The 115343-nt window shown below is 54.3% G+C and carries 104 protein-coding genes, 1 tRNA gene, 2 pseudogenes and 1 riboswitch (1 of these 108 running past the window's edge); of the genes and pseudogenes, 61 read left to right on the top strand and 46 right to left on the bottom strand.

The genetic code is table 11. The annotated features are described in order from the left end of the window. From mdtC to yegS, 9 genes are all read left to right on the top strand, one after another. Positions 1-971: the 3' end of a multidrug efflux RND transporter permease subunit MdtC gene (gene mdtC, locus BM007_RS15010; RefSeq protein WP_090419599.1), read on the top strand. The gene continues 2107 nt to the left of window position 1, outside the view; only the last 971 of its 3078 coding nucleotides appear in the window; the start codon falls outside the window, past its left edge; its stop codon occupies positions 969-971. Further along, positions 972-2387, top strand: coding sequence for an MFS transporter (locus BM007_RS15005; protein WP_090419595.1), 1416 nt, complete (start codon positions 972-974; stop codon positions 2385-2387). Continuing rightward, complete coding sequence (gene baeS / locus BM007_RS15000; protein WP_048991164.1) at positions 2384-3787, top strand: envelope stress sensor histidine kinase BaeS; 1404 nt, start codon at positions 2384-2386, stop codon at positions 3785-3787. Before BM007_RS15005 ends, baeS begins: the two co-directional genes overlap by 4 nt. Next, entirely contained in the window at positions 3784-4506 is a 723-nt protein-coding gene (baeR, locus tag BM007_RS14995; RefSeq protein WP_044597928.1) for an envelope stress response regulator BaeR, read from the top strand. The genes baeS and baeR overlap by 4 nt, the downstream gene beginning before the upstream one ends. Before the next feature lie 135 nt (positions 4507-4641). After that, complete coding sequence (locus tag BM007_RS14990) at positions 4642-4974, top strand: YegP family protein (protein WP_090419592.1); 333 nt, start codon at positions 4642-4644, stop codon at positions 4972-4974. A 153-nt stretch (positions 4975-5127) separates the two neighbouring features. After that, on the top strand, positions 5128-6489 hold the full coding sequence (gene yegQ / locus BM007_RS14985; RefSeq protein WP_090419589.1) for a prephenate-dependent tRNA uridine(34) hydroxylase TrhP: 1362 nt from the start codon (positions 5128-5130) through the stop codon (positions 6487-6489). Between the two features lie 416 nt (positions 6490-6905). Next, positions 6906-7871 (top strand): Ssp4 family T6SS effector, encoded by a 966-nt coding sequence (locus tag BM007_RS23235; protein ID WP_175557805.1) that lies wholly within the window; start codon positions 6906-6908, stop codon positions 7869-7871. A 61-nt stretch (positions 7872-7932) separates the two neighbouring features. Beyond that, positions 7933-8484 (top strand): hypothetical protein, encoded by a 552-nt coding sequence (locus tag BM007_RS14975; RefSeq protein WP_232473026.1) that lies wholly within the window; start codon positions 7933-7935, stop codon positions 8482-8484. Positions 8485-8645: 161 nt separating this feature from the next. After that, positions 8646-9545, top strand: a complete 900-nt coding sequence (gene yegS / locus BM007_RS14970) for a lipid kinase YegS (protein WP_032646512.1) — start codon at positions 8646-8648, stop codon at positions 9543-9545. 70 nt (positions 9546-9615) lie between these two features. On the opposite strand, the gene fbaB is transcribed toward yegS, so the two are convergent. Further along, complete coding sequence (gene fbaB, locus BM007_RS14965; protein ID WP_024908125.1) at positions 9616-10668, bottom strand: class I fructose-bisphosphate aldolase; 1053 nt, start codon at positions 10666-10668, stop codon at positions 9616-9618. Positions 10669-10918: 250 nt separating this feature from the next. Here fbaB and BM007_RS14960 point away from each other — a divergent pair, with 250 nt between their 5' ends. From BM007_RS14960 to BM007_RS14950, 3 genes are read left to right on the top strand one after another with little or no spacing between them, the layout of a single operon-like run. Further along, positions 10919-12196: a nucleoside permease gene (locus tag BM007_RS14960; protein WP_024908126.1), complete on the top strand. Its 1278-nt coding sequence runs from the start codon at positions 10919-10921 to the stop codon at positions 12194-12196. After that, complete coding sequence (locus BM007_RS14955; protein ID WP_090419583.1) at positions 12193-13197, top strand: ADP-ribosylglycohydrolase family protein; 1005 nt, start codon at positions 12193-12195, stop codon at positions 13195-13197. Before BM007_RS14960 ends, BM007_RS14955 begins: the two co-directional genes overlap by 4 nt. Then, entirely contained in the window at positions 13194-14147 is a 954-nt protein-coding gene (locus tag BM007_RS14950; protein WP_090419580.1) for a PfkB family carbohydrate kinase, read from the top strand. The genes BM007_RS14955 and BM007_RS14950 overlap by 4 nt, the downstream gene beginning before the upstream one ends. Here the strand turns inward: BM007_RS14950 and BM007_RS14945 are convergent. Genes BM007_RS14945 through thiM form a run of 3 tightly spaced genes read right to left on the bottom strand, consistent with a single transcriptional unit; the run spans position 14121 to position 16477 of the window. Continuing rightward, complete coding sequence (locus BM007_RS14945) at positions 14121-14867, bottom strand: GntR family transcriptional regulator (RefSeq protein ID WP_024908129.1); 747 nt, start codon at positions 14865-14867, stop codon at positions 14121-14123. The genes BM007_RS14950 and BM007_RS14945 overlap by 27 nt on opposite strands. 42 nt (positions 14868-14909) lie before the next feature. Next, positions 14910-15710, bottom strand: coding sequence for a bifunctional hydroxymethylpyrimidine kinase/phosphomethylpyrimidine kinase (thiD, locus tag BM007_RS14940; protein ID WP_090419577.1), 801 nt, complete (start codon positions 15708-15710; stop codon positions 14910-14912). Next, positions 15707-16477 carry a hydroxyethylthiazole kinase gene (gene thiM, locus BM007_RS14935; protein WP_090419575.1) on the bottom strand — a complete coding sequence of 257 codons (771 nt, stop codon included), beginning with the start codon at positions 16475-16477 and terminating at the stop codon, positions 15707-15709. Before thiM ends, thiD begins: the two co-directional genes overlap by 4 nt. Positions 16478-16512: 35 nt before the next feature. Continuing rightward, a riboswitch (TPP riboswitch) is annotated at positions 16513-16609 on the bottom strand. A 613-nt stretch (positions 16610-17222) separates the two neighbouring features. On the opposite strand from thiM, the gene BM007_RS14930 reads away from it, so the two are divergent. Then, positions 17223-18176: a YadA C-terminal domain-containing protein gene (locus BM007_RS14930; protein ID WP_090419572.1), complete on the top strand. Its 954-nt coding sequence runs from the start codon at positions 17223-17225 to the stop codon at positions 18174-18176. Positions 18177-18401: 225 nt separating this feature from the next. Then, positions 18402-18860 (top strand): hypothetical protein, encoded by a 459-nt coding sequence (locus BM007_RS14925; protein ID WP_090419569.1) that lies wholly within the window; start codon positions 18402-18404, stop codon positions 18858-18860. 87 nt (positions 18861-18947) lie between these two features. Here BM007_RS14925 and BM007_RS14920 read toward each other — a convergent pair whose 3' ends face one another. After that, positions 18948-20381: a glycoside hydrolase family 32 protein gene (locus BM007_RS14920; RefSeq protein WP_090419565.1), complete on the bottom strand. Its 1434-nt coding sequence runs from the start codon at positions 20379-20381 to the stop codon at positions 18948-18950. Positions 20382-20396: 15 nt separating this feature from the next. After that, positions 20397-21638, bottom strand: coding sequence for an MFS transporter (locus tag BM007_RS14915; RefSeq protein WP_024908135.1), 1242 nt, complete (start codon positions 21636-21638; stop codon positions 20397-20399). Between the two features lie 238 nt (positions 21639-21876). Between BM007_RS14915 and BM007_RS14910 the strand changes: the two genes are divergently transcribed. From BM007_RS14910 to BM007_RS14900, 3 genes are all read left to right on the top strand, one after another. Further along, the gene (locus BM007_RS14910; RefSeq protein ID WP_090419562.1) at positions 21877-22884 is read left to right on the top strand and encodes a LacI family DNA-binding transcriptional regulator; all 1008 of its coding nucleotides are present in this window, start codon (positions 21877-21879) and stop codon (positions 22882-22884) included. 333 nt (positions 22885-23217) lie between these two features. Continuing rightward, the gene (locus BM007_RS14905) at positions 23218-24594 is read left to right on the top strand and encodes a diaminobutyrate--2-oxoglutarate transaminase (protein ID WP_014884533.1); all 1377 of its coding nucleotides are present in this window, start codon (positions 23218-23220) and stop codon (positions 24592-24594) included. 18 nt (positions 24595-24612) lie between these two features. Continuing rightward, positions 24613-26079, top strand: a complete 1467-nt coding sequence (locus BM007_RS14900; protein WP_024908138.1) for a pyridoxal phosphate-dependent decarboxylase family protein — start codon at positions 24613-24615, stop codon at positions 26077-26079. A gap of 36 nt (positions 26080-26115) precedes the next feature. Here BM007_RS14900 and BM007_RS14895 read toward each other — a convergent pair whose 3' ends face one another. Continuing rightward, a complete protein-coding gene (locus tag BM007_RS14895) occupies positions 26116-26631 on the bottom strand; it encodes a protein disulfide oxidoreductase (protein WP_090419556.1) in 516 nt (171 codons plus the stop codon). Between the two features lie 251 nt (positions 26632-26882). Here BM007_RS14895 and BM007_RS14890 point away from each other — a divergent pair, with 251 nt between their 5' ends. Both BM007_RS14890 and BM007_RS14885 read left to right on the top strand, forming a co-directional pair. Next, a complete protein-coding gene (locus tag BM007_RS14890) occupies positions 26883-27206 on the top strand; it encodes an RcnB family protein (protein ID WP_048992494.1) in 324 nt (107 codons plus the stop codon). Next, positions 27157-27636: a GNAT family N-acetyltransferase gene (locus BM007_RS14885; protein WP_090419553.1), complete on the top strand. Its 480-nt coding sequence runs from the start codon at positions 27157-27159 to the stop codon at positions 27634-27636. The genes BM007_RS14890 and BM007_RS14885 overlap by 50 nt, the downstream gene beginning before the upstream one ends. Positions 27637-27731: 95 nt before the next feature. On the opposite strand, the gene apbC is transcribed toward BM007_RS14885, so the two are convergent. Beyond that, positions 27732-28841 carry an iron-sulfur cluster carrier protein ApbC gene (apbC, locus tag BM007_RS14880; protein WP_045908656.1) on the bottom strand — a complete coding sequence of 370 codons (1110 nt, stop codon included), beginning with the start codon at positions 28839-28841 and terminating at the stop codon, positions 27732-27734. 137 nt (positions 28842-28978) lie between these two features. Between apbC and metG the strand changes: the two genes are divergently transcribed. After that, a complete protein-coding gene (gene metG / locus BM007_RS14875; RefSeq protein WP_032663202.1) occupies positions 28979-31012 on the top strand; it encodes a methionine--tRNA ligase in 2034 nt (677 codons plus the stop codon). Positions 31013-31118: 106 nt separating this feature from the next. Here the strand turns inward: metG and BM007_RS14870 are convergent, their stop codons facing one another. From BM007_RS14870 to BM007_RS14860, 3 genes are read right to left on the bottom strand one after another with little or no spacing between them, the layout of a single operon-like run. Beyond that, the gene (locus tag BM007_RS14870; protein ID WP_008500891.1) at positions 31119-31589 is read right to left on the bottom strand and encodes a YehS family protein; all 471 of its coding nucleotides are present in this window, start codon (positions 31587-31589) and stop codon (positions 31119-31121) included. Between the two features lie 46 nt (positions 31590-31635). Beyond that, the gene (gene btsR, locus BM007_RS14865; RefSeq protein ID WP_024908144.1) at positions 31636-32355 is read right to left on the bottom strand and encodes a two-component system response regulator BtsR; all 720 of its coding nucleotides are present in this window, start codon (positions 32353-32355) and stop codon (positions 31636-31638) included. Beyond that, positions 32349-34034, bottom strand: coding sequence for a sensor histidine kinase (locus BM007_RS14860; RefSeq protein ID WP_048992500.1), 1686 nt, complete (start codon positions 34032-34034; stop codon positions 32349-32351). The genes btsR and BM007_RS14860 overlap by 7 nt, the downstream gene beginning before the upstream one ends. A gap of 217 nt (positions 34035-34251) precedes the next feature. Here BM007_RS14860 and mlrA point away from each other — a divergent pair, with 217 nt between their 5' ends. Together mlrA and BM007_RS14850 are read left to right on the top strand one after the other, a co-directional pair. After that, positions 34252-34992, top strand: a complete 741-nt coding sequence (gene mlrA, locus BM007_RS14855; RefSeq protein WP_024908146.1) for an HTH-type transcriptional regulator MlrA — start codon at positions 34252-34254, stop codon at positions 34990-34992. A 69-nt stretch (positions 34993-35061) separates the two neighbouring features. Then, positions 35062-35175, top strand: coding sequence for a protein YohO (locus BM007_RS14850; RefSeq protein ID WP_008500895.1), 114 nt, complete (start codon positions 35062-35064; stop codon positions 35173-35175). On the opposite strand, the gene BM007_RS14845 is transcribed toward BM007_RS14850, so the two are convergent. The 5 genes from BM007_RS14845 to bglX all read right to left on the bottom strand — a co-directional run bounded on the left by BM007_RS14845 (position 35150) and on the right by bglX (position 41347). Further along, entirely contained in the window at positions 35150-35887 is a 738-nt protein-coding gene (locus BM007_RS14845; protein ID WP_061714768.1) for an ABC transporter permease, read from the bottom strand. The two genes, BM007_RS14850 and BM007_RS14845, sit on opposite strands and share 26 nt — an antisense overlap. Next, positions 35871-36821, bottom strand: a complete 951-nt coding sequence (locus BM007_RS14840) for an ABC transporter ATP-binding protein (RefSeq protein ID WP_032646538.1) — start codon at positions 36819-36821, stop codon at positions 35871-35873. The genes BM007_RS14845 and BM007_RS14840 overlap by 17 nt, the downstream gene beginning before the upstream one ends. Continuing rightward, entirely contained in the window at positions 36814-37971 is a 1158-nt protein-coding gene (locus tag BM007_RS14835; protein WP_090419550.1) for an ABC transporter permease, read from the bottom strand. Before BM007_RS14835 ends, BM007_RS14840 begins: the two co-directional genes overlap by 8 nt. A 12-nt stretch (positions 37972-37983) precedes the next feature. After that, positions 37984-38901, bottom strand: coding sequence for a glycine betaine ABC transporter substrate-binding protein OsmF (locus tag BM007_RS14830; RefSeq protein WP_024908150.1), 918 nt, complete (start codon positions 38899-38901; stop codon positions 37984-37986). A 148-nt stretch (positions 38902-39049) separates the two neighbouring features. Then, on the bottom strand, positions 39050-41347 hold the full coding sequence (bglX, locus tag BM007_RS14825) for a beta-glucosidase BglX (protein WP_090419548.1): 2298 nt from the start codon (positions 41345-41347) through the stop codon (positions 39050-39052). A 189-nt stretch (positions 41348-41536) separates the two neighbouring features. On the opposite strand from bglX, the gene dld reads away from it, so the two are divergent. Next, entirely contained in the window at positions 41537-43285 is a 1749-nt protein-coding gene (gene dld, locus BM007_RS14820; protein ID WP_090419545.1) for a D-lactate dehydrogenase, read from the top strand. Positions 43286-43397: 112 nt separating this feature from the next. After that, a complete protein-coding gene (locus BM007_RS14815; RefSeq protein ID WP_024908153.1) occupies positions 43398-43952 on the top strand; it encodes a GNAT family N-acetyltransferase in 555 nt (184 codons plus the stop codon). A 94-nt stretch (positions 43953-44046) separates the two neighbouring features. Here the strand turns inward: BM007_RS14815 and pbpG are convergent, their stop codons facing one another. Both pbpG and BM007_RS14805 read right to left on the bottom strand, forming a co-directional pair. Then, positions 44047-44970, bottom strand: coding sequence for a D-alanyl-D-alanine endopeptidase (gene pbpG / locus BM007_RS14810; RefSeq protein WP_090419542.1), 924 nt, complete (start codon positions 44968-44970; stop codon positions 44047-44049). Positions 44971-45137: 167 nt separating this feature from the next. Continuing rightward, positions 45138-45725 (bottom strand): Yip1 family protein, encoded by a 588-nt coding sequence (locus BM007_RS14805; RefSeq protein WP_023312454.1) that lies wholly within the window; start codon positions 45723-45725, stop codon positions 45138-45140. Positions 45726-45882: 157 nt separating this feature from the next. Between BM007_RS14805 and BM007_RS14800 the strand changes: the two genes are divergently transcribed. Next, entirely contained in the window at positions 45883-46455 is a 573-nt protein-coding gene (locus BM007_RS14800) for a DedA family protein (protein ID WP_024908155.1), read from the top strand. A gap of 82 nt (positions 46456-46537) precedes the next feature. Here the strand turns inward: BM007_RS14800 and BM007_RS14795 are convergent, their stop codons facing one another. From BM007_RS14795 to BM007_RS14780, 4 genes are all read right to left on the bottom strand, one after another. Further along, positions 46538-47302, bottom strand: a complete 765-nt coding sequence (locus BM007_RS14795) for an SDR family oxidoreductase (RefSeq protein ID WP_090419539.1) — start codon at positions 47300-47302, stop codon at positions 46538-46540. Between the two features lie 50 nt (positions 47303-47352). Next, positions 47353-48771, bottom strand: coding sequence for a multidrug resistance outer membrane protein MdtQ (gene mdtQ, locus BM007_RS14790; RefSeq protein ID WP_090419536.1), 1419 nt, complete (start codon positions 48769-48771; stop codon positions 47353-47355). A 128-nt stretch (positions 48772-48899) separates the two neighbouring features. Continuing rightward, positions 48900-49832, bottom strand: coding sequence for a tRNA dihydrouridine(16) synthase DusC (dusC, locus tag BM007_RS14785; RefSeq protein WP_090419533.1), 933 nt, complete (start codon positions 49830-49832; stop codon positions 48900-48902). A 41-nt stretch (positions 49833-49873) separates the two neighbouring features. Continuing rightward, positions 49874-50671 (bottom strand): AraC family transcriptional regulator, encoded by a 798-nt coding sequence (locus BM007_RS14780; RefSeq protein ID WP_090419510.1) that lies wholly within the window; start codon positions 50669-50671, stop codon positions 49874-49876. 59 nt (positions 50672-50730) lie between these two features. Here BM007_RS14780 and BM007_RS14775 point away from each other — a divergent pair, with 59 nt between their 5' ends. The 6 genes from BM007_RS14775 to BM007_RS14750 all read left to right on the top strand — a co-directional run bounded on the left by BM007_RS14775 (position 50731) and on the right by BM007_RS14750 (position 56082). Then, positions 50731-51441 (top strand): type 1 glutamine amidotransferase, encoded by a 711-nt coding sequence (locus tag BM007_RS14775; protein ID WP_090419507.1) that lies wholly within the window; start codon positions 50731-50733, stop codon positions 51439-51441. Between the two features lie 184 nt (positions 51442-51625). Continuing rightward, positions 51626-52021 (top strand): CidA/LrgA family protein, encoded by a 396-nt coding sequence (locus BM007_RS14770; RefSeq protein WP_045908676.1) that lies wholly within the window; start codon positions 51626-51628, stop codon positions 52019-52021. Further along, entirely contained in the window at positions 52018-52713 is a 696-nt protein-coding gene (locus tag BM007_RS14765) for a CidB/LrgB family autolysis modulator (protein ID WP_008500916.1), read from the top strand. Before BM007_RS14770 ends, BM007_RS14765 begins: the two co-directional genes overlap by 4 nt. Positions 52714-52842: 129 nt before the next feature. Beyond that, positions 52843-53727 (top strand): cytidine deaminase, encoded by an 885-nt coding sequence (cdd, locus tag BM007_RS14760; RefSeq protein ID WP_048992527.1) that lies wholly within the window; start codon positions 52843-52845, stop codon positions 53725-53727. Positions 53728-53853: 126 nt separating this feature from the next. Beyond that, positions 53854-54570: an outer membrane permeability protein SanA gene (sanA, locus tag BM007_RS14755; RefSeq protein WP_008500918.1), complete on the top strand. Its 717-nt coding sequence runs from the start codon at positions 53854-53856 to the stop codon at positions 54568-54570. Positions 54571-54693: 123 nt separating this feature from the next. Further along, positions 54694-56082, top strand: coding sequence for a glutamine synthetase family protein (locus tag BM007_RS14750; RefSeq protein WP_090419504.1), 1389 nt, complete (start codon positions 54694-54696; stop codon positions 56080-56082). Between the two features lie 50 nt (positions 56083-56132). On the opposite strand, the gene mglC is transcribed toward BM007_RS14750, so the two are convergent. The 7 genes from mglC to BM007_RS14715 all read right to left on the bottom strand — a co-directional run bounded on the left by mglC (position 56133) and on the right by BM007_RS14715 (position 64326). Beyond that, positions 56133-57143, bottom strand: a complete 1011-nt coding sequence (mglC, locus tag BM007_RS14745; RefSeq protein WP_008500921.1) for a galactose/methyl galactoside ABC transporter permease MglC — start codon at positions 57141-57143, stop codon at positions 56133-56135. Between the two features lie 15 nt (positions 57144-57158). Further along, positions 57159-58679 (bottom strand): galactose/methyl galactoside ABC transporter ATP-binding protein MglA, encoded by a 1521-nt coding sequence (mglA, locus tag BM007_RS14740; RefSeq protein WP_032646557.1) that lies wholly within the window; start codon positions 58677-58679, stop codon positions 57159-57161. 79 nt (positions 58680-58758) lie between these two features. Beyond that, positions 58759-59757, bottom strand: coding sequence for a galactose/glucose ABC transporter substrate-binding protein MglB (mglB, locus tag BM007_RS14735; protein ID WP_024908164.1), 999 nt, complete (start codon positions 59755-59757; stop codon positions 58759-58761). Positions 59758-60051: 294 nt separating this feature from the next. Continuing rightward, a complete protein-coding gene (gene galS / locus BM007_RS14730; protein WP_032646558.1) occupies positions 60052-61074 on the bottom strand; it encodes an HTH-type transcriptional regulator GalS in 1023 nt (340 codons plus the stop codon). A 155-nt stretch (positions 61075-61229) separates the two neighbouring features. Then, positions 61230-62387 (bottom strand): DUF418 domain-containing protein YeiB, encoded by a 1158-nt coding sequence (gene yeiB, locus BM007_RS14725; RefSeq protein ID WP_048992530.1) that lies wholly within the window; start codon positions 62385-62387, stop codon positions 61230-61232. Between the two features lie 19 nt (positions 62388-62406). Then, positions 62407-63075: a GTP cyclohydrolase I FolE gene (gene folE / locus BM007_RS14720; RefSeq protein WP_008500927.1), complete on the bottom strand. Its 669-nt coding sequence runs from the start codon at positions 63073-63075 to the stop codon at positions 62407-62409. Between the two features lie 102 nt (positions 63076-63177). Further along, entirely contained in the window at positions 63178-64326 is a 1149-nt protein-coding gene (locus BM007_RS14715) for a YbfB/YjiJ family MFS transporter (RefSeq protein WP_090419501.1), read from the bottom strand. A gap of 138 nt (positions 64327-64464) precedes the next feature. Between BM007_RS14715 and fghA the strand changes: the two genes are divergently transcribed. Then, on the top strand, positions 64465-65292 hold the full coding sequence (gene fghA, locus BM007_RS14710) for an S-formylglutathione hydrolase (protein ID WP_090419498.1): 828 nt from the start codon (positions 64465-64467) through the stop codon (positions 65290-65292). 99 nt (positions 65293-65391) lie between these two features. On the opposite strand, the gene cirA is transcribed toward fghA, so the two are convergent. The 3 genes from cirA to yieE form a co-directional block, all read right to left on the bottom strand. Beyond that, positions 65392-67362: a catecholate siderophore receptor CirA gene (gene cirA / locus BM007_RS14705; RefSeq protein WP_090419495.1), complete on the bottom strand. Its 1971-nt coding sequence runs from the start codon at positions 67360-67362 to the stop codon at positions 65392-65394. Between the two features lie 224 nt (positions 67363-67586). Then, positions 67587-69056, bottom strand: a complete 1470-nt coding sequence (locus tag BM007_RS14700; RefSeq protein WP_090419492.1) for an amino acid permease — start codon at positions 69054-69056, stop codon at positions 67587-67589. Positions 69057-69224: 168 nt separating this feature from the next. Next, the gene (gene yieE, locus BM007_RS14690; protein WP_090419489.1) at positions 69225-70091 is read right to left on the bottom strand and encodes a DNA-binding transcriptional regulator YeiE; all 867 of its coding nucleotides are present in this window, start codon (positions 70089-70091) and stop codon (positions 69225-69227) included. A 97-nt stretch (positions 70092-70188) separates the two neighbouring features. On the opposite strand from yieE, the gene BM007_RS14685 reads away from it, so the two are divergent. Next, positions 70189-71235: a YeiH family protein gene (locus tag BM007_RS14685; protein WP_090419485.1), complete on the top strand. Its 1047-nt coding sequence runs from the start codon at positions 70189-70191 to the stop codon at positions 71233-71235. 64 nt (positions 71236-71299) lie between these two features. Continuing rightward, positions 71300-72157 carry a deoxyribonuclease IV gene (nfo, locus tag BM007_RS14680; RefSeq protein ID WP_024908173.1) on the top strand — a complete coding sequence of 286 codons (858 nt, stop codon included), beginning with the start codon at positions 71300-71302 and terminating at the stop codon, positions 72155-72157. A gap of 47 nt (positions 72158-72204) precedes the next feature. On the opposite strand, the gene fruA is transcribed toward nfo, so the two are convergent. The 3 genes from fruA to fruB are packed head-to-tail and all read right to left on the bottom strand — an operon-like array spanning position 72205 to position 75975. Next, positions 72205-73890 carry a PTS fructose transporter subunit IIBC gene (gene fruA / locus BM007_RS14675; protein WP_024908174.1) on the bottom strand — a complete coding sequence of 562 codons (1686 nt, stop codon included), beginning with the start codon at positions 73888-73890 and terminating at the stop codon, positions 72205-72207. Positions 73891-73906: 16 nt separating this feature from the next. Beyond that, on the bottom strand, positions 73907-74845 hold the full coding sequence (fruK, locus tag BM007_RS14670; protein ID WP_023312480.1) for a 1-phosphofructokinase: 939 nt from the start codon (positions 74843-74845) through the stop codon (positions 73907-73909). Further along, positions 74845-75975 carry a fused PTS fructose transporter subunit IIA/HPr protein gene (fruB, locus tag BM007_RS14665; protein WP_090419482.1) on the bottom strand — a complete coding sequence of 377 codons (1131 nt, stop codon included), beginning with the start codon at positions 75973-75975 and terminating at the stop codon, positions 74845-74847. Before fruB ends, fruK begins: the two co-directional genes overlap by 1 nt. 361 nt (positions 75976-76336) lie before the next feature. On the opposite strand from fruB, the gene setB reads away from it, so the two are divergent. Next, positions 76337-77518, top strand: a complete 1182-nt coding sequence (gene setB / locus BM007_RS14660) for a sugar efflux transporter SetB (protein WP_090419480.1) — start codon at positions 76337-76339, stop codon at positions 77516-77518. Here the strand turns inward: setB and BM007_RS14655 are convergent. Continuing rightward, positions 77515-77700 carry a Fe-S-cluster oxidoreductase gene (locus BM007_RS14655; RefSeq protein WP_090419477.1) on the bottom strand — a complete coding sequence of 62 codons (186 nt, stop codon included), beginning with the start codon at positions 77698-77700 and terminating at the stop codon, positions 77515-77517. The genes setB and BM007_RS14655 overlap by 4 nt on opposite strands. A gap of 89 nt (positions 77701-77789) precedes the next feature. Here BM007_RS14655 and BM007_RS14650 point away from each other — a divergent pair, with 89 nt between their 5' ends. From BM007_RS14650 to BM007_RS14625, 5 genes are all read left to right on the top strand, one after another. Then, complete coding sequence (locus BM007_RS14650) at positions 77790-79706, top strand: recombinase family protein (RefSeq protein WP_090419475.1); 1917 nt, start codon at positions 77790-77792, stop codon at positions 79704-79706. Between the two features lie 258 nt (positions 79707-79964). Next, entirely contained in the window at positions 79965-80729 is a 765-nt protein-coding gene (locus BM007_RS14640) for a lysozyme inhibitor LprI family protein (protein WP_175557804.1), read from the top strand. After that, the gene (locus tag BM007_RS14635; protein ID WP_048224151.1) at positions 80719-81069 is read left to right on the top strand and encodes a hypothetical protein; all 351 of its coding nucleotides are present in this window, start codon (positions 80719-80721) and stop codon (positions 81067-81069) included. Before BM007_RS14640 ends, BM007_RS14635 begins: the two co-directional genes overlap by 11 nt. Positions 81070-81237: 168 nt before the next feature. Then, positions 81238-81612 carry a hypothetical protein gene (locus BM007_RS14630; protein ID WP_048224154.1) on the top strand — a complete coding sequence of 125 codons (375 nt, stop codon included), beginning with the start codon at positions 81238-81240 and terminating at the stop codon, positions 81610-81612. A 351-nt stretch (positions 81613-81963) separates the two neighbouring features. Further along, positions 81964-82578, top strand: coding sequence for a recombinase family protein (locus tag BM007_RS14625; protein ID WP_090419472.1), 615 nt, complete (start codon positions 81964-81966; stop codon positions 82576-82578). 414 nt (positions 82579-82992) lie between these two features. Here BM007_RS14625 and BM007_RS14620 read toward each other — a convergent pair whose 3' ends face one another. Together BM007_RS14620 and BM007_RS14615 are read right to left on the bottom strand one after the other, a co-directional pair. After that, positions 82993-84384 (bottom strand): HNH endonuclease signature motif containing protein, encoded by a 1392-nt coding sequence (locus BM007_RS14620; protein WP_090419469.1) that lies wholly within the window; start codon positions 84382-84384, stop codon positions 82993-82995. 223 nt (positions 84385-84607) lie between these two features. Then, positions 84608-85777 carry a hypothetical protein gene (locus tag BM007_RS14615; protein ID WP_090419466.1) on the bottom strand — a complete coding sequence of 390 codons (1170 nt, stop codon included), beginning with the start codon at positions 85775-85777 and terminating at the stop codon, positions 84608-84610. Between the two features lie 1113 nt (positions 85778-86890). Between BM007_RS14615 and BM007_RS14605 the strand changes: the two genes are divergently transcribed. The 4 genes from BM007_RS14605 to BM007_RS14595 are packed head-to-tail and all read left to right on the top strand — an operon-like array spanning position 86891 to position 90189. Continuing rightward, positions 86891-87250: a hypothetical protein gene (locus BM007_RS14605; RefSeq protein WP_090419463.1), complete on the top strand. Its 360-nt coding sequence runs from the start codon at positions 86891-86893 to the stop codon at positions 87248-87250. Beyond that, on the top strand, positions 87247-87789 hold the full coding sequence (locus BM007_RS23055) for an ABC-three component system protein (protein WP_072061320.1): 543 nt from the start codon (positions 87247-87249) through the stop codon (positions 87787-87789). The genes BM007_RS14605 and BM007_RS23055 overlap by 4 nt, the downstream gene beginning before the upstream one ends. After that, positions 87783-88304, top strand: coding sequence for an ABC-three component system middle component 5 (locus BM007_RS14600; RefSeq protein WP_048224162.1), 522 nt, complete (start codon positions 87783-87785; stop codon positions 88302-88304). Before BM007_RS23055 ends, BM007_RS14600 begins: the two co-directional genes overlap by 7 nt. Continuing rightward, the gene (locus BM007_RS14595; protein WP_048224165.1) at positions 88297-90189 is read left to right on the top strand and encodes an ATP-binding protein; all 1893 of its coding nucleotides are present in this window, start codon (positions 88297-88299) and stop codon (positions 90187-90189) included. Before BM007_RS14600 ends, BM007_RS14595 begins: the two co-directional genes overlap by 8 nt. Before the next feature lie 242 nt (positions 90190-90431). Here BM007_RS14595 and BM007_RS14590 read toward each other — a convergent pair whose 3' ends face one another. Both BM007_RS14590 and BM007_RS14585 read right to left on the bottom strand, forming a co-directional pair. After that, entirely contained in the window at positions 90432-91121 is a 690-nt protein-coding gene (locus BM007_RS14590; protein WP_090419459.1) for a YagK/YfjJ domain-containing protein, read from the bottom strand. Positions 91122-91301: 180 nt separating this feature from the next. Continuing rightward, on the bottom strand, positions 91302-91556 hold the full coding sequence (locus BM007_RS14585; RefSeq protein WP_071841176.1) for a YkgJ family cysteine cluster protein: 255 nt from the start codon (positions 91554-91556) through the stop codon (positions 91302-91304). A gap of 237 nt (positions 91557-91793) precedes the next feature. Between BM007_RS14585 and BM007_RS14580 the strand changes: the two genes are divergently transcribed. Next, positions 91794-92885 (top strand): DUF4236 domain-containing protein, encoded by a 1092-nt coding sequence (locus BM007_RS14580; protein ID WP_048224170.1) that lies wholly within the window; start codon positions 91794-91796, stop codon positions 92883-92885. A 36-nt stretch (positions 92886-92921) separates the two neighbouring features. Here BM007_RS14580 and BM007_RS14575 read toward each other — a convergent pair. After that, a pseudogene (locus BM007_RS14575) lies at positions 92922-93005 on the bottom strand (YkgJ family cysteine cluster protein); the annotation flags it as partial. Between the two features lie 163 nt (positions 93006-93168). On the opposite strand from BM007_RS14575, the gene yeiP reads away from it, so the two are divergent. Further along, positions 93169-93741, top strand: a complete 573-nt coding sequence (gene yeiP, locus BM007_RS14570) for an elongation factor P-like protein YeiP (RefSeq protein WP_008500940.1) — start codon at positions 93169-93171, stop codon at positions 93739-93741. 95 nt (positions 93742-93836) lie between these two features. On the opposite strand, the gene uxuA is transcribed toward yeiP, so the two are convergent. After that, entirely contained in the window at positions 93837-95027 is a 1191-nt protein-coding gene (gene uxuA, locus BM007_RS14565) for a mannonate dehydratase (protein ID WP_090419456.1), read from the bottom strand. Positions 95028-95232: 205 nt separating this feature from the next. Between uxuA and BM007_RS14560 the strand changes: the two genes are divergently transcribed. The 9 genes from BM007_RS14560 to yejF all read left to right on the top strand — a co-directional run bounded on the left by BM007_RS14560 (position 95233) and on the right by yejF (position 106824). Next, positions 95233-96699 (top strand): mannitol dehydrogenase family protein, encoded by a 1467-nt coding sequence (locus BM007_RS14560; protein ID WP_090419453.1) that lies wholly within the window; start codon positions 95233-95235, stop codon positions 96697-96699. Positions 96700-96821: 122 nt separating this feature from the next. Next, positions 96822-97808: a CobW family GTP-binding protein gene (locus tag BM007_RS14555; RefSeq protein WP_090419451.1), complete on the top strand. Its 987-nt coding sequence runs from the start codon at positions 96822-96824 to the stop codon at positions 97806-97808. Positions 97809-97841: 33 nt separating this feature from the next. Further along, positions 97842-98543: a phosphatase PAP2 family protein gene (locus BM007_RS14550; RefSeq protein ID WP_061714747.1), complete on the top strand. Its 702-nt coding sequence runs from the start codon at positions 97842-97844 to the stop codon at positions 98541-98543. Positions 98544-98970: 427 nt separating this feature from the next. Continuing rightward, on the top strand, positions 98971-99540 hold the full coding sequence (gene mepS, locus BM007_RS14545) for a bifunctional murein DD-endopeptidase/murein LD-carboxypeptidase (RefSeq protein WP_008500946.1): 570 nt from the start codon (positions 98971-98973) through the stop codon (positions 99538-99540). A 127-nt stretch (positions 99541-99667) separates the two neighbouring features. Further along, positions 99668-101224 carry a cyclic di-GMP phosphodiesterase gene (locus BM007_RS14540; protein WP_024908180.1) on the top strand — a complete coding sequence of 519 codons (1557 nt, stop codon included), beginning with the start codon at positions 99668-99670 and terminating at the stop codon, positions 101222-101224. Positions 101225-101298: 74 nt separating this feature from the next. Further along, positions 101299-103104, top strand: coding sequence for an extracellular solute-binding protein (locus BM007_RS14535; RefSeq protein WP_024908181.1), 1806 nt, complete (start codon positions 101299-101301; stop codon positions 103102-103104). A gap of 9 nt (positions 103105-103113) precedes the next feature. Beyond that, positions 103114-104208, top strand: a complete 1095-nt coding sequence (locus BM007_RS14530; RefSeq protein WP_048991696.1) for a microcin C ABC transporter permease YejB — start codon at positions 103114-103116, stop codon at positions 104206-104208. After that, positions 104208-105233 (top strand): ABC transporter permease, encoded by a 1026-nt coding sequence (locus BM007_RS14525; protein ID WP_024908183.1) that lies wholly within the window; start codon positions 104208-104210, stop codon positions 105231-105233. The genes BM007_RS14530 and BM007_RS14525 overlap by 1 nt, the downstream gene beginning before the upstream one ends. Position 105234: 1 nt before the next feature. Continuing rightward, positions 105235-106824 (top strand): microcin C ABC transporter ATP-binding protein YejF, encoded by a 1590-nt coding sequence (gene yejF, locus BM007_RS14520; protein ID WP_048991694.1) that lies wholly within the window; start codon positions 105235-105237, stop codon positions 106822-106824. A 3-nt stretch (positions 106825-106827) separates the two neighbouring features. On the opposite strand, the gene BM007_RS14515 is transcribed toward yejF, so the two are convergent. From BM007_RS14515 to rsuA, 3 genes are all read right to left on the bottom strand, one after another. Further along, the gene (locus BM007_RS14515) at positions 106828-107172 is read right to left on the bottom strand and encodes a YejG family protein (protein WP_008500952.1); all 345 of its coding nucleotides are present in this window, start codon (positions 107170-107172) and stop codon (positions 106828-106830) included. A gap of 279 nt (positions 107173-107451) precedes the next feature. Then, positions 107452-108648 (bottom strand): Bcr/CflA family multidrug efflux MFS transporter, encoded by a 1197-nt coding sequence (locus tag BM007_RS14510; RefSeq protein WP_045402783.1) that lies wholly within the window; start codon positions 108646-108648, stop codon positions 107452-107454. Positions 108649-108663: 15 nt separating this feature from the next. Further along, positions 108664-109371 (bottom strand): 16S rRNA pseudouridine(516) synthase RsuA, encoded by a 708-nt coding sequence (rsuA, locus tag BM007_RS14505; protein ID WP_021241522.1) that lies wholly within the window; start codon positions 109369-109371, stop codon positions 108664-108666. 152 nt (positions 109372-109523) lie between these two features. Here rsuA and BM007_RS14500 point away from each other — a divergent pair, with 152 nt between their 5' ends. Both BM007_RS14500 and rplY read left to right on the top strand, forming a co-directional pair. Continuing rightward, positions 109524-111284 carry a DNA repair helicase RadD gene (locus BM007_RS14500; RefSeq protein WP_090419448.1) on the top strand — a complete coding sequence of 587 codons (1761 nt, stop codon included), beginning with the start codon at positions 109524-109526 and terminating at the stop codon, positions 111282-111284. Between the two features lie 125 nt (positions 111285-111409). Then, positions 111410-111694 (top strand): 50S ribosomal protein L25, encoded by a 285-nt coding sequence (gene rplY, locus BM007_RS14495; protein ID WP_008500956.1) that lies wholly within the window; start codon positions 111410-111412, stop codon positions 111692-111694. Positions 111695-111744: 50 nt separating this feature from the next. On the opposite strand, the gene yejK is transcribed toward rplY, so the two are convergent. Beyond that, positions 111745-112752, bottom strand: coding sequence for a nucleoid-associated protein YejK (gene yejK, locus BM007_RS14490; RefSeq protein WP_008500957.1), 1008 nt, complete (start codon positions 112750-112752; stop codon positions 111745-111747). Positions 112753-112886: 134 nt separating this feature from the next. On the opposite strand from yejK, the gene BM007_RS14485 reads away from it, so the two are divergent. The 4 genes and pseudogenes from BM007_RS14485 to BM007_RS14470 form a co-directional block, all read left to right on the top strand. After that, entirely contained in the window at positions 112887-113114 is a 228-nt protein-coding gene (locus BM007_RS14485; protein WP_008500958.1) for a YejL family protein, read from the top strand. A gap of 19 nt (positions 113115-113133) precedes the next feature. Then, positions 113134-114894, top strand: a complete 1761-nt coding sequence (gene yejM, locus BM007_RS14480) for an LPS biosynthesis-modulating metalloenzyme YejM (protein ID WP_048991690.1) — start codon at positions 113134-113136, stop codon at positions 114892-114894. A 72-nt stretch (positions 114895-114966) separates the two neighbouring features. Beyond that, positions 114967-115043 (top strand) — tRNA-Pro (locus BM007_RS14475). A gap of 212 nt (positions 115044-115255) precedes the next feature. Next, a pseudogene (locus tag BM007_RS14470) lies at positions 115256-115343 on the top strand (DinI family protein); the annotation flags it as partial.

The raw sequence follows: 115343 nt of genomic DNA, 5'->3' as shown, positions 1-115343 counted from the left end.
AGATGGCCCTGACCTACGACCGTGAAACCATGTCGCGGCTGGGCATCAACGTTGAAGCCGCCAACAGCCTGCTGAACAACGCCTTCGGCCAGCGCGAGATCTCCACCATCTACCAGCCGATGAACCAGTACAAGGTGGTGATGGAAGTTGACCCTCGCTATACCCAGGACATCAGCGCCCTGGACAAGATGTTTGTGATTAACAACGACGGCAAGGCGATTCCGCTCTCCTATTTCGCCAGCTGGCAGCCTGCCAACGCGCCGCTGTCGGTGAACCATCAGGGGCTGTCGGCGGCGTCGACCATCTCGTTTAACCTGCCAGTTGGCTCATCACTTTCGGAGGCCAGCGACGCGATCAACCGCGCGATGACCCAGCTTGGCGTGCCGTCCACCGTGCGCGGCAGCTTTGCCGGGACCGCGCAGGTGTTCCAGGAGACGATGAACTCGCAGGTGATTTTGATTCTGGCCGCCATCGCCACGGTCTATATTGTGCTGGGCGTGCTGTATGAGAGCTACGTGCACCCGCTGACCATCCTCTCGACGCTGCCGTCGGCGGGCGTGGGAGCACTGCTGGCGCTGGAGCTGTTCGGCGCGCCGTTCAGCCTTATCGCACTCATCGGGATCATGCTATTAATCGGCATCGTGAAGAAAAACGCCATCATGATGGTGGACTTCGCGCTGGATGCCCAGCGCAACGGCAACCTCTCGCCGGAAGAGGCCATCTTCCAGGCCTGCCTGCTGCGCTTCCGTCCGATTATGATGACCACCCTGGCGGCGCTGTTTGGCGCGCTGCCGCTGGTGATCTCGGGAGGCGACGGCTCGGAGCTGCGCCAGCCGCTGGGGATCACCATTGTCGGCGGCCTGGTCATGAGCCAGCTGCTGACGCTTTACACCACGCCGGTGGTCTATCTGTTCTTCGACCGTCTGCGGCTGCGCTTTTCGCGTAAAAACAGAACCACGGTGACTGAGTAGATGACAGATCTCCCCGCTAACGTTCGCTGGCAGTTATGGATAGTCGCCTTCGGCTTCTTTATGCAGTCGCTGGATACAACCATCGTTAACACCGCCCTCCCCTCCATGGCGAAAAGCCTGGGGGAGAGCCCGCTGCATATGCACATGGTGATTGTCTCCTACGTGCTGACGGTTGCCGTGATGCTGCCCGCCAGCGGCTGGCTGGCCGATAAGGTCGGCGTGCGGAATATCTTCTTTACCGCCATCGTGCTGTTTACCACCGGCTCGCTGTTTTGCGCCCAGGCCAATACCCTCGACCAGCTGGTGATGGCGCGCGTGCTGCAGGGCATCGGCGGGGCGATGATGGTCCCCGTCGGGCGGTTAACGGTGATGAAGATTGTGCCGCGTGAGCAGTACATGGCCGCGATGACCTTTGTCACCCTGCCCGGTCAGGTGGGGCCGCTGCTGGGCCCGGCGCTCGGCGGCATTCTGGTAGAGTACGCCTCCTGGCACTGGATCTTCTTAATCAATCTTCCTGTTGGCATCATCGGCGCCATCGCCACCCTGACGCTGATGCCGAACTACAAAATGCAGACGCGGCGCTTTGATTTCTTTGGCTTTATCCTGCTGGCGGCGGGCATGGCCACGCTTACCCTGGCGCTGGACGGGCAAAAAGGTCTGGGCATTTCGCCCCTGACGCTCGGGCTCCTGATCGCGCTCGGCGTTACCGCTATACTCTGGTACCTGTGGCATGCCAGAGGTAACGATAAAGCGCTGTTCAGCCTGAACTTGTTTAAAAACCCTACCTATCGCCTTGGCCTGTTCGGCAGCTTCGCCGGGCGCGTCGGCAGCGGCATGCTGCCGTTTATGACGCCCGTTTTCCTGCAAATCGGGATGGGATTTTCGCCGTTCCACGCTGGCCTGATGATGATCCCGATGGTGCTCGGCAGCATGGGAATGAAGCGCATCGTGGTACAGGTGGTGAACCGCTTTGGCTACCGTCACGTGCTGGTCACCGCCACGCTGGGGCTGGCGCTGGTCAGCCTGCTGTTTATGTCCGTGGCGCTGATGGGCTGGTACTACGTCCTGCCGCTGGTGCTGTTCTGCCAGGGGATCGTCAACTCCATGCGCTTCTCGTCGATGAATACACTGACGCTGAAGGATCTGCCGGACGATCTGGCGAGCAGCGGCAACAGCCTGCTGTCGATGATCATGCAGCTCTCCATGAGCGTGGGCGTGACTATCGCGGGGTTACTGCTCGGCATGTACGGCCAGCACCACCTCAGCGTCGACACGCCGGTGGCGCATCAGGTCTTTTTGTATACCTATCTCAGCATGGCGGTCATCATCGCCCTGCCCGCTTTCATCTTCGCCCACGTGCCGGATGATACCAGCAAGAACGTCGTCATCAGGCGCGGCAAAAGGAGTGGTTCATGAAATTCTGGCGTCCGGGCATTACCGGCAAGCTCTTTGTGGCGATATTTGCCACCTGTATCGTCCTGCTGATCACCATGCACTGGGCGGTGCGGGTCAGCTTCGAGCGCGGTTTTATTGATTACATCAAGCATGGCAATGAGCAGCGTTTGCAGGGCTTAAGCGATGCGCTGAGTGAACAGTACGCCCAGCACGGCAACTGGCGTTTTCTGCGCAATAACGACCGCTTTATTTTCCAGATCCTGCGCTCGCTGGAGCACGATACCGGCGACGATCGTCCGGGCCCGGGCATGCCGCCGCACGGCTGGCGCACCCAGTTCTGGGTAATCGACCAGGATATGCGCCCCCTGGTTGGGCCGCGCGCGCCGATACCGCCGGACGGCACCCGTCGTGCGATCAAAGTGAATAACGCCACCGTTGGCTGGGTGATCGCCTCCCCGGTGGAGCGCCTGACGCGCAACACCGACATCAACTTTGACCGCCAGCAGCGTCGGACAAGCTGGCTGATTGTCGCCCTCTCCACCCTGCTCGCCGCGCTCGCCACCTTCCCGCTGGCGCGCGGCCTGCTCGCCCCGGTGAAACGCCTGGTGGAAGGCACGCACAAGCTCGCCGCCGGGGATTTCACCACCCGAGTCGATACCCGAAGCCAGGACGAACTGGGCAAGCTGGCGCAGGACTTTAACCAGCTCGCCAGCACGCTGGAGAAGAACCAGCAGATGCGCCGCGACTTTATGGCCGATATCTCCCACGAGCTGCGCACGCCGCTGGCGGTGCTGCGCGGCGAGCTGGAGGCCATTCAGGACGGTGTGCGCCAGTTTACGCCCGAATCGGTGGCCTCTCTGCAGGCAGAGGTGGGCACGCTCACCAAGCTGGTGGATGACCTCCACCAGCTCTCCATGTCCGACGAAGGCGCGCTGGCCTACCAGAAAGCGCCTGTGGATGTGATTAACATTCTGGAAGTGATCAGCGGCGCCTTCCGCGAACGCTTCGCCAGCCGCGACCTGAAAATCGATCTCTCCCTGCCGGACAGCGCGGTGGTGTTTGGCGACAAGGACCGGCTGATGCAGCTGTTCAACAACCTGCTGGAAAACAGCCTGCGCTACACCGACAGCGGCGGCGGGCTGCATATCTCCGGCAGGCAGGAAAACGGGCGTTTTGCCCTCACCTTCGCCGATTCCGCCCCGGGCGTGCAGGACGCACAGCTGGAAAAACTGTTTGAACGTTTTTACCGTACCGAAGGTTCCCGCAACCGCGCCAGCGGCGGTTCCGGCCTGGGGCTGGCGATTTGCGTTAACATCGTCGAGGCGCATAATGGCACGATCCGCGCCGCCCATTCGCCTTTTGGCGGGGTTAGCATTACAGTAGAGTTACCTCTGGAACGGGATTTATCGAGAGAAGTATGACCGAGTTACCGATTGACGAAAATACGCCGCGCATTTTGATTGTGGAAGACGAACCCAAGCTGGGACAGCTGCTGATCGACTATTTACGCGCGGCCAGCTACGCCCCGTCGCTGATCGGCCACGGCGACCAGGTGCTGCCGTACGTGCGCCAGACCCCGCCGGATCTGATCCTGCTGGATTTAATGCTGCCGGGCGTTGACGGACTGACCCTGTGCCGGGAAATTCGTCGCTTCTCCGACGTGCCGATCGTCATGGTCACCGCCAAAATTGAAGAGATTGACCGCCTGCTGGGGCTCGAAATCGGCGCGGACGACTACATCTGCAAGCCCTACAGCCCGCGCGAGGTGGTCGCCCGCGTAAAAACCATTCTGCGCCGCTGCAGGCCGCAGCGCGAGCTTCAGGTGCTGGACGCCGAAAGCCCGCTGATTGTCGACGAAAGCCGCTTCCAGGCGAGCTGGCGCAGCAAGCTGCTGGACCTGACGCCTGCGGAGTTCCGCCTGCTGAAAACCCTCTCCCACGAGCCGGGAAAAGTCTTCTCCCGCGAACAGCTGCTGAACCACCTGTATGACGATTACCGCGTGGTGACCGACCGCACCATCGACAGCCATATCAAAAACCTGCGCCGCAAGCTGGAGGCGCTGGACGCCGAGCAGTCTTTTATCCGCGCGGTGTATGGCGTGGGGTATCGCTGGGAAGCGGATGCGTGCAGGATTGCGTGACCTTTCGACGAAGAAACCCGCCCTAAGGCGGGTTTTTCTTTTCTGGAATCAATTCAGGAATCAACCATACTCTTTTTACCGGTTCGCTTACTGATAACTGGTGCCTCTCATTTTACTTTCGATCAAGGAGTTCCTATGTCTGGTTGGTTCGAATTAAGTAAAAGCAGTGATGGTCAGTTCAGGTTTGTGCTGAAGGCTGGAAACGGAGAGATCGTTCTTACCAGCGAGCTTTACACCAGTAAAAGTGCCGCCGAAAACGGCATTGCCTCCGTACGCACAAACAGCCCCCTGGACGAGCGCTACGAGAAGAAAACGGCTTCTAACGGTAAGTTCCATTTCAATCTCAAGGCGGGCAATCATCAGGTCATTGGCAGCAGCCAGCTTTATGCGACGGAACAGTCGCGTGATAAGGGCATCGCCTCGGTCAAAACTAACGGGTCTACCCAGACGGTAAAAGACAACACCTGACAGCACGACGCGCGCCGGGAGAGCGGTGACGCGACCCGGCGCTTTACCTCCCCGCCCCGCAGCGCTACAATGCCCGCCCTTAAAGTGGGGGATCTCCCCTTACCGCTGCACCTGGTGCCGCGGATCTGACCTGTCATCAGAACGAGAACAAACATGTTTAAACCGGAACTCCTTTCCCCGGCGGGAACGCTGCAAAATATGCGTTACGCTTTCGCCTATGGTGCCGATGCTGTCTACGCGGGCCAGCCTCGCTATTCGCTGCGCGTACGTAACAACGAATTCAACCACGAGAACCTGCAGCTCGGCATCAACGAAGCGCATGCCCTGGGCAAGAAATTCTACGTGGTGGTCAACATCGCGCCGCACAACGCCAAGCTGAAAACGTTCATTCGCGACCTGAAGCCGGTGGTGGATATGGGGCCGGACGCGCTGATCATGTCGGACCCGGGCTTAATCATGCTGGTTCGGGAGAATTTCCCGGAGATGGATATTCACCTCTCCGTACAGGCTAACGCCGTCAACTGGGCGACGGTGAAGTTCTGGAAGCAGATGGGGCTGACCCGCGTCATTCTGTCTCGCGAATTGTCCCTTGAAGAGATCGAAGAGATCCGCACCCAGGTGCCGGATATGGAAATCGAAATCTTCGTTCACGGCGCGCTGTGCATGGCCTACTCTGGCCGCTGCCTGCTCTCCGGCTATATCAACAAGCGCGACCCGAACCAGGGCACCTGCACCAACGCCTGCCGCTGGGAATACAACGTCCAGGAAGGCAAAGAAGATGACGTCGGCAACATCGTTCACAAGCACGAGCCGATCCCGGTGACTAACGTCGAGCCAACGCTGGGCGTCGGCGCGCCAACCGACAGCGTGTTTATGATTGAAGAAGCCAAACGTCCGGGCGAGTACATGACAGCCTTTGAAGACGAGCACGGCACCTACATCATGAACTCGAAAGATCTGCGCGCCATCGCCCACGTCGAGCGTCTGACCCAGATGGGCGTGCACTCCCTGAAGATTGAAGGCCGCACCAAATCCTATTACTACTGCGCGCGTACCGCGCAGGTATACCGCAAAGCCATCGACGATGCGGCCGCCGGTAAACCGTTCGATACCAGCCTGCTGGAAACTCTGGAAGGCCTGGCGCACCGCGGCTATACCGAAGGCTTCCTGCGCCGTCATACCCACGACGACTACCAGAACTACGAGCACGGCTACTCCGTTTCCGAGCGCCAGCAGTTTGTCGGTGACTTCACCGGCGAGCGCAAAGGCGCGCTGGCGGCCGTCGCGGTAAAAAACAAGTTTACCAAAGGCGACAGCCTGGAGCTGATGACCCCGCAGGGCAACATGAACTTCAAGCTGGAACATCTGGAAAACGGTAAAGGTGAAATGATTGAGGTGGCACCGGGTGACGGCCATACCGTCTGGCTGCCGGTTCCGGAAGAGGTGGAGCTGAAGTTCGCCCTGCTGATGCGTAACTTCAACGGTGAAAGCACCCGAAACCCCCACGGCAAATAGTCAATCAGGGAAATTTTTTCGCGCTGGGATAATTCTTAGAATCGGATCACATACCGCTTCGTTCAATACGGGTATTATCCCTCCGCTGAAAAACATAACCCATAAATGCTAGCTGTACCAGGAACCACCTCCTTAGCCTGCGTAATCTCCCTTACGCGGGCTTATTTTTTGTACAATTCAGTCCACTTAGTCAGAATGAAATTGCCCCGCCCCACCAAATGAAGGGTGTTGATTCGCAGCAGCGTCTGCTGGAATATCTTTTACGAAAATCGGGCGGGTATAAGATATCCATCACAATTTTCATTGGTTCTGGCAGGATGGCGTGTTATTCGGATCATTCCTAACTCCCCTCCATTACATGCCCTTTACTCTTTATTTCTCAGCGTTATACGATTTGACATGGACGGAGATACAACATGACGTTTCCTGGTCAGATTTCAAAGGATATTCCGGATTACGAACTCGCCCGCAGTCTGGGTCTAGCCTCCGGGGGCGATATTGATTTCACCGCCCTTGCCAATCAGCTGGACTGTAGCCGTAACTTTAGCCAGGTTGGGATCATCTACTCAGACGGTGCGCATCAGTGGTTAGTGAGACCCTCAAGACGGATTGCGACGCCAAACGAAAGCTCGGTGAGTCATGTCGTCATCACTAAAGTAAACGCCTCATCAAGTAATCCTCTCCAGGCAACAACGACGACGATTCAGTCACCTTCATTAGCGACTGAAATAGGTTCTACGGCGATTTCTTGCGGAGCTGCCATTCTCACAGTCGTACTTGCTGCAGGTGCAGGTATGGCCATTCCTCTCACCGCAGGTTCTTCCGGCGCTGTTGCCGCTGTGATTGTCGCTGGTGGTGTAGCAACAGGAATTCAGTGTGCAAACGGGCTTGGCCGCTTGTCACTTATTGCCATGAATCATAATGACTATGTTGCGTGGATGGATTCCCAGGAGTGGTATACCGCAACCAATACTGCTCTTGATGCGATTTCACTTGCCGGGGCTGCTGCGGGTCTAAAAAGCGCTGTATTAACCTACCGCCTACTTAATCGCTCAACGTCTGAAAGTTTACTCTCGTTATTACAAAAAATGAGCCGGGCAGACCGCACGCGGTTAACTGAGGAAATCATTCGTATCCGAAATCCCGGGATCTCTAATTCAGGGGTTAAAGCAGCGATGAAAGCTGGCGTTTACCCTAAACGTTACCCCTCGGAAGCGCTGCAGCTGCTCTTACAGCGAGAGCTGTTGAATGCTATTTCAAACTCCTCAGCATTTGTTGGCAGTGCTGTCTCGGGTACAATCCGTAATCCTCAGAATATTACACAATCTGGTAAATACGTTTTTGGTTTGATTCAGTCTTTTTCGTTTACAGGAAGTTATTGACCCGGACATGATAAATTACATCAAAAAGAGCCTTTCATTAAGTGCTGTGATAACAGGTGAAATGGCGACTGACGATTGCCAACGGCTTGAATCATTGAAAAATCGCTTAAAAGGTCAGTTCGGTGTTCCTGTGGGTGTACATATGACAGGTATTCCCTTAGCAATAAGTACCTTACTCACTATTTTTTGCTACGCTATGCTACAAGTTTCTGTCTGGATGTTGCTATTTCGCCTGCTCGGCTTACCTGAATTTAAGGTAATGATGGGAGTATTCCTTGCAGCAGTGGTGTATTGCATGATTGTAATGAGCACGATGTTTTTAACGGCCAGAGGTTCCTTAACGGGATATAAACTGCATATTTCTGTCATTACACTGACCGGCTTGATGAGCATCGTTTACTTTATCTGGACGTGGATTTCGCTTTTATTTGGCTCTGTAGAGAATTACACACCGCAAATAACCTCACTATTAGGATTGGGATTTTTCGGCCTGAATATCGTGTGGATGAATACGTCAGTCTTTTACCGTTCAATTGCGCTAACGCTACATAATCGGGTGTGGCGTAAACAGTTGAAAATTGAGAACAGGCAAATGGCAGGACTCAAACGTTGACAGCAAGCGTCAATTGAGGGACCAGCGTATAAAAGGTAAACGCCACGAAGGGGGATAAATCCCCTTTCCGCAGCCTTTTTTTTTCCTTTCATCCTGTTCTTACCCGCTTTTTTCCCCTCTGCTATACACTCTTACTAACGCTAAAAAAGGGAGCAGCGCGGATGGCAACCTATCAAGACAGTTTATTGATTCTCAATGGCAAAAGTGCGGGCAACGATCTGCTGCGTCAGGCAATTCAAGGTTTGCGTGACGACGGCGCGCGCATCCACGTAAGGGTAACCTGGGAAAAAGGCGACGCGGCACGGTATATCAATGAAGCCCTCGGGCTTGGCGTCAACACCATCATTTCCGGCGGCGGCGACGGCACCATCAATGAGATCGCGTCAGCGCTGATCGACCTCCCCCCGGCAAACCGCCCGGTGATGGGCATTTTACCGCTCGGCACCGCCAATGATTTTGCCACCAGCGCCGGGATCCCCGAGGAGTTAGAGAAGGCGCTCCAGCTGGCGATCCTCGGCAAGGCCACCGCTGTGGATATTGCGCAGGTGAATGATAAAACCTGCTTTATCAATATGGCGACCGGCGGGTTTGGCACGCGCATCACCAGCGAAACGCCGGAAAAGCTAAAGGCGGCGCTGGGCGGCGTATCGTATCTCATCCACGGTCTGATGCGCATGGACACCCTCAAGCCTGACCGCTGCGAAATTCGGGGTGAGGATTTTCAGTGGCAGGGTGACGCGCTGGTGATTGGCATTGGCAATGGTCGTCAGGCAGGCGGTGGGCAGCAGCTGTGCCCGGAGGCGCTGATCAATGACGGCCAGCTACAGCTGCGTATTTTTACGGGCGACGGCCTGCTGCCCGCGCTGTTTACCACGCTGACGCAGCCGGAAGAGAGTCCGAATATCATTGACGGTAAATCCGCATGGTTTGAGGTGAATGCGCCGCACGGGATGACGTTTAACCTCGACGGAGAGCCGCTGAGCGGAACACAGTTCCGCATTGAGGTGTTGCCCGGCGCGCTGCAGTGTCGGTTGCCGCCGGACTGTGTGCTTTTGCGCTGATGTTTCACACGGTGCGCGATGATGCCCTCACCCCACACCCCTCTCCCACAGGGAGAGGGAGATGGAGGCGTCAGGCAATCGTGACTTTACTGTCCAGATAGACGTCCTGTACCGCATTGATCAGCTTCACGCCGTCGGCCATCGATTTCTTAAACGCCTTACGGCCAAGGATCAGCCCCATGCCGCCCGCGCGTTTGTTGATAACCGCCGTACGCACCGCGTCTGACAGGTCGGTATCACCGCCCGCCGCCCCGCCGGAGTTAATCAGCCCCGCACGGCCCATGTAGCAGTTCGCCAGCTGGTAGCGCACCAGGTCGATCGGGTTATCGCTGGTCAGCTTGCTGTAAACGCGGTCATCGGTGTAACCAAAGTTCACTGCTTTATAGCCGCCGTTATTCTCGGCCATTTTCTGCTTCACGATGTCTGCGCCAATGGTCGCCGCCAGGTGGTTCGCCTGCCCGGTCAGGTCGGCCGACACGTGATAGTCCACGCCGTCTTTCTTGAACGCATTGTTGCGCAGATACGCCCACAGTACGGTGACCATGCCCAGCTCGTGCGCGCGTTCAAACGCCGCGGAGATCTCTTCAATCTGACGACGAGACTGCTCAGAACCGAAATAGATGGTCGCCCCTACCGCCACCGCCCCCATATTGAACGCCTGCTCGACGCTGGCGTAGAGGGTCTGGTCATATTCGGTAGGGTAGCTCAGAGTTTCGTTGTGGTTGAGCTTCACAAGGAACGGAATGCGGTGGGCATAGCGACGCGAAACCGAAGCCAGCACGCCGTAGGTGGAGGCTACACAGTTACAGCCCGCTTCAATCGCCAGCTCAACAATGTTCTTCGGATCGAAGTACAGCGGATTCGCCGCGAAAGAGGCACCCGCCGAGTGCTCAACGCCCTGGTCTACCGGCAGAATAGAGAGATAGCCGGTGCCGCCGAGCCGTCCGGTGTTGTAGAGCGTCTGCATATTTCGCAGGACCGAAGGCGGACGGTTGTTATCGATCATCACGCGATCAACGTAGTCATGACCAGGCAGATACAGCTGGTCGGCTGGAATGGTCATACAACGATGCTGTAAAAGGCTGTCGGCGTCTTTGCCAAGCAACTGCGCAATATCAGTCATGTGATACTCCCGTAAGTCCGACGTCGTGTCGGTGTGTGTTTATCCAGTCCCATCTTTTATGGGCAGACTAAGCCTGGTACCGACTTAACAGATTTTCCACCCTTTGCATTTTTTTTCAGCACAATCTGCTGGCTCGATTCGTGTACAACAAAACTGTTACATTGATCAAACAATCGCCGCAAAGGTATTTAAAAGGTATTATTAAGTGGTATGTTAAAGGCGTACCCTCTCTGACATGCAGGATTAAAAAATGAAAACGAAAGTCCAACTGTCATTCATGATGTTTGTTGAATGGTTTATCTGGGGCGCGTGGTTTGTGCCGCTGTGGCTGTGGCTGAGCAAAAGCGGTTTTACCGCCGGGGAAATTGGCTGGTCTTACGCCTGTACCGCCATTGCCGCTATCCTCTCACCGATTCTGGTCGGCTCGCTGACGGACCGCTTCTTCGCCGCACAGAAAGTGCTGGCGGTGCTGATGTTCGCCGGCGCCATTCTGATGTACTTCGCCGCACAGCAAACCCAGTTCAGCACCTTCTTCCCGCTGCTGCTGGTTTACTCCCTGACCTATATGCCGACCATCGCGCTGACCAACAGCATTGCCTTCGCCAACGTGGATGACGTAGAGGCCGATTTCCCGCGTATCCGCGTGATGGGCACCATCGGCTGGATCGCCTCCGGGCTGGCGTGCGGATTCCTGCCGCAGATGCTGGGCTACAGCGATATTTCCGATACCAATATTCCGCTGCTGATGACCGCAGCCAGCTCAGCCCTGCTCGGCGTGTTTGCCCTGTTCCTGCCGAACACCCCGCCGAAGAGCACCGGCAAGCTGGACTTCAAGGTGATGCTAGGGCTGGACGCGCTGATCCTGCTGCGCGACAAAAACTTCCTGGTGTTCTTCTTCTGCTCGTTCCTGTTCGCCATGCCGCTGGCCTTCTACTACATCTTCGCTAACGGCTATCTCACCGAAGTGGGGATGAAAAACGCCACCGGCTGGATGACGCTCGGCCAGTTCTCCGAAATCTTCTTTATGCTGGCGCTGCCGTTCTTTACCAAACGCTTTGGTATTAAGAAGGTCTTACTGCTGGGCCTGATTACAGCCGCCATCCGCTACGGGTTCTTTGTTTACGGCGGAGCGGAACAGTACTTCACCTACGCCCTGCTGTTCCTCGGCATTCTGCTGCACGGTGTGAGCTACGACTTCTACTACGTTACGGCGTATATCTACGTGGATAAAAAAGCGCCGGTGCACATGCGCACCGCCGCGCAGGGCCTGATTACGCTGTGCTGCCAGGGCTTTGGTAGCCTGCTGGGTTACCGCCTGGGCGGCGTGATGATGGAAAAAATGTTCGCATACAAAGAGCCGGTGAATGGGCTGACCTTCAACTGGGCCGGAATGTGGGCGTTTGGTGCAATCATGATTGCCGTGATTGCCGTGCTGTTTATGCTGTTTTTCCGCGAATCGGATAAAGAGATCACCGCAATTGAGGTGGTTGATGGCGATGCCGCGCTGACACAAGGGGAAGTTAAATGAAACAAGAACGTGTTCTCGGGGCCCTTTACGGGCAGGCGTTAGGGGATGCGATGGGCATGCCGTCGGAGCTGTGGCCGAGAAAGCGCGTCAAGGCCCACTTTGGCTGGATCGACCGCTTTTTACCCGGCCCGGCAGAGAATAATGCGGCCTGCTATTTCAAACAGGCAGAGTTCACCGACGATACCTCAATGGCGCTGTGCCTGGCGGACGCGATCGTCGAGTGCGACGGGGAGATTAACCCGGACGTTATCGGCAAGCATATCCTGAAATGGGCGCTCGACTTCGACGCGTTCAATAAGAACGTGCTCGGCCCGACCTCCAAAATCGCGCTTAACGCGATTCGCGACGGGAAACCGGTTAGCGAACTGGAAAACAACGGCGTGACCAACGGGGCGGCGATGCGCGCCTCCCCGCTGGGCTGCCTGCTTCCGGCCACGCGTCTGGAACACTTTGTTGAGCAGGTGGCGCAGGCCTCCAGCCCGACCCATAAATCCGATCTCGCCATTGCCGGCGCGGTGGTGATTGCCTGGGCTATTTCGCGCGCCGTCGACGGCGAAAGCTGGCAGAACATCGTCGATGCCCTGCCGGGTATTGCCCGCTATGCGCAGGAGGCGAAAACCACCACCTTCAGCGCGTCGCTGGCGGCGCGTATTGAGCTGGCCCTTAAGACCGTGCGGGAAGCCAACGGGATTGAGTCCGCCAGCGAGCAGGTGTACCAGCTCGTGGGGGCCGGAACCAGCACCATTGAGTCCGTTCCGGCAGCTATTGCGATGGTCGAACTGGCGGGAACCGACCCGAACCGCTGCGCCATTTTATGCGCCAATCTGGGCGGCGATACCGACACCATTGGCGCGATGGCGACGGCCATCTGCGGTGCGCTCCACGGCGTGCAGGCGATTGACCCGGCGCTCAAAGCTGAACTCGACGCCGTCAACCGGCTCGATTTCGGCCACTATTGCGAGAAACTGCTGCACTTCAGGGAGCAAAGGGAGGGCGTATGAATGCATTTGCCCAACGTCTCGAAAATCTGCACGCCACGCGCCCGGTGACGGTGCTGGGCGCAGCGGTGATTGACGTCATCGCCGACGCCTACGCCCTACCCTGGCGCGGGTGCGATATCGAGCTCAAACAGCAGGGGGTGAATATCGGCGGCTGCGCGCTGAACATTGCCATCGCCCTGAAACGGCTCGGCATTACGGCGCAAAACGCCCTGCCCGTCGGTCACGGCGTGTGGGCGGACATCATTCGCAACGCCATGGCGAAGCAGGATCTGCACAGCGCCATTGAGGCTGAAACTGGCGATAACGGCTGGTGCCTCGCGCTGGTGGAGCCAGACGGCGAGCGCACCTTTATGTCCTTTAGCGGCGTGGAGAACCAGTGGCAGCAGCGCTGGCTTGATGTGCTTAATATCCCGTCGAACAGCCTGGTCTATTTGTCCGGCTATCAGCTGGCATCGCCCAGCGGCGAGCTGCTGACACGCTGGCTGGAGAGGTTGCCGGACGTGACGGCCTTTATCGATTTCGGTCCCCGCATCGCGGATATTCCCGACGCGCTGATGGCGCGAATTATGGCCTGCAGGCCGATTGTGTCGCTTAATCGTCAGGAAGCGGAGATCGCAGCCGAGCGACTGGGTGTCGCGGCTGAAGATCTGGGTGCGGAGTGGCCGCTGCGTTTCGGTGCCGCGCTGATTGTGCGGCATGATAAAGACGGCGCCACGTGGTATGACGGTAAGACCTCGGGCGTTGTTCCGGCGTTCCCGGCGACGGTTGTGGACACCATTGGCGCTGGCGACAGCCACGCGGGCGGCACGCTTGCCGGGCTGGCGGCGGGATGGTCACTGGCAGACGCCGTTCTGCTGGGGAATGCCGTGGCGTCCTGGGTAGTCAGCCACCGAGGCGGAGACTGCGCCCCGACTCGCGACGAATTACTCCTCGCACACAAAGACGTATAGATCGCTGCGACAGTAGCTGATGCTGTACTCAATCGGCCGGTGCTGCTGGTCAAGCGCGACCTGCTTGATCACCAGCACCGGTATTTTTTCGTCCATCTTAATGTGCGCCTGAAACTCGCTGTCCGGCATGCGGGCACTGACCCGTGAACGGGTGCGCTGCGGGAAAATATTCTGACTGCGGAAGTAGTCGTATAGCGAAATGCCAATCGCATCCGGATCGGGAATGAGCCCAACCGGCACCCAGGACTCTTCTATCGACACCGCATCGTCATCCACATAGCGAATGCGCTTGAGCAAAAAGACCTCGCTGTCCGGAAGAATCGACAGGTGGTTTGCCACCTCTTCCGGGCACTTCACCACCCGCTTGTTGACCCATAGCGTATTGGGCTTTTGACCGCGAAGCACCACCTGCTGGGAAAAGCCGCGCGCCTCTTTAAGCGAATATTCGAAGATATTGTTGATTTGCGTCCCGTAGCCACGGGCGCGCGTCACCACGCCCTCTTCCTCCAGCGCCTGCATCGCTTTACGCACGGTGATGCGTGACACCCCGGTCAACTGGCTCAGATCGCGCTCGCCGGGCAAAATATTCCCGTGCTCCAGCACCCCGCTGCGCACCGCATTTTTTACCGTTTCGGCAAACTTCAGGTACAGCGGCGTGTTATCGGGCGCGGCGATCCGTTCATTCAGTTGAGCGATTAACCGGGTATGCGCTTGTTCCATCTCTGTTTTCTCAGGCGTGATGTATTCTGCCAGTATACTGGCTTACCACCATGCATGAAAATGATGAACCGGCCCAATACCGTGACCCACTTCCAGAGTATCGGCTTTCGCCAGCGCCGCCGAGAGCCAGGCTTTCGCTTCGCGCACCGTATCGGCCCAGCCGTCATGCCGTGGACGCAGCGCCGCCAGCGCGGCCGAAAGCGTACAGCCCGTGCCGTGGGTATTTTTGGTCTGCACGCGCGGCGCGGTAAAGCGCACTTCGCCCTCGCGGGTGAAAAGCCAGTCCGGGCTTTCCGCGTCATCCAGATGCCCGCCCTTCATCAGCACTGCCCCGCAGCCCATTGCCAGCAGCGCGTTCCCCTGCGCTTTCATCTCGCGTTCCGTTTGCGCGTGCGATGTGCCTAACAGCGCGGCGGCTTCCGGCAGATTGGGCGTGATGAGCGCCACCTGTGGCAACAGCTTTTTGCGCAAGGTTTCCACGGCAGAGGCGGAGAGCAGCGGGTCGCCGCTTTTTGCCAGCATGACGGTATCCAGCACCACGTTTTGCACCGCATAACGCTTAAGCCGCTCGGCCACCGCTTCAACAATGTCCGTCTCGGCCAGCATGCCTATTTTGGTGGTATCAATGCGCACGTCGCTGAACACGGAATCCAACTGTGCGGCAACAAAATCTGGCTCAATATGGTAGACCGACTGCACGCCGCGCGTGTTTTGCGCCACCAGCGCGGTAATGACCGAGCAGCCGTACGCACCAAGGGCAGAGAAGGTTTTCAGGTCTGCCTGGATGCCCGCGCCGCCGCTGGGATCGGTGCCGGCAATGGTCAGGGCGTTAATCCGCTTCATGCTTGCTCCTCCAGCGTGTAGAGCGCGTCGAGGAACGCGCTGGCAAAACTGCCCGGGCCACGCGACTGCGCAACGGCCACCGTTCCAGCCCGCTTCATCCATCCGCAGGCAGCAGCGATATTATCCAGACGGTCGCCCGGCAGCGAGCAGCTCGCCGCGACGACGGCGGAGAGAGCGCACCCGGTGCCCACCACGCGCGTCATAAGCGGGTCACCACCGGTTACCGTTCGGGTGCGTTGTCCGTCAGTGATGTAATCCACCTCACCGGTGACGACCACAACGGCATTGGTCTGGCGGGCCAGCGCCTGAGCAGCGGGCACCGCGCTGGCGGCGGTATCGGTCGTATCGACGCCGCGCCCGCCTGCGCTCATTCCGGCAAGAGCAAGGATTTCTGAGGCATTGCCGCGAATGGCAGCCGGTTTAAGGGCGAGAATTTGATGGCAAAAACGGGTACGGTACGCAAGCGTGCCAACGGCAACCGGGTCCAGCGTCCAGGGTTTGCCTGCCGCCACCGCGCTTTCTATTGCCCGACGCATCGACTGGGCGCGCGGCGCGGTCAGCGTGCCAACGTTAACCAGCAGCGCATCGGCTATCGCGGCAAACTGCTCGGCCTCTTCGGCCTCGATCACCATCGCCGGTGATGCGCCAAGCGCCAGCAAAATGTTGGCCGTAAAGGTCTGTACAACATCGTTGGTCATACAATGGGTCAGTGGAGAACGGGTTCGGAAGTGGTGTAAAACGTGTAAATCGAGCAGGTCAGGCTGCATGGGTTCGCTCCTGCCTTGCGTGAAGAAGCGATGACCGGGAAGGCATCTGACTTCCCTACGCTGGCATTATCCAGATCAGGTAATACGGGTATTTCTCAGCCTTCACAAAGAAGGGCACCCCGAGTCAAAGTACTTTTAAAACAATGATTTATTGAAAATCTATGTCGTAATTTAGTGTAACCGGGGCCACAGGCCAGGCGCAAGAGGTTTCGATTTATCAAGGCAGCGATCGCGTGATGAATCTCCCTAAACACTTTTTCGCTAGTCTCTTCAACATAAATATTTTTTCCTGGTATATCCCGGAACAAAAATGACCTCATTTCATTTTCATTCGAAGCAGAATGGATATTCGATAATAAATAATCGGCAATAATATATAAATTTACATAAACTGTTATCTGTATTTTTAATGATTTTTCACCCAAACACTTAAACATATTTAATGTATAGATATTTTATTTCTCATTTCTCCTCCATTCATTACAAATATCTAACTCGTTGTAATATATAATTATCTACCCCAACCCTTCTTAATCGACTCGTTTAGCTATTCCTGCTGTTAATGATCCAGATCAATAATCAAAATTACACATTCATAGATAGTTACTACACGTTACGAAATAAGTTATCAAACCAAAATTTTCAACGTAAATCGTGAATTAATTCAGATATAACAAGACGTTGTACCTTCCCGCCAGGATAGCGCCCTAACTTTATTTTTTGCATTGATGATGAGAGCTTTCAAATGAGATTTTTAAATAAATCAACTATCGCTGTTGTATTTGGTGTTGTGTTTGCTAATACAGCTAATGCTGCTGCATTTAATGTTACTTCTGATCAAGACAACATTACGATTATTGGTACACAAGGTGCCGGTTATGATCTTGATTTAATGGCCAACAAGGTTATTACGAATCAAAACGATATCACAGGTTTAAAAACTGAAAATACTGATCAATGGAATGCAATTAGCGCCGCTGATAACCTTGCTGGTAGTGCTAAAACTGATGCTCAAACTGCTAACACTAATGCTCTTGCTGCTGATGCAAAAGCTACTACTGCTAATACTATAGCAACATCGGCTAAAGCCGCTGCTGATCATGCTGAAATCACCGCCACCAATGCGAACAACAAAGCAGATGCTAATACACAAGCGCTTGCAAGTAAGGTCGATAAAAGCATTTTCAAAGCCGATCAGGATAGACAAGATCACGCCCTCCAGGACGCCTCTGACAAAGCGACTCAGGCATTTAATACGGGCGCTTATGCGCAATCTTTAGCTGTAGATGCACAAACGGCAGCCGCAGCGAATAAAGCTGCTGTTGCTAACGTTCAGTCACGCCAGCAAACACAAGAAGCGACGATTCAGAATCACAGCGCACAATTAGCGAATCATGAATCACGTATTACGTCGTTAGAGAATCAAAATAACGCTAAGTTCTCTTCTCTGGAGAATCAGCAGAATGAGGATCGCAAGGAATATCGTGCTGGTATCGCTGGCGCTGCTTCTCTTGCTGGTTTGCATTACGTTGATACAGATAACGCGGTTGCCGTCGGCGCTGCCAACTTCAAAGATGCGCAAGGTTATGCAATCGGCTACCGTCATAAGTTCGCTGAGAATGTAGCCGCTACCCTCTCTACATCAGGTACATCCAACGGTGATGAAATTGTTGCGGCGTCCGCATCTTACGGATGGTGATGTTACAGTATTAAAATAAAATGCCAGCGAACCGCCAGTGAGCTAAAAAAACTCGCACATGAGTTTTAATTAGCTGGCTATAACTCTATACAATGCTGCTCGCAAAGAAAATGACAAAGTACATTTTTATTTCCGCTGTTCTATATCTCACTTTTATTTTATTAGGGATATGGATTGGATTGATGTTAGGCACTTATATTTATAATTGTAATTACTGAGGCAATAATGAAAAAGTTAATGATGATAGCGGCTGTATTATCTCTTGCTGCGTGTTCCTCACCTGCTCAACGGATGGCGGATTGTCAAAGCAAGGGAGTTAGTAAAGATGCTTGTTATATAGCAGAGCAAAACCGCACTACAGCCATTAACGCTGCTGCTGAAAAACAGGCTTTGGAGAATGCTGCTCAACTTGCACAATCAGCACATAAGCATCTTCCTGAAGGCTGCACTCAGGTTATGGATGCTGCGGGTCGTTGTGAGAGCAAGCCTGCCAAAGCAAGCGGCGATTTTAAACAGTTTTCAGGTGAAGCGGATCGCGTTATGAATAAGCCAATCTCTGATGCTGCTGAATATCTGCTTTCGAAAGGCTGGAAGCCAAATAAGGGTTCATGGCACAAGGGTAGCTATATTATGCAGCTGGTTGTCGAAAAAGAGAGAGTTGTAAACGCACAATTATCCAAATAGTGATCTTAGCACTACGCTACCACCTGATAAGATTTACGTAGCCCCATTTGTATGGGGCTTTATTTTAGCTCGTGCCTAAATATAAATTTACTCTAACTGCCAGGCCCCGCCATGGATAAGCGACGCTCTCCCCGCCCAGGCAAACAACGCCAGCTCGCGGCCATCTGCATCAGGATAAATACGGCTGCTGAGGCACGCTTCCCCCTCATTGACAAACACCTCCACAGACGAGCTATCAAAGAACAGGCGCAGGTTCAGCATGTCGTTCAGGTTAAGCGCGACGCTTCGAGTACCGCACAGGCCATACTGCGAATAGTGACGCTCCAGCACCAGGCGCTGCATCTGGGCATCAACATAGACGCGTAGCCCGTCGCCGAGACGAATGCCGTATTGCTCCGCGCTGCTGTTCGCACAATCCCATTGCAAAATGACCTCCATCGCATCGCAGTGTTCCACCAGCGTCATCTGCTGGTTATTAAGCGTACTTATCGGCCAGGGGAACCACGCCCCGCGCAGGGTTTCAACTTCTCTGGCCGGCCGCATTTGCAGATGATTATCCGCACTCAGCGTCAGCTCGCGAGGTAAGGAGAGCATGCCTGCCCAGCCATCCTCCTGTTCCGGCAGAGGTGATTCCCACATGTCCAGCCAGCCGATGACGATGCGTCGACCATCCGGCGTCAGGAAACTTTGCGGCGCATAGAAATCATGCCCGTAATCCATCTCTACAAATTCACCTTCACGCACAAAGGGCTGGCCGGGCTGCCATTCACCTACCAGATACCCGCTCTGGAAAAGATTACGGTTTTTGAATCCGTCCGCCGCCAGCCCCTGAGGAGAGAACATCAGCACGCGTTTACCATTAAGGGTGAAAAAGTCCGGACATTCCCACATGTAGCCCATCTCTTTTTCAGCCACCGCGAGCACGCCCCTGTCCTGCCACTCTCGCAGATCGGCAGACCGGTACGCACGCACCTGGCCCGTATCACCCTCTCGCGCGCCAACGACCATGTACCACCACTCCCCTTCACGCCATACTTTCGGATCGCGGAAGTGATGCAGTCCAGGCGGTGTGTCAATGACGGTCCCGTGCCGCACAAAGTGTATGCCGTCACGGCTGGTTGCCAGGCACTGAACCTGGTAGAGATTAGCCTCATCGCCGGGATCGCCGTGGAATTTGTGGCCGGTGTAGATCAGCGCCAGCGTGTCGCCATCCACCACCGCTGAGCCAGAAAAACAGCCGTCCTTGTCGTCTGGTCCTTCCGGTGCCAGCGCAACCGGGAGGTGCTCCCAGTGAACTAAATCTTTGCTGCGCGCATGGCCCCAGTGCATCGCACCCCACTGGGTCGAATACGGATGATGCTGATAAAAGGCGTGATACCAGCCGTCAAACCAGACCAGGCCATTCGGATCGTTCATCCAGCCGGCTCGCGCGGCGAGGTGGTAACGGGGATACCAGCGCAGGTTAAGCCCTTCGCGTCCGGACTGCAGTTCCTGTTCTGCTTTCGTAATGGAATACGTCATTTCTCTACTCTTTGATCAGATAGTGGAAGGTTGCGGCATGAGCGGGTCAGAAGAGGACTTACCCGAGCGCAACAGGAAGATGGAGATAAACGTGGTGCTGAAAACTAATAACCCCATGATGAGATAGGACTGGGCAAAGCCGTACTTCTCATAGCTGTAGCCGGCCAGCGGCGACAGCACCGAGGCAATCACCGAGCTTGTACAGGCAAAGCCCACCAGATAGAGGGTGGAAGAGAGCCGCTTATCAAAATGCAGGCTGTTGTATTTAAAGATGGAGACCAGCAAAACGGGCAGTTCAACCGCGTGCAATAGCTTGGTAATGGAGATCAATACCGGTCCTTCAACCAGACCCGATGCCACCATACGCATCGCCATCACCATTCCCGCGAAAATCAGGCCGTTTTTCGCACCGAGGCGATTCACCAGCCACGGGGCGCAAAACATGCCCGCCGCCTCCAGGAAAACCTGGAAGGAGTTGAGATAGCCGTACATGGCGTTCCCTTCCTGTAACGTCGGGAACTGGGACGAGAAATAGACAGGGAACTGCTGGTCATAAACGCCATAAATACAGGTGCCGATAACGAAAAACACCAGCGCCCAGAAGCGCGGCAGCGTCAGCAGGCGCAATGCATCCTCCAGCGTGACCTTACCGCCGGACACCGCCTCCTGCATGGCGTGCGGAGCGGAAGAGACCCTGAGGCGCGCCAGCAACACAAAAAACACCAGCCCGGCGCAGCTCGCCACCGCGAAGTTCAGCTTCGGATTAATGTTGAACAGGAGCCCCGCAAAAAAGGTTGCCGCCGCCCAGCCCAGCGATCCCCACATCCTCGCCTTGCCGAACTCGAACTGGCTCTGGCGGGCCACGCGCTCGGTGTAGGACTCCAGAACCCCTATTCCGCCGTTAAACGTCAGTCCGATATAAATCCCTCCGAAAATACTGCCGAGTAATACGTTAATTTGCAGCAGATAACCAAACAGCAGGAAGGCCGGACCGGAAAGAATGAGCAGGCTGGTCAGAAACCAGAGCAGGTTTTTGCGCAGACCGAGTTTGTCCTGAATGAATCCATAGCAGATTTGAGCAAAAAGCGCGGAGACGGAAAGCACGGCATAGATAACGCCGGTATCCCCCGCTTTTAGGCCCACTTCCTGATGAAGCCAGATGGAGAGTAGCGAGCCGGAAGATGACCAGGTGACAAAAAAGAAAAAGAGTAGTGCGCTTAATAAAGGGTAGCTGTGAGAGTGATGCGTTTTCATCATGACATTCTCATGTTGGAGTAATGACACAATGGTAACGTTAACATAATTTCTTTCTCATGCTGTTTGGTGAAGATTTAAGATGTTAATCACGAAAGTTAACGTTAACATCAAGAGAATGAGATCGCGATCAAATATTCATCACGGAGGTAAGCCTGATCTGGCCTGTGCATCAGCCTTCCTTTTACATCAGCGACTTAGTTGTATACCCTTTCACACAGAGCATTAACGGAGTAAGAAAATGGCTTCCCTGAAGGACGTCGCAAAGCTGGCTAACGTATCGCTGATGACGGTTTCCCGCGCGCTGAACACCCCGGAACGCCTTAAGCCGGAAACGCTGGCGCGCGTTCAACTGGCTATCGAGCAGACCAGCTACGTGCCAGACCTGTCCGCCAAGAAAATTCGCGGCGCGCATGCCTCGCCGAAAACCATAGGCGTACTGGCGCTCGATACGGTGACGACGCCTTTCTCGGTGGAAATCACGCTGTCGATTGAAGAGACGGCCAGAATGCACGGCTGGAACAGCTTCGTGATGAATATGTTTACCGATGACAACCCGGACGCCATTGTCGACCTTCTCCTCTCTCATCGGCCTGACGGAATTATCTACACCACCATGGGGTTACGTCAGGTTCCTCTCCCGGCCAAACTCCTCACCCTTCCCTGCGTGCTGGCCAACTGCGAAAGTGACGGCGAAAAGGTCGCCAGCTATATTCCTGATGATGAACAGGGGCAGTATACCGCCGTACGGGCGTTACTCGCGGAGGGTTATCGACGCCCTCTCTGCCTGCATTTGCCTGAGGGGCATCTGGCCACAACCCGACGTCGTCAGGGGCTGGAACGTGCATGCCGTGAAGCGGGACTCGACCCGCACAGCCTGGCGCACAGCTATATGGCGCTCGGCGATGAGCACTATCGTGACATTCCGTCAGTATTGCTGGCGCACATGCAGAATGGCATTCCCCGGTTCGACTCCGTTATCTGCGGCAACGACCGTATCGCGTTTATGGTGTACCAGACGCTGCTGGCGCAAGGGCTTCGCATACCGGAAGATGTCGCCGTTATCGGCTATGACAATATGGTGGGTATTGGGGAGCTGTTCCTGCCTCCTCTCACGACGGTTCAACTGCCACACTATGAAATTGGTCGCCTGAGCGCCATGCATATTATTAACGGTGAAGAGCATCAGAACACCATGCGCGTTGAAAGTCCTTTTTTGATGCGTGATTCCGTTGTGCATGCATCATGAGCACCGCTTTTTGCACATGACGCAGGAATAGAGACAGGCAGCCTCCTTTTTTGCCATTCGATGGCACGTTTTGTCACACTCTTTTCTGCGACTGTACACGCCGGACAAACAGCCTGTAACAGGCTGTTTTTATTTGGCATAAAATGCAATTTTCATTTTAAAAATGGGGATATTTTCTCCCCACAGCCCCGTGTCACAAAACAGTAAACAAATTAACCATTGAGCCCCGTGGCAAAAGGCTCTATATTGGCGGCGTTTTTTTCAGGCCCCCATCTGTTTTTTAACTTTTTATTCAATCGTGGCTCATAACGAAGCGGCGGTTGTAGGAGTGATATGATGACGGATAAAGTCCGTATTGACACCGTAGATGCCCACAAAAGCAACGAAACCTATCTGGCCCGTCAGGCCGAGTTTGAATCTAACGTCAGGAGTTATCCGCGTAAACTGCCTTTAGCCATCACTAAAGCAGAAGGCGTGTGGATCACCGATGCAGATAATAAAGAATACCTTGACTGTTTAGCAGGCGCAGGGACCCTTGCGCTTGGCCATAACCATCCTGATGTGCTGAAAAGCATCCAAAATGTCATTACCAGCGGCTTGCCGTTACATACTCTGGATCTGACGACGCCTCTGAAAGACGCGTTTTCTGAATACCTGCTCTCTCTGCTGCCTGGTCAGGGCAAAGAGTACTGCCTGCAGTTCACCGGTCCATCCGGCGCTGACGCCGTTGAAGCGGCGCTGAAGCTGGCGAAAAAAGTGACCGGTCGTAGCGGTATCATCAGCTTCTCTGGTGGTTACCACGGTATGACCCACGGCGCGCTGTCCGTGACCGGCAACCTGTCTCCGAAAGAAGCGGTTGACGGTATGATGCCAGAAGTGCAGTTCATGCCTTACCCGCACGAATACCGCTGCCCGCTGGGTATCGGTGGTGAAGCGGGCGTGAAAGCGCTGACGTACTACTTCGATAACCTGATCAACGACGTTGAAAGCGGCGTGCGTAAGCCTGCTGCGGTGATCCTGGAAGCGGTTCAGGGCGAAGGCGGCGTGAACCCGGCTCCGGCTGAGTGGCTGCAGCGCATCCGTAAAGTGACTCAGGAACACGGCATTCTGCTGATCCTCGACGAAGTTCAGGCTGGCTTTGCCCGTACCGGTAAATTCTTCGCCTTCGAACACGCTGGCATTGAGCCAGACATCATCGTGATGTCTAAAGCCGTCGGTGGCGGTCTGCCGCTGGCCGTACTCGGTATCAAAAAGCAGTTCGATGCGTGGGCGCCAGGTCACCACACCGGTACCTTCCGCGGCAACCAGCTGGCGATGGCAACCGGTCTGACGACGCTGAAAATCCTGAAAGACCAGAACATCGCAGGCAAAGTGGCTGCACAGGGCGAATGGCTGAAAGGCCAGCTGAAAGAGATGGCGAAACGCTATCCGGTCATCGGCCACGTGCGCGGTCTGGGCATGATGATCGGTATTGAGATCGTTAAGCCACACGAAGCCGCAGACCACATGGGCTGCTTCCCTGGCGACGGCGAGCTGTCTGCACTGATTCAGAAGAAGTGCTTCGAAGCCGGTCTGATTCTGGAGCGCGGTGGCCGTAACGGTATCGTTCTGCGTCTGCTGCCGTCTCTGCTGATCAGTGACGAAGAGCTGAAAATCTTCCTGGATAAATTTGAGCAGGCACTGCTTGCTGCGGGCGTTCGCCCGGCGTAACCGGAGTTGTTGATTACGATGTCTGATTCAAACCCAATTTTGTTCTCCTCTGCGCAGAGCATTGAAGCTTACCAGCAGGCGATTGAACAAAGCACTCAGGCTGTGATGCAGTGGCTGAAACAGCCTGAGATGTACCAGGGCAAAACGGTCGCGGAACTGCGCGACCGTATTAAGCTGGATTTCAACCCGAAAGGGCTGGGCAACGAAGCGGCGATTGAACGCGCCGTCGAGTTCTTCCTGAAAGACAGCCTGTCCGTTCATCACCCGCAGTGTGTGGCGCACCTGCACTGCCCAAGCCTGGTCGTAAGCCAGGCGGCGGAAGTGCTGATCAACGCCACTAACCAGAGTATGGACTCCTGGGATCAAAGCCCGTCCGCAACCATCATTGAGATCAAACTGATCGAGTGGCTGCGTACCCGCGTGGGTTATCAGGCCGGCGACGCAGGTGTTTTCACCAGCGGCGGGACTCAGAGCAACCTGATGGGCCTGATGCTGGCTCGCGATGCGTTTTTCGCGCGTCAGGGTCATTCCGTTCAGCAGGACGGTCTGGTTGGCGATCTGCGCAAAATTCGCGTGCTGTGCTCCGAAAACGCGCACTTCTCCGTGCAGAAAAACATGGCGCTGATGGGCCTGGGTTACCAGTCCGTGGTGCAGGTGAAAACGGACGAATTCTCCCGCATGGATCTGACCGATCTGGCGGCGAAAATCGAACAGTGCAATGCGAACGGCGAGCAGATTCTGGCCATCGTCGCGACGGCAGGTACCACCGATGCCGGTGCTATCGACCCGCTGCGTGCGATTGCAGAGCTGGCGGCGAAGCAGAACATCTGGGTACACGTTGATGCGGCCTGGGGCGGCGCGCTGCTGATGTCTGAGCAGTATCGTCACTACCTGGACGGCATCGAGCTGGTGGATTCCGTCACCCTGGACTTCCACAAGCAGTTCTTCCAGACCATCAGCTGCGGCGCGTTCCTGCTGAAAGAAGCGCGCCACTATGAGCTGATGCGCTATCAGGCGGCTTACCTGAACTCTGAGTTCGACGAAGAGGCCGGCGTGCCTAACCTGGTTTCCAAATCTCTGCAGACCACCCGTCGTTTTGACGCGCTGAAGCTGTGGATGAGCCTGGAAGCGCTGGGTCAGGAGCAATACGCGGCGATCATCGATCACGGCGTGACCCTGGCACAGCAGGTTGCGGCCTACGTGAAAGCGCAGCCTGCGCTGGAGCTGGTTATGCAGCCGCAGCTGGCAAGCGTTCTGTTCCGCTTCCGCGGACAGGTGCAGACCGATGAAGCGGGTATCGCCCTGCTGAACCAGAAAATTGGTGACGCGCTGCTGGAATCCGGCCGTGCAAACGTCGGTGTGACCGAGCATAACGGCGTGACCTGCCTGAAGCTGACGCTGCTGAACCCAACCGTGACGCTGGAAGATATTAAAATCCTGCTGTCTCTGGTTGAGCGCACCGCGCAGGAAGTTCTGGCTAAGTAATACAACACCCCTCTTCCGCCGGGAGAGGGGTTATTTTTATACGCCTGCCCACCACATCCTTAATTTTAATCCCCAGTAGCTCGTCCAGCCCGTCGTGGTACTGACCACGTTCCCCTTCGACACAACCACCAGCGTTGGCGTGACGCTCACCTGCCACTGCTGCGACAAAGCACCGTTTGCATCGTTAATCACCGGCATTTTCAGCTGTTTCTTATCAACCCAGCGCTCAAGCTTTGCGTTGTCACCAGAACGCATGGCGATACTCACCACGTTCCCGCCCTCTTCTGCCAGTTGATTAACCGCAGGCGTCGTGTAACGGCATATGCTGCACCAGGTGGCCCAGACGTAAATCAGCAGCGGACGCTCCTGGCTGAGCGCCGCGATATCGAGGATGTTGCCATCGATGCTCGTCATCGGTGTTGCACTAAAACTGGCGGGGAGCGTCGGTTTTCGATACCAATCAACACCCCATACCACGGCCAGCGTCAGCAGAACGAGTATGATCCCTTCCCGCGCCCAGCGGCGCAGTCGACTGATTTTGCGGTTATCCATTGTGACCTCATGTTTTAACGAAGGTCATCTTAACGGGCAATACGCCATCACGCTGTAAAGAAGTGTCGGGCCTGTAAGCTGGTAAAGATCGCGTCATCGATGAGGTATACCAAAAGGAAAACGATTATCAGGTAGGTTCATTTTTGTTACATTTTTTTTCAAACAAGCCATAGTCTGATATTTAAAATAGGCAGGTTGCCGTATTGTTGGCAGGCAAAATCAAACTTAAAAACCGTTCAACTGGAGAAAAAATGGCTAAGTGTAAATGGCTGCTTCTCGGGGTCGTGATGTCTCTGGCAAGCGCGGCGAATGCAGCACCACAAGCGGCATCCGGCATCAAGGCCTATGAAGAACAAGAGTTCATCGCTGACTTCACGAAATTCAAGATTGGCGACACGGCGCCGGCGCAGTATCAAACGCCGGAGTACACCATCAAACAGTACCAGCTGCGTAACCTGCCGGCTCCGGATGCCGGAACCCACTGGACCTACATGGGCGAGAACTACGTGCTGATTGGCGATGCGGATGGCAAAATTTACAAAGCCTATAACGGAGATATTTTCTATCACCGCTAATACCATCCTGATCCGCCCCTGGCAGGAAAGCGATCGCCCTTTCCTGCGCACGCTCTTCCTCCACGCCCGGCGTGAGGCCTGGCCATGGCTGGACAGTTCAGACTGGCAGCTTGAAGACTTTGACGCGGCCACCCGTGACGAAGTGATTTGGGTTGCCACGCAGAACGGTCATCGCCTGGGTTTTGCCTCCGTCTGGACGAACGATAATTTCCTGCACAACCTATTTGTTGACCCGCAGTATCAAAGTCTCGGGGTCGGGAAGTTGCTCCTGGAGCAGGTTCAGAAGACGTTTACCAGTACGGGTTCGCTTAAGTGTCTGGTGAAGAATGCGCGGGCTATTGCGTTTTACCAGCGACACGGCTGGCACATTGAGGCGACGGGGGATTCTCCGGAGGGAGAATATTATTTGATGCACTATCGCTTGGGTTAAAGTCGGGTGGCGGCTTCGCCTTACCCGACCTACGTGATGGTGCCACTTGTAGGCCGGGTAAGCGAAGCGCCACCCGGCAATTCTACGCTAAGGCGTTACACCGCGCGGAACGCGATTTCACCTGGGATGACTTCGCCCTGCCAGTAGAGCTGCGCCGCAACGCGTCCCGCCAGCTGGCGATACATTTCTGCAAATTCGCTGTCCGGACGGCTGACCACCGTCGGCTTGCCGCTATCCAGATCTTCGCGCAGGGTAATGTGAAGCGGCATCTGTCCCAGCAGCTGGGTGTGATACTTCGCGGCCAGTTTTTCTGCGCCACCCGTGCCGAAGATAGGTTCGTGGTGGCCGCAGTTGCTGCAGATGTGCATGCTCATGTTCTCGACGATACCGAGCACCGGCACTTCCACCTTCTCGAACATCACGATGCCTTTTTTGGCGTCGATCAGCGCGATATCCTGCGGCGTGGTCACCACAACGGCTCCCGTCACCGGAATGTTCTGCGCCAGCGTCAGCTGAATGTCACCGGTGCCCGGCGGCATGTCCAGCACCAGATAATCCAGATCCGGCCACATCGTCTCCTGCAGCATCTGCAGCAGCGCTTTGCTGGCCATCGGGCCGCGCCAGACCATGGCGTTATCGTCAGTCACCAGGTAACCGATGGAGTTGGTCGCCAGACCGTGCGCCATGATTGGCGCCATGTGGGTGCCGTCCGGCGAAGTTGGGCGCTGGTTTTCCGCGCCCAGCATGTTCGGAATAGACGGACCGTAGATATCGGCGTCCAGAATACCGACCTTTGCCCCTTCCGCTGCCAGCGCGAGCGCCAGGTTAACGGCGGTAGAGGATTTCCCCACCCCGCCTTTGCCCGAGCTGACGGCAATGATGTTTTTCACGCCGTTCACGCCAGGCTGGTTTTTCACGCGCTTCAGCGTGGCGATGCTGTGGCTCAGCTTCCAGTCGATCGCCTTCGCGCCGGTCATGCGCAGCAGCTCAGAACTGGTCTGCTCTTTCAGCGCGTCAAAGGCGCTGGTCCAGACGAACGGCATCTGCAGCTCAATGTGCAGCGTATCGTCCAGCCAGGCGACGTGGTGTAACGCTTTCAGCGTAGTGAGATTGTGCTTCAGGGTTGGATGCTGAAAGTTAGCCAGCGTCCCGGCGACCATTGCTCGTAAGGCTTCCGGTGATTTGGCCTGGGATTGAGAACTCATCCCGACTCCTTTGTTCTTGTGAATAAGACCTTAGATGAACAAGTTTACCTGAAAGGCCGTGGTTTGTGCTTACTTAATAATGCCCCTTTTGGTAATATCAAAAACCCTTTTCACAGTTAAAAGAAGTAATGCCTACTATGACTCAAGTCGCGAAGAAAATTCTGGTAACGTGCGCACTGCCGTACGCCAACGGCTCAATCCACCTCGGCCACATGCTGGAGCATATCCAGGCTGATGTCTGGGTCCGTTACCAGCGAATGCGCGGCCACGAGGTTAACTTCATCTGTGCGGACGATGCCCACGGCACGCCGATCATGCTGAAAGCGCAGCAGCTGGGGATTTCCCCGGAGCAGATGATTGCCGAAATGAGTCAGGAGCATCAGACTGATTTTGCTGGCTTTGACATCAGCTATGACAACTATCACTCCACGCACAGCGACGAAAACCGCGAGCTGTCGGAGCTGATCTACACCCGTCTGAAAGAGAACGGTTTTATTAAAAACCGCACCATCTCTCAGCTGTACGATCCGGAAAAAGGCATGTTCCTGCCGGACCGTTTCGTCAAAGGCACCTGTCCGAAATGTAAATCCCCGGACCAGTACGGCGATAACTGCGAAGTGTGCGGCGCGACCTACAGCCCGACCGAGCTTATCGAGCCGAAATCCGTGGTATCCGGCGCCACGCCGGTGATGCGTGACTCCGAGCACTTCTTCTTCGACCTGCCGTCCTTCAGCGAAATGCTGCAGGCGTGGACCCGCAGCGGCGCGCTGCAGGAGCAGGTGGCGAATAAAATGCAGGAGTGGTTCGAATCCGGCCTGCAGCAGTGGGATATCTCCCGCGATGCGCCGTACTTCGGCTTTGAAATCCCGAACGCGCCGGGCAAATACTTCTACGTCTGGCTGGACGCGCCAATCGGCTACATGGGCTCCTTCAAGAACCTGTGCGACAAGCGTGGCGATACCGTCAGCTTCGACGAATACTGGAAGAAAGATTCCACTGCCGAGCTGTACCACTTCATCGGTAAAGACATCGTTTACTTCCACAGCCTGTTCTGGCCGGCGATGCTGGAAGGCAGCAACTTCCGCAAGCCAACCAACCTGTTCGTACACGGCTACGTAACGGTGAACGGCGCGAAGATGTCCAAGTCCCGCGGGACGTTCATCAAGGCCAGCACCTGGCTGAACCACTTCGACGCGGACAGCCTGCGCTACTACTACACCGCGAAGCTCTCTTCCCGCATCGACGATATCGACCTGAACCTGGAAGATTTCGTGCAGCGCGTGAACGCGGACATCGTCAACAAGGTCGTCAACCTGGCGTCCCGTAACGCGGGCTTTATCGCGAAGCGTTTTGACGGCGTGCTTTCTGCTGAACTGGCCGATCCTGAGCTGTATAAAACCTTCACCGATGCCGCCGCTGCGGTTGGTGAAGCCTGGGAAAGCCGTGAATTCGGTAAAGCGATTCGTGAAATCATGGCGCTGGCCGATGTTGCCAACCGATATGTGGACGAGCAGGCCCCGTGGGTGGTCGCGAAACAGGAAGGCCGCGACGCTGACCTGCAGGCGATCTGCACCATGGGTCTGAACATGTTCCGAGTGCTGATGACCTGGCTGAAGCCGGTTCTGCCGCAGCTGGCAGCCCGTGCTGAAGCGTTCCTGAACACCGAACTGACCTGGGATGCAATCCAGCAGCCGCTGCTCGGCCACAAGGTCAACACCTTCAAGGCGCTGTACAACCGCATCGAGATGAAGCAGGTTGAAGCCCTGGTAGAAGCGTCTAAAGAAGAGGTGAAGGCGGCTGCGGCACCGGTCACCGGCCCGCTGGCGGACGATCCGATTCAGGAAACCATTACCTTCGATGATTTCGCCAAAGTCGACCTGCGCGTGGCGCTGATTGAAAACGCGGAATTCGTGGACGGTTCTGACAAGCTGCTGCGCCTGACGCTGGATCTGGGCGGCGAGAAGCGCAACGTCTTCTCCGGCATCCGTTCTGCCTATCCGGACCCGCAGGTGCTGATCGGCCGTCAAACCGTGATGGTGGCGAACCTGGCGCCGCGCAAAATGCGCTTCGGCATCTCTGAGGGGATGGTGATGGCCGCAGGCCCTGGCGGGAAAGATATCTTCCTGTTAAGCCCTGACGAAGGCGCGAAGCCGGGTCAGCAGGTGAAATAACAAAAAAGCCGGAGATAATCTCCGGCTTTTTTATGGCATTTTGTTTTCTCCCTCTCCCTGTGGGAGAGGGTCGGGGTGAGGGCATCAGGCCACACCCATTCTGCAATCACGCCTTCGGGTGATGCACCCGGTGAGTTAACCCGCGCAGGAAATTACGCAGAAACTGATCGCCGCACTCGCGGTAGTTTTTATGATCCGGCGCACGCATCATGGCGGTGACTTCCGGCACGGATACGCGGAATTTTTGCTCAGTCATGATCGCCACGATATCGTCCGTTTTCAGCGAGAAGGCGATGCGCAGCTTTTTCAGCACCGTGTTATTGTTCACGCGACGCTCAAGCGCCAGCTCTGGCGCGGCCGGATCTTTGCCACGCTTATCGTAAATCAGGCCGTTCAGGAAACCCGACAGAATGATGTCAGGGCAGCGGACAAATCCCTCTTCGTCTTCTTTGGTCATCCACGTGTCAAAACTCGCAGACGTGGATTCCATGTCGGACAGCGCAAGAATGCGCACCATGTCGTTATTGTTCGCTTTCAGGGTGTAGCGCAGGCTACGAAGAATATCGTTACTTAGCATAGAGCCTTCGAATGTCGATGATGCAATGGCGCGCAGTGTACCAGCTTTACAGCCCAATCGCCTCTTTCAAACTCTTCAGGTAGCGACGGCTGACGGGTACCGTTTGTCCGGCACGCAGCACCAGCTCGGCCTGGCCGTTATCTTCCAGGCGGATCTCCTTCAGGTGCGCCATGTTCACCAGATACTGGCGGTGGCAGCGAATCAGCGGCGTGCGGCTCTCCAGCGTGCGCAGGGTCAGCTCGGTAAACCCTTCGTTCCCTTCCGCGCTGGTGACAAACACTCCGCTCAGGCGGCTGCTGACAAAGGCCACATCATCCATCTGAAGAAGATAGATCCGGCTGTGCCCGGTGCAGGGGATGAACTTCAGCGGCTGCTGGTTTTCCGGCAGAAGCGTGACGTCCTGTACGGTGCGCTCCTGGCGTAAACGGGTGAGCGTTTTTTCCAGCCGCTTCTCTTCAATCGGCTTGAGCAGATAGTCAAACGCGTGCTCCTCAAAGGCCTTAACGGCATATTCATCAAACGCCGTCAGAAACACGATGTAGGGACGATGTTCCGGGTCGAGCATGCCGACCATCTCCAGCCCGCTGATGCGGGGCATCTGAATATCGAGGAACAGCACGTCCGGGCGCAGTTTGTGCACCGCGCCGATGGCCTCAATGGCGTTCGCGCACTCCCCCACAATCTCAATATCCGGCTGCTCCTGCAGCAGAACGCGCAGGTTTTCCCGTGCCAGCGGCTCGTCATCCACAATCAGCACTCTTAACATGCGTTTTCCTCCAGCGGCAGTCGTACGGTAATACGGGTAAATCGGTCTGGCTCACAGGCGACGGTAATGCCACAGTCGTCGCCAAAATGGGCGCGCAGGCGTTTATCCACCAGGCTCATCCCCAGACCGCCAGAGGCGGAAGGCTGGTAAAGCCCGGCATTGTCTTCAATATCCAGCACCAGATGGTGGTTAAAACGGCTGGCGGCAATGGTTATCTCCCCCGTTCCCAGTAGCTGCGACGTGCCGTGCTTAATGGCGTTTTCCACAATCGGCTGCAGGGTAAAGGCCGGAAGATGCTGATACGCCAGCTCATCCGGCACGGAGAGCGACACCTGCAGGCGCGACTGGAAACGCGCCTGCTCAATCTGAAGATAGGCATTCACGTGCTCAATCTCATCGGCGAGGGTGACGATCTCAGACGGTCGCTTCAGGTTTTTGCGAAAGAAGGTCGACAGAAACTGCACCAGCTGCGCGGCCTGATCGCTGTCGCGGCGGATCACCGCTTTGAGCGTGTTGAGGGCGTTGAACAGGAAATGCGGATTGACCTGGGCATGCAGCAGCTTAATTTCGGACTGCGTCAGCAGCGCTTTCTGCCGCTCATACTGTCCGGCGAGGATTTGCGCGGACAGCAGCTGGGCGATCCCCTCCCCCAGCGTGCGGTTGATCGAGCTGAACAGACGGTTTTTCGCCTCATACAGCTTGATGGTGCCCATCACCCGCTGATTCTCGCCGCGCAGCGGAATCACCAGCGTGGAGCCCAGCTTGCACTGCGGATGCAGCGAACAGCGATAAGGCACCTCGTTACCGTCGGCGTACACCACCTCACCGGTTTCAATGGCGCGCAGCGTGTAGGCTGAGGAGATGGGTTTCCCCGGCAGATGGTGATCGTCCCCGGTGCCGGTAAAGGCCAGCAGCCGCTCGCGGTCGGTGATAGCCACCGCGCCGATATCCAGCTCCTTGTAGAGCACCTGCGCGACCTTCATGCTGTTCTCTTCGTTGAACCCCTGGCGCAGGATCCCTTCGGTCGAGGCGGCGACCTTCAGCGCCGTCGCGGAAAAGGCCGAGGTGTACTTCTCAAACATGGCGCGCTTGTCGAGCAGAATGCGCATAAACAGCGCCGCACCCACGGTGTTGGTTACCATCATCGGGGCGGCAATACTGCCGACCAGGTGCAGCGCATCCTCAAACGGACGGGCAATGAGCAGAATGATCGCCATCTGCGCCATTTCGGCTACAAAGGTAATGGCACCGGCGGTGAGCGGGCTAAAGACTTTATCCGGGCGGCCGCGTTTGATCATGTAGCTGTGCACCAGCCCGCCTAGCAGACCTTCCACGATCGTGGAGATCATGCAGCTGAGCGCCGTCATCCCGCCCATGGAATAGCGATGCAGACCCCCGGTTAAACCGACAAGGCCACCGACGACGGGACCGCCCAGCAGCCCGCCCATCACCGCGCCGATAGCGCGCGTATTGGCAATAGAGTCTTCGATATGGAGACCAAAATAAGTCCCCATGATGCAGAAAATAGAGAAGGTGACGTAGCAGAGCAGCTTATGCGGCAGACGTACGGTGACCTGCATCAGCGGGATAAACAGGCGCGTTTTGCTCATCAGCCAGGCAATGACAAGAAACACGCACATCTGCTGAAGCAACAGCAGCACCAGATTAAACTCGTACATACTCAAAACCGCACACGCTAAAAACGCGTAACATACACTGATGCGGGTTTACTTTCTTTGAAGCATTCCAAAAAAGCGCAAAATCGTGTCCGTTATCACACCTTTTTCTGAATATCGCGCATGCTTCGCATTGTTTGTTCAAAAATCAATCAATCTTTCCTGGTTCGCCAAAGTGAGTCTACAGTTAAGCTGGGGACGCGTAAGCCAGGGGGCGAATATGGCGCTTTACACAATAGGTGAAGTGGCACTCCTTTGTGATATCAATCCCGTTACCCTACGGGCGTGGCAGCGACGGTATGGATTACTCAAACCGCAGAGGACCGACGGTGGGCATCGCCTTTTCAATGAAGCCGATATCGACCGCATTCGCGAAATTAAAAGCTGGATCGACAACGGGGTGCAGGTCGGCAAGGTGAAGTCCCTGCTGAGCCACGACGACCCGGACACGCAGCACCTCTGGCGCGAACAGCAGGAAACCCTGCTGCGACTCCTGCAGGCGGGCAACCTTCAGCGCCTGCGCGCATGGATAAAAGAGCAAGGCCGCGATTATCCGGCACAGACGCTGATCAACCATCTTTTCATTCCGCTCCGTCGACGCCTGCAGTGTCAGCAGTCCACCCTGCAGGCGCTGCTCAGCATGCTCGACGGGGTGCTGATCAACTACATCGCCGTCTGCCTTGCCTCGGCGAAGAACAAAGCCGGAAAAGATGCGCTGGTGGTCGGCTGGAACGTGCACGATACCACCCGCCTGTGGCTGGAAGCGTGGATTGCCACCCAGAAGGGCTGGCGCGTGGATGTCCTGGCGCATTCGCTGGCGCAGCTTAAGCCTGAGTTTTTTGAGGGCCAGACCCTGCTGGTCTGGTGTGGCGAAGTGCCGTCCGCCACGCAGCAACAGCTGCTGACGGAATGGCGTGAGAATGGTTACCCGGTTTATTCCCTTGGCCCGGATGAGCCATAACGGCATTTTATGGTTCATTAACAGCTGCGCTTCACCGTATAATTGTTCCGTTAACAACAGGAGCACATGATGAAGGCAACCAAACTGGCCATTATTACCCTTTTTGTCCTGATGGCCGTAAGCGGTATCGGCGGCGTGATGCTGGCAGGATACTCGTTTATTGTTCGCGGCGGTGTCGGCTGAGGTAGAGCGCGAGCCGCTCAAAAAGGCGATCGACGACGATTGCCGCCAGCGCGACCAGCACCGCTCCCTGCACTATATAAGCCGTATTAAACCCGCTCAGGCCGATAATAATCGGCGTTCCCAGCGTATTGGCACCAACCGTAGACGCAATGGTCGCCGTCCCAATGTTAATGATGACCGACGTGCGGATCCCGGCAATGATAACCGGTGCCGCAAGCGGCAGTTCAACCTTGCGCAGCCGCTGGCCGCGACTCATCCCCATCCCTTCAGCCACGCTCAGCACCGACGCCGGTACCGCCGCGAGGCCCGCCAGCGTGCCCTGCAGAACCGGCAGTACGCCATATAAAATCAGCGCAATAATGGCAGGCTGCTGGCCAAAGCCCATCACCGGAACCGCTATCGCAAGCACCGCCACCGGCGGAAACGTCTGTCCAATGGCCGCTATCGTCTCTACCAGCGGACGAAACTCCCGGCCCGCAGGACGCGTGACCGCGATGCCTGCCCCTACCCCCAGCACAACCGCGATGGCGCTTGAGAGCGCCACCAGCCAGAGATGCGCCAGGGCGAGATTAATAAAGCTCTCCTGCTGATAGACCGGCCGCGGCAGCCCGGGAAAAAGGGCGTTAAACAGCGCCGCGCTGTGAGGCATCAGAAACAGCAAGGCGACAAAGAGCGCTACCAGCCAGAGGAGCGGATCACGCAGTGCCTTCACGCGTCACCTCCCCGGCCAGCAGATCGCGAAAATGTAAGGTTCCGCACGGCGTCCCGCGAGCGTCCGAGACGGGCAATACCTCGCACTGGCGCGCGACAAACGCGGACAGGGCATCCCGCAGGCTCATCTGCGCCTGCAGCGGTTCGCCGCTTAGCGATGTCTCCTCCCGACGCATATAGTCGCTGACCGTCCGCAGGGAGAGCAGCCTCACGCCCAGCTCGCTGCGGCCAAAAAACTCGCGCACAAAGTCGTTCTTCGGCCAGGTTAACAGCTCAAGCGGCGAGCCCTGCTGCACCACTTCGCCATGATCCATCAGCACCAGATGGTCGGCCAGGCGCAGGGCTTCATCAATATCATGCGTCACGAGAACGATCGTGCGTCCGAGAATACGGTGAATACGGGTCATCTCCGCCTGCAGCGCCCCGCGCGTGACCGGATCCAGCGCGCCGAAGGGTTCATCCATCAGCAGCACCTGCGGGTTGGCCGCCAGCGCGCGCGCCACGCCCACGCGCTGCTGCTGCCCGCCGGAAAGCTGGTGCGGATAGCGGTCGCGCAGCGCGGGCTCGAGCCCCAGCAGAGACATCAGCTCATCAACACGATCGGCGATTTTCGCTCGCGACCACTTCTCCAGCTGCAGCACGGTGGCGATGTTCTGCGCCACAGTCCAGTGTGGAAACAGGCCGATAGACTGAATGGCATAGCCCATCCGACGGCGCAGCTCCAGCACCGGCAGGCTGCGGATCTCTTCTCCGGCAAAGCGGATCAGCCCGCTGTCGTGCTCCACCAGCCGGTTGATCATCTTCAGGGTGGTGGATTTTCCCGAGCCTGAGGTGCCAATCAGCACGGAAAACGCCCCCTCGGCAAAGTTCAGGTTCAGGTGGCTCGCCGCCGGGCGACCGGCAAAGGTTTTACTGACATCGTGAAATTCAATCATTGGCTCTTATCCTGAGCAGCGCGAGCCATAAGGCAAACAGCGCGTCGACGACAACCGCCAGCGCAATCGTCGGAACCACGCCCAATAACACCAGATCGAGCGCACTGCTTAGCAGCCCCTGGAACACCAGGGCGCCAAAGCCGCCCGCACCAATCAGCGCCGCAATCACCGCCATGCCGACGGTCTGTACCGTTACCACCCGCAGGCTGCGCAGCAGCAGGGGCAGCGCCAGCGGGAGCTGAATTTTCCAGAAACACTGCCGCGCGCTCATGCCCATCGCATGGGCGCTTTCCAGCACGTCAGGTGCGACCTGGCCCAGGCCCGCGACCACGCCGCGCACCAGCGGCAGCAGCGCATACAGCACCAGCGCGATAAGGGCGGGCGTTAACCCCGTTCCGGCTATGCCGAGCGTTCCCAGCACCGGAAATGACTTCACCAGCCCGGCCAGCGGCGCAATCAGCAGGCCAAACAGCGCAACTGAAGGAATGGTCTGGATCACGTTGAGCACGGCAAAGACACCGCCCTGACGTGAAGGATGGCGGTAACACCACATGCCCAGGGGGATCCCGAGCAGCAGCGCCGGAAAGAGCGTCCCGAAGAGGATCGTCAGGTGTTGCGCCAGGGCATCATCAAACACCTCCTGACGGTTAGCGTACTCTTTTAACAGCGAGAGATTGTTCAGTTCCCCGCTGAACAGCAGGAACAAGGGAATGCACCATATCTGCGCGTTGAGCACCCAGCGCCAGACGGCGCTGGAGATGAGTCGACGAATGGCATCGCTGCTGACCAGCAGACAGAGCGCCAGCCACAGCCAGAGGCCGCTACCCACCGTGGTTCTCGCCAGCGGACTTTCTGCCGACGCCATGTGCGTCGCCGCCAGCCCGCCACTCCAGAACAGAATGATAAACAGCCCTTCAGCGAGGAGCAGCGTCAGCCACTGCGCCGTGCGCCCTTGCCAGAACGATAGCGCAACCCACGCGGCCAGCGCCGCCGCCAGCCACCCCGGCGTGAAAGACCAGACCTGCCAGAGCGCTTTGCCCTCCCCCGACATCAGACGGTTTGGGGCTACGTTGACAAACGGCAGCGCGACCGCCGCGATGGCCACGCAGGCCAGCAGCAGCAGGACGCGGTTATGACATTTTATTGGCACAGCCCTTTCCCGTTACTTCACAAGCCCTTGTTGTTTCAGGAAGTCGGCGGCCACTTTTTTGGCATCCAGCCCCTCGACGGCAATGCTGGCATTCAGCTGTTGCAGCGTTTTTTCATCCAGTTTTTCGAAGACCGGTTTGAGCCAGTCGGCAATCTCCGGATAGGCTTTCAGCACCGCCTCACGCACGACCGGGGTCGGGGCGTAAATCGGCTGTACGCCTTTAGGATCGGTCAGGGTTTGCAGGCCGAGCGCCGCCACCGGGCCGTCGGTGCCGTAGGCCATGGCCGCGTTAACGCCAGAGGTTTGCTGCGCCGCCGCTTTGATGGTCACCGCGGTATCCCCGCCCGCAAGAGAGAGCAGCTGCGCCTGGTCGAGCTTGAAGTCGTAGGCTTTTTCGAACGCCGGGAGCGCATCAGGACGCTCGATAAACTCCGCAGAGGCCGCGAGCTTGAAATCGCCCTTCTCTTTCAGGTAGCGGCTGAGATCCGCAAGCGAGGTGAGCTTGCCTTTCTCCGCCACGTCCTTGCGCACGGCGATAGTCCAGGTGTTGTTGGCCGGGGCTGGGGTCAGCCAGACCAGTTTGTTCTGTTCCGCGTCGAGCTTTTTGACTTTCTCATACCCGGCGTTAGCGTTTTTCCATGCCGGATCGTTTTCTTGTTTGAAGAAGAACGCGCCGTTGCCGGTGTATTCCGGGTAGATATCCAGCTCGCCGGAGGTGATCGCGCCGCGCACGACGGGCGTGGTGCCGAGCTGAACTTTATTGACGGTTTTCACGCCGTGGCTGTCCAGCACCTGCAAAATAATATTGCCGAGCAGCGCCCCTTCGGTATCGATCTTTGAGCCCACTTTTACCGGCTCCGCCGCCTGTAGCGGCAGACTTAGCGCCGCCAGCAGCACCGCAGATCCCAACATCCCCTTTGCAATCGTCATTCTACTATCCTCATTTATTTTGCTGCCTTTTTCAGAGGCTTGAGAGAAAAGCGTAGCTTAAAACGGCGGAATTAACCGTCAAAATGCCTTTTTAGCATAAGGTAAGACGCCTCCCCCGCAGGACGGGGGGAGGCAAAGGAGGGAAAGGTTACAGCAGCTCGAACTCGCCTTTATTCACGCGGGCGGAGTCCACGCCGATAAAGACGTTAAACTTGCCCGGTTCCGCATCATATTTCATCTGCTGGTTCCAGAACTTCAGCGCATCCACGTCGATCGGGAAGCTGATGGTTTTGGTTTCCCCCGGCTTCAGGTTGACCTTCTCAAAACCGCGCAGCTGTTTCACCGGACGGCTCATCGACGCGGTGACATCCTGAACGTACATCTGAATCACCGTTGCCCCTTCGCGCTTGCCGGTGTTGGTCACCTCAACGCTGGCGGTGACTTTGCCGTCACGCTTCATCGTAGGCGCTGACATTTTCACGTCAGAAACCTTGAAGGTGGTGTAGCTCAGGCCGTAACCAAACGGATACAGCGGGCCGTTAGCTTCGTCGAAGTAACGAGAGGTGTACTTGTTCGGCTTGTCGGCGTTGTACGGGCGACCGGTATTCAGGTGGCTGTAGTAAACCGGGATCTGCCCGACGGAGCGCGGGAAGGACATCGGCAGCTTGCCCGACGGGTTGTAATCGCCAAACAGAACGTCGGCGATGGCGTTACCGCCTTCGGTACCGGCGAACCAGGTTTCCAGAATGGCGTCAGCCTGCTGGTCTTCTTTCACCAGCGCCAGCGGACGACCGTTCATCAGCACCAGCACCAGCGGCTTGCCGGTGGCTTTCAGGGCGGCGATCAGATCGCGCTGGCTCTGTGGAATGGTGATATCGGTACGGCTGGAGGCTTCGTGCGCCATACCCTGCGCTTCCCCCACGACCGCGACAACGACGTCAGACTGCTTCGCGGCGTTCACCGCCTCGTCAATCATCTCCTTCGGCGTGCGCGGATCGACCTTGACCGCTTCCTCATACTGGTTGAGGAAGGTCACGATGTCTTTATCGTTGGTGACGTTCGCCCCTTTGGCGTAAACCACTTTGGCGTTTTCACCGACGGCACTCTTGATACCGGTCAGCACGGTCACGGACTGGTCAGCCACGCCCGCGGCAGACCAGCTGCCCATCACGTCGCGCTTGCTGTCGGCCAGCGGGCCCACCACGGCAATGGTGCCGGATTTTTTCAGCGGCAGCGTGTCGAGGCGGTTTTTCAGCAGCACCAGGCTTTCGCGCGCCACGTCACGCGCTTCTTTGCGGTGCAGACGGCTTTCGGCGTTGGTATCTGCCGGGTCAGACTCTTTCGGGCCCAGGTGGCTGTACGGATCGTTAAACAGCCCCATGTCGTATTTCACGTTCAGCACGTGGCGCGCGGCATCGTCCAGCTCCGCCATCGTTACCTTGCCGCTCTTCACCAGCCCCGGCAGGTATTTGCTGTAATACTCATCGCTCATGCTCATGTTGATGCCGGACTTGAGCGCCACGCGCACCGCGTCTTCCGGATCGGAGGCGGTACCGTGCTTGATCAGCTCTTTAATCGCGCCGTGGTCAGAAACGGTGATGCCTTTAAAGCCCCACTGGTCGCGCAGCACGTCTTTCAGCAGCCAGGAATCGGACGTCGCCGGCGTGCCGTTCAGGGAGTTCAGCGCCACCATCACCGCGCCGCTGCCCGCATCCAGCCCTGCCTTGTACGGCGGCATATAGTCGTTAAACAGGCGCTGCGGGCTCATGTCGACGGTGTTGTACTCTTTACCGCCTTCCACTGCGCCATAGGCTGCGAAGTGTTTGACGCTGGTCATCACCGAGTAGCGATCCGCCGGGCTTTTGCCCTGCATCGCTTCCACCATGGTTTTGCCCATCGTGGAGGTTAAATACGTATCTTCACCAAAGCCTTCCGAGCCGCGGCCCCAGCGCGGATCGCGCGAGACGTCCACCATAGGTGCCCAGGTCATGTTCAGGCCGTCGTCCGCCGCTTCATAAGCCGACACGCGCCCGACGGTTTTCACCGCGTCGAGGTTAAAGGAAGACGCTAAGCCGAGGCTAATCGGGAAGACGGTACGCTGGCCGTGCACCACGTCATAGGCAAAGAACAGAGGAATTTTCAGGCGGCTGAGATCCATCACCTGGTCCTGCATCTTGCGGATATCCTGGCGGGTGACGGTATTAAAGATGGCCCCTACCTGCCCGTCTTTGATCATCGCCCGGATGGCCTCTTTCGGGTTATCCGGGCCGACGCTGATAAGGCGCAGCTGGCCGATTTTCTCATCGACCGTCATTTTCTTGAGCAATTCCGTGACAAACGCATCCCGTGCTTCAGGCGTGAGCGGGTGATTGCCAAACAAATCCTCTGCCAGCGCAGGTTGCAGCGCCAGGCTTACGGCGACACCTACAGAACATAGCCATTTCATGTCGTTTTACTCTCTCATCAATAACCGCCGGACGATCTCGGCCATACCGTGCGAAAAGCGCAGTGTGCCACAAACCCTCAGAACGTTGCAGGGTTATTCTCTGATTTTTCTCGTGAATACTCGACCGCTTAACAGTTAATCGCGCTATGCTTTACAGCGAGAAATTTGCCCCACCACAAGGAGTGGAAGATGTCTTCTGTTCGAACAAACGATAACACGGCTTTTATTAACGAACTGTCGCGCCTGGTTGGCTCCTCTCACCTGCTTACCGACCCGGCCAAAACCGCCCGCTACCGTAAGGGTTTCCGCTCCGGCCAGGGCGAGGCGCTGGCGGTTGTCTTCCCCGGCACGCTGCTGGAGCTGTGGCGCGTGCTGAGCGCCTGCGTCGCCGCCGACAAGATCATTTTAATGCAGGCCGCCAATACCGGCCTGACCGAAGGCTCCACGCCGAACGGCAACGATTACGATCGCGACATCGTGATTATCAGCACCCTGCGCCTCGACAAGCTGCACCTGCTGGACAAAGGCGAGCAGGTGCTCGCGTTCCCCGGCACCACGCTCTATTCCCTGGAAAAAGCGCTTAAGCCGCTGGGTCGTGAGCCGCACTCGGTGATTGGCTCCTCCTGTATTGGCGCCTCGGTGGTCGGTGGGATCTGCAACAACTCCGGCGGCTCGCTGGTGCAGCGCGGCCCGGCCTATACCGAGATGTCGCTGTTTGCCCGTATTGACGAAAACGGCAAGCTGACGCTGGTCAACCATCTGGGGATCGATCTCGGCGTGACGCCGGAACAGATCCTCAGCAAGCTCGACGACGATCGCGTGAAGGACGAAGACGTGCAGCACGACGGCCGCCACGCGCACGATCACGACTACGTGACCCGCGTGCGGGATATCTACGCCGATACACCAGCGCGCTACAACGCCGACCCGGACCGCCTGTTTGAATCCTCCGGCTGCGCCGGGAAGCTTGCCGTTTTTGCCGTGCGCCTGGATACCTTCCCGGCAGAGAAAAAGCAGCAGGTATTTTACATTGGTACCAATCAGCCTGAGGTTCTGACCGAGATCCGCCGTCATATTCTGGGTGAATTCACCCACCTGCCGGTGGCGGGCGAGTACATGCACCGGGACATTTACGACATCGCCGAGCGTTACGGCAAAGACACGTTCCTGATGATCGACAAGCTGGGCACCGACAAAATGCCGTTCTTCTTCACCATGAAGGGCCGCACCGACGCGATGCTGGAGAAAGTGTCGCTGTTCAAACCCCACTTCACCGACCGCTTTATGCAGAAGCTGGGCAACGTTTTCCCGGCGCATTTACCGGAGCGAATGAAAACCTGGCGCGACAGGTACGAACACCACCTGCTGCTGAAAATGGCCGGAGACGGGATCGCCGAAGCGCAGTCCTGGCTGACTGAATTTTTCAAAACCGCTGAGGGTGATTTCTTTGCATGCACGCCGGAAGAAGGCAGCAAAGCCTTCCTGCACCGCTTCGCTGCTGCGGGTGCCGCCATCCGTTACCAGGCGGTGCATTCCGAAGAGGTGGAAGATATTCTGGCGCTGGATATCGCTCTGCGGCGTAACGATACCGAGTGGTTTGAACACCTGCCGCCGGAAATCGACAGCAAGCTGGTGCATAAGCTCTATTACGGCCACTTTATGTGTTATGTCTTCCATCAGGATTACATCGTCAAAAAAGGGGTCGATGCACACGAACTGAAGGAGCAGATGCTCGCCCTTCTGCGTGAACGTGGCGCACAATATCCTGCGGAACATAACGTCGGACATCTTTATAAAGCCCCCGACGCACTTAAGCAGTTTTATCGCGAGAATGACCCTACAAACAGCATGAATCCCGGCATCGGTAAAACAACGCGGAAGAAATACTGGAAAGAAAGCGCGGACGCGGAGCAGCGCATAACGCAAGCGTCTGATTAATTCCTACAGCCAAATTTGAGAGATTGTTAAGCGCTCCTTAATCGTAATAGAGTAACTGTCTGACGCCGGAGAAACGTTTCTCCGGCTTTCTATAACGAGGAGCAGGCTCATCATGTCGGCTATTGATGTTTTATCCGAGACCGAACTGGAAGTGCGCGATGCCCTTCCCGATGATGTGCATGCCATCGCCGCGATCTATGCCTGGCATGTGCTTCACGGGCGCGCGTCATTTGAAGAAGTCCCCCCCACTATCGACGAAATGCGTCATCGAATGAAAAGCGTGGCTGAGAATGGTTTACCGTGGCTTATCGCGCTGTATCGCGGCATCGTGGTGGGCTACTGCTACGCCACGCCTTACCGTCCGCGACACGCCTACCGCTATACCCTGGAAGAGTCGATTTACGTGGATGCCAGCATCACCGGGCGCGGTTTTGGCACGGCGTTAATGTCTGCGCTAATTGAACGCTGCGAACAAGGTCCGTGGCGGCAGATGATTGCCGTGGTGGGAGATGGCAATAATAATGCCGGTTCGTTACGCCTGCATAAAAAGCACGGCTTCGTGATTGTCGGTCAGCTGCGCAGCGTAGGCTATAAGAAAGGCGACTGGCGGGATACGGTGATTATGCAGCGCCCGCTCAACGATGGTGACTGGACGCTGCCGGAATAAAAGCAAAACGGTAACCTGGGTTACCGTTTTTAGTGTTTTCTCCCTCTCCCTGTGGGAGAGGGTCGGGGCGAGGGCATCAGCGCGCAGAGGCGCATCAGTCGTTCTGCGCCGTCGCCATCTGCTCCGCTTTCTGCTTTTTATATGTCAATGCGGCGGCCGGAACGGGCTGCACTTTTCCTGTTTCAATCCAGGTACGCAGGCGGCTCGCATCCGCAAAGTGCGTGTATTTGCCGAAGGCATCCATCACCACCAGCGCCACCGGCTTACCGTTAAACACCGTGCGCATCACCAGACAGTGTCCTGCCGCGTTGGTAAAACCGGTTTTCGTTAACTGAATATTCCAGTTATCGCGGTAAACCAGATGGTTAGTATTGCGGAACGGCAGCGTATAGGCCGGGTTCGCAAAGGTCGCCATCTCTTCACGGGTGGTACTGAGCTGACCAATCAGCGGGTACTGTTTGCTGGCAATCAGCAGTTTCGTCAGATCGCGGGCGGTGGAGACGTTGCTGATCGACAGACCCGTCGGTTCAACATAATGCGTATTGTTCATCCCCAGCGATTTGGCTTTGACGTTCATCGCGCGGATAAACGCGTCGTAGCCGCCCGGATAATGGTGCGCCAGGCTCGCCGCCGCGCGGTTTTCAGACGACATCAGCGCCAGCAGCAGCATATTTTTACGGCTGATTTCACTGTTCAGCCGCACGCGGGAGTAGATCCCTTTCATCTCCGGCGTGTGGCTGATATCCACTTTCAGCTTTTCGTCCAGCGGCAGATGGGCATCAAGCACCACCATCGCGGTCATTAATTTGGTAATCGAGGCGATCGGGCGCACCAGGTCCGGGTGGCTGGCGTAGATCACCTTATTGGTGTTGAGATCGACAATCATCGCGCTGCCTGAAGCAATTTGCGGTTGGGCAGCGGCAGCGGTCACCGCGGACGTTTTGGCGACGGCCGGCACGGCAGCGGACGCACCCAGCAACAGCGCCAGGCTAAGTAAAGAGACTCGGAATTTCAGCATGGTGAGACTTCTGATAATTATTCACGCACGTCATGACGTACACCGCCTGTATCAATGGATAAACACAGGCTGGCTTCGGCATCATAGCCGTCAGCGGGCGTTGTCGCCAGAGGATAATCGTGAACAGATGCTGCATTGCTGGCATTTACGCCAGCAATGCAGTGAACTCAGAAGAGACGGTATCCGTAACCCCAAAGGATCACCGTCAGCGCCAGTAGCGCCTCCAGCACCAGCACCCCGATAGCGAGTGTTGAACTGGAAAAACTCAGGCCTTCTTCTTTATTGATATTCAGGAAGGTTGGAACCCCCAGATACAGCAGATACCCGGTGTAAAAGAGGGCAATGGTACCGATCAGCGCGCACAGCCAGACCAGTGGATAGAGCGCAACAATACCGCTTAAGAACAGCGGGGTCGCGACATATCCGGCAAAGACCATACAGTGCGCCAGCGATGGACGTTGCGGGTAGTTACGCGCCATCCAGTGAATGACTCGCCCCATGACCGCCACACCCGCCAGCATCAGACCATAAAAGACGATGGCCAGATAGAGTCCGGTAAACCAGGAAAGCTGAACCACGGTGCCGTCACCGAAGTTCCAGCCGATTTGTGTCGTTCCGATAAAAGCGCATATTACCGGCACCGCAGCCATCAGCAGCACGTGGTGCGTGTAATGATGCGAGACCGTTTCGTTCTCACTTTTAATGACATGCATTTCACGATCGGGATGGGAGAAAAGTCCCCAGACATGGTTCATAGCGCCCCCTTGTTGTCGGCCCGTCAGCGATACCTTAAGTATAATGCAGGCTTTAGATTATTTTCTGTACAGTGGGAAATTTCCGTTGATTTCCCCGCTGTTGATTCATGGGGTATATGATTAAACGAGGTACGCAGAGGGAGATAACAGTTACGTAATGGATATTAATGCACTCATTGAACAATATGGCTATGCCGCGCTGGTCATCGGTAGCGTGGCAGAAGGCGAAACCATCACCCTGTTAGGCGGCGTCGCCGCTCATCAGGGATTGCTGAAATTCCCGCTGGTCGTCGCCGCGGTTGCGCTGGGCGGGATGATTGGCGATCAGCTGCTCTACTTTCTCGGGCTGCGCTTCGGGCCAACGCTGCTTAAGCGTTTCACAAAGCATCAGAAGAAAATTCGCCGCGCGCAGCGGCTCATTCAACGCCACCCCTATCTGTTCGTCATTGGCACGCGCTTTATGTATGGCTTTCGCATTATCGGGCCGATACTCATTGGTGCCAGCCATCTGCCGCCAAAAATTTTCCTGCCGCTCAATATTGTGGGTGCGATTGCCTGGGCGCTGATCTTTACGACGCTCGGTTATGTGGGGGGCGAAGTGATTGCGCCCTGGCTGCATAATCTCGACCAGCACCTCAAGCACTGGGCGTGGCTGATTCTGGTGGTCGTGGCGGTGATTGGGGTCAGGCTGTGGCTGAAGCATCGGGAAAAGAGGCGGGATGAGGAGTGAGTGCGGCCTGATGCCCTCACCCTAACCCTCTCCCACAGGGAGAGGGAACTAAAAACACCCTCTCTCACAGGGAGAGGGGAACCTACCCCTCCGGCTTAAACTGCGGGTTCGCCAGCATAAAGCCCCCGTCGACGATAAACGATTGCCCCGTCGTGTAGCTGGCGTCGCTGTCGCACAGCCACGCGACCAGGCTGGCAATCTCTTTGGTATGGCCCGGCCTTGCCAGCGGGATTTCCGGCATTGAACCGTCCTTCACTTCGCTGTCGTCCATGTCATTCATCGGCGTGGCAATGGCACCCGGTGCGACGGCGTTCACCAGAATATTGTGCTTAACCAGCTCCATCGCCATGGATTTGGTTAACCCGCCGAGCGCGTGTTTCGCCGCCGTATAGGCGCTGGCCTCCGGAAGCGGAGTGTGCTCATGCACCGAGGTGATGTTCACAATCCGCCCCCCTTTCCCCTGCTTCACCATCTGCCTTGCGGCAATTTGTGAACAGAGAAACGCGCCGTCCACGTCGACGGTGAAAATATTCCGCCAGTCGTCAAACGGCATCTCGAGGAACGGCGCTTTGGTCATCGCCCCGGCATTATTGACCAGCACGTCCAGCCGACCAAAACGCGCAATCAGCGTTTCAATAGCCTCAGCGCCTTCCGGCAGCGTGCTTAAATCAAGATGGATAGCCTCCGCGCGCTGCCCCTGCGCTTCGACTTCGCGGCAGGTTTCCAGCGCCCCTTTCTCATCCGAGTGCCAGGTGACGCCAATATCAAACCCGCGCTCAGCCAGCATCAGGGCCGCGGTTTTCCCAATCCCGGAATCCGATGCGGTAACAATCGCTACTCTGGTCATACTCACCTCCTGAAAAACTGCAAAGAGGTAAGTATAGATAATGGCCTTTTTTAGCCATGATGATAGCCACCGCCCAGCGCCGAGGTCAGCTGCAGGGTAGCGTCGACATATTGCCCCTTCAGCAGCACGCCTTCGAGGTGCTCTTTGAGGGCCGGTATTCTGGCTTCACTGACACGGGAGCCCGCAATAATCCCCGCGCTGAAACGCGCCTGTGCCAGCGCCACAACCCGTGCCGCATCTTTTTCAACCTGCTGCTGTTGGCCGTTCTTCGCCATCAGCGTTTCGACTTCGCTGGCGGTGCGTGCCACCTGATTGACGGCCTCCACCACCGCTTTGTTGTAGTTGGCTACCGAAAGGTTGTTCTGCGCCTGAGCGATATCCAGGCTGGCGTTCAGCCTGCCGCTGTCAAAAATTGGCAGCGTCAGCCCGGCGGTGACGCCCATCTGCTGCGCGGATGAACGGAACAGATCGCTCAGGTGGAGGGCATCCTGCTGTAAGAACGCCATCAGGTTCACGTCAGGATAGAACGCCGCTCTGGCGGCCTCTACCTCGCTCATGGAGGCTTCGATATACCAGTGCGCCTCCTGAAGATCCGGACGGCGTGCCAGCAGTTCATATCCGAGCGTCGACGGTAACGAGGCTTCCACCGTCGGCAAGGCGTGCCGCGTAAGCTTCACGGAGGAGGAGTTCGTCAACGCGACCAGACGCGCCTCTATGGCTTTCATCTTCCCGTTGACCTCGGCCAGCTGCTCTTCGGTTTTGCTGGCGTTGATATCCGTTTCGACACCCTCCACCGAGGAGGTGATGCCGTGCTGGTACAGCTCGCGATCGGCACCGATAATATTGTCCTGCTCATGTTTGATCTGCGCGAGAACCTCCCCCGCGGCGGCCTGAGTTTGCCACTCCCAGTAGAGCCGCGCCACGCTGCCGGCCAGCAGCTGTCGGGTCTGCTCCAGCTCCGCTTTTTGCGCATTCACTTTGCCAATCCGGGCTTCGACCTGCGCGCGATTTTTACCCCACAGATCGAGATCCCAGCCTGCGGTCAGGCCAAAGGTGCCGTTGGTGTACCACGGCCCGGTGGTCCCTGCCGCCGGGTCGGTAATGGCAAAGGGCCCCATCAGCCCTTCGGCGGACATTTTCTGACGTTCAGCCTCGGCGGAAAAATCAATTTGCGGACCGTCGGCAGCCATAGCCGCTTTGGCCTGAGCTTCGGCAAGCGTAATCCGCTGACGGGCAATCTGCATATCCGGCGCATCGCTTAATGCTTTTGCAATAAGCCCGTTAAGCTGGGGATCGTTATACGCCTTCCACCACGCATTTTTCGGCCAGTCGGTATAATGCAATGAGGTATTCACAGACTTGGCGGCCGGTTGTGTATTTAGCGGAGAGACGGTGGAATGTTCAGGTGCGCAGGCTGCCAGAATTAATGCAAAGGGGACACTCAGAGATAAAATAAGAGAACGTTTCATTACGCCATATACTCAAAAAATAAAGGCGAAAAATACGCTTGATACTATTTATTTTTTTAGTAATGCGTGGCAATCCGTAAATTGTTATACATTTACATAATCAGAAAATTATTCACCAAATGAATAAATTACTTTGACTGAATAACCCGTGCAATATCAGAGGACGTCTGTAATGTACGAATCTCCTGAAATAACCCCAGCGCTTCATCGTACTCTTTACGTAAATAACTCAGCCACTGCTTAATTCGCGCGACGTGATACAAACCGGTGTCCCCCTGCTTTTCCAGACGACTGTATTTTTGCAGCAGCGTGACGACGTCTGCCCAGGGCATACGCGGTTCGTTATATTTCACCACCCGGCTGAGGTTCGGCACATTCAGTGCGCCGCGGCCAATCATGACCGCATCGCAGCCGGTGGCATGCAGACAGGCCTGCGCGCTCTCGTAGTCCCAGATTTCGCCGTTGGCGATCACCGGAATGGTGAGGCGTTTGCGGATCTCACCGATCGCCTGCCAGTTAATGCGATCGGCTTTGTAGCCATCTTCTTTGGTACGGCCATGCACCACCAGCTCGGTGGCCCCGGCCTGCTGCACCGCATCGGCGATTTCAAACTGCCGCGCGTCGCTGTCCCACCCAAGGCGCACCTTAACCGTCACCGGCAAATGCGAAGGCACGGCCTCGCGCATGGCTTTCGCGCCGCGGTAAATCAGCTCAGGATCTTTCAGCAAGGTCGCCCCGCCGCCGCTGCCGTTGACCAGCTTCGACGGGCAGCCGCAGTTGAGATCCACCCCGTAAGAGCCCAGCTCAACCGCGCGGGCGGCGTTTTCCGCCAGCCATTCCGGATACTGGCCGAGCAGCTGAATACGCACCAGCGTGCCGGAAGAGGTTCGGCTCTGGTTGTGCAGCTCGGGACACAGTCGGAAGAAGGATTTTACCGGCAACAGCATATCGACCACGCGCAGAAACTCCGTCACGCAGAGATCGTAATCGTTCACCTCGGTCAGAAGCTCGCGCACGAGGGAGTCGAGCACGCCTTCCATTGGGGCCAGTAAAACACGCATAGCAGTACCTGTGAAAAAAGACGCGCTATAGTAGCCGCTCTCTATATCGCTGGGAAGCGCTTCTGTTCAGGCAGAAAGTCACCCGGCGTTGCCCCAACAATGGCGCGAAACGCCGCCGCAAATGCCGCCGGGCCGGAAAACCCCAGCATCCAGGCCACCTGCTTAACCGGGTATCCGTTTGCGAGCAGGTCCAGCGAGGCACAAATCCTGGCACGCTGTCGCCAGGCCCGGAAGCTAAAGCCGGTATCGTTGATAAACGCGCGTGAAAACGTGCGTTCAGACATCGTGGCCCGTTCCGCCAGCCTTTCCAGAGAAAGATCCCAGAGATTGTTGGCAATGATGTCACAGGCAATGCGATGTAAGCGCTCATCCACGGGCATCGGTAATTCGGCTGAGATTTGCTGAGCTTCACTGAGGATATCGAGCAGCAAAACGGCCATGCTGCGCTGACTGGCTGGCCGGTATTCCGCGCTGAACAGCCCGGCAATCAGCTCTTTGAACAACGCTGTTGCCATAATCACATGAACCTCGTCTTTCCGCATAAAAGGCTCACATTGCGCTATCAGCGCCGGGCTAAACCAGACCGCGCGCAGCTCCGTTGTGGATAACACGCTGTAGGTATGCTCCTGAAAGGGAGGGATCCACAGCGCGCGCTGTGGCGGTATGACCCAGCGTTTGCTGCCGGTTTCGACCAGCATGACCCCTTTGATGGCAAACAAAAGTTGCCCCTGCGAATGCTGGTGAGGCGGATCGACTTCGCCGCGCGTATAGCGAATTGCCCCTCTTGACCATCCGATAGCATCGTCGTGAATTGGCGTTTTATCGATAACGGTTGGCATTTCACATTCTCCCCTTCCTCTTATGATGCTGCTTGTACACGTAACCAGAGAGAGACGCAATGCACATCCATTTTATTATTCATGAACATTTCGAGGCACCAGGCGCCTATGAAATCTGGGGGAAAAGTCGCGGCTGCAGTCTGAGCTACACCAGAGTGTATCAGGGCGATTCGTTACCTGAAGAACTGGGGAACACAGACCTGCTTATCATCATGGGAGGCCCGCAGTCACCCGCCACCACGCGTGAGGAATGCCCCTGGTTTGATGCGCAGGCGGAAAAGGCACTCATCAGCCGCGCGATAGAGGCAGGTAAAACGGTGATAGGCGTTTGTCTGGGCTCGCAGCTTATCGGTGAAGCGCTGGGTGCAGCGTTTTGTCATAGCCCGGAAAAAGAGATCGGCAAATTTCCCGTCAGGCTCACAGATGCAGGCAAGGCGAACCCGCTGTTTGAGGACTTTGGCAGCGTGCTGAACGTCGGTCACTGGCATAACGATATGCCTGGGTTGACGCCGCAGGCTAAGGTTCTGGCTTACAGCGAGGGCTGTCCCCGCCAGATCGTGCAATACAGCGAACGGGTTTACGGTTTCCAGTGCCATATGGAGCTGACGCCGGAGGTGGTAGAGTTGCTGATTGAGCATTCGCAGAGTGACCTCCGCCGCGCGGGTGAATTCCGTTTTGTCGAAACGGCGGAAAAACTCCGCTCGCATGATTATCGCGAAATGAATCAGGTGCTGTTTTCTTTTCTCGATAAACTGACAGCCTGTCGCTGATACCTTCTCTGGCACGCCGTTTCGCCAGCGCAATCCCTTTCCTCTAAACTGTAGCCTGCACCGTTATGGTGATACCGGACGTTCCATTCCGGAATGTCTGGTATGCTCAAAATTCATGATGTGATCCATGGCACATTTTTAGGTTTAATTGTATGATGAATGCGTTTCAGCAAGGACTATCACCATGAGCAAATCATTGAACATTATCTGGCAATATCTGCGCGCATTCGCCCTGATTTACGCCTGCCTGTATGCCGGGATTTTCATCGCGTCGCTGCTGCCCATCACCATCCCCGGCAGCATTATCGGCATGCTGATCCTCTTCGTGTTGCTGGCGCTGCAAATCCTGCCCGCAAAGTGGGTCAACCCCGGCTGCTTCGTCCTCATTCGCTATATGGCGCTGCTTTTCGTGCCTATCGGCGTCGGGGTCATGCAGTATTTTGATTTGCTCAAAGCCCAGTTCGGCCCGATTGTGGTCTCCTGCGCGGTCAGTACGCTGGTGGTTTTCCTGGTGGTGAGCTGGAGTTCACATCTGGTGCATGGCGAACGTAACGTGATTGGGGAGAAAACAAAAAAATGATGGACAATATCTGGTGGTCCCTGCCGCTCACCCTTGCAGTCTTTTTCGCCGCACGTAAGCTTGCCGCGCGTTTCAAAATGCCCTTGCTGAACCCCCTGCTGGTGGCGATGGTGGTGATTATCCCGTTCCTGCTGCTCACCGGCATTCCTTACGAACGCTACTTTGCCGGCAGCAAAATCTTAAACGACCTGCTGCAACCCGCCGTCGTGGCGCTGGCGTTTCCTTTATATGAGCAGCTGCACCAGATCCGCGCCCGCTGGAAATCCATCATTACCATCTGTTTTGTGGGTAGCCTGGTGGCGATGATCACCGGCACGTCGGTGGCGCTGCTGATGGGCGCTTCCCCACAGATTGCGGCGTCAATCCTACCTAAATCGGTGACCACGCCTATCGCGATGGCGGTTGGGGGCAGCCTCGGCGGTATTCCGGCCATCAGCGCGATGTGCGTCATTTTCGTCGGTATTCTCGGCGCGGTGTTTGGCCACACTCTGCTAAACGCGATGCGTATTCATACTAAGGCGGCTCGGGGGCTGTCGATGGGCACCGCCTCGCACGCGCTGGGCACGGCCCGCTGCGCGGAGCTGGATTATCAGGAAGGGGCATTTAGCTCCCTAGCGCTGGTGATCTGCGGGATTATTACCTCTCTGCTGGCCCCGTTCATTTTCCCGCTTATTCTGGCAGTGATGGGCTAAAATTTGCGATGCGTCGCGCAAATTTCATTTTGATTTCATAAGTTGCATACATAATGAGAAGTGGATCACATATAAAGCCCTGACGGCTCCGTAAACTACCGATCCATTAACCTTTATGAGGCAAACGCCATGCACCCACGTTTTCAAGCTGCTTTCGCCCAGCTTGCAGAGAATTTGCAGTCAGCCCTTGCTCCCGTTCTGGCAGATGCGCACTTCCCCGCCCTGCTGACCGCGGAGCAGGTCACGATGCTGAAACAGGCAACGGGACTGGACGAAGACGCGCTGGCTTTCGCACTGCTTCCTCTGGCTGCTGCCTGCGCGCGGGCCGATCTCTCCCACTTTAACGTCGGGGCCATTGCGCGCGGCGTCAGCGGCACCTGGTACTTCGGCGGCAACATGGAGTTCCTGGGCGCAACCATGCAGCAGACCGTTCACGCCGAGCAGAGCGCTATCAGCCACGCCTGGCTGCGCGGTGAAAAAGCCCTGAGCGCCATTACCGTTAACTACACCCCCTGCGGCCACTGCCGTCAGTTTATGAACGAGCTGAACAGCGGGCTGCAGCTGCGCATCAATCTGCCAGGCCGCGCGCCGCACACGCTGGGGGATTATCTGCCTGACGCGTTTGGCCCGAAAGATCTGGAGATCAAAACCCTGCTGATGGACGAGCAGAACCACGGTTTCGCCCTGTCCGGCGATGACCTGAGCCAGGCGGCGATTACCGCCGCCAACAAGAGCCACACGCCGTACAGCAAGTCCCCGAGCGGCGTGGCGCTGCAGTGCCGCGATGGCCGAATCTTCACCGGCAGCTATGCGGAAAACGCCGCGTTTAACCCAACGCTGCCGCCGCTGCAGGGCGCACTTAACCTGCTGAGCCTGAACGGCTATGACTATCCGGACATTCAGCGCGCCATTCTGGCCGAGATTGCCGATGCGCCGCTGATCCAGTGGGATGCCACCGCCGCAACGCTCAAAGCGTTAGGCTGTACGACAATTGACCGCGTACTGCTGGCGTAATCCTTCCGGCGGGCAGAAATGCCCGCCAGTTTGCTGAAAAACCCCTCAGTTGAGTCGCTGTTTCTTGCGCTAACCAGGCGGGTAAAGTAGCCTGAGTTAAATTTCATCCACGCACGAGCCATCTGCATGTTAAAGCGCGTTTTTTACAGCCTGTCTGTCCTGGTCGGCATACTGCTGTTGATCGTGCTCGGTCTCGACCGCTGGATGAGCTGGAAAACCGCCCCCTACATCTTTGACGACCTGCAGGACCTGCCCTATCGTCAGGTTGGCGTGGTGCTCGGTACCGCCAAGTATTACCGCACCGGCGTCATCAACCAGTATTACCGTTACCGCATTCAGGGCGCGCTGAACGCCTACAACAGCGGCAAGGTGAACTACCTGCTGCTGAGCGGGGATAACGCGCTGCAAAGCTACAATGAACCGGTGACGATGCGTAAGGACCTGATTGCCGCAGGCGTGGATCCTGCCGATATCGTGCTCGACTACGCCGGGTTCCGCACCCTGGACTCCATCGTGCGCACGCGCAAAGTCTTCGACACCAACGACTTCATCATCATCACCCAGCGCTTCCACTGCGAACGCGCACTGTTTATCGCGCTGCACATGGGCATTCAGGCACAGTGCTATGCGGTGCCGTCGCCAAAAGATATGCTGAGCGTGCGCGTCCGCGAGTTCGGTGCCCGCTTTGGTGCCCTGGCCGATCTGTATATCTTCAAACGCGAACCGCGCTTTTTAGGCCCGCTGGTGCCGATTCCGGCGATGCACGAAGTGCCGGAAGACGCCCAGGGTTACCCGGCCGTCACGCCCGAGCAGCTGCTCGATATGCAGAAAAAAGAGAAATAACAGCACCCCTTTATACTTTCTTTACGCCGGGCCTGACGCTTTTTATCTCCCCTTTACGTCGGCTCTTTTAAGCTGAGTTCACTGCCGCTACGGCTTCATTGAAGAATGACTATGAACTCGATAATGAATGCGTTTTTCCTCAAAAGTCTCCGTCCGTATTTTAACCTTCCCGGTTTATCACTTCCTGGCGCACTCAATTCCGGTCTCTGGCTTGATGAAAAAATTGACGCCCTGCAGCACAACATTTCAGTGGAAGTAGCCGATTACCTGGAACGTTACCCGCAGACGAAACATGTAGACGTTTACCTGAACGATATCAACGGCACGATGCGTGGCAAGCGTCTGTCGGTGGAGAGCATGCTGAGTCTGGAAAAAGGCTGTTACTTTCCCCTTTCGGTCTACTCGATGGATCAGAAGGGAAAAATCGCCGCCCCGCTTCATGATGAACCGGACCGACTCTGCGTTCCGGTCGCCGGCTCCCTGCGTCCCTGTCCACAAGATCCGCAGCACAACGCGCAGATCCTGCTGACGATGAAAGACAGCGACGATAGTCCCTGCCCGCTTGAGCCGCGCGTGATACTGCAGAACGTACTGGCCCGCTTCCACCGGCACGGCCTTTTCCCGGTGATTGCCCCGGAAATCGAGTTCTATCTGACGGGGCATGACGATCGGGATCCGCAAAATCAGGGCTGTTTTCATATGGATACCTCGTCGGCGCATGCCGCGCTGTTTGACGAACTGGAACAGCTGGCGCACCTGCAGCACATCCCGCTGTCAGGGGTCGTAGCGGAAGCCGAGTCCGGTCAGTACGAATTAAACCTGAAGCACAGCCATCGCGTCGTTGAGGTCTGCGATAACGTGCTGGCGCTGCGTCGCCTGACCCGATACGTTGCCGAAAAGCACGGCCTGCAGGCCAACTTTATGGCCAAGCCCTTCAGCGAACTTTCCGGCAGCGGCTTGCACTTCCATTTCAGCCTCAACGACAGCCGCGGCGAAAACGTCTTTGCTTCCCCGGTTAACGCGCTGAACAGCATGGTGCGTTTGTGCATCGCGGGCCAGCTGGCGCTGATGCCCGCCTCTATCGCCATTCTTGCGCCAGGCGTCAACGCGTTTCGTCGCCTGCGTAAAAACCTGACGGAACCCGTATTTAACTCCTGGGGTTATAACACCCGCTCCGCCGCTTTGCGTATTCCCTGCTCGGAAGACCACAACCGTCGTATCGAGTACCGGCTGGCCGGGGCTGACGCCAATCCGTATCTGGTGGCTGCTACTATTCTGACCGGCATGCTGTACGGGCTGGAAAATATCGACGAGGAGGAGTTGCCCGAACCGCAGCACGATCAACCTGAACTGCCGCTGTTTCAGCAGGAGGCGATTGAGACTTTTGCCCGCTGTCAGTACCTCACCGACAGCCTGGGCGACGCCTTTTCCGAACAGTGGATCGCCTGCAAGCTCTCTGAACTCGACTGGTTTGAACGCATTGTGACCCGAGAGGAGTCACAGCTGGCATAAGGCATAAAAAAAGCCCGCTCGGTGAGCGGGCCGGGTATCGCGAGAGACGATTATTTCTTACGCGCGTACTTCAGTGAATCCAGCGCAACCGCGAAGATAATGATGGCGCCTTTGATGATGTACTGCCAGTACGGGTTCACGCCGATATAGGTCAACCCGTAGTTGATGACGGTGAAGATGATCACACCGGTCACCACGCCCAGTACGGTACCCACACCGCCGCTGAAGGAGACGCCGCCCACCACGCAGGCTGCAATCGCATCCAGCTCGTACATGAAGCCAAGGTTGTTGGTTGCAGAGCCGATACGGCCGGCTTCCAGCATCCCGCCGAAGGCATAGAACACCCCGGACAGGGCATAGATGATGAGCAGGTTCAGGGCAACGTTTACGCCGGACACTTTCGCCGCTTCCGGGTTACCGCCGATAGCGAAGATGTTTTTGCCAAAGCGCGTTTTGTTCCACAGGATCCAGACGAAGGCCACCGCAATCAGCGCATAGAAGGTGATATACGACAGGCGGAAGCTGCCCAGCGCAATAAACCCTTGCGTAAAGGTCGAGAAGCCGCTGTCAAAGCCCGAGATGGGTGAAGCACCGACAAAGTCGTAATACAGGGAGTTGATACCGTAAACGATGATCATCGTACCCAGGGTGGTGATAAATGGCGTCACGTTCAGGTAGGCGATGATGATACCGTTGATCAGACCAATCACCGCGCCGATGGCGCAGACAATCAGGATCACCACGAAAATCGGCATAGTGGCCATTTCCGGGAAGACCTTGTTGGCGTTTTCCATCGACTGCAGCAGGGTTGCCGCGATAACCGCCGCCAGACCCACCTGACGACCGGCAGAAAGGTCCGTCCCCTGGGTCACGATCAGGCCCGCTACGCCCAGCGCAATGATAATACGCACGGAGGACTGGGTCAGAATGTTACTCAGGTTCAGCAGGCTTAAGAACGTAGGGTCCTGGAAAATAATGATAGCCAGCAGTACTAAAAGAACAACGTAAATACCGCCTTCTTTCAGGTAAGTGAGAAAACTTTTTTTATTTAACGCACTCATGAGGAGCCCCTGATCTTAAAGGTGCAAAGACGCAAGACGCAAAATTTCGTTTTGCGTTGTCGTTTTGGTGTCAACAATACCGGCGACGAGACCATTGCTCATAACCAGAATACGGTCCGTGATCCCTAACAATTCCGGCATTTCGGAAGAAATAATAATGATCCCTTTATTCTTTTTCGCCAGCTCGGCAATCAGCTGATAAATTTCAAACTTCGCGCCGACGTCAATACCGCGGGTCGGTTCATCCAGCATTAGAATTTCTGGCTGAGTTAATAACCAGCGGCCGATAATAACTTTCTGCTGGTTACCGCCTGACAGCGAACCAATTTGGGTGCGGTGGCCTGGCGTTTTCACGCGCATGGAGTCAATCACCCATTGGGTATCGCTCTTCATGCGGGAGTTATCCAGCAGCCCGACTTTGTTTTTGTAATTGCGAATGTTAGAAATTAACGAGTTAAAGTTAATATCCAGATAGGCATAAATACCGGTCGAACGACGCTCTTCCGTCACCAGCGCAAAACCATTATTAATGGCTTCGTTGGCGTTGTGGTTATTGATTTTCTTACCGTGCAGCGTAATGGTGCCTTCGGCTTTCTCACGAATGCCAAACAGGGTTTCCACGATATCGGTACGCTTTGCCCCCACCAGCCCGGCAATCCCCAGGATCTCTCCCTTGTGCAGGTCGAAGGAGACATCGCGGATAGACGGCTGACGTAACGAGGTCAGATTGCGCACTTCCAGAATCACTTCACCCGGCTTGTTTTCTTTGTCCGGGAAGCGCTGGTTCAGGGAACGGCCGACCATCATGGCGATGATCTTGTCCATGTCCAGCCCTTCCAGCGGCTGCGTGGCAATCCACTGGCCGTCGCGCAGGATGGTGATCTCATCGCACAGCTGGAAGATCTCTTCCATTTTGTGGGAGATATACACAATGCCGCAGCCGCGCTCTTTCAGCTTGCGAATAATGGTAAAAAGGTGATTAACCTCTTTTTCCGTTAATGACGATGTCGGTTCGTCCATGATGACGATTTTCGCATCATAGGAGAACGCTTTGGCGATTTCGATCATCTGCATCTGGGAGACGGATAATGTTCCCACGCGGGCGCGCGGATCGATATCAATATCCAGCTCGTCGAAAATCGCTTTGGTGTCGCGATACATTTTGTCCTGATCGACAAAGACACCTTTGGTGGGATAACGCCCCAACCACATGTTATCCATGACTGAACGCTGCAGCACCAGGTTTAATTCCTGGTGAACCATCGAGATACCGTTTTCCAGTGCTTCTTTCGCTGAATGGAAATCGATCTCTTTCCCCTGAAAAAGAATGCTGCCAGAATCTTTTTGATAGATCCCAAAAAGACATTTTAATAATGTTGATTTACCCGCACCGTTCTCACCCATTAGGGCGTGAATAGAGTGAGGACGAACTTTTAAATTAACATTATCGAGTGCCTTAACGCCGGGAAATGACTTGTTGATACCGCTCATTTCCAACAGGTATTCACCGGATGACTGAGTAGTTGTGCTGACCATAATTATACCTTGTTGGCCTCGCATATCGCGTTATAAAAGGGCGCAACGAATTGCGCCCAGTGGAGACAGTACCGCTAACTTATTTACCGATAAACTCAGCCAGGTTGGACTGGTCTACGCCCACGTAAGGTACGCGAACGATTTTGTTTTCAATTTTCCAGTTGGTGCCATCTGCCGCGCCTTTGCCATCGGCCAGGTTTTTCGCCAGATCGAAGGTCGCTTTCGCCTGGTTGTTGGCATCGTTCAGCACGGTACCGGCCATCGCACCGGATTTAACCAGCGCCAGCGCTTCTGGCAGCGCATCCACACCGAATACCGGGATGGACGATTTGTTGTGCGCTTTCAGCGCTTCTACCGCACCCATTGCCATCGCATCGTTGTTGGCGATAACCACTTCGATTTTGTTCGCGTTAGGGCCGGACAGCCACGCGTCCATCTTATCTTTCGCCTGAGCGGTATCCCACATCGCGGTATCTAACGCCAGCTGCTGGGTTTTCAGACCCTTGTCGTTCAGCTCTTTGATAACGTAAGTGGTACGGGCTTCAGCATCCGGGTGGCCTGGTTCGCCTTTCAGCAGCACGAACTGAATCTGACCGTCTTTGTTCAGGTCCCAGTTCGGGTTCGCCGCCCAGTGTTTGGCGATCAGATCGCCCTGAATAATACCGGACTCTTTGGAGTCGGTACCGACGTAATACGCTTTGTCGTAGCTATCCAGCGCCTTACGGGAAGGTTCTTTGTTGAAGAAGACGATCGGCACGTTCTGGCCGCGCGCTTTTTCAATAACCGTGCCTGCTGCAGCCGGGTCAACCAGGTTGATGGCCAGGGCTTTCACGCCTTTCGCCAGCAGAACGTCGATCTGGTCGTTCTGTTTGGACTGGTCATTCTGGGAGTCGTTCATCAGCAGCTGAACGTCTGGCGCTGCTTTCGCATCTTTCTCAATCGCTTTACGCACAACAGACATGAAGTTGTCGTCGTATTTATAGATGGTCACACCAATACGGGTATCCGCAGCGTGCGCTGCTGCACCAAAAAGCATGCTTGCCATTACAGCAGACAGGGTCAACACCTTCTTATTCATGGTATCTCCGGTTTTTTTATGCAGGGTAGTTCTTGTGAATAACGATCGGCGGGCAGGTGTTAATAAAACGTTACTGACAGCCGAAGTTCACTTATAAAATTTCTATCTTCCGTGTTCGGTAACGCTCCAGAAATGCGTTTTATTCGTTGTTTGCGGCACGTTGGCTATAGTGAAAGTGAATAATCACCGTTACATAGCGTTTCAGCTCCTAAAACGCTGACATCATAGTCAGCGCCTTGTTAAGATACTGTGAATTTACTCACAGATTGAAAACGGTTACATCACCTCATGTAATCAGTTAGTGATCGGAACCACAGTTTGCCTGGCCGCGACGGAGTGGCGACGCACTAAAGTCGGCATGAAACAGTGCGTTGCGCCCGGATCCAGCAGCCCTGCCGCCCCCTGTAACGCCAGCTCAGTCGCCAGTTTCGCCATAGAGGCAATGGGGTAGCGCACCGTTGTCAGCTGCGGGTCGGTGTAACGGGCAATCGGAATATCATCAAAGCCAATGAGTGATAAATGCTGTGGCACTGCAATGCCGTTATCCTTCAGCGCAGTCAGGGCCCCTGCCGCCATGCTGTCGTTATAGGCAAACACCGCAGACAGCTGCAGGTTGCGGCCCAGCAGTTCCACCATCGCCGCTTCACCGCCCTGCATGTCCGGCGTACCGGTTCCCACCCAGCTTTCGGATGGCATCATGCCGTGCTCTTTCAGGGCGTTTTGCCATCCCTCGCGCCGCAGGTCGTCATCTTCAATCTGATGGCTGGAGGCCAGATAACCAATCCGCTGATGCCCGTTGTTAATGAGCATTTTCGTGGCCATCATGGCACCGCTGACGTTATCCAGCCCGACGCAGCGATGGGCATAGCCGGGGACGATACGGTTAATCAGCACCATGCCCGGGATCTGATCCATAAAGCCGGTTAGCTCTTCATCGCTCAAGGCTTTTGAGTGGACAATCAAGGCGTTACAGCGCTGGCGGATCAGCACTTCGATGGCATGGCGCTCTTTTTCCGCCTCATGATAGCTGTTGCCGATCAGGACGTATTTCTGATGCTGCTGGGCGACCACGTCGACCGCTTTCACCAGCGCGCCGAAAAAGGCATCTGATACATCCATCACCACCACGCCGATGGTGTCGCTGACCTGCGTCGCAAGCGCCTGCGCATTGGCATTTGGCCGGTACCCGAGCTGGGTCACGGCTTTCATTACGGTTTCACGGGTTTCAGGGCTGACCAGCGCGCTGTTGTTCAGCACGCGCGAGACGGTAGCCACAGAAACGCCCGCCTGACGGGCGACGTCACGAATGGTGATCATATTCACCATCCTTCAAAGGATTGCAGCAACTCACAGACACCCCCTGTGTTTAGCAAGGTGGCTATTTTGGCAGCGAGAGAAAGGGGACTACGTGAAGAAGCTCACACTCATGAAAACGCTTACATCCGTTTTGTTAATGATTGTGATCCAGATCGTTATCTGGATGTGTTTTTCAATGATACACCTGAAGCATGTGCGGTTAACTGACGCCACACCCACTCCAGCGGTCCCTGGCGGAAATAACGTAGCCAGAGAACAGAAAACGCCAGGTTAACCACCCAGACCGGGATAACAAACGCCAGCAGCGTGAGGCGGTCGAATTTCATAAACAGGCCAAAGCGATAGAAAAGCGTGGTGCAGAGAAGCGTTTGCAGTAGGTAGTTGCTCAACGCCATACGGCCCACGCAGGCGATAGCGCTGACGATCCACAGGCGGGAAAGCGTTGGCCAGAAGCCATAGATCAGCGCCGCGTAGCCGATGGTCTGGAACGGTGCGCTCAGTTCGCGCGGCACCTGGAGCAGGAACGCGCACCAGCGGTAATCCCAGTGGATGTGCCACTGCGTAATGACCGCCGGGAGGTTAATCAGCACGCCCAGCAGCACCAGCCCCACACCCGTTCGCCGATAGTGACGCAGGCTGAATTCGCCTTTCAGCCAGCCGGTGCGCATCAGTGACGCGCCCATCAGCATCATGCCCGCCAGCTGCCAGCCGTATTGCGCCCCCAGCGCAAGGAGGTTGTCCCCCAGCATATCCGCGCGGTTGCTTATTGCTTCCGTACCGCCTTTCAGCTTCCAGAACTGCTCGTACTGCAGGTTAGCGGCATCCGGGATCCAGGCACGGTTAGTCGCCTCTCCGGAGATCATCCCCAGCAGCAGTAGTACAGCAAGCCCCATGACATAGAGCATCACGCCGGTGTTAAACAGGCTTTTAACGCTGTGCGCATCGCGAATCAGACGCCAGCAGATGAGCCCGACTAACCCATACGCGAGAAGAATATCGCCGTCCCAGAAGAACAGGCCGTGAATAAAGCCGAGGATAACCAGCAGCGTCAGGCGCGACTGGATCCAGCGCGTACCGCGTTTGAGGAGAAGCTGCAGGCCTGCGCCAAACAGCAGGGCAAAGAGCGTGAGGAATTTGACCTGCGCAAAGAGATCGAGGATCGCCCACGTCCAGGCATCACTGCGGGTGATGTCGCCATACCATGCAGGATTGAGATAAGCCGCCTTCGGCAAACCGAAGGCGGTGATATTAAGCAGCAGGATACCGAGAATGGCGACGCCGCGAACAAAATCGAGCGTGACGTTTCGCTCCATGGTCCCTGCCCTGTAAGACTTAGTTGTGGTGACGTACGGCGCGCAGGAACTCCTGGCGGGTATTCTGGCTCGATTTAAACAGACCGCCCAGCGAGGTTGTGGTGGTCGCACTGGTGGCATCGCGCACGCCACGCGCCTTCACGCAGTAGTGAACCGCGTCGATAGAGACGGCCACGTTATTGGTGCCGAGCAGCGTTTGCAGCGCGGTCAGGATCTGCTGGGTCAGGCGCTCCTGCACCTGCGGACGCTGAGCAAAGAACTGCACGATGCGGTTGATCTTCGACAGGCCAATCACCGTATCTTTGGGGATATACGCCACGGTCGCTTTACCGTCGATGGTCACGAAATGGTGTTCGCAGGTGCTGGTCAGCGTGATATCGCGGACCGTCACCATCTCATCCACTTTCATCTTGTTTTCAATGACGGTGATTTTCGGGAAGTTGGCGTAATCCAGACCCGAGAAAATTTCGTCGACGTACATTTTCGCGATGCGGTGCGGCGTCTCCATCAGACTGTCGTCACTCAGATCGAGATTCAGCAGCTCCATGATATCGGTCATATGACCGGCAATCAGACGCTTGCGGGTTTCATTGTCCAAATCCTGTACGGGCGGACGCAGTGGCGTTTCAAGACCGCGCGCAACCAGGGCTTCGTGGACCAGGGCAGCTTCTTTACTGAGTGATGACATTTTGTTCTCCTGCAGGTGTGGCGTCTTTTGCCCTCGTTGTGGCAAAAGTATGCGTTCATTGTGCGTGAGGCGGCGCACATAATCCAGTATTCACGACGATAATTATTGCAATTGCTGTTGCCTTTCAGCGTGACGATTCCAGACCAGGGCTCCGCCGACGAACAGCGCCACGCCCGCCAGCCCCAGCGCGGGCTCCAGCCGGTGGGTAAGCCAGGTTGATAACGCCGAGGTCATCGGGCCAATCAATTGCCCTATCGCATACCCGGTGGTGAGCAGGCCGGCCATATAGCGCGTGTGGTTTGGCGCCAGCTCGCGACCGTATAAAAGAGAGAGCTGCACGGCACACAAAAAGCCGCCTCCCACCAGCAGCCCGCCCGTCAGCAAACCGCCAATCCCCGGCAGCAGCCAGGCCGCCAGCACGCCCGCCCCCTGTAACCACAGCACGATAGCCAGCCTGCGGTTAGCCGTTGAGGTGTGGCGTAAAAGAATACTTAGCGCAATGCCCACCACGGCGGCGAGACCAAAAATCGGCCAGACAAACTGGGCAAACATGCTGCCGGGAAAACGCACCGCCGCCATTTGCGACAGGAAGGTCGCCGGGAGGATATAGCCAAACCCGGCCAGGCTGTAGCTCCAGACCAGGCGCTTTAAATCCGCCGTCAGCAGCAGCGGCTCCGGCGCGGTGCCGGGTCGATGGAGCTGCCCGGATCGCGGCAGGTAGCGCGCCACCAGGGCAATCAGCACCAGCGCCAGCACGCCGTAGATTTGCCATGCCGCCCCGGCCGACAGGGATTTCGCCTGGATATAGACGGCGAGCAGCCCGCTCAGGGCGATGCCCGCCCCGGGTCCGGCAAACACCGCAGCGCTCAGCCCCGGTTTACCGAGCTGCCCCAGCCGTTCGTTGGTCCAGGCGGCAATGAGTACCATCGACCAGCCGCTCATGCAGCCGATGACAAAACGCAGCAGGCCGTGCACGACGGCATTATCCGCCGCCGCGGAGAGCAGCGTCAGCGCCACCGCGCCGGTGATGCCAAGCCAGAGGCGCGTTTCAACGAAGCGGTGCGCACGCATCGCATCCCACGCGCCCACCAGATAGCCCAGATAATTCATCGCCGCCACCAGACCCGCGCTGGTCAGCGTAAGCTGTCCGGCAGCAATCATCAGCGGCACCTGGGGCGTAAAAGCAAAGCGCCCTATCCCCATCGCCACCACCAGCACGACAAACCCACTGAGCGCAATACGCAGCGCCATGACCGCTCCAATTGTTAAAGAAAAGTAAATTTATGATGCAGCATCTCGCCCTCTGGCGAAAGTGAAAGTTACTCACAGGTCAATGAAAAGGCTGTATTATGGTTTTTATGAATACGCATTCTCATTAAGGAGCCCTGCATGGAACTGCTCGAAGAGCACCGTTGTTTTGAAGGTCGACAGCAGCGCTGGCGGCACGACTCCACCGTCCTGAACTGTGCAATGACGTTCAGCATTTTCCTGCCGTCGACGGAAAATCCACCGGTTCTGTTCTGGCTTTCCGGCCTGACCTGCAACGACGAAAACTTCACCACCAAAGCGGGCGCGCAGCGTATTGCCGCCGAGCTGGGCATTGCGCTGGTGATGCCAGACACCAGCCCGCGTGGCGATGATGTGGCCGACGATGCCGGATACGACCTGGGCAAAGGCGCCGGGTTTTATCTCAATGCGACCGAGCAGCCCTGGGCGCGCCACTACCGCATGTATGATTACCTTCGCGATGAGCTGCCCGCGCTGATACAGTCCGGGTTTGCGGTAAGCGACCGCTGCGCCATTAGCGGCCACTCCATGGGCGGACACGGCGCGCTCATCATGGCGCTGAAAAATCCAGGAAAATACGTCAGCGTGTCGGCATTTGCGCCAATTGTGAACCCTACTCAGGTGCCGTGGGGGCAGAAAGCCTTCGCGAACTATCTGGGGGAAGATGAAGCGAATTGGCAGGAATGGGACAGCTGTGCGCTAATGCTGGCCAGCAAAGCGGAAGCGGCGATTCCCACCCTTATCGATCAGGGTGATGCGGACCAGTTCCTCGCCGGACAGCTGCAGCCTGCGGTGTTTGCTGAAGCCGCGCGCCAGAAGGACTGGCCGCTGACGCTGCGCATTCAGCCGGGATACGATCACAGCTATTACTTTATTGCCTCCTTTATTGAGGATCATCTCCGCTTCCATGCGGAGCATTTGTTCGGGTAAGTGCGGGTGATTGCCGGGTGGCGGCTTCGCCTTACCCGGCCTACATTCGCGGATTTTGTAGGCCCGGTAAGCGAAGCGCCACCGGGCATAAAGGTTATATCAGAACTTATAATCCACGCCGACAAAGTAGCGACGGCCATCTTCCGTGTAGCTGTAATCGTCGCGGCTCAGATCTTTGTCCAGCAGGTTCTGCACGCCCGCACGCAGCTTCACGCTTTTCGTCGCCTGCCACGCGGCGCCGGTATTCCAGATGACATAGCCACCCGGTGTTGGTTCACTGCTGGTCAGCGCGCGTTTCTCACCGGTGTAGTTGCCCTGAACATAGAACGACCAGTCCTGCGTCGCCTTCCAGTCAACGGTACCGTTGGCGGTGTGGAACGGCAGATCGGACAGCGGCTTGTTGCCGCCGTTGCTGATATCACGACCGTCGTTGTAGGTGTAGTTCAGCGTCACTTTCCAGTCGTCCGCCAGCGGGAATTTCAGCTCGGTCTCCACCCCGCGGATGCGCGCCTTGTTAACGTTGTAGTAGCGGAAAATCGGTTCACCGTCCGCATTCAGGCCAACGTAGTTAGGGTAGCTCTGCGCCTGCTTCGCATTGGCCGTACGGCTAATGCTGATGCGGTCATCGACGTTATTCTGGAAGGTGGTGACGCTGGCCTGCACGCCCTCTAACCAGCCCTCTTCCCCGCTGTAGTAAAGACCGAACTCGAAGCTCTCGCTGGTCTCCGGTTTCAGATCCGGGTTACCGACAATCTCACAGGCACCGCGACACGAGCCGGTGACCCAGTCCGGGCTCAGCTGCAGCAGCGACGGCGCTTTAAACGCGGTCGCCCAGCCCCCTTTCACCGTTACGGTATCGGTCGCGTTGTAGACCAGATAGGCGCGCGGGCTCCAGTGGTCGCCGTAGGTATCATGGTCGTCCATACGGATACCGGTGGTCAGCGCCAGAGGTTCAAAGAGACGCCACTCATCTTCAAGGAACAGGGCATACTGGCTTGTCGACGTACTGCTGCTGGAACCGCCCGTCAGGTTGACCGGATCCTTCAGCTTATCGTGACGCCATTCGCCGCCGAAGGTCATCATCTGGTTGATTTCGCCCAGCGGCAGCACGTATTTTCCGTCCACCGCGTTGCTCTCGGAGGTGATCGGATTGCTGTTGCCCGGGTTTTTGTTATCTACCTTTTCGCCGTAAACCTTCAGCTCGCTGTTGCCGACGCCCCAGCGGCCGTTGTGGCTGAGAGAGTAGTTCTGACGTTCAAGGCGGTTTTTGTCGAGGGAATCCGAGTCACGGTCCTGACGGTCGAAACCGTAGCCCGCCGTAAAGTCATGATTTTCAGACGGCGTCCAGGCGAACTCCACATTCGCATCGCGGCGGGTGTTGCCCTCAATGCGCGGCGTTTCACCGCTCGCCGTGGTAGAGGATTTCTGCTGACCGTCTTTCTCACGCTTCGCGAGGCTACCGTAGGCTTTCAGCCCCAGCAGACCGTCCACCAGCGGACCGCTGGTATAGAATTGACCGTTGTAGGTGTCTCCACGGTCGCGATGTTCCTGAATTGTGGAATCGGCGCTCAGGGTACCCGTCCATTTCTGGCCGATTTTTTTGGTGATAATGTTTACCACGCCGCCCAGCGCATCGGAGCCGTAAAGAGAAGACATCGGTCCGCGCACCACTTCGATGCGTTCGATGGCGTCAACCGGCACCCAGTTGAGGTCGAAATCATTATGGCGGAACACCGCGTTACGGGAATTGACGCGCTTGCCGTCAATCAGGATCAGCGTATAGCTGCTGTCCAGTCCGCGAATACTTACCCCTTTACGGTTGTCCCCTTCGCTCGTGAGCTGCACGCCCGGCACATCCCGTAACACATCTTTCAGATTCTGAACGGGTTTGCGCTGCAAATCTTCCTGGGTGATGACGCTGATGCTTGCCGGTGCGTCTTTCAGGTTTTGCTCGGTCGCGGAAGCCGTGACAACCATTGTGTCGCCGGATTCCGCTGCGATAACAGGCAGGGCCAGGGACATTGCGGACGCGCAAAGTCCTCCCCTGACGAAGGGATTCAACCTAAACATTCCATATCTCCATGAGGTAAATACAACTCAATCAAATCATCATTGCTCACAGCGTCTTCCTGGCCGCCCACATCTGCGGTGGGTCGGTAGCACGCTTATTTTTGATAACGATAAAGCAAACGATAATTATTATCAATTGAATTGTTAAGAAATATATCTTTGTTTCAGGATGCGGCAATAAAAAAGCCCGCTCAAACGAGCGGGCTAATAGAGAGGAAGTGCGGTTATTGTTTAAATCGTTCCGGGAATTCCATTTCACTGTAGCGAACGAAGTGTGTTCCTTTCGTCAGCTTGTAACCAAACCAGATGACGAGGAACAGCGGAATGCCAATGTAGGTTGCCGTGACGGCGCCCCAGTCAATGGTGTCCGCCAGGAACGCTTCATAGTTCTGTCCCAGCGTAATGATCAGGCACAGAATGAAGGCGAAAATGGGACCCAGAGGGAAGAAGCCGGAGCGATACGGCAGCGAGTTAATATCGTGACCCTGTTTGACGAAGCCACGGCGGAAACGGTAGTGGCTAATGGCAATCCCCAGCCAGGCAATAAAGCCCGTCATTCCGGACGTGTTAAGCAGCCACAGGTATACCGTCTGGTTGCCAAACATAGAGGTCAGGAAGCACAGACCGGCAATCACCGTGGTGGCATACAGCGCGTTACGCGGTACGCCGCCACGGGACAGCTTCGCGAAGATACGCGGGGCTTTACCGTCGCATGCCAGCGTGTAGAGCATACGGGTGGACGCGTACATCCCGGAGTTACCGGCTGAAAGCACAGCGGTCAGGATAACGGCGTTCATCACTGCCGCGGCAGAAAGCAGACCGGCGTGCTGGAAGACCAGCGTGAACGGGCTGACGCTAATGTCTTTAACGTCATTACGCAGCAGGCTGGGATCGGTGTACGGAATGATCAGGCTGATAATGAGGATCGCGAACACGTAGAACAGCAGGATACGCCAGAAGACCTGACGAACCGCGCGCGGAATATTCTTCTCCGGGTTCTCTGACTCACCGGCGGCGATACCAATCAGCTCGGTCCCCTGGAAGGAGAAGCCGACAATCATCGCCACGCCAATCATCGCCGACAGTCCACCGGCAAACGGCGCATCGCCTGTTGTCCAGTTACTCCAGCCCGCAGGTTCTGCGCCTTTGAAAATACCAACGATCATCGCCACACCGACGACGATAAAGATGATGACGGTTGCCACTTTGATCAAAGAGAACCAGTATTCCGCTTCGCCGAAACCGCGCACGGAGATGTAGTTCAGCAGGAAGATGACGGCCAGGAACAGGGCGCTCCAGATCCAGCCCGGCGTATCGGGGAACCACCAGTTCATCACCAGCTGCGCGGCGACAAGGTCAACGGCGATAGTGACCGCCCAGTTGTACCAGTAGTTCCAGCCCAGCGCGAAGCCAAAGCCTTCTTCAACGTATTTTTGACCGTAGGTCGAAAACGAACCGGATACCGGCATGTACGCGGCCAGTTCGCCGAGACTGGTCATCAGGAAGTACACCATCAGGCCAATCAGGATATAAGAGAAAAGTGCCCCACCCGGGCCGGCTGCCGAAATCGTTGCGCCAGAGGCAACGAAAAGACCTGTACCGATTGAGCCTCCAATGGCGATCATCGTCAGGTGACGCGCCTTGAGTTCACGACGTAGCGTGGGCGCTTCTGTGGTTTTAATTTCTGAAACCATATGAAAATGCTGTCCATTTAATAAATGAGGCGCGATTGTAGCAGACGATCCGCGTTCCTTCCGGCAGAAATACTCAGTTATAAGAGAGCTTCATGACTCGGCCAGGATTATAAGTAAAGCATAATTTTTCCCTCTCCCCTTTGGGGAGAGGGCAGGATGAGGGGAAGATTACATCTCGCAATAGCGCAGAAAACGCTGCAGCGAGCTGGAAAGGTGTTTCTGACGATGATGAATGCACCACAGCGTGCGCACCAGCTTCGGCAATGGAACCGGGATTTCAACCAGCGACCCCGTTTCAAGCTGTTCGGCAATGACGCGCCGGGAAAGACAGCTGATCCCCAGGCCATGACGCACCGCGTGCTTGATCGCCTCAGAGTTCCCCAACTCCATCCCTAACTGGAAATGCGGCAGATGGGAAAGCAGCAGATAATCGACAATTTCACGCGTGCCGGAGCCCTGTTCGCGCAGGATCCACTGCGCCTGCGCCAGGCGCTCCAGCGTCACCTCGCCCTGCAATAACGACGAGGCCGGGGACGCAAACACCACCAGCTCATCTTCCAGCCAGGGCTCGGCAATGATATCGACGTTATGGCAAGGCCCTTCGATGAGGCCGATATCCACGCGGAAATCGATCACCGCGTTGATGACGTCCTGGCTATTGCCCACGCTCATCTCCAGCGGCAGAGTCGGGAAATCCCGGCGGTAGCGGGCAATCACTTCCGGCAGGATGTAGTTCCCGATGGTGCTGCTGGCATAGACGCGGATCGCACCGTTGTCTTCGCGGAACAGCTGCTCGATTTCGATAGCCTGCTCCAGCAGCGCCAGCGCGCGTGGATAAAGAAGACGGCCGTGCTCGTTGACCACCAGACGCTTCCCTACCCTGTCGAAAAGCTGCACGCCCAGCTGTCCTTCAAGATCGGTCAACGCCGCGCTGACCGCAGACTGCGAAAGCGCCAGCATTAGTGACGCCTGGGTCGTCGAGCCGCTTTTCAGCACCTCGGCAAACACTTCCAGCTGACGCAATGTAATGTGCATGGTTGCTTACCACTTATATAGATTGATTATAAGTATATAATCAATTTTATTTTTAAGCCAGGGCGCCGTAACCTTTAGCCAGACAAAGGAGAAGGTTATGTCAGAAATCACCTTACAACATCATCGTACAGTGTGGCACTTCGTGCCGGGTCTTGCGCTCAGCGCCGCAGTGACCGCCGTCGCGCTTTGGGGCGGCAGCATCCCGGCTATCGCAGGCGCAGGATTCAGCGCGCTGACGCTCGCCATTTTGCTCGGCATGGTCGTGGGTAACACCGTTTACCCACATATCTGGAAATCCTGCGACGGCGGCGTGATCTTTGCCAAACAGCACCTGCTGCGTCTCGGGATCATCCTTTACGGCTTCCGTCTCACCTTTTCGCAGATTGCGGATGTGGGCGTGAGCGGAATCGCCATCGACGTCCTGACCCTGACCAGCACCTTTTTGCTGGCCTGCTTTATCGGCCAGAAAGTCTTTGGCCTGGATAAGCAAACCAGCTGGCTGATCGGTGCCGGGAGCAGTATCTGTGGAGCCGCGGCGGTGCTGGCAACGGAGCCCGTCGTTAAAGCCGAAGCCAGCAAGGTAACCGTGGCGGTGGCGACAGTGGTGATCTTCGGTACGCTGGCGATCTTCCTCTATCCGGCCATGTATCCGCTGGTGGCGCACTGGTTTAGCCCGGAAACCTACGGCATCTATATCGGTTCGACCATGCACGAAGTGGCCCAGGTGGTGGCGGCAGGACATGCCATTAACCCGGAAGCGGAAAACGCGGCGGTCATCGCCAAAATGCTGCGCGTGATGATGCTGGCCCCGTTCCTGCTTTTCCTCGCGGCGAGGGTTAAACAGCTTGCTCCGGCAGGCGGCAGCGAGAAAAGCAAAATCACCATTCCGTGGTTTGCGATCCTGTTCATCGTGGTCGCTGTCTTCAACTCTTTCCACCTGCTGCCAAAAGCGATGGTGGATATGCTGGTGACGCTGGATACGGTCCTGCTGGCGATGGCGATGGCGGCGCTGGGCGTCACCACACACGTCAGCGCGCTGAAAAAAGCCGGCGCGAAACCGCTGCTGATGGCGCTGGTGCTCTTCATCTGGCTGATTGTCGGCGGCGGTGCCATTAACCTCGCGGTGCACAGCCTGATGGCATAAACCATCTCGTCCTTCTCCTGCTAACCCGCTATCATAAGCGTTTCGGGTTAGCAGGAGTTTTTATATGAAATATGTTGGAGCGCACGTCAGCGCTGCAGGTGGCCTTGCGAATGCCGCCATTCGCGCCGCCGAAATCGAGGCGACCGCTTTCGCCCTGTTCACCAAAAACCAGCGCCAGTGGCGCGCCGCAGCGCTCACCGCTGAAGTGATTGATGATTTCAAAGCTGCCTGTGAGAAGTACCACTACGGGCCAGGCCAAATCCTTCCCCACGACAGCTACCTGATCAACCTCGGTCACCCGGTTGAAGAGGCGCTGGAAAAATCCCGCGAGGCGTTTCTTGATGAAGTACAGCGCTGCGAACAGCTGGGGCTGACGCTGCTGAACTTCCATCCGGGCAGCCATCTGATGCAGATCGACGAAGATGCCTGCCTGGCGCGCATTGCCGAGTCCATCAACATCACCCTGGACAAGACCAAAGGCGTCACCGCGGTGATTGAGAATACCGCCGGTCAGGGCAGCAACCTCGGCTTCAGGTTCGAACATCTGGCGGCGATTATCGACGGCGTGGAGGATAAATCCCGCGTTGGCGTGTGCATTGATACCTGCCACGCGTTCGCCGCCGGCTATGACCTGCGCACAACCGAGGCAACGAAAAACACGTTTGATGAGTTCGAGCGCATTGTGGGCTTTAAGTACCTGCGCGGCATGCACTTAAACGATGCGAAAAGCGCCTTTGGCAGCCGCGTTGACCGCCACCACAGCCTCGGCGAAGGCAACATCGGCCACGATGCGTTTCGCTTTATTATGCAGGACGCCCGCTTCGACGGTATTCCGATGGTGCTGGAAACCATCAATCCGGATATCTGGGCAGAAGAGATTGCCTGGCTGAAGGCACAGCAAACCGCTGAACAGGCGGCATAAAAAAAGCCGGGTGCGTAATGCAACCCGGCTTTTTTGTTGTTTATCGCTTACGCTGCTTTTGCCACGACTTCCGCTTCCGGACGTTTCAGCACTGCGTAAGAGAGACCCGCCACCAGCGTACCGGCAACAATCGCCAGCAGGTAGCCCAGCACCGGCGTGATAGCGCCAGGGATCAGCAGCACGAACAGACCGCCGTGTGGTGCCATCAGCTTCGCACCAATCGCCATGGAGATTGCCCCCGTTACCGCGCCACCCGCGATACAGCAAGGCAGTACACGCATTGGGTCACGGGCCGCGAACGGAATTGCCCCTTCGGTGATGAAGCACAGACCCAGCACCAGCGCCGCTTTGCCGCCTTCCTGCTGCGCTTTATCGAACTTACGACGGGCAATAATCGTCGCCAGGCCGAGCGCCAGAGGAGGCACCATACCTGCCGCCATGATGGCTGCCATTGGCGCGTAGGTCTGGGTACTCAGCAGGCCAACACCAAAGGCGTACGCCGCTTTGTTCACCGGACCACCCATGTCGGTACACATCATGCCGCCGAGGATTGCACCCAGCAGAACCGCGTTCGCGGTACCCATGGTTTGCAGCCAGTGGGTCAGACCCGCCAGGATGCCCGCAACCGGCTTACCAATCAGGTAAATCATCGCCAGACCGACCACCAGGCTGGAAATCAGCGGGATGATCAGGATCGGTTTCAGCGCTTCCATACTCTGCGGCAGCTTGAGCTTCGAGCTGATGAGCTTCGCGACGTAACCGGCCAGGAAGCCCGCGATAATCCCGCCGATAAAGCCGGAACCGGTACTCACGGCCAGCATACCGCCGATAAGGCCCGGCGTCAGGCCAGGACGGTCAGCGATGGAGAAGGCAATAAAGCCCGCCAGTACCGGCACCATCAGAGCGAAGGCTGAACCACCGCCGATCTGCATCAGCGCAGCGGCCAGCGTGCCTTGCTCTTTAAACGCGGTAATACCAAACGCGAACGAGAGGGCAATACACAGACCACCCGCCACCACCATCGGCAGCATGTATGACACGCCGGTCAGCAGATGGCGATAGGCGCCCGCAGACTCTTTCTTACCTTCTGTCGCGGTTTGACGCGCGCCGGTTGCCTGATACGGCTTCGCTTCTACCAGCGCTTTATCAAACTCCTGCGCGGTCTTTTTCAGCGCCAGGCCGGTAGATGTACGGTACATTGGCTTACCGGCAAATTTCGCCAGGTCCACTTCGATATCCGCCGCCACGATCACCAGATCGGCCTCAGCCACTTCTTCTGGGGTGATAGCGTTGCCGGCACCGACGGAGCCACGCGTTTCAACTTTTACCCACCAGCCGCGTTTTTTCGCTTCGGTTTCAATAGCTTCAGCAGCCATAAAGGTGTGAGCCACCCCCGTCGGGCAGGCCGTCACCGCAACAATGCGTTTCGGACCCGTGGCCGCAGCCGGTGCCGCTGCGACAGGCGCGCTGTAGACAGACGCGTGACCTTTCGCTTCGCTCAGGAACAGTTCCGGGTGTGCCACCGCGCGATTAATATCACCCAGCCACACTTTTTTGCCGTTCAGCGCACTGTCAGCCGGGATTTTGTCGCCCAGTACAATGGCCAGTTCTGCATCGCCTGGATTATCGATAATCTCCAGATGTGCTTTTTGTGCCGCCGCGCCCAGCAAGGTCTTCGCCATATAGGCGCGAGCCTGTCCGAGACCGGAGTCAATGATCAGCAGCGTTTTCATTATTCCTCTCCTGCTGTTAGTTAAAAGGTTTTAAGTCAACGCGCGCCATCATCGCGGCTAACTGGGTACGATCGGTAATACCGACATTGCTCTGGCTGACGGCCAGGGCAGCAACGGCAGTGGCAAGACGTAAAGTATGTTCACTGGATTCACGCATCAGCAGACCATAAATCAGGCCGCCAACCATGGAATCCCCTGCGCCAACGGTACTCACAACTTCCATTGACGGCGGTTTGGCGATCCATTCGCCAGACGCGTTAACCCACAACGCGCCTTCTGCACCAAGCGAGATCACCACGTGAGCGATACCCTGCTCGCGCAGCGCATGGGCAGCGTCAATCACATCTTTTAATTCTGGCAGCTTACGACCCGCCCAGATCTCCAGCTCGCGGCGATTCGGCTTCACCAGCCACGGCGAGGCTTTCAGGCCCGCAACCAGCGCATCGCGGCTGCTGTCAAAAATGATGCACGGGCACTGGCTGCGCAGGCGCGTCATCCAGTCGGTAAACGCTTCCGGGCTCACGCCGGACGGCAGGCTGCCGCTGACGCAGACCATGTCAAACTGACCGAGCCAGGTCAGAGAATCGTTAACAAAACGCTCCCAGTCTGACGGCGTCACTTCGAAGCCAGAGAAGTTCAGGTCAGTCACTTCACCGTCTTTCTCCGTCAGCTTAACGTTGATGCGGGTACGGCCCTGAACAATCTGAAAACGGTTGGCAATGCCCAGCTCGCTGAACAGCTGCTGGAAACCATCCTGGTTATCTTTACCGAGGAATCCACCCACGGTGACGTCGATACCGAGATCCTTGAGCACTTTCGCGACGTTAATCCCTTTACCCGCAGCATGCAGGCCAGTGGTACGCACGAGGTTGACTTCGCCGCGCTCAATTTCCGGGCAAAATCCTACCAGGTCATAAGCCGGGTTCAGCGTAATAGTCGCAACACGTCTGCTCATTATGCGCCCTCCCCCAGACCCGCCGCGATGGCATCGCCAATCGCTTTCAGCGCCTGTTCAGCATCAGCACCCTGTGCGGTGAAACGCAGACGGTGCCCTTTCTTCACGCCCAGCGCGACAACTTTCATCAGACTACGGCCGTTGGCCGGTTTGCCCGTGCCATCAAGATTCGCCACGGTGATCTCACTCTCGAATTGTTTAATGGTATTCACCAGCATGGTGCCCGGACGGGCATGCAGGCCGTGCTCGTTACGTACCACGAACTCAGCGGTCTGCACGTCTTCAGTCGGCGCATCATCACTGGTCAGCAGTGCCAGCACGGTGGAGGCATCAGCGTTCAGCAGTTTTTCAGCTTTGTTGTTCAGCAGCAGATCGCCCAGACGCTTCAGCACGGAAACCGGCTGTTCATCGTTCATCGCCACGGTCACCAGCATGGCTGCAGGCTCGCCTTCTACGTCAAACGCATTGGCCGCGCGGCTCACGGCGATAGCGCTGCGCAGGTTGCCTTCAGCACTGTCGTTAAGCCAGATACCCTGACCCAGATTCAACGGCTTATCGTTAATCACGCGCGTCACAAACGTGGCATCCGCCGCGCCGGCTTCTTTCAGACGGCCCGCGTTCAGCGCCTGCAGCGTCACCAGATCGGAGGCAACCACATCCAGCGTCAGCGTTTCATTATCCAGTTTCAGCGCTTCGCTCTGTTTTTCGCCCATCAGCAACACACGCAGCTCTTCAGCTGTGGTGGCGGACTTAAGCTGTTCAGCCACATCGTCATCGCTCAGGACATGCGTCAGCTGACGCAGCAAGCCTAGGTGTTCGTCGCTGCTGGCCGCGATACCGATAGCCACATAGGCCACCTGACCGTCGCCCCAGAGCACGCCCTGCGGGAACTGATAAACCTTAACGCCGGTTTTCAACACCTGATCGCGGGTATCGGTGGTGCCGTGCGGAATGGCAATGCCATTGCCGAGGAAGGTTGAGGTCTGCTGCTCGCGCGCCAGCATGCCGTTGACATAGCCGTCCGCGACGTTACCCGCCTGCACGAGCGCAGCGGCAACCTGGCGAATAGCCTCTTCTTTATCCCCGGCCTGAGCGCCCGGGTGGATATCCTGAACAGATAACTGGAACATGGTTCTCCACTCCTGCTGAACTTGAATCGTTTCAGCTTTAATGAGAAAAAATGCGCTAGCCTGCTCCGTTTGTTAAAACAAGATAGCGCTGAAACGTTTCAAAAAGTCTTGCGCTTTCTGCAATGTCTTGCAAGTAAACTCGTATTTCCGATCTCAGAATTTAGAGATACAGCACATTTCTTCTTCGTTCAGCTGAATTTTGCTGAAGTTCAGCAAGCCAGTTTCAGCTAAGGTCAGCCGGGTGAGAGGTAAGTTGAAATGCCATTTTGATTTTTCGTGGCATCATTGACCGCACCCACTGTTTATTTTTTAGTTGACGGCGTAAACTCCGCCCCTCTCTGCTACTCGCTAATTATAAAACATGCATAACACCCCTGCGGCGGTCTCGCCGAAGCCCTTTGATTTGACCTCTGCGGCATTCCTCGTTGTTGCCTTCTTCACGGGCATTGCCGGTGCGTTACAGACGCCGACATTGAGCTTATTCCTCACAAATGAGGTTCACGTCCGTCCGGCGATGGTAGGCTTCTTTTTTACCGGAAGCGCCATCATCGGCATCCTGGTCAGTCAGTTTCTGGCGGGGCGATCCGACAGAAAAGGCGATCGTAAAAGCCTGATCGTTTTCTGCTGTCTGCTGGGGGTCATGGCCTGCGTTCTGTTTGCCTGGAACCGCAACTATTTCATTCTGCTCTTCGTCGGGGTATTTCTGAGCAGCTTTGGCTCGACGGCAAACCCGCAGCTGTTCGCCCTTGCCCGCGAACACGCCGACCATACCGGCCGTGAAGCGGTGATGTTCAGCTCTGTCCTGCGTGCGCAGGTATCGCTGGCATGGGTGATTGGTCCACCGCTGGCCTACGCGCTGGCGATGGGTTTTGGCTTTACGGTGATGTACCTGAGCGCGGCAGTCGCGTTTGTGGCGTGCGGCGCGCTGGTGTGGTTATTCCTGCCGTCCATGCGCAAAGAGCCCAAGGTGGCAACGGGCGTGCTGGAAGCGCCGCGCCGTAACCGCCGCGATGCCCTGCTCCTGTTTGTTATCTGCACGCTGATGTGGGGCACTAACAGCCTGTATATCATCAATATGCCGCTGTTTATTATTGATGAACTGCACCTGTCGGAGAAGCTGGCGGGCATCATGATGGGCACCGCGGCCGGGCTTGAGATCCCGACGATGCTCATCGCGGGCTATTACGCTAAGCGCTTCGGAAAGCGGTTTTTAATGCGCATCGCCGCTGTCGCCGGTCTGCTGTTTTATATCGGTATGCTGACGGTACATACGCCTGGGCTGTTGCTGGCGTTACAGCTGCTGAACGCCATCTATATTGGCATTCTCGCCGGGATAGGCATGCTCTATTTCCAGGATCTGATGCCGGGTCAGGCAGGCTCAGCCACCACCCTTTATACTAATACCACCCGCGTGGGCTGGATTATCGCGGGCTCAATGGCCGGTGTCGTGGCCGAAATCTGGAACTATCACACGGTGTTCTGGATTGCGCTGGTGATGTGTACGCTGACGATGGGCTGCCTGGCGAGAATTAAAGACGTTTAAGGCGCGGTGAGCGTTTCAAGTTCAAGAAGGTACGTCATCGCCTGCTCTCGCGTGCTGCCGCACATTTCGGCAGCGGGCTGAAGCCCGGAGCAGACTTTCGGGCGCAACGGTGAGCCAAAGATCATGCACAGGTTGGTTTCCGAGAGCTGAACGCAGCGGGTATTGGCAGGCTTGCCTAACATATAATTATTCACTGTTTAAAATTCACATTCCTGCTGTTAGCATCAGGTCTATCTGATCAATCAATACCATCCGAAGGGAATCACACTCAATGAAACCCAAGCTGTATTCGTACGTGCGTTTTTCATCTGTGAAACAACGGGAAGGTAACTCCCTGGAGCGTCAGCAAGATACCGCTCTAAAAATTGCGGCCCGTTATAATCTCGAACTTGATACAACGGCTTTCCACGATCTCGGCATGTCTGCGTTCAAAGGAAAAAATGCTCATGAAGGGAAGCTATCGGAGTTCATCAAGCAGATTGGGGCTAAGGTTCCCGTTGGCTCGTGGCTAGTCGTCGAAAATCTTGACCGCATTAGTCGTGATGATGCCTGGAGCGCTTTGGATATATTCAAGAACATACTTAGCAGGGGGATAGTCGTTGTTACTGGCATGGATGAAAAGGTCTATAAGTACGCGGACGTAAAGAATAATCCAACCGATTTAATCATTTCATTGTTGATGTTCACACGCGCCCACGACGAGTCGTTGACAAAAAAGAATCGAGTTGAAGCCCAGGCCCGTTCGTTGATACGACACAACCTGACAAGAGAATCGGGAACACCAGCAAAAGCAATAGAATCCGTCGGTCAGAATGTTTGGTGGGTAGATACAAAATCAGGATACGTTACTCCACATCCTCTATATTTTACCGCAGCTCAGAAGATTATCGAACTTAAACAAAACGGTGAAACTCTTCTTGGAATCCAACGATATCTTAACGAACATTACCCTGCCCCTAAAAAGAGGGTTTATAAAGACCAGACAGGTCAAGCGCTGACACCCAAAACTGAACAATGGGGTAAACATTTGATCAGGACATTTTTGAACCCCACTGTTCACGGACAAAAAACCTTTAAGCTGGATAAACGCGATGAATCAGGTGTCATCATATACGATTCCGAATCAGATGAACCGTTAAAAGAAACATTCATTATCCCTGATTACTACCCTGCTCTTATGTCGGAGGTGGACTACTTGACACTTTCGAAATTAGATCGACACCGCGCCATCACTCGTAATTCATCAAAATATCCAGCAGGTAACCCTGAACCAGAAATCCCGCTACTCTCAGGTATCGGTATTCTTTTTTGCGGAAAATGTGGTTCTTTCATGTTCAAATCTGGTTCAAGTGAAAACAAGTACCGTTATATATGTGGTTCAAAAATCGTTCAGGGTAAACCTTGCGGTAAAAAAGGTTTTACGTCATACCAGCTTGAGCACACTGTTTTGCAACTAATCGCTGATCACGTCTGGAACAACCACCAAGAAGATAAAACGGCTTGGTACGAATCTGAGATTGAAAAGGCATCTGAAGCTGTTAAAAAGCTGCTAAAGCTGGCAACTTTGACAGATGACCTCGAAGAATTGGCAGATCAGATTAATGCCAATAAACAGAAAAAAATAACGCTTGAGCGAGAATATCAACAGTACAAAATCAGCCGCTCAGAAATTCAAACAACTGGCTGGGATCAATTCCGAAATTTCGATGTTCATGACACTAAAAACCCTGATCGTAAGCGAATTAGGTTGAAGATAAAGCAAGCTATCAAACGTATTGATTGCTATGACATTGATGGGCGGTATGGTCATTTTGAAGTAACCTTCGCCGACGAGACAAAACAGAGAATCGTGATTAAGTTCAATCGAAACCGATCACCTGGTGTTTCGTATGTAGAAGCACAGACAGTTAATGATCATGACTTACTAAAAATGCAAGGGCTTGTGTTGCACTCCTTCATTGATGAACTGATTTCACCTGAAAAATTTGCACAGCATATTAAGGACAAGCATGAAGTCAGCATTCTAAACCCGACGTTTATAACCAAGCTGGAGGATGGTGTAAACCAAAGCGAAGGTAATGGATTGGCTATCAAGGTAGCTAGCACTACAAATAAATCGTATGCAACTGTCAACGGTAATAAATACGAGATTAACTCGCTGGAAGACTTAGAAAAACTTTTACAGTAAATCACTCTCCCCTTGCATACCTATCAAGGGGAAGCCTACCAACGCCCCCAATAGCCATGTCTCCGTTTCCGTTACATCAAAGCAATCTCGGAATTATACACACCCCAATCGATCGCTTTTATAGATCAATTTTACGTTATTGATAGATTTTATAGATCAATGTAAGATCATGATTCTTCGAGTAGTGTTTCTCACAAGCAAGACTCACGGGATGGTGATCTGCCCCCGATGGAGTGCAATAGAAAGAAGGTATCCAGAATGACTATCCTTATAAAAACTTTAAAAATCATGGCATCAGGCGTTGTTCTCATTTCAGCTATAACCGCCGCCTCCAGTACCGTCTATTTCTTGCCAGAGGCGAAATCAGCAGGTGTCGCCAGCAACGACAAAAACGCCCTGATGTTTCTCGGAATGGACAGGGATGTAAATCTGAAGGGAATATGCTTCGCGATAACAAAGCAATCATCCTCGATCGTGCCGCTGGTAGATATCACTGCTACAACTGATAACGGCAGATTCACGATGCACGGACTACGCCCAAAGAATAACGACGATACGAAGGAATTAGTCTGTTCACTTGGTTCAGAAGCTGGGGATTTCTTGACTGGCATTGCGAAGTCTACCATCGTCAACGTGAAACTAGATTTCAATGGCGAGATCCGCAATTACAGTTTCAACACTACAGAATTCAGAAAGATACTGACTGCCAATGGTCAAGGTGTGTGGGACAAAGCAGCTAAAGACTACGCTCAGGGAGTTCGCGCACCCATTTTCTATAATAACAACCGCGAAGCCACCAAAAACAATGCAGTAACCTCAAATGTCGATACACACAGTTATAAAGCAAGCGATGAGAAACTAAATTCGGTCTGGAAAAACCTTAGCCCTGAAACACGAAAACGCTTACTCCCTTCTCAAAGAGAATGGATAAAGAAAAAATCCGACTGCAATAACGAACAGAAATGCCTTGTTGACATGACAAACAATCGCATTCATGAACTGGAGTCTGAAAATGAGAAATAATGCACAGACTCTAGTTTTAAAAAATGATTGGGTACCTTCGTCTTCTGGTAATGCGTATATCGGAAAATACACGATCGGGCGATTTCACATGACAGAGTCGTTCATCATTGAGTATATGAAACTGATACATGGAATTGAAATACCTGATTCATGGGTCAGTAGCTGTTTCACTAACATATCAGATATTGATACTCGCAAGGTTATGTATATGGAAGGCTGCGATATTTTAACGATAGATACAATGAATAAAATCCGTAACGCAGTGAAGTCCCCGCCTGAAGATTTGAAAATATACTGCAATGGCACTCATGTAACAAAAATAGAACTCATGGAAGAATGAAACAAAATCACCTTACGAAGGTTGTATTAAAATTTCAGTCATCATTTTTGATATACCTTCTTGCATCCATCTCAAGTAGGCAGTTCAGAATCATTCAAAAAATTCAAAGCAATATAGATATTTTAACTTCCTAATAGTAGGAATGATAATTCAAAGAAGGATAATATAATGAAGAAGCTATTAGTAACTACCATTCTTTCAGTAGCATCATTATCAGCTAGTTCCTGGGCGATGTCACCAGGTCTCATGCTAACTGCAAAAGACCTGTCCAAAGTACCGGATGACTCTCTTTGCCAAAACGGTGGACCAAGCAGAGACCTTCTTCTAACTGTTGCATCAGCAGACGCCCGTCAGCATGATGGTACATATGACCAGTTATTCAAATTAGAACAAAATATTCTTGAAAAAATGGAGCATGTTATTGAGCGACGCTGCAAGAAATATACGAACGGTCGTTGGGAACGTGGCTACAAGCCTTACAATCAATACAAATTGAGGGAAGAAATAAACAAACCAAGCAAGAAACTCCCAATTGGCTATTAATTCCCTCTTGGCCTAATTGCACGCCAGAAGAGTAATATTGCGGATGCTCTTGATCCGCCATTCCCGGACAATTTTTGTATTTTAAGTTAACAACGCCCGCTGCCGCCGGAGTTCCCTCGGAGAGTGATATCTCAGCGCGTTGTGCGGGTGGTTTACTGCGTTAAGGCTAATCGGGTATCCCCTTCCTTTCAAAATTGTCGATGTTTTTCTCCATCTTGTAGGTCTCTTTAGGGTATACCTGATAAAGACCATGATACAAAGTCTCAATAGGGTTGAATTTGACTCTATTGACAACAAAAACACGCACTGTATCATATAGGTATCCATTTAACACTCAAAAGAGAATGCATGATGAATGTCCGTATTTACTGCCGTGCATCTACCGAAGGCCAACATGCTGATCGTGCATTAATTAGCCTGCGCGAATTTGCGCAAAGCAAAAACTGGCAAGTAGCCGGAGAATACATTGAAAATGCCAGTGGTGCGAAGCTGGAGCGTGTGGAACTGATGCATCTCCTTGAGGAAGCACAACCCGGCGATCTGCTTCTCATCGAATCGATTGACCGTCTCAGTCGTCTTCAACATGAAGAATGGGCTGAACTCAAAGCTACGCTGAACAGTAAAGGACTGGTTATTGTTTCGATGGATTTGCCAACAAGCTGGCAGATGGTTGAAATGTCCGGCAACGACCTTACCAGCGGCATTCTTCGGGCAGTCAATGCTATGCTGATCGATATCCTTGCGACAATGGCACGACAAGATTATGAAACCCGCCGTAAACGCCAGGCACAGGGGATCGAGAGAGCAAAACAGGCAGGTTTGTATACGGGAAAAGAGAAAGATATGGAAGCCCGTGAAGTGGTACGTGAAATGTTGGCACAGAACGTTAAACCAGCTCACATAATGAAAGCTGCTGATATCAGTCGTGCAACGTTCTACCGGATCAAAAAGGAATTGGTAATCTAGTTCAAAATAAGTGTATTAGCTCGAAGTGACAGTTACAGTAGACAAAGTACAATCAAATCTGACTGTCCGCTCTGAGCAAATAGCAGACTGTTACCATGTGCAATTGAATATTTTGCCACTAACATTACATCCCTATTGCGAACCCTGGATCTGATATCTTTAAAACAACAATATACTCCACTTTATAAACCGTAACTCAAGAGATTACTTTGCAGCCAGAACACTCAAGACTTTATCATCGTCCTGTAAGCGCATTAGATACCTCGCCCATTAACCATTAGAGTTTGTGCGTAACGCCCGCTTCTGGCCATATAGGAAGTACTAGGAAAGGGTGATTAGTGGCGGAAATTACACTGGTATCAACAGCGGCAGTTTTTTTATGCCCTGCTTCAAGGTAGCGGTGCATGGCGTATCTCAATTTGCGTCTCTCAGGTATTCACCCCAGCGAGCAGCCAGTTTGTCTTTGTTCAGGCGGTAATGCATTGGGGTGATCACACGGCCTTCATATTCCTCAAACTCAATGCCTGGTTTGAAATGAACAGTCATTGTCTCAGGATTAATTCCCATCTTGTTCGCGTCAAACAGGCGGTGCAGAGTAGGTGACAGCAGAATGCCGTTGCTCGCGCTGTAATCCCCTTTGGCCGCGCTTTCAATGTGAGCGGCATCCAGTACACCGCCCAGATGTTTACCGGACACGGCACAACGGTAACCGAAGTTGTAGCAAAGCTCTGCTTTAAACTCAGCCTGGATTGCCGCATCGCGCTGACGCACCAGACGTTCGGAGGAGCCGCCTTTCAGCTCGCGGCCATCGCGCAGCGGGTTGACCGTAGTGATATCCTGCTCTCCCAGCTCGTCCATACCTTTCGGCGTTTCGATGCTGATATCCAGCGTCTGGCGGAGGTTTGGTAAGCGCGCTTCTTTAAATGGATCGTGAGATACCGGTAATGGTGCGGTCAACTCTACGGCGGCCGTTTCGTTAATAATCTCCGGCACGACAACAACTGAATCATTTGCTCCAGGTGCAGTAATTGCAGCAGCCAAGTACTGTGCGAGCAGTTGTTCTGCTGTGTAACCACTTTCATGGTGTTTATGTACGAACATCGCAAACTCGTGACGGCTTGCAACGGGAACCATCTTCATGGCCTTCTCAATACCCGTCAGTTTGCGCCTCATGGTGGCCTCTCTAGGCTTAGGCAGCGGAAGATCGTATCTTTTAATGGTAGCCGCTGGCGTGTCAGCCCCCTCTAACCGCTTCTCGTTTCCGCTAAAGCTGATAACTTCAGGCTTAGCTACTGGGTTCTGATGTAATACCGCTCCAAAGGTCAATTTCTTTTGAGGTGCGGATGACCGTGACACGTCGCGTGCAATCGTCCACGCATCCACTTTGCTGCTAGCGGGCTTTTTTTTCAGCAGATGAAGGGTTTTGGCTCTGAGTTTGCCCGGTTTCTGGCGGTTATCCACGGTAGCCGGTGTGGCTAGCGGCGGGACGCGCGGTGCTACAATCTTTTCCGCACTGGCTCTGCTTTGCTGTTGATGTTCTTTGGCTCGAAGGCGTTTAACCTCTATAGTACGGCACTGGCCGACCAACGTATCTCGTTCCATATCGTACGTGATTTCAGCGACGTTTTTTCCGCGTGCCAGCTGGATGGTGATATTCTTCCAAATAGAAACGCCCAAGTACTGACTTTTCCCGATCTTGAGGTTGGCCATAACCTCATCGGCTTGCTTATGACGCTGTTCTTCCTGCTTGCGTGCTGCAATCTTCTCAGGTGTTATGTAGTTTTTCGCCTTGCGTTTCTTCGCCATTGTTGCCTCTTGCCCGATAGCCACCGGGGTGATTAGTTAAGGTATGTACTTTCACCTGAACTTATAGAAAACACAGGCCTCATTTTGCAGTTGATATGTTCCCCGTTACTCAACACAAACTGATATCAACAACATCTGCTCCTGGCACGGAGCGGACTGTCAGATTAAGTCCAGCCCTGGGCCACACCTATGTCAGGTCAAATCTGAGCTAATACAAATAAAGTTATCGTTTGACGGTCGCTGAAAGGATCTCATCCTGTGCCAGTAAAGTAATCACATCTCCGGCGATATCCGGCCTTATGCCAGGCGTTTTGGAAGTCGCATACACCGCAACCGATAATGGACTCCAATTGTGCTTCTCAGCAATACGTTTTACCTCCTCGATAACCTTAAAAGTATCGTTTTCCAAAGCCAGTCCTAAACGAGCTGTATCCAGATAAACGCGCTGAACTGCGGAGATATACGCGAGCTTTTTAAGTTCTGCGGTAATAATACGCTGCGCTTCCACACCGATAGAGGAGCCCCCCTCAACGACCCCTGTCAATCCCACAAGCTTACCACCATCACTACGAGTAATGTCATCTTTGTCTATGTTGAGCGGAACTAAGGCATTCAACTCCACATCCTGCTGAAGTAACTCCAGCAGTTCGGGCAAAAGCCCAGTTTTGATGACACCTTTTAACGCGGCTGCTCTTTTAGCCAGGCTAACAGGGGACTGCCCCAACCGAGCCGACATTGAAATAAGGCAACTAGCGATTATGAAAATATCGTTTTCCCCGATTAGTGGGGCACACTCAGCACGAAAGGATTGTTCTTCACGAAGGAGAGGATTTGCTTTTTCAGGCCTCCTAATTTTTGATTTTGGTTGCTTCTTGCTATAGCCACGCAAAGCATCCTGTGCGCTTCGGGTTAGAATGCTGATACTTTTAATGAGCCCCTCATTATCCTTGAGGTTGGCAATCATTTGCTGCATATTCTCGAGCCTGCCAAGCATCTCGGGAACAGCTTTGCCCGCAGCGATCTTCTCGCTGATATCATTAAGACTTCTTAGAACACCAGTAACAAGCTGCGAGGATGCAGGAACCGAGGCATTCAGTTGATGGCTTTTTTTGATTTCTTTTTCCATCAACTGGATTACCTGCTTCCAGTCGGTTTGTACACCAGCTTTAAGGGTCCCAAGATTAAGAATAGCAGTTCGAAGACTTTCGCATTTATCTAACGGAATAGGTTCACCATTCTGTTTACCTGTTTTCAGCCAGTTAACTAAGGATACGAAGTCAGCTTTAGCCGTCGCAACAAGTCCATTGATAACACGCTGCCTCGCTTCAAGCGTAAAGTGATTCGTTTTCGGCACTGGCAGACGATCATTTTTGTGCGCTATTGGTCTCTTCATAACGGATATCTCAGCTTGGCTCCATCAACGATAAATCCCATCTGGGTTCCTCACAGCCCCCTATCTTCTTACATATCATGTTTTAAGATAGTGATACCCGCTGCACCTTCAAAATATTGTTATATTTTGATCGCACAGATGGTTGTTCAACTTCCGCTTCTGTCACAGGGCGGAAGTGTCAAAATGGGAGAGGATCTGTGCCAAAGCTGTGTCAGGCCAAATCAAATATTTTATCTTCGATTCTGACCGGACAATGAACATTGAACAAAACGTTCTAAGGGTTGCGAAAATCGTTTCAAACGCTGAAGTTATATCCTGAATGGCGAGCGAAGCGAGTTCCGTCAAGCGAAGCGAAGACGGATAGTTAATGCTGGTTAAAAAACATACGGAAATGTACTGTTTTCTCTATATATAAAATATAAATATTATAAACAGTACATCGTACACAGACACTCACTTCGTTCGTGTCCCTCGCTTCGCGAGGAATTTTGAAGTGATGTATGAATCTATCAGCATAGCAACTATAGTTGAACTATCATGCATCTGACCGAAGCATAAAGTTAACCAGTTACAAATCATGCCTTAAAACGCTCTGAGCGAGGCTGTAAGCGATTTTTATGATATGGCTGATACGATTGATACCTTGCAAAGAAAAACGCTCTACGGGCTTCCTGTGCGATATTTACGAATCCAGTGCTTTACGACTCAACTTTGATGTTGAGTATAAGCGCGTTCCCTTCCCTGTTTGCAACTTCCTGCGTTCTTTTGCTAGGTAAGAAAGCCAGAATATCGGACCTGCGAGTGTTGTAGGATTAGCACGATGTACGACGTAATGATCGGGATAGTACTGCGTAGCTTTGGGCACGTTTACCATCATTGCTCTGTCTGTCCATTACTATAGTAAGCATTGACAATGCTGCTTGGGCGATGAGCAAAGTCTAAGACTATCAGATCGATTCCTATTTAGTATTCTATCTATCTTTCATTCGATAACCCATTGAAAAACATAAAATAACCTATAGCATATCTTGATTGATTTTTTATGGATTTTAGACTTAGTTAATGGTAAATTGTCAATACTTTCAATGTGCTAACTATAGTATAGGGAAATTTATGAGCGATTTTTGGAGTAAATCAATAAAAAAAGTTGGTCTTCCCGGGCTCGTACTTTACGTTTTTTATTTTGTTATTGATAAAATCTTCGACGAAAAAATAACAGATTTTTTAGGAATTAATAGGTTCTTCATTTTAATCCTAATCATTCTTGTTCTCTTGGCTATATTCTTCATTTATTCTACATTAAAAACAGCAAAAACCTATCCTACAGTTGAAAATGATGACACCCGTCCTCTAGATGCTACTAATAATGAGACCAAGGCAGAGCTGCCGTCATCAACACCTCCCCATGTGAAAATCCAGACCGTTGAATATAAAGATAATGCAAGACATGAGGGAGATAACAATTTCTCATGACTATATCTCAAGTTAAATATCAAGATGGCGCATCGCATGACGGCGACAACAATTTTTATACACTGTCGAGTTTAGAATCGACCATTGATCAGGTTAAAAAGTCTTGTTTAGGCCATGACGAATTAATATCCATAATGGAAGATTTAGCAGAGTATCTAGATGATTATCCAGGAAGAGAGATCATTGGACTGGAAGGTAAACTTTTACGCGGTGACAGATCTGACTTAGTGGAAAGAGCAACTAGGCTAAAAAATAAATTTGCTCGGAGAGTTGCTAAAGATCAAATGTCTCTGGTTGAACAAACAGTATACATTCAGATTCTTTCAGCCATTTGTTCGAGCTGGCATCAGTGTATTTACCCAGCAATAATGAGTGGTCAAAGTAAAGTAGAAATCGATAGACTAGTTAATATTGAAATAATTCAACCAGTGCATAAAGCTATTGTTCGTTACGATAGCTTGATTACTACTGAGTTGGTATCAGGAATGCTTTATTTTTTGACTGGCTTATGTCATGTATCGTGGGGGATTAAATGTTAATATATCACCCAATATTCGATACCAGCCATTGTGTCTATAGATCGTTGCTTTTATTAGAAGAGCAAAATGACTGTGAAATTGATATTGAACTATTCAGGCTAATGGACTTTTATGTACTTTTCCCTAGTCTTTTAAAACTCATAAAACCATTTCCGAATGAATTAAGACGTTATAAAAAAGCAATACAAAAGATAAGTGAACCTTACGAGAACATTCAGAATCCTAATCGGATTTTCATTGAACTAAGACGAATTCAATCTATCGCGTTCCATCATCTTTTGTCCAAGAATTTAATTGATATGGAAAGTTATACAAATGGAAAGATAAAAAGGACTAAAACTGTTTTACCTGAAGATTTAAAACATTCTTTGAGCGAAGTTTCTTACAGGAAGAGTGAATGGTTTGCCCTAATATCCAAAGGGTTCCAGCAAATTGAATTTTACGGCTCCAACGGACTAAAAAAAAGAACAGGTCTTATGGAATATAGATATGACGAGGTAGATACAAATGATTAAGCCTCATTTGATTGTTGAAAGATTCGCTGTATCCAGGAACGGCATTTTTGTGTATGACCAAGAATTCCACAAAGGCGTTAATATAATAAGAGGTTGGAATGGGACGGGCAAATCAACGATTGTAGATTTATTGTCTTATGCTTTAGGTTCAGTTATAACTGACTGGACTCAACATCAATCATATTGTGATAAAGTATTTGCTCAAGTTTCACTCAACGGAATTAGGGTCACATTAAAAAGAGATATTGTTGAAAACGGACTGTCAAAGATGTACTTGCATGAAGGTACTATTGACTCATCCATCAAACTCAATGCTCACTGGACAGGTTATCCTTATCGCAGAAGTGATACATTACATAGCTTTTCTCAGCAGCTTTTTGAGCTTTTGAGTCTTCCAAGACATAAAACTGATGATGACCGAAATTTAACTCTCCATCAGATAATGCGATTGATGTACGTTGACCAATTATCAGCAACAACCAAGCTTTTAAAAGAAGAGAAGAACTTTGATAATCCTAACTTAAGAAGAGCTATTGGTGAATACCTTCTTGGCATTGATGACTTAGAAGCTCACAACTTAAGACAAGAACTGTTATCAGAAACAAAACGTTTCGAAAAATTCAATTCAGAAGCGAATTCAATATTTAAGATAATTGGCGGAGATGATGTAAAAGTAAGTGAACATTCATTAAATCAGCGCATTGAAAAATACTCACTTGAACTTGATAAACTTAATGAAGAGATGCAAACGTTGCTTTCTGGTGGAAACACGGATGATAGCAGCGAAGACAAATCCGTTTTAGCAAAATTACAAAATGAAAATCTTGAGTTGATATCTTTCCGATTCAAAATACAGGAAGAAATCATTTCTTTATCAAAAGAAATGAGCGACACGAAACTTTTCTTAATTTCACTAGAATCAAGGAAAGATGCACTATTACATTCTAAGTCCGTTAATAATTCACTTGGTAGTATTGAATTCAAATATTGCCCCTCATGTTTAAATCATATTGAGATAAGCACCGATTTAGAAAGCTGTGGATTATGCAAAAGTAAAAATAGCAAAAACTCGTCTGATGATGCTTATGTCAAACAACTCAACAACCTGAACTTTCAAATAAAAGAAAGCAGTCAAGTTATTGCAAGTCTTGAAAGTGAGATCAGAGACCTTAATGTTAATCTAGAAAAGACAAGCTTAAAAATAAATGAGCTATCTCGTAGCCTTAAGACTTTCTCATTGATTCCATCCGAAAAAGAAAGCTTGATTATTGAAATTGGAAAAAGCATCGGATTTATTGAGGGAGCCATTCTTTCTCTTGAAGAAAACAGAGGTGGCATTTCTAAAATAAATGCTCTCTTACTGGAGAAGCAACAAGCCCAAAAAAGAATTTTGGAAATTAAAGATAAACTTGCTTCATTAGACAAACTTCAAGCAGAAAGACAAGTGGCTGTATACTCCGATATAGAGCAAATAACCAAAAGACTGTTAATATCAGATGGTGGCAACGAGCCTGCATTCGATAACCCTGGCGATGTTATTATTGACTTTGCTCGAGACAGAATGTATTTGGACGGCATGAGTAAATTTTCCGCTAGTTCAATGGTTATTTTCAAAAACAGTATTCGGCTTGCTATCTTCCTCCACTGCGTTGACGATCCAGAGTCACGCCTACCTAATTTCATTATTATGGATAATATTGAAGATAAAGGAATGGTTGATGCACGAAGCCATAATTTCCAACACGTTATAATTAATGAATGCCAAAATTTACATGATGAGTATCAGTTAATATTTACAACATCCATGATATCTCCAGAGTTAAACGACACTTCATATTGTGTTGGCCCTTATTATCCTAAAGGCACTCACACACTTAATCTATAAATACATGTAAACCCGGAAATATTTCTCTCATAAAGCAATTTTCCGGGTTTCATCTATCTTTGTAGCAGATTCTAGAGCGCGTAATTAGTTTGTTACCGAATCTATACCAAGAGTGCTCCATACCCCCTCAAAAAAGCCTTGAATACCACTACGGAGAACTTTTAGGTGAAAACCAATAAAATGTATTCACATCCCATAAAAACGGCTCTTAAAGCGATACAGGAAAGATTTGACTGTCTTTGTTAATTTCCCGCTTTCATTCTGAGCTTGGATGTTGAAAAGATCCTGTGCCCTTCTCCAGATGAAAATTTACCGCTGTTTTTCGCAAGGTACGAAATACGCTCAACAAAATCAGCAAGGGAATCATGATGACCCCTTACGATAGAGTATCGGCCATTCTCAGCTAAATGCACACGGCTGGTATCGTCTGTCAATTCATTCCAAAGCTCACTTATCAACCCAATCATGCCTGTGTTACCAAAGCCAGCGGTTTGAACTTGGAAATGAGGTAATGCTATCCAGCAGTGGTAATGAACCTGCATAGCCCTTTCCTTTTCTCGAACCCAACCGTAAGCAAATTTTTTTATTGGTTGTCCATTCCACGCCTTCTTTTTAAAGCGCCCTCTCAATCGTTCAAAAAGATCACTCACTAATCCATTACTTTCCGAAACAGGCATTCCCTCCGGTACTGACAAATCGAACCGGAAAGCAAAAACCTTGCTGTAGTGCGATTGCATTGCATGGATCTGCTTAATGAACGCATCAATGATTTCTTTTCTGATCGGATGATAACCCTTCTTCATCGAATCATAGTTCAAACGGTATACAAGCCCATCAAGTACATATTCAGAGCTATGGATAAGTGAGTAACGACCATCATCACGATGATTGGTTATTTTTTGAACAGCAGGGGAAGGCAGATCTATGGACATACAACTAACACCACATAGCAGATATTAATAATAACCAGTATGAGGGAGAGACTCTTGGGGAGGACCAAGCCCAACAGCTACTGGCATAAATGCGGTGTTAGTAGATAAATAGAAACTCTGAAAAGTTTCCACAGTAAATTTCTTTCACTATACACCACAAAATTATTTATGGCAACGATTTTATGGTGAGGTTAGTTTTTCAAGATGGATCAAGTAAGCCATAGCCTCTTCGCGATTTTTATGGCACATATCGAGTGAAGGGCGCAGACTGCTACACACCGTGGGGCGGTGGATTGACCCAAAGATGTTGCATAGATTATCTTCCGATAACTGTACACATCTTACATTTGCTGGCTTTCCCTGTGGCATCCCTGGGATTGGAGATGAGATGGAAGGAGCAATACAACAAGCCCCACAATCGCTACGACAGTCCATTTAGCCTTCTGTTCAAAATTTAGCTCAATCGTCAACAATAACAGAAAGACACTTCCACAGACAGGTCACTGTTTAGAGGCAACTAAATCAAAATGGTAAATGCTTACTAACCAATTGAAAAATATAAAAATACGCAGTGCTGTCTTTAAGACATCTAGCCTCATCATTTTCTGATGTAGAATTTGTTAGGATTTTCGTTGACTCACATTCTCATGCTACCTATTACATGGAGTTACTATGGGCATTTACGTTAGGAAAAGCATTCGCGTTGGACCGATAAGATTCAACCTATCCAAATCTGGAGTCGGCGCATCTATTGGCATAAAAGGGCTGAGATTCGGTACTGGTCCAAGAGGAAATTACATCCATGTTGGTGCTGGCGGAGTCTATTATCGTGCTTCGCTTTCACCAAGCATGATCCCAGAGAACGGTAAAAAGGTCCAACGTGTACCTAATGAATCCCCAATAGAACATGACACTACACATGCACCTCTCGAGGAAATCGAGTCATCCCATATCTCGGAAATCGTTGATTCAAGTTCCCGAGAACTGCTTGAAGAATTGAACAACAAACGTAAGAAGTCACAAATATGGCCCTTGGTCATGTGCCTTTCGATTGCGCTGTTACTTTACGGTTTTTCACAGACATGGCCTGAGTGGTGCCTCGCTATAGGCTTTATCGTAGGGGTAGCAATCTCTGTTTTTGCTTACATGTACGATCAGCTAAGAAAGACTACTGTTCTTTTTTATGACTTTGATGATCAAATGATGGCATGTTACCAGCAACTTCATGATAGTGGAGCCAAGCTCGCAAGCTGCTCAAAAGTATGGCATATAGAAGCTTCTGGAGCCGTTTATGACCCCAAGTATCATGCCGGAGCTGGTAACTTACTACGCAGAAAAGTCACCTCAATCAGCAAATCAAAGCCTCCCTTTGTTAAAACAAATATTGAGACGATTGCTATCAATGTCGGTCGCCAAACATTGCATTTTTTTCCAGATAGAGTACTGGTTTATGACCGTGAAGGTGTAGGCGCTGTTGGTTATAACCAGCTATTCGTTAATGTAGGTGATAGTCGATTCATTGAGAGCGAAGGTGTACCTGGAGATGCCATAGTCGTTGGCAGGACATGGAAGTATGTGAACAAGTCTGGAGGCCCAGACAGAAGATTTAAAGACAATTCAGAACTTCCTATATGTCTTTATGAAAACCTTTCGTTTACAAGTCATTCTGGACTAAATGAGTTATTACAACTGTCTAAAACTGGCTATGGAGAAAGCTTTTCACATTCAATTGAAACACTTAGCAAAAAAGTCATTTCTGCTTAGCTATGTCATTTTTTATACTGAGAATAATTGACTGTTAGGCTTGCCCTCGGGCATTCCTGGAATGGGGCTTGAAATGGACGGTGCAGTACAGCACGCGCCACAATCGGGACGGCAATCCATAAATGCTCTCTTTCGCTGACGATCGCCCGCGAGTCGGGCATCGCGCGCACAGTAACACCTTTTGCGTATTGATAGCAAAAGCCACGAATTCCTCTTGCCTGAAAGGCCGCGCGCGAGTAATTTGGCGCGATATTTTTTACCTCCCGTAAACAGGATTACTGCAATGCCAAGAGCGAACGAAATTAAGAAAGGTATGGTGCTGAATTACAACGGCAAACTGCTGATTGTGAAAGATATCGACATTCAGGCCCCGAGCGCCCGTGGTGCAGCAACGCTGTACAAAATGCGTTTCGCCGATGTGCGTACCGGCCTGAAAGTGGAAGAGCGCTTTAAAGGTGACGATATCGTCGATACCGTGACCCTGACCCGTCGCTATGTTGATTTCTCCTACATCGACGGCAACGAATACGTGTTCATGGATAAAGAAGATTACACCCCGTACATCTTCACCAAAGATCAGATTGAAGAAGAGCTGCTGTTTATCCCTGAAGGCGGCATGCCTGACATGCAGGTTCTGACCTGGGACGGCGTGCTGCTGGCGCTGGAACTGCCTCAGACCGTCGATCTGGAAATCGTTGAAACGGCGCCTGGCATCAAAGGCGCGTCCGCCAGTGCCCGCAACAAACCGGCTACCCTGACGACCGGCCTGGTTGTGCAGGTACCGGAATACCTCTCCGCTGGCGAGAAAATCCGCATCCATATCGAAGAAAAACGCTATATGGGTCGCGCTGACTGATTGCGGCGTTTGTCGGGTGGCGGCTTCGCCTTACCCGACCTACAAAAACACAAAAACCGGCTCTCAGGCCGGTTTTTTTATTGTAGCAATTCAGGCTACAGAAGCTCCGGATACTTCGTCATCTTCAGCGCCAGCTCAACGCCGCGCACTTCCGCCATGCCTTTAAGACGGCCAATCGCCGAATAGCCCGGGTTGGTTTTCTTACGCAGATCGTCCAGCATCTGGTGACCGTGATCCGGACGGAACGGGATAGGACGCACATCGCCCGCCTGCTTACGACGCGCCTCTTCCGCCAGAATGGCGTCTACCACCGCCACCATATTCACATCGCCGCCCAGGTGCGCCGCCTCGTGGAAGGTTTTTGGATTCTCTTCGCGGCAGGTCGCGCGCAGATGCGTGAAGTGGATACGATCGCCGAAGGTTTCAATCATCCGCACAAGGTCGTTATCCGCACGCACGCCGTAGGAGCCGGTACACATGGTAAAGCCGTTATAGATGCTGTTTACCGTCTCTTTCAGCCACTGCATATCTTCAATCGTAGACACGATACGCGGCAGGCCGAGGATAGGACGCGGTGGATCGTCCGGATGCACGGCCAGGCGAACCCCTACCTCTTCCGCAACCGGCACGATAGCGCGCAGGAAATACGCCATGTTTTCACGCAGTTGCTGCTTATCAATATCGCCGTATTCCGCCAGGCGCGCGCGGAACTGATCCAGCGTATACCCTTCTTCAGCCCCGGGCAGGCCCGCAATAATATTACGGGTCAGCTTTTCGATGTCCGCGTCACTGGCAGCGTTAAACCACGCGCGCGCCTGCTGCTGCTCTTCCGCGGTGTAATCCGCTTCGGCGCCAGGGCGTTTCAGAATGTGCAGCTCGAATGCCGCAAAGGCAATCTGATCGAAACGCAGCGCTTTCGAGCCGTCCGGCATCTGATATTCAAGGTCGGTTCGCGTCCAGTCGAGGATAGGCATGAAGTTATAGCAGACCGTATCAATGCCGCAGGTCGCCAGGTTGCGAATGCTCTGCTGATAGTTAGCAATCCAGGTCTGGCATTCCCCTGAATGGGTTTTAATGTCTTCATGAACCGGGATACTTTCCACCACAGACCAGGTTAACCCCTTCTCCGCCAGCAGCGCCTGACGCTGTTGAATTTCCTCTACCGGCCAGACCTGACCGTTTGGAATATGATGCAGCGCCGTGACGACACCCGTTGCGCCAGCCTGGCGCACATCATCAAGAGAAACCGGATCGTTCGGCCCGTACCAACGCCAGGTTTGTTCCATTGCCTCACCCTCTTAAGTTGTTATACCAATATGTGCTACTGCAATGACGACTACCATACATGTTTGCCGTGAAGGGTCAATACACCGCCACACATTGATTGATCAAACTCACATAACGGGGATATTTACGGCTCACCAATTTTATTTGCTGTCATATAACTTTACACTGGCATTGTTAATTAATGGTTAATCAGGTGTGTACCTCATGAAGACAATTGCCTCCACCGCCCTTCCTGCCCGGGTTCAGCAACCGCGCTACGATCGCCAGTCATTACGCTCCCGCATCGTCCACTTTGGCTTTGGCGCGTTTCACCGTGCGCACCAGGCATTGTTAACAAATCGGGTGCTGAATGAAAAAGGCGGCGACTGGGGGATTTGTGAGATTAGCCTTTTCAGCGGCGATGTGCTGATGAGCCAGCTGCGCGCGCAGGATCATCTGTTCACCGTGCTGGAGAAAGGGGCTGAAGGCAATGAGGCGATTATCGTCGGTGCTGTCCATGAATGCCTGAACGCAAAGCTGGACTCCCTGCCCGCCATTATTGAGAAATTTTGCGAGCCTCAGGTTGCGATTGTCTCGCTCACCATCACGGAAAAAGGCTATTGCATCGATCCCGCGACCGGAAAACTCGATCTGAATAACCCCCGGATCGTCCACGACCTTGAAAACCCCTCCGAGCCACATTCGGCCCCAGGGATCCTGGTCGAAGCCCTCCACCGCCGCCGCGAGCGCGGCTTGTCTGCGTTTACCGTGCTGTCCTGCGACAATATCCCTGACAACGGGCACGTGGTGAAAAACGCGGTGCTGGGCATGGCGCAAAAACGTTCCGCAGGGTTATCTGAATGGATTGATAGCCACGTGAGTTTCCCGGGGACGATGGTCGACAGGATTGTGCCCGCCGCAACGGAGGCCTCGCTGGCGGAAATCACCGACGCGCTTGGCGTGGAAGATCCGTGCGCCATAAGCTGCGAGCCGTTCATTCAGTGGGTCGTAGAAGATAATTTTGTCGCCGGACGTCCCGAGTGGGAAGTGGCCGGTGTCCAGATGGTGCAGGATGTTCTGCCGTGGGAGCAGATGAAATTGCGCATGCTCAACGGCAGCCACTCTTTCCTGGCGTATCTGGGGTACCTCGCCGGCTACGCCCATATAAATGAATGCATGGAGGACGCGGCGTTCCGTGAAGCCGCCCGTCGACTCATGCTGGACGAGCAGGCCCCAACATTACGCATTAAGGATGTCGACCTCACCGCCTACGCCGATAGCCTGCTGGAGCGCTTTGCCAACCCGGCCCTCCAGCACCGGACCTGGCAAATCGCGATGGACGGTAGCCAGAAACTTCCGCAAAGAATGCTGGACGGGATCCGCGTTCACCTTGAGCGAAATACGCCGTGGTCGCTGCTGGCCCTGGGCGTGGCCGGCTGGATACGCTACGTCAGCGGTACCGACGAACGCGGAAACGCGATTGACGTACGCGATCCCCTTAGCGATAAAATCCGCGCCATCGTCAATGCCAGCAGCGACGCCAACCGCGTCCACGCGCTGCTGGGGCTGAGTGAGGTCTTCGGTCACGATCTTGCGCATAATCGCGTTTTTGTGGAGGCTGTCAGCCAGGCCTATGAGCGCATAACCCGCCACGGCGCACGTCAGGCTGTTATCGAAACGTTAAATCTTTAACGATTATTGCGCTTAATGCGAACGGATGAGGCCTCCGTTCGCCCTTCCCCTTCTCACAGGGCACGTTTTTCGCCAGGATAGAGAATAGTGTTATAGCATCACCATTCTCATCCGGAGCGCACGTGACCAAAACCAACCTCATTACCGGTTTTCTCGGCAGCGGTAAAACCACCTCAATTCTCCACCTGCTGGCAAATAAAGATCCAGCCGAGAAATGGGCCGTGCTGGTCAATGAATTTGGCGAGGTGGGCATTGACGGCGCGTTGCTGTCATCCAGCGGCGCAATGATTAAAGAGATCCCCGGCGGGTGCATGTGCTGCGTCAATGGCCTGCCGATGCAGGTCGGGCTCAATACCCTGCTGCGTCAGGGCAAACCTGACCGCCTGCTGATTGAACCCACCGGGCTGGGTCACCCGAAGCAGATCCTCGATTTACTGACAGCCCCGGTTTACGAGCCGTGGATCGATCTGCGCGCCACCCTGTGCCTGCTCGATCCGCGTCAGCTTCTGGATGACAAGTCGCTGGCCAATGAGAACTTCCGCGATCAGCTCGCCTCGGCTGACGTTATTGTCGCGAATAAAGCCGATCGCGCCACGGCTGAAAGCCAGGCCGCGCTGGAGTCGTGGTGGCAGCATTTCGGCGGCAATCGCACACGGGTGCAGACTACCCAGGGGAATATTGATAGCGCCCTGCTTGACCTTCCTCGTCTGAACCTGGCTGAGCTTCCGGCCAGTGCGGAACATGCTCATCGCCATCCGGTGAAACAGGGTTTAGCTGCCCTTAGCCTGCCAGAACACCAGCGCTGGCGCCGTAACCTGAACAGCGGTCAGGGATATCAGGCCTGCGGGTGGATTTTTGATGCTGAAACCGTTTTCGACACCATTGGGATCCTCGAGTGGGCCCGACTTGCGCCCGTCGATCGCGTTAAAGGGATCATGCGCACGCCAGACGGGCTGGTGCGAATCAACCGTCAGGGCGACGATTTCTTTATTGAAACGCAAAATGTGGCGCCGCCTGACAGCCGTATAGAGTTAATTAGTGCGGTTAACGCCGACTGGAATGCCCTCCAGTCCAGCCTGTTGAGGATTCGTTTAAGTTCAGGCGGCTAACGTTGCCCCTGTTTTCACACTATACAGAACGTTATGACAACTCGATTTCCCCTGATATTACTGCTTAATGTCGCCGGTCTGGCGCTTTTCTTCTCCTGGTATATCCCGGCGGATCATGGTTTCTGGTTCCCGCTGGATTCTGCCATTTTCCACTTCTTCAACCAGGAGCTGGTGAAGAGCAACGCGTTCCTGTGGCTGGTAGCAATTACCAACAACCGCGCCTTCGACGGCTTCTCGCTGCTGGCGATGGGCTGCCTGATGCTCTCTTTCTGGCTGAAAGAGGACAAAGCCGGGCGCCGGCGTATTCTGATTATCGGTCTGGTGATGCTGCTATTTGCCGTCGTCATTAACCAGCTGGCCACCGCGATTATTCCGGTTAAGCGCTCCAGCCCAACGCTATTTTTCACCGATATTTATCGCGTGAGTGAACTGCTGCATATTCCAACAAAAGATGCGTCGAAGGACAGTTTCCCCGGCGATCACGGCATGATGCTGCTTATTTTTTCCGCAATTATGCTTCGCTATTTCGGCACAAAAGCGTTTGCCATAGCCCTGATTATTTTTGTGGTTTTTGCCTTCCCGCGCGTAATGATTGGCGCTCACTGGTTCACCGATATTGCCGTCGGTTCGCTCTCCGTTGCGCTGATTGCGCTGCCGTGGTGTTTGATGACCCCACTGAGCGACAGGATAATAGCGCTGTTCGATCGTTACCTTCCCGGTAAAACGCAACAATAATTGAACAAATAACTAACCTAAATTAACGTGAGCTATCAGGGATCGACATGATCCCTGATAGCCTTCCCGCCACGATCTTTTCCCAGTGTCATATTCTTGTCATCACATTCATGATAAAAATGAAGCAATTGCGCGATAAAGCCTCGGATCTGACCGCATTTTAAGCAATTACGGATTTTTACTTTCTGTATCACATTTTCTTATAAAAAAAAGGCTTTTTTTACTCGCAATACCCCTGGCAATCGGTTAATCTCGAACTCGTTTTGCCCCATAGGGATAATTATTTCGATGGTGAATAATTTTGTGCGCTATGCCACAAATGTGACCAGAAAGAATTGTCTCAATGTGAACAGATAATTAGTCTCGTCACGTTTGGCATTTTTATAACGATATTTGTCGTTAAGGACTTCAAGGGATAATAAACAAAATGGTCAAATCTCAACCGTTTCTGAGATATATCTTACGGGGGATCCCGGCGATAGCAGTCGCGGTACTGTTATCTGCATGTAGTACATCGAACACCGCAAAGAATATGCATCCTGAGACGCGTGTTGTGGGAATGGAAGATTCCTCGTCACTGCAAGCCTCTCAGGATGAATTTGAAAATATGGTACGTAATCTGGACGTGAAGTCCCGCATTATGGACCAGTATGCTGACTGGAAAGGCGTGCGCTATCGTCTTGGCGGCAGCACAAAAACAGGTATTGATTGTTCCGGTTTTGTACAGCGTACGTTCCGTGAGCAATTTGGGTTAGATCTTCCGCGTTCAACCTATGAACAGCAGGAGATGGGCAAGTCGATTTCACGTACCAAACTGCGCACCGGTGATTTAGTCCTGTTCCGTGCCGGTTCTACAGGTCGACATGTTGGCATCTATATTGGTAACGACCAGTTCGTACATGCCTCCACCAGCAGCGGTGTGACCATTTCCAGCATGAATGAACCGTACTGGAAGAAGCGCTACAACGAAGCACGCCGCGTACTGACCCGCAGTTAATATGACTATTGTATCGTTGGTTATCCCTTGGCTGACGATATGATGAAAAAAAGCACTGCTTCGGCAGTGTTTTTTTTTGCCCATTACACTGAATACATCCAGCGGCATTTCAGGAATCACGACGTCTATGCTCACCCGCTACTTCTCCAGTAATCGTAAGATACTGATCCTCAGTATTATCACGGGTCTCATCACCGCCCTGCTCCTGGGTTCACTGCAATTTTCCTGGAGTTACCACAAGCGGGAAGTCAAATTCGACACTCTGGTGAATGATGTAAGCGCCTATATGGGGAGCTATTTCGACGATTTAAAAAAAGCGGTCAATGTTCTCCAGCCCCTCACGCTGAACACGTGCCACGACGTCAATCAGGAACTCACCTCACGCGCGGCCTTCAGCATTAACGTTCGCGCCTTCCTGCTGGTCAGGGACAAGATGGCGTTCTGCTCTTCCGCCACAGGCCCGATGAATGTCCCGATGGAGACGCTGATACCTGAGCTGAATATCGATAAACCGATCGATATGGCGCTGCTCCCGGGTACCCCCATGCTGCCTGATGAACCTGCAATTGCGATCTGGTACCGCAACCCATTAGTAAAGGGCGGCGGTGTGTTCACTTCAGTGAATATTAATCTGACGCCTTACCTGCTCTACACGGAGCGCCAGGACGAGTTCGCGGGTATAGCCATCATCATCGGCGATAACGCATTGTCGACCCAGTCCAGTACCCTGGTTCATGCGCACGAATTACATGACATCCCGGTCCGCACGGCGACGCTGAAAGACGTCCCCCTGACCATCAACCTGTATGCGGACGCATGGACCAGCGATGAAATTCTCTACGCCGTATTCTTCGGGCTGGTATGCGGCATTTGTGCCGGTTCGCTTAACTACTACATCCTCAGCATTCGGCTCAACCCGGGTAAAGAGATTTTAAGCGCCATTAAGCGCGGCCAGTTTTACGTGGTCTATCAGCCCGTCGTTGATGCCAAATCGCTCAAAATGACCGGGCTTGAAGTGCTGATGCGCTGGAAGCACCCGACAATGGGGGAAATTCCGCCTGACGCGTTTATCAATTTTGCCGAAGCGCAGAAGCTGATCGTGCCGCTGACGCTGCATCTCTTTGACCTTATCATTCACGATGCACCCGTGTTACAAACGCTGTTACCCCCGGGTGCCAAGGTGGGCATTAACATTGCGCCGGGGCATCTGCATGCGGAAAGCTTCAAGGACGATATGCGCACCTTCAAAGCGCTACTGCCGCCGGATTATTTCCAGATCGTGCTGGAAATTACCGAACGTGACATGCTGAATCATCGGGAAGCCAACAGCCTCTTCGAATGGCTGCATAACGAAGGGTTTGAAATCGCCATTGATGATTTTGGTACCGGCCACAGCGCGCTAATTTATCTTGAGCATTTCACCATGGACTACCTCAAAATCGACCGTGGTTTTGTGAATGCGATCGGTACTGAGACCGTGACGTCGCCGGTGCTGGATGCCGTTCTGACGCTCGCAAGACGACTGAATATGTCGACCGTCGCCGAAGGGGTAGAGACGCCGGAACAGGCGGCCTGGCTGCGCGAACACGGCGTTAACTTCCTGCAGGGATACTGGATTAGCCGTCCGATGCCGCTGGCGCAGTTCCGTGAATGGCGGCCTGATATTTCGCCCGAGGGCGATTAATTTCACATTGTCCGCGACGTCACTTATTATTCAGCTTAACCGAGCCGGTCTGTAAAAGAGGGAGCCGCCGCGAGATGCTTATGCGCTTTATGTTGCTGATGCTGGCATTCACCAGCCTGTCCAGCCAGGCGCAAGCCATCAAAGAAAATATCGCCTTCGCGGTGATTGGCGAGCCGAAATACGCGGTCAATTTTACGCACTTCGATTACGTCAACCCTGCCGCGCCGAAGGGCGGTAAGGTGACGCTTTCCGCCACGGGAACCTTCGACAACTTCAACCGCTTCGCCCTGCGCGGCGTGGCGGCAGCGCGGACGGAATCGCTTTACGATACGCTCTTTGTCACCTCTGACGATGAACCCGGCAGCTACTATCCGCTGATTGCCGAGAACGTGCGTTACGCCGATAACTTCGCCTGGGCGGAAATCTCGCTGAACCCGCGGGCACGTTTTCACGATGGCACACCGGTTAAAGCCAGCGACGTTGCGTTCACCTTCCATAAATTTATGACCGAAGGCGTGCCCCAGTTCCGCATCGTATATAAGGGCGCGTCCGTCAGAGCCATTGCGCCGCTCACCGTGCGCATCGAGCTGAGCGAACCCAATAAAGAGAACATGCTGAGCCTGTTCTCGCTGCCGGTAATGCCTGAATCGTTCTGGAAAAATCATAAGCTAAGCGATCCCCTTTCGACTCCCCCACTGGCAGGTGGCCCTTACCGCATTACCGACTGGCGCATGGGGCAATATGTCGTCTATTCCCGCGTCAAAGACTACTGGGCGGCCAATCTGCCGGTAAACCGCGGACGCTGGAACTTCGACACCCTTCGCTATGATTACTACCTCGACGATAACGTGGCATTTGAAGCGTTCAAAGCCGGGGCCTTCGATTTGCGCGTCGAGAGCAGCGCCAAAAACTGGGCGACCCGCTATATCGGCAAAAATTTCGCAAAAGGCTATATCGTCAAAGACGAGCACAAAAATGAGTCTGCCCAGGACACCCGCTGGCTGGCGTTTAATATTCAGCGTCCGGTATTTAATGACCGCCGGGTGCGGGAAGCGATATCTCTGGCCTTTGATTTTGAGTGGATGAACAAAGCGCTGTTTTACGGTGCCTACAGTCGCGCCAACAGCTATTTTCAGAATACCGAGTACGCCGCGCGCGATTACCCGAAAGCCGACGAGCTGGTCCTGCTGGCGCCGCTAAAAGCGGAGGTTCCGCCACAGGTGTTCACCACCGTGTTTCAGCCGCCCGCATCGAAGGGTGACGGCTACGACCGTGACAACCTGCTGAAGGCCAGCAAGCTGCTGGATGACGCGGGCTGGCACCTGAAAAATCAAAAGCGTGTGGATGCCAAAACGGGTAAGCCGCTCAGCTTTGAGCTGCTGCTCTCGTCCGGAGGCAACGATCAGTGGGTGCTGCCGTTTAAGCACAATCTTGAGCGGCTGGGCGTGACCATGAACATTCGCCAGGTGGATAACGCGCAGATCACCAGCCGCATGCGCAGCCGTGATTACGACATGATGCAGCGCCTGTGGCCCGCCCAGCCGTGGCCCAGCTCGGACCTGCAAATCTCCTGGGCCTCCAGCTACATCGACTCCTCGTACAACGCGCCGGGGGTAAAAAGCCCGGCGATTGACGCGCTCATTGCGAAAATCGTGGCGGCGCAGGGGGATAAAGAAAAGCTCCTGCCGCTCGGGCGCGCCCTCGACAGGGTCTTAACCTGGAACTACTACATGCTGCCGATGTGGTATATGGGCGAAGATCGCCTTGCGCGCTGGGATAAGTTCTCCGTGCCTGCCGTGCGCCCTGTCTACTCCCTGGGCTTTGATACCTGGTGGTATGACGTTAACAAAGCCGCCAGACTTCCCGCTGAGCGGCGATAAGGAATTATCATGGGTGCCTATCTTCTCCGCCGTCTGCTGCTGGTCATCCCCACCCTGTGGGCCATCATCACGATTAACTTTTTTATCGTGCAAATCGCCCCCGGTGGGCCGGTCGATCAGGCCATTGCCGCCATTGAATTTGGCAACAGCGGCGGCATGCCCGGCGGCGGCGGTGAAGGGATGGGCGCCAGCCATGCGCGAACCGGCGTAGGGAATATCAGTGAAAGCCACTACCGCGGCGGACGCGGGCTGGATCCGGAAGTGATCGCCGAGATCACCCACCGCTACGGCTTTGACAAACCGATTCACGAGCGCTATTTCAAAATGCTCTGGGATTACATCCGCTTTGATTTTGGCGATAGCCTGTTTCGCAGTGCGTCAGTGCTGACGCTGATCAAGCAAAGCCTGCCGGTTTCGATCACGCTGGGGCTGTGGGGTACGCTGATTATCTATCTGGTCTCTATTCCGCTCGGGATCCGCAAAGCGGTGTACAACGGCAGCCGGTTCGATATCTGGAGCAGCACGTTCATCATTATTGGCTATGCCATCCCGGCGTTTCTGTTTGCCGTCCTGCTGATCGTCTTTTTTGCCGGGGGAAGCTATTTCGACCTCTTCCCGCTGCGAGGGCTCGTCTCCGCCGATTTCAGCTCCCTGCCGCGGTATCAGAAAATTACCGACTATCTCTGGCATATCACGCTGCCGGTGCTGGCAACGGTCATCGGCGGGTTTGCGGCCCTGACCATGTTGACCAAAAACGCCTTTCTCGATGAAATTCGTAAACAGTACGTCGTCACGGCCCGCGCCAAGGGCGTGAGCGAGAAGCAGATCATGTGGAAACACGTGTTTCGCAACGCCATGCTGCTGGTGATCGCCGGATTTCCGGCCACGTTCATCGGCATGTTTTTTACCGGCTCGCTGCTGATAGAGGTGATGTTCTCGCTCAACGGCCTGGGGCTGCTGGGCTATGAGGCTACCGTGTCGCGCGATTATCCGGTGATGTTTGGCACACTCTATATTTTCACCCTGATTGGCCTGCTGCTGAATATCATCAGTGATATCAGCTATACACTGGTCGATCCCCGAATCGATTTTGAGGGCCGCTGATGCCGCGTTTAAGCCCCGTCAATCAGGCCCGCTGGGCCCGTTTTCGCCACAACCGCCGCGGCTACTGGTCGCTGTGGATTTTTGCCGTGCTGTTTGCCTTAAGCATGTGTTCGGAGCTGATCGCCAACGACAAACCGCTGCTGGTGCATTTTAACGACCGCTGGTACGTGCCGGTTATCGCCAGTTACACCGAAAGCGACTTTGGCGGCCCGTTTGCGACCCCGGCTGAATATCAGGATCCGTGGCTTCGCGATCAAATCGACAGGCACGGCTGGGCGCTCTGGGCACCGGTGCGCTTTGGCGCAAACAGCATTAACTTCGCCACCACGACCCCTTTCCCTTCCCCGCCCTCCGCGCAAAACTGGCTGGGAACCGATGCGAACGGCGGCGACGTGCTGGCCCGCATCCTGTACGGCACGCGAATCTCGCTTCTCTTTGGGCTGATGCTGACGATCTTCTCAAGCGTCATGGGCGTCGTGGCGGGCGCCGTTCAGGGCTACTACGGCGGGAAAATTGACCTGTGGGGCCAGCGGATTATTGAAGTCTGGTCAGGCATGCCGACGCTGTTTCTGATCATCCTGCTTTCCAGCGTCGTACAGCCCAACTTCTGGTGGCTATTAGGCATCACCGTCCTGTTCGGCTGGATGGCGCTGGTGGGCGTGGTGCGGGCGGAGTTTCTGCGCACCCGAAATTTCGACTATATTCGCGCCGCGCAGGCGCTTGGCGTGAGTGACCGCGGGATCATCTTCCGCCATATGCTGCCCAACGCGGTGGTAGCAACTCTCACCTTCCTGCCGTTTATTCTGTGCAGCTCCATCACCACCCTCACTTCGCTGGATTTTCTTGGTTTCGGGCTACCGCTGGGTTCCCCGTCGCTCGGCGAACTGCTGCTGCAGGGTAAAAACAACCTGCAGGCACCGTGGTTAGGCATCGCCGCCTTTCTTTCCGTGGCCGTTCTGCTGTCGCTGCTGATTTTTATTGGCGAAGCCGTGCGCGATGCCTTCGATCCGAACAAGGCGGTATAAAATGCCCCAGCCTCTTCTCAGTATTGATAACCTGTCGATTGCTTTTTCAACGCAGGGCGAGACGCGCACCGTGGTCACCGACCTGTCGCTGCAGATCCAGCGCGGTGAAACGCTGGCCCTGGTGGGTGAATCGGGTTCAGGCAAGAGCGTTTCGGCGCTCTCCATCCTGCGGCTGCTGCCCTCTCCGCCGGTGAGCTATCCGCAAGGGGATATTCTCTTTCACGGCAGCTCGCTGCTGCACGCCGACGAACAGACCCTGCGCGGCATTCGCGGCAACAAAATCGCCATGATCTTCCAGGAGCCGATGGTTTCCCTCAACCCGCTGCACAGCCTGGAGAAACAGCTCTATGAAGTGCTCTCCCTGCACCGGGGGATGCGCAAAGAGGCCGCACGGGGAGAAATTCTGGACTGTCTGGAGCGAACAGGCATACGCAACGCGGCCAAACGGCTGAATGATTTTCCGCACCAGCTCTCCGGCGGCGAACGCCAGCGCGTGATGATCGCCATGGCCCTGCTCACGCGCCCCGAACTGTTGATTGCCGATGAGCCCACAACGGCGCTGGACGTAACGGTACAGGCGCAAATACTGACGCTGCTGCGGGAACTGCGTGACGAGCTGAACATGAGCCTGCTGTTTATCACGCATAACCTGAGCATTGTGAGAAAGCTGGCCGACAGCGTCGCGGTGATGCAAAACGGACGCTGTGTTGAACAGAATACCGCGTCAACGCTGCTGAGCGCGCCGCAGCACCCCTATACGCAGCGGTTGCTCGACAGCGAACCCTCCGGCGACCCGGTTCCTCTCACGGCTGACAGCACACCGCTGCTGCGCGTTGAGGATCTGTCCGTCTCGTTCCCGATCCGCAAAGGTATTCTGCGGCGCATTGTCGATCGGAACCCGGTGCTGAAAAACATCCGCTTCTCGCTGCGCCCGGGAGAGTCCCTGGGGCTGGTGGGCGAATCCGGCTCGGGTAAAAGCACCACCGGTCTGGCGCTGCTGCGCCTGATCGCCTCCCAGGGCGAGATCCTCTTTGACGATATGCCGCTGCACCGCTGGAACCGCCGTCAGATGCTGCCCGTGCGGCCCCGCATGCAGGTGGTGTTTCAGGATCCTAACTCCTCGCTTAACCCGCGGCTCAGCGTGTTACAGATTATCGAAGAGGGTCTGCGCGTGCATCAGCCCGGCCTGAGCGCGCAGCAGCGCGAGCAGGAGGTTATTCGGGTCATGGCCGAAGTGGGTCTAGATCCCGAGACGCGCCACCGCTACCCTGCGGAATTTTCCGGTGGGCAGCGCCAGCGTATCGCCATTGCCCGCGCGCTGATCCTGAAACCGGAGCTGATTATTCTGGATGAACCGACGTCGTCGCTGGACAGAACCGTTCAGGCGCAGATCCTGGCCCTGCTGAAAGGGCTTCAGGAAAAGCACCGGCTGGCCTATATCTTTATCAGCCACGATCTACAGGTGGTGCGGGCGCTATGTCATCAGGTGATAGTGTTGCGACAGGGAGAAGTGGTCGAGCAGGGTGAGTGCCAGCGCGTATTTAGCGCGCCAACGCAGCGCTACACGCGCCAGCTGTTGTCGGCAGACTAGCGGTCAGAACGGGTACTGGCCGGAGAAAGGTTCAGCAATGGCAACGCCAAAATTCTTCAGACGGCAGGTGGCGGCAAACTCGTCCTGGCTTTTCACAAACAGGCATGGCTCACCTTCACACTCCAGGACGGAGCTGTCCACTTCGATATCCGTCAGGGCCTGACTGAGACGCTCCATCACCCGCCATGCATTTTCGTCGCTCGGGCTCAACAGCTTGAGCGCCACCAGGCAGTTTTCACAGCCCGCGACGTTTTGCGGAATCGGTTCAACTTTCGAACCTGCAAAACCCGCCGACCAGCGATAGCTCTGGGGCAAGCGATGGACAATGGAGAGTTGTAATGTATTCACGTTCGTTCCCCGGAAGCAAAATTTACTTCACAATTTATTTACATTTATAGTAACACATCATCGCCAGCCTGCACTATTCAGCGCTTTTTTATCCGTTTCCAGGCTCGCGTCGGCGCTATATGTACCCGTTTCTGCGATCTAACTCAACCTTTTTGAATACAATGATGTGACTTTTTACACAAATAGATTTTACATAAAATAAACAAACACGGAATAAACGAACGAGGGTTTGGTTGATATGCATCAACAAAAAAGGCCCTGCCGGGCCTTCTCTGTGTTTTAGTGGGCCGCTTTTCGCGGTCGACTGGCGTAAAGATAGAAGAGTATCGAGCTGGTTGCGCAAAAAGCCATCGCCCACAGCATGGGCCATGCCGTCGTAAAGGTGGCCATCGAAAGCAACGCGCCAACGATAGCACCGATGCCGAAGCGGAACGTCCCTGCCAGAGATGATGCGGTCCCCGCCATGTGCGGGAACTCATCCAGGATCACCGCCATCGCATTGGATGACACCATCGACACGCAGCCGACAAAGGCCGCCACGCCGACCACCAGCGCCCAGAAGCCCACGCCCAGAAACGCGCTCACCACCAGCCAGATCGCCATCACAAACTGGATCCACAGCCCGGCGCGGAACATGTTCAGCGCCCCCACCCGCCGGACAAAGCGGCTGTTGATGATGGTCATGATGAACAGGAAGACGATGTTAAGCGCAAAGTAATAGCCGAAGTGCTGCGGCGAAACGTGGTTCAGCTCGATGTAGACAAACGGCCCGGCGCTCAGGAAGGAGAACATTCCGGCGAAGCTGAACCCGCTTGCCAGCATATAGCTGAGCACGCGCTTGTGGCGAAACAGCGAGGCAAAGTTGCCGATGGTGGTTCGGATGTGGAATTTCTGCCGGCGCTCGACGGGAAGCGTTTCATCAATAAAGAAGAAAATCATCGCGGAGGCCAGCAGCGCGGCCAGGGCCAGGATCCAGAAAATCACATGCCAGCTAAACCACACCAGCACCGCACCACCGGCCATGGGTGCCACCAGCGGCGCAATCGTCGTCACCAGCATCACGAACGACATCATGCGGGAGAACTCTTCCTTCGGGTAGATATCGCGCATCAGGGCGTTAATCACCACGCTTGCCGCTGCCGCCGCCAGACCGTGGAAGAAGCGCATGACAATCAGATGATCGATGGTCTGCGCCAGCGCACAGGCAACCGCAGCGGCCGCAAAGACCAGCGTCCCGCCCAGAATGACCGGCTTGCGTCCAAGGCTGTCCGCCATCGGGCCATAAAACAGTTGGCCGAGGGCAAAGCCAAGAATATAGGTGCTGAGCGTCATCTGCGCGCTGCCCGCCGGAACGCCAAACTGCGCGGAAATCACCGGCAGCGCGGGCAGGTACATATCAATAGACAGCGGCATCAGCATGGCCAGCAGGCCAAGAATGAAGACGATTTTGAACGACGAGTGTGGCCTGGTGGTCACAGAGTTCTCCTGAAATTAGTGCGAAGGCAGACCGACGCTGGCGATCTCTTCTTCCGTTAACGGGCGATATTCGCCAGGTGCCAGGTCGGGATCGAGTTCAATCGCACCAATCCGTTCGCGATGCAGGCCAACAACGTGGTTCCCCACCGCGGCAAACATACGTTTCACCTGATGGTAGCGCCCCTCGCTGATGGTCAGGCGGACCTCGGTCGGGGTGATGACTTCGAGCACCGCCGGTTTGGTCAGATCTTTTTCATTATGCAGCTGAACGCCTTTCGCGAAGTGCTCTGCCGTGTCATCCGACACCGGCGACTCCAGCGTCACGAGGTAGGTTTTCTCGCAGTGGTGTCGTGGAGAGGTGATGCGGTGCGACCACTGCCCGTCGTCGGTCATCAGCACCAGACCGGTGGTGTCGATGTCGAGGCGGCCTGCGGCATGCAGCTTGTGCGCCACCGGTTCGTCGAGGAAATAGAGCACCGTCGGGTGATCCGGATCGTCCGTTGAGCAGACGTAGCCTTCCGGCTTGTTGAGCATGAAGTAGCGCGGACCGTGCTGCTGGGTCAGCGGATTGCCGTCATACTCCACCTGATGGTCAGGTTGCAGTTTGAACGCGCTGTCTCTCACAATGTCGCCATCCACGGTAACGCGGCTGGCGCGAATTTCGCGCCCGGCAATAGCGCGGCTTACGCCGAGTTGCTGAGCGATAAACTTATCAAGTCGCATGAAATCTTTTTAGCCTTAATGGTGCAGGAAGTCGGACAACAGGTCCGAAAAAAGAAGCAGTCTGGAACGGTTCAGTATAATGGTCTGGTTGCGCCACTCAAGGGAAAAAGTTTCGTGGCATACTATGTGCGGAATAACGAAACCGAGACCCCATGACTTTTACACTTCGTCCCTATCAGCAGGAAGCCGTTGACGCCACCCTCGCCTGGTTCCGTAAACATCGCGAGCCGGCGGCGATTGTGCTCCCGACCGGCGCAGGCAAAAGCCTGGTCATTGCCGAGCTGGCGCGTCTGGCCCGCGGTCGCGTGCTGGTACTGGCGCACGTTAAAGAGCTCGTCGCGCAAAACCATGCCAAGTATTGTGCACTTGGGCTGGAAGCCGACATTTTCGCCGCCGGGCTAAAGCGTAAAGAGAGCCACGGCAAAGTGGTGTTTGGCAGCGTGCAGTCGGTGGCCCGCAATCTGGATCTGTTTCGCAGCGAATTTTCGCTGCTGATTGTCGACGAATGTCACCGCATCAGCGATGACGACGACAGCCAGTATCAGCAAATCCTGTCACACCTGAAAGCGGTGAACCCTCACCTGCGCCTGCTGGGCCTGACGGCGACCCCGTTTCGCCTGGGGAAAGGCTGGATCTATCGCTACCATTATCACGGCATGGTGCGCGGCGATGACAAGGCCCTGTTTAGCGACTGCATTTACGAGCTTCCGCTGCGCTACATGATTAAACATGGCTACCTGACGCCGCCTGAACGGCTGGATATGCCGGTGGTGCAGTACGACTTCAGCCGCCTGCAGGCGCAAAGCAACGGGTTATTCAGCGAAGCGGATATTAACCAGGAGCTGAAAAAGCAAAAGCGCATTACGCCGCACATCATCAGCCAGATAGAGGAGTTTGCGCAGACGCGCAAAGGGGTGATGATCTTTGCCGCCACCGTTGAGCACGCGCGGGAAATCACCGGGTTACTGCCTTCCGGCGACGCGGCGCTCATCACCGGCGAGACGCCCGGCCCGGAGCGCGACAGCCTGATCGACGCGTTTAAAGCCCAGCGGTTCCGCTATCTGGTTAACGTGTCGGTATTGACCACCGGCTTTGACGCACCGCACGTCGACCTGATCGCCATTTTGCGCCCGACCGAATCGGTGAGTCTGTATCAGCAAATTGTTGGCCGCGGCCTGCGCCTGGCCCCCGGGAAAACCGACTGCCTGATTCTGGATTATGCAGGTAACCCGCACGATCTCTATACGCCTGAAGTCGGCGCGCCAAAAGGGAAAAGCGACAACGTGCCCGTGCAGGTCTTTTGCCCTGCCTGTGGGTTTGCCAACACTTTCTGGGGCAAAACCACCGCCGACGGCACGCTGATCGAACATTTTGGCCGCCGCTGTCAGGGCTGGTTTGAAGATGATGACGGGCATCGCGAGCAGTGCGATTTTCGTTTCCGCTTTAAAAACTGCCCGCAGTGCAACGCCGAAAACGACATTGCCGCTCGCCGCTGTCGGGAATGTGACACGGTGCTGGTTGACCCGGACGACATGCTGAAAGCAGCATTAAAGCTGAAAGATGCGCTGGTACTGCGCTGTTCCGGCATGGCATTGCAGCCCGGCGCCGATGAAAAAGGCGAATGGTTGAAAATCACCTATTACGACGAAGACGGGGCGGACGTCAGCGAGCGCTTCCGGGTCCAGACGCCTGCTCAGCGAACGGCCTTCGAACAGCTGTTTATCCGCCCGCACACCCGCACCCCGGGCGTGCCCCTGCGCTGGATCACCGTGGCCGATATCGTGCGCCAGCAGGTGCTGTTGCGCCATCCGGATTTTGTGGTCGCCCGTAAGAAAGGCCAGTTCTGGCAGGTGCGCGAGAAACTCTTTGACTACGAAGGTCGCTTCCGTCGCGCCAATGAATTGCGCGGTTAGCGGGACTTTTCATTGATGTGAGGGGCATTTGAGTATAAAATGCCGCCCGCTTCACATCCGTGAGGCAGAACACTCACCTGCTGCTGGGTCGCCTGTAGTAGGGTTTTAAATACAGAGAGAAATCAATGTTTACTATCGAAGCAGAAGTACGTAACGTGCAGGGTAAGGGTGCGAGCCGCCGCCTGCGTACCGCTAACAAGTTCCCGGCTATCGTTTACGGTGGCGAAGCTGCTCCAGTTGCAATCGAACTGGATCACGACAAACTGTGGAACCTGCAGACCAAAGCTGAATTCTACAGCGAAGTTCTGACCATCGTTGTTGGCGGTAAAGAAGAAAAAGTGAAAGTTCAGGCTGTTCAGCGTCACGCGTTCAAGCCAAAACTGACTCACATCGACTTCGTTCGCGCGTAATCGCAAACCTGTCGAAAAAAACCCCGCTTCTGCGGGGTTTTTTGTGCCTGCTATTTACCGCCCGAGGTGCGGCGCTGAAGCTGATCGCGCAGATTCGGCGGCGTACCCTTAATGGTCAGCGTATCGGTGGCCGGATCCCAGAAGATACGTTCCCCCAGCAGCATCGCATCAAAGTTGATGGTTAACCCGCCGCCGCTGCCGGCAAACTTGGTTAACTGGCGCAGCGTGCTGCGATCCGCCGGGAAGCTCTCTTCAAGCTCATAGCCCTTTTCTGCGGTAAATTCCTGGAAGCTGACTTCGCTGACGCCTGCCAGCTCTTTTGACAGCGACTCCAGCTCAATCTCTTCCCCTGCCTGCAGCTGTTCGTTGCAGTAGCTGTAAACCTGCTGGCGCACCGTCTGGCGCTCGGATTTATCGAGCTGCGCTTCTGCTGTGAAATCGTCAACCGCCTGGAGCAGCCCTTTGTTCTGCGCTTTGGCGTTAAGCCCTTCACTGGCACCGAGGAAGTCCATAAAGAAATCCGCCACTTTGCGGCCCACGCGCCCCTTCAGGAATGTCAGGTAGCGGGTCGATTCCGGGTTGGTTTCCCACTCGGTCAAATCAATACGCGCCACGATATCCGCATGGTTGATATCCAGATAATGCGTCGAGCTGATGTCCAGCTGCTCATTCACGCGCATGCTGCTTAAGTTATTCAGTACGGTAACCAGCAAATACTCGACCGCCAGGTAGCGGTAGTGGCAGAACAGCACGATCCCACCATCGGCGAACGGATATTTCGCCAGCTCGTCGCGCAGACGCCCGGTTGCCGCACGGCTAAACGCCAGAAAATCCTCTTCACCCTGACGCTGCAGGCGCAGGCTATCGGCCAGCTCACTCTCTTCGCTGAACAGGCCATAGGCTTTATTTTTGGCGCTGTAGACGCGATGCAGCTCTGCCATCATCTCCACAACGGTCGCCGTGGGTTCCAGTAACGAATCGCGCAGCACCACTTCAAGGGTTTGCTCATCACGCTTGATAAGCTGGTGCAAGGCAATCTGGTTGATTTCCAGACTCATGATAAACTCTCCTTTTAGACCGGGCGGTATTCAACCACCACCAGGACATGTGTGCAACAACAGATAAAAAAGGGGAAAAAAAGCTGTTGCTACGGTAATATGTTGCCCTTTCATCAACAAACTGATTTTGATTTATGCCACAACATTCCCGCTACAGTGATGAACACGTTGAACAACTGCTCAGTGAGCTGGTCAACGTACTGGAAAAACATAAAACGCCGACCGATCTCTCCCTGATGGTTTTGGGAAATATGGTCACCAACCTGATTAACACCAGCGTTGCTCCGGCTCAGCGTCAGGCGATCGCAAAATCGTTCGCCCAGGCTTTACAGTCGTCCGTCAGCAACGACCCGGCCCATTAAGGGATACGAACAACAGTTTATGGTGACGAATCGTCAGCGCTACCGTGAAAAAGTCTCCCAGATGGTCAGCTGGGGGCACTGGTTTGCCCTGTTCAACATTCTGCTGGCGACGGTCATTGGCTGTCGTTATCTGTTTGTCGCAGACTGGCCAACAACGCTCACCGGGCGTATCTACTCCTGGATAAGCGTTGTCGGTCACTTTAGCTTTTTGGTTTTCGCCACCTATCTGCTGATCCTGTTCCCCTTGACGTTTATCGTCATGTCGCAGCGTCTGATGCGATTCTTGTCCGCCATCCTTGCGACGGTGGGGATGACGCTGCTGCTTATCGACAGTGAAGTGTTCACCCGCTTCCACCTGCATCTCAACCCCATCGTCTGGGAACTGGTGATTAACCCCGACCAGAACGAAACGGCCCGTGACTGGCAGCTGATGTTTATCAGCGTCCCGGTGATCCTGTTGATTGAGATGCTGTTTGCCACCTGGAGCTGGCAAAAACTGCGTAGCCTGACCCGGCGACGCCACTACGCGAAGCCCGTCGCCGCGCTCTTCTTCGTCTCCTTTATCAGTTCGCACATCATGTATATCTGGGCGGATGCGAACTTCTATCGTCCTATTACCATGCAGCGCGCGAACCTGCCGCTCTCATATCCGATGACGGCCCGTCGCTTCCTCGAAAAACACGGCCTGCTTGATGCGCAGGAATATCAGCGCCGTCTTATCGAGCAGGGTAACCCGGAAGCCGTCAGCGTGCAGTATCCTCTGAGCGACCTGAACTACCGCGATATGGGACGAGGCCAAAACGTCCTGCTGATCACCGTCGATGGACTGAACTATTCCCGTTACGAGAAGCAGATGCCTGCGCTGGCCAATTTCGCGAGTCAAAACGTCTCGTTTACTCAACATATGAGCTCCGGTAACACAACCGACGCGGGCATCTTTGGCCTCTTCTATGGCATTTCAGCCGGCTATATGGACGGCGTACTGTCTACCCGCACACCTGCGGCGCTGATCACCGGGCTGAATCAGCAGGGCTATCAGTTAGGGTTGTTCTCATCCGATGGCTTTAACAGCCCGCTCTACCGCCAGGCGCTGCTGTCTGATTTCTCACTGCCGACGGCACAAAATCAGTCTGATGCGCAGACCGCCAGCCAATGGATAAACTGGCTGCAGCGCTACGCCCAGGAAGATAACCGCTGGTTCTCATGGGTTGCCTTTAACGGCACAACGCTTGCAAACAGCAATAAGAGTGATTTTGCGCGCCGCTACGGCCGCGCGGCGGGTGATGTTGATGCGCAGATTGGTCGCGTGCTTGACGCGCTACGTGAGTCCGGCAAGCTTGATAACACTGTGGTGATCGTGACCGCAGGCCATGGCGTCCCGTTAGGTGACGAGACGAAGAGTATGAGCTGGTCACGCCCGAACCTGCAGGTTCCGCTGGTGATCCACTGGCCGGGCACCCCGGCGCAGCGCATCAATATGCTTACCGAGCATAAAGATGTGATGACCACCCTGATGCAACGCCTGCTGCACGTCAGCACGCCAGCAAACGAGTATTCGCAGGGCCAGGATCTCTTCAGCGCCGCGCGCCGCCATAACTGGGTCACGGCTGCGGGTAATAATACGCTGGTGGTGACTACGCCGAAGCTGACGCTGGTGCTGAACAACAACGGGAATTATCAGACGTATAACCTGCAGGGTGAACGACTGAAAGACCAGAAGCCGCAGCTGAGCCTGCTGCTGCAGGTTCTGACGGATGAGAAGCGCTTCATCGCTAACTGATTAATAATAAACCAGTTAGCGACGGATTCCCTTGCATTCAAAACGGAATCGAGTAGTATTCTTTTCATGCGTCGGCACGTAGCGCAGCCTGGTAGCGCACCGTCATGGGGTGTCGGGGGTCGGAGGTTCAAATCCTCTCGTGCCGACCAAAAACACATTGAAAACCAGCCTCTTATGGCTGGTTTTTTATTGGCAAATTTCTTGTGGGGAAACATTGGGGAATAACTGGGGAATAACTACCTGCAATTTATGTTCAGACAGACGAAAAAAGCACATCCTGGAAATCGTTTCACTCACCTTGACACTGTATATATTTACAGTAAAAATACAACCTCCTCTCATAGAAATTTAGGAGACTGTTATGTTCGTTGAGTTGGTTTACGATAAGCGAAATGTCCAAGGTTTGGATGGTGCCAGAGAAATTATTTTGGCTGAGCTGACGAAGAGAG

The sequence above is a fragment of the Enterobacter sp. NFIX59 genome (genome assembly GCF_900113755.1).
GTDB classification, from domain to species: domain Bacteria; phylum Pseudomonadota; class Gammaproteobacteria; order Enterobacterales; family Enterobacteriaceae; genus Enterobacter; species Enterobacter pseudoroggenkampii.
Note: the sequence above shows the minus strand (reverse complement) of the source record. Positions and strands in the feature narration are given on the sequence as shown.

Bases quoted from the DNA above. Each gene is read 5' to 3' on its own strand.
- BM007_RS14540 (WP_024908180.1), top strand. From the start codon at position 99,668: ATGCTCACCCGCTACTTCTCCAGTAATCGTAAGATACTGATCCTCAGT.
- pbpG (WP_090419542.1), bottom strand. From the start codon at position 44,970: ATGCTGAAATTCCGAGTCTCTTTACTTAGCCTGGCGCTGTTGCTGGGT.
- yejM (WP_048991690.1), top strand. From the start codon at position 113,134: ATGGTGACGAATCGTCAGCGCTACCGTGAAAAAGTCTCCCAGATGGTC.
- BM007_RS14925 (WP_090419569.1), top strand. From the start codon at position 18,402: ATGAAAAAGTTAATGATGATAGCGGCTGTATTATCTCTTGCTGCGTGT.
- BM007_RS14900 (WP_024908138.1), top strand. From the start codon at position 24,613: ATGTCTGATTCAAACCCAATTTTGTTCTCCTCTGCGCAGAGCATTGAA.
- sanA (WP_008500918.1), top strand. From the start codon at position 53,854: ATGTTAAAGCGCGTTTTTTACAGCCTGTCTGTCCTGGTCGGCATACTG.
- btsR (WP_024908144.1), bottom strand. From the start codon at position 32,355: ATGTTAAGAGTGCTGATTGTGGATGACGAGCCGCTGGCACGGGAAAAC.
- rplY (WP_008500956.1), top strand. From the start codon at position 111,410: ATGTTTACTATCGAAGCAGAAGTACGTAACGTGCAGGGTAAGGGTGCG.
- BM007_RS14615 (WP_090419466.1), bottom strand. From the start codon at position 85,777: ATGAAGAGACCAATAGCGCACAAAAATGATCGTCTGCCAGTGCCGAAA.
- apbC (WP_045908656.1), bottom strand. From the start codon at position 28,841: ATGAGTTCTCAATCCCAGGCCAAATCACCGGAAGCCTTACGAGCAATG.
- BM007_RS14530 (WP_048991696.1), top strand. From the start codon at position 103,114: ATGGGTGCCTATCTTCTCCGCCGTCTGCTGCTGGTCATCCCCACCCTG.
- BM007_RS14550 (WP_061714747.1), top strand. From the start codon at position 97,842: ATGACAACTCGATTTCCCCTGATATTACTGCTTAATGTCGCCGGTCTG.
- setB (WP_090419480.1), top strand. From the start codon at position 76,337: ATGCATAACACCCCTGCGGCGGTCTCGCCGAAGCCCTTTGATTTGACC.
- BM007_RS14915 (WP_024908135.1), bottom strand. From the start codon at position 21,638: ATGATGAAAACGCATCACTCTCACAGCTACCCTTTATTAAGCGCACTA.
- BM007_RS14595 (WP_048224165.1), top strand. From the start codon at position 88,297: ATGATTAAGCCTCATTTGATTGTTGAAAGATTCGCTGTATCCAGGAAC.
- mglA (WP_032646557.1), bottom strand. From the start codon at position 58,679: ATGGTCAGCACAACTACTCAGTCATCCGGTGAATACCTGTTGGAAATG.
- BM007_RS14640 (WP_175557804.1), top strand. From the start codon at position 79,965: ATGACTATCCTTATAAAAACTTTAAAAATCATGGCATCAGGCGTTGTT.
- BM007_RS23055 (WP_072061320.1), top strand. From the start codon at position 87,247: ATGACTATATCTCAAGTTAAATATCAAGATGGCGCATCGCATGACGGC.
- baeS (WP_048991164.1), top strand. From the start codon at position 2,384: ATGAAATTCTGGCGTCCGGGCATTACCGGCAAGCTCTTTGTGGCGATA.
- BM007_RS14910 (WP_090419562.1), top strand. From the start codon at position 21,877: ATGGCTTCCCTGAAGGACGTCGCAAAGCTGGCTAACGTATCGCTGATG.
- mepS (WP_008500946.1), top strand. From the start codon at position 98,971: ATGGTCAAATCTCAACCGTTTCTGAGATATATCTTACGGGGGATCCCG.
- BM007_RS14750 (WP_090419504.1), top strand. From the start codon at position 54,694: ATGAATGCGTTTTTCCTCAAAAGTCTCCGTCCGTATTTTAACCTTCCC.
- BM007_RS14525 (WP_024908183.1), top strand. From the start codon at position 104,208: ATGCCGCGTTTAAGCCCCGTCAATCAGGCCCGCTGGGCCCGTTTTCGC.
- yegS (WP_032646512.1), top strand. From the start codon at position 8,646: ATGGCAACCTATCAAGACAGTTTATTGATTCTCAATGGCAAAAGTGCG.
- BM007_RS14805 (WP_023312454.1), bottom strand. From the start codon at position 45,725: ATGAACCATGTCTGGGGACTTTTCTCCCATCCCGATCGTGAAATGCAT.
- BM007_RS14580 (WP_048224170.1), top strand. From the start codon at position 91,794: ATGGGCATTTACGTTAGGAAAAGCATTCGCGTTGGACCGATAAGATTC.
- BM007_RS14625 (WP_090419472.1), top strand. From the start codon at position 81,964: ATGAATGTCCGTATTTACTGCCGTGCATCTACCGAAGGCCAACATGCT.
- mglB (WP_024908164.1), bottom strand. From the start codon at position 59,757: ATGAATAAGAAGGTGTTGACCCTGTCTGCTGTAATGGCAAGCATGCTT.
- BM007_RS14585 (WP_071841176.1), bottom strand. From the start codon at position 91,556: ATGGACTGTCGTAGCGATTGTGGGGCTTGTTGTATTGCTCCTTCCATC.
- BM007_RS14975 (WP_232473026.1), top strand. From the start codon at position 7,933: ATGGCGACTGACGATTGCCAACGGCTTGAATCATTGAAAAATCGCTTA.
- galS (WP_032646558.1), bottom strand. From the start codon at position 61,074: ATGATCACCATTCGTGACGTCGCCCGTCAGGCGGGCGTTTCTGTGGCT.
- mlrA (WP_024908146.1), top strand. From the start codon at position 34,252: ATGGCGCTTTACACAATAGGTGAAGTGGCACTCCTTTGTGATATCAAT.
- yeiB (WP_048992530.1), bottom strand. From the start codon at position 62,387: ATGGAGCGAAACGTCACGCTCGATTTTGTTCGCGGCGTCGCCATTCTC.
- fruK (WP_023312480.1), bottom strand. From the start codon at position 74,845: ATGAGCAGACGTGTTGCGACTATTACGCTGAACCCGGCTTATGACCTG.
- yieE (WP_090419489.1), bottom strand. From the start codon at position 70,091: ATGCACATTACATTGCGTCAGCTGGAAGTGTTTGCCGAGGTGCTGAAA.
- BM007_RS14870 (WP_008500891.1), bottom strand. From the start codon at position 31,589: ATGCTAAGTAACGATATTCTTCGTAGCCTGCGCTACACCCTGAAAGCG.
- BM007_RS14630 (WP_048224154.1), top strand. From the start codon at position 81,238: ATGAAGAAGCTATTAGTAACTACCATTCTTTCAGTAGCATCATTATCA.
- BM007_RS14635 (WP_048224151.1), top strand. From the start codon at position 80,719: ATGAGAAATAATGCACAGACTCTAGTTTTAAAAAATGATTGGGTACCT.
- BM007_RS14930 (WP_090419572.1), top strand. From the start codon at position 17,223: ATGAGATTTTTAAATAAATCAACTATCGCTGTTGTATTTGGTGTTGTG.
- fghA (WP_090419498.1), top strand. From the start codon at position 64,465: ATGGAACTGCTCGAAGAGCACCGTTGTTTTGAAGGTCGACAGCAGCGC.
- baeR (WP_044597928.1), top strand. From the start codon at position 3,784: ATGACCGAGTTACCGATTGACGAAAATACGCCGCGCATTTTGATTGTG.
- BM007_RS23235 (WP_175557805.1), top strand. From the start codon at position 6,906: ATGACGTTTCCTGGTCAGATTTCAAAGGATATTCCGGATTACGAACTC.
- BM007_RS14885 (WP_090419553.1), top strand. From the start codon at position 27,157: ATGGCAAAATTTACAAAGCCTATAACGGAGATATTTTCTATCACCGCT.
- BM007_RS14840 (WP_032646538.1), bottom strand. From the start codon at position 36,821: ATGATTGAATTTCACGATGTCAGTAAAACCTTTGCCGGTCGCCCGGCG.
- mdtQ (WP_090419536.1), bottom strand. From the start codon at position 48,771: ATGAAACGTTCTCTTATTTTATCTCTGAGTGTCCCCTTTGCATTAATT.
- dld (WP_090419545.1), top strand. From the start codon at position 41,537: ATGTCTTCTGTTCGAACAAACGATAACACGGCTTTTATTAACGAACTG.
- BM007_RS14895 (WP_090419556.1), bottom strand. From the start codon at position 26,631: ATGGATAACCGCAAAATCAGTCGACTGCGCCGCTGGGCGCGGGAAGGG.
- BM007_RS14535 (WP_024908181.1), top strand. From the start codon at position 101,299: ATGCTTATGCGCTTTATGTTGCTGATGCTGGCATTCACCAGCCTGTCC.
- BM007_RS14715 (WP_090419501.1), bottom strand. From the start codon at position 64,326: ATGGCGCTGCGTATTGCGCTCAGTGGGTTTGTCGTGCTGGTGGTGGCG.
- fbaB (WP_024908125.1), bottom strand. From the start codon at position 10,668: ATGACTGATATTGCGCAGTTGCTTGGCAAAGACGCCGACAGCCTTTTA.
- mglC (WP_008500921.1), bottom strand. From the start codon at position 57,143: ATGAGTGCGTTAAATAAAAAAAGTTTTCTCACTTACCTGAAAGAAGGC.
- BM007_RS14830 (WP_024908150.1), bottom strand. From the start codon at position 38,901: ATGACGATTGCAAAGGGGATGTTGGGATCTGCGGTGCTGCTGGCGGCG.
- nfo (WP_024908173.1), top strand. From the start codon at position 71,300: ATGAAATATGTTGGAGCGCACGTCAGCGCTGCAGGTGGCCTTGCGAAT.
- rsuA (WP_021241522.1), bottom strand. From the start codon at position 109,371: ATGCGACTTGATAAGTTTATCGCTCAGCAACTCGGCGTAAGCCGCGCT.
- BM007_RS14850 (WP_008500895.1), top strand. From the start codon at position 35,062: ATGAAGGCAACCAAACTGGCCATTATTACCCTTTTTGTCCTGATGGCC.
- BM007_RS14560 (WP_090419453.1), top strand. From the start codon at position 95,233: ATGAAGACAATTGCCTCCACCGCCCTTCCTGCCCGGGTTCAGCAACCG.
- folE (WP_008500927.1), bottom strand. From the start codon at position 63,075: ATGTCATCACTCAGTAAAGAAGCTGCCCTGGTCCACGAAGCCCTGGTT.
- BM007_RS14990 (WP_090419592.1), top strand. From the start codon at position 4,642: ATGTCTGGTTGGTTCGAATTAAGTAAAAGCAGTGATGGTCAGTTCAGG.
- BM007_RS14780 (WP_090419510.1), bottom strand. From the start codon at position 50,671: ATGCCAACCGTTATCGATAAAACGCCAATTCACGACGATGCTATCGGA.
- BM007_RS14655 (WP_090419477.1), bottom strand. From the start codon at position 77,700: ATGTTAGGCAAGCCTGCCAATACCCGCTGCGTTCAGCTCTCGGAAACC.
- BM007_RS14890 (WP_048992494.1), top strand. From the start codon at position 26,883: ATGGCTAAGTGTAAATGGCTGCTTCTCGGGGTCGTGATGTCTCTGGCA.
- BM007_RS14815 (WP_024908153.1), top strand. From the start codon at position 43,398: ATGTCGGCTATTGATGTTTTATCCGAGACCGAACTGGAAGTGCGCGAT.
- yeiP (WP_008500940.1), top strand. From the start codon at position 93,169: ATGCCAAGAGCGAACGAAATTAAGAAAGGTATGGTGCTGAATTACAAC.
- BM007_RS14955 (WP_090419583.1), top strand. From the start codon at position 12,193: ATGAAACAAGAACGTGTTCTCGGGGCCCTTTACGGGCAGGCGTTAGGG.
- yejF (WP_048991694.1), top strand. From the start codon at position 105,235: ATGCCCCAGCCTCTTCTCAGTATTGATAACCTGTCGATTGCTTTTTCA.
- BM007_RS14800 (WP_024908155.1), top strand. From the start codon at position 45,883: ATGGATATTAATGCACTCATTGAACAATATGGCTATGCCGCGCTGGTC.
- bglX (WP_090419548.1), bottom strand. From the start codon at position 41,347: ATGAAATGGCTATGTTCTGTAGGTGTCGCCGTAAGCCTGGCGCTGCAA.
- BM007_RS14945 (WP_024908129.1), bottom strand. From the start codon at position 14,867: ATGGAACAAGCGCATACCCGGTTAATCGCTCAACTGAATGAACGGATC.
- BM007_RS14600 (WP_048224162.1), top strand. From the start codon at position 87,783: ATGTTAATATATCACCCAATATTCGATACCAGCCATTGTGTCTATAGA.
- fruB (WP_090419482.1), bottom strand. From the start codon at position 75,975: ATGTTCCAGTTATCTGTTCAGGATATCCACCCGGGCGCTCAGGCCGGG.
- BM007_RS14605 (WP_090419463.1), top strand. From the start codon at position 86,891: ATGAGCGATTTTTGGAGTAAATCAATAAAAAAAGTTGGTCTTCCCGGG.
- thiD (WP_090419577.1), bottom strand. From the start codon at position 15,710: ATGAAGCGGATTAACGCCCTGACCATTGCCGGCACCGATCCCAGCGGC.
- BM007_RS14500 (WP_090419448.1), top strand. From the start codon at position 109,524: ATGACTTTTACACTTCGTCCCTATCAGCAGGAAGCCGTTGACGCCACC.
- BM007_RS14765 (WP_008500916.1), top strand. From the start codon at position 52,018: ATGATGGACAATATCTGGTGGTCCCTGCCGCTCACCCTTGCAGTCTTT.
- BM007_RS14960 (WP_024908126.1), top strand. From the start codon at position 10,919: ATGAAAACGAAAGTCCAACTGTCATTCATGATGTTTGTTGAATGGTTT.
- fruA (WP_024908174.1), bottom strand. From the start codon at position 73,890: ATGAAAACGCTGCTGATCATTGACTCCGGTCTCGGACAGGCTCGCGCC.
- dusC (WP_090419533.1), bottom strand. From the start codon at position 49,832: ATGCGTGTTTTACTGGCCCCAATGGAAGGCGTGCTCGACTCCCTCGTG.
- BM007_RS14905 (WP_014884533.1), top strand. From the start codon at position 23,218: ATGATGACGGATAAAGTCCGTATTGACACCGTAGATGCCCACAAAAGC.
- BM007_RS14700 (WP_090419492.1), bottom strand. From the start codon at position 69,056: ATGGTTTCAGAAATTAAAACCACAGAAGCGCCCACGCTACGTCGTGAA.
- uxuA (WP_090419456.1), bottom strand. From the start codon at position 95,027: ATGGAACAAACCTGGCGTTGGTACGGGCCGAACGATCCGGTTTCTCTT.
- metG (WP_032663202.1), top strand. From the start codon at position 28,979: ATGACTCAAGTCGCGAAGAAAATTCTGGTAACGTGCGCACTGCCGTAC.
- BM007_RS15005 (WP_090419595.1), top strand. From the start codon at position 972: ATGACAGATCTCCCCGCTAACGTTCGCTGGCAGTTATGGATAGTCGCC.
- BM007_RS14650 (WP_090419475.1), top strand. From the start codon at position 77,790: ATGAAACCCAAGCTGTATTCGTACGTGCGTTTTTCATCTGTGAAACAA.
- BM007_RS14950 (WP_090419580.1), top strand. From the start codon at position 13,194: ATGAATGCATTTGCCCAACGTCTCGAAAATCTGCACGCCACGCGCCCG.
- yejK (WP_008500957.1), bottom strand. From the start codon at position 112,752: ATGAGTCTGGAAATCAACCAGATTGCCTTGCACCAGCTTATCAAGCGT.
- thiM (WP_090419575.1), bottom strand. From the start codon at position 16,477: ATGCAGCCTGACCTGCTCGATTTACACGTTTTACACCACTTCCGAACC.
- BM007_RS14775 (WP_090419507.1), top strand. From the start codon at position 50,731: ATGCACATCCATTTTATTATTCATGAACATTTCGAGGCACCAGGCGCC.
- BM007_RS14590 (WP_090419459.1), bottom strand. From the start codon at position 91,121: ATGTCCATAGATCTGCCTTCCCCTGCTGTTCAAAAAATAACCAATCAT.
- BM007_RS14620 (WP_090419469.1), bottom strand. From the start codon at position 84,384: ATGGCGAAGAAACGCAAGGCGAAAAACTACATAACACCTGAGAAGATT.
- cirA (WP_090419495.1), bottom strand. From the start codon at position 67,362: ATGTTTAGGTTGAATCCCTTCGTCAGGGGAGGACTTTGCGCGTCCGCA.
- BM007_RS14795 (WP_090419539.1), bottom strand. From the start codon at position 47,302: ATGACCAGAGTAGCGATTGTTACCGCATCGGATTCCGGGATTGGGAAA.
- BM007_RS14685 (WP_090419485.1), top strand. From the start codon at position 70,189: ATGTCAGAAATCACCTTACAACATCATCGTACAGTGTGGCACTTCGTG.
- yegQ (WP_090419589.1), top strand. From the start codon at position 5,128: ATGTTTAAACCGGAACTCCTTTCCCCGGCGGGAACGCTGCAAAATATG.
- BM007_RS14860 (WP_048992500.1), bottom strand. From the start codon at position 34,034: ATGTACGAGTTTAATCTGGTGCTGCTGTTGCTTCAGCAGATGTGCGTG.
- BM007_RS14920 (WP_090419565.1), bottom strand. From the start codon at position 20,381: ATGACGTATTCCATTACGAAAGCAGAACAGGAACTGCAGTCCGGACGC.
- cdd (WP_048992527.1), top strand. From the start codon at position 52,843: ATGCACCCACGTTTTCAAGCTGCTTTCGCCCAGCTTGCAGAGAATTTG.
- BM007_RS14485 (WP_008500958.1), top strand. From the start codon at position 112,887: ATGCCACAACATTCCCGCTACAGTGATGAACACGTTGAACAACTGCTC.
- BM007_RS14770 (WP_045908676.1), top strand. From the start codon at position 51,626: ATGAGCAAATCATTGAACATTATCTGGCAATATCTGCGCGCATTCGCC.